112 protein-coding genes, 1 tRNA gene, 2 pseudogenes, 1 riboswitch and 1 other annotated feature (1 of these 117 cut by a window edge) are annotated in these 115343 nt (G+C 42.7%); of the genes and pseudogenes, 87 read left to right on the top strand and 28 right to left on the bottom strand.

Annotation, left to right across the window (positions count from 1 at the left end):
* Together A5870_RS11275 and A5870_RS11265 are read right to left on the bottom strand one after the other, a co-directional pair.
* Positions 1-688, bottom strand: partial view of an ABC transporter substrate-binding protein gene (locus A5870_RS11275; protein ID WP_086292900.1) — the 5' portion only. Its footprint begins 290 nt before the window's first position; the window shows 688 of its 978 coding nt (coding positions 1-688); the start codon lies at positions 686-688; the stop codon falls past the left edge of the window.
* Between the two features lie 499 nt (positions 689-1187).
* Positions 1188-2348 carry a hydroxymethylglutaryl-CoA synthase gene (locus A5870_RS11265; protein ID WP_077452663.1) on the bottom strand — a complete coding sequence of 387 codons (1161 nt, stop codon included), beginning with the start codon at positions 2346-2348 and terminating at the stop codon, positions 1188-1190.
* A gap of 192 nt (positions 2349-2540) precedes the next feature.
* Here A5870_RS11265 and A5870_RS11260 point away from each other — a divergent pair, with 192 nt between their 5' ends.
* Complete coding sequence (locus tag A5870_RS11260; protein WP_086292896.1) at positions 2541-5015, top strand: hydroxymethylglutaryl-CoA reductase, degradative; 2475 nt, start codon at positions 2541-2543, stop codon at positions 5013-5015.
* A 38-nt stretch (positions 5016-5053) separates the two neighbouring features.
* Here A5870_RS11260 and A5870_RS11255 read toward each other — a convergent pair whose 3' ends face one another.
* From A5870_RS11255 to A5870_RS11245, 3 genes are all read right to left on the bottom strand, one after another.
* Positions 5054-5764: a hypothetical protein gene (locus A5870_RS11255; protein ID WP_086292894.1), complete on the bottom strand. Its 711-nt coding sequence runs from the start codon at positions 5762-5764 to the stop codon at positions 5054-5056.
* Positions 5765-5878: 114 nt separating this feature from the next.
* Complete coding sequence (locus A5870_RS11250; protein WP_086292892.1) at positions 5879-6160, bottom strand: hypothetical protein; 282 nt, start codon at positions 6158-6160, stop codon at positions 5879-5881.
* Positions 6161-6185: 25 nt separating this feature from the next.
* Positions 6186-7031: an aldo/keto reductase gene (locus A5870_RS11245; protein ID WP_428219287.1), complete on the bottom strand. Its 846-nt coding sequence runs from the start codon at positions 7029-7031 to the stop codon at positions 6186-6188.
* A 162-nt stretch (positions 7032-7193) separates the two neighbouring features.
* On the opposite strand from A5870_RS11245, the gene A5870_RS11240 reads away from it, so the two are divergent.
* Positions 7194-8198 (top strand): nucleoid-associated protein, encoded by a 1005-nt coding sequence (locus A5870_RS11240; protein WP_077452659.1) that lies wholly within the window; start codon positions 7194-7196, stop codon positions 8196-8198.
* A gap of 126 nt (positions 8199-8324) precedes the next feature.
* On the opposite strand, the gene A5870_RS11235 is transcribed toward A5870_RS11240, so the two are convergent.
* Positions 8325-8684, bottom strand: a complete 360-nt coding sequence (locus tag A5870_RS11235) for a YxeA family protein (RefSeq protein WP_081118796.1) — start codon at positions 8682-8684, stop codon at positions 8325-8327.
* 246 nt (positions 8685-8930) lie between these two features.
* On the opposite strand from A5870_RS11235, the gene tuf reads away from it, so the two are divergent.
* The 14 genes from tuf to A5870_RS11165 all read left to right on the top strand — a co-directional run bounded on the left by tuf (position 8931) and on the right by A5870_RS11165 (position 23008).
* Positions 8931-10118: an elongation factor Tu gene (tuf, locus tag A5870_RS11230; protein ID WP_005237121.1), complete on the top strand. Its 1188-nt coding sequence runs from the start codon at positions 8931-8933 to the stop codon at positions 10116-10118.
* 215 nt (positions 10119-10333) lie between these two features.
* The gene (locus A5870_RS11225) at positions 10334-10963 is read left to right on the top strand and encodes a lysozyme family protein (protein WP_086293424.1); all 630 of its coding nucleotides are present in this window, start codon (positions 10334-10336) and stop codon (positions 10961-10963) included.
* A gap of 157 nt (positions 10964-11120) precedes the next feature.
* Positions 11121-12956, top strand: coding sequence for a DNA primase (gene dnaG / locus A5870_RS11220; protein WP_077452657.1), 1836 nt, complete (start codon positions 11121-11123; stop codon positions 12954-12956).
* Positions 12957-12979: 23 nt separating this feature from the next.
* On the top strand, positions 12980-14086 hold the full coding sequence (rpoD, locus tag A5870_RS11215) for an RNA polymerase sigma factor RpoD (protein WP_005229298.1): 1107 nt from the start codon (positions 12980-12982) through the stop codon (positions 14084-14086).
* Positions 14087-14395: 309 nt separating this feature from the next.
* Positions 14396-16279: a cell division site-positioning protein MapZ family protein gene (locus A5870_RS11210; protein WP_086292888.1), complete on the top strand. Its 1884-nt coding sequence runs from the start codon at positions 14396-14398 to the stop codon at positions 16277-16279.
* A gap of 119 nt (positions 16280-16398) precedes the next feature.
* Positions 16399-17106, top strand: a complete 708-nt coding sequence (locus A5870_RS11205) for an AzlC family ABC transporter permease (protein ID WP_081118793.1) — start codon at positions 16399-16401, stop codon at positions 17104-17106.
* Positions 17099-17416, top strand: coding sequence for an AzlD domain-containing protein (locus tag A5870_RS11200; RefSeq protein ID WP_086292886.1), 318 nt, complete (start codon positions 17099-17101; stop codon positions 17414-17416). The genes A5870_RS11205 and A5870_RS11200 overlap by 8 nt, the downstream gene beginning before the upstream one ends.
* 34 nt (positions 17417-17450) lie before the next feature.
* Positions 17451-18314 carry a CvfB family protein gene (locus A5870_RS11195; protein ID WP_077452652.1) on the top strand — a complete coding sequence of 288 codons (864 nt, stop codon included), beginning with the start codon at positions 17451-17453 and terminating at the stop codon, positions 18312-18314.
* Positions 18315-18423: 109 nt separating this feature from the next.
* Positions 18424-18876: a ferric iron uptake transcriptional regulator gene (fur, locus tag A5870_RS11190; protein WP_005237105.1), complete on the top strand. Its 453-nt coding sequence runs from the start codon at positions 18424-18426 to the stop codon at positions 18874-18876.
* Positions 18877-19109: 233 nt separating this feature from the next.
* Positions 19110-20000: a site-specific tyrosine recombinase XerD gene (gene xerD, locus A5870_RS11185; RefSeq protein ID WP_005237104.1), complete on the top strand. Its 891-nt coding sequence runs from the start codon at positions 19110-19112 to the stop codon at positions 19998-20000.
* Between the two features lie 14 nt (positions 20001-20014).
* Entirely contained in the window at positions 20015-20764 is a 750-nt protein-coding gene (locus A5870_RS11180; protein ID WP_005237103.1) for a segregation/condensation protein A, read from the top strand.
* On the top strand, positions 20757-21341 hold the full coding sequence (scpB, locus tag A5870_RS11175; protein ID WP_005229316.1) for an SMC-Scp complex subunit ScpB: 585 nt from the start codon (positions 20757-20759) through the stop codon (positions 21339-21341). Before A5870_RS11180 ends, scpB begins: the two co-directional genes overlap by 8 nt.
* Positions 21342-21343: 2 nt before the next feature.
* Complete coding sequence (locus tag A5870_RS11170) at positions 21344-22060, top strand: pseudouridine synthase (RefSeq protein WP_077452651.1); 717 nt, start codon at positions 21344-21346, stop codon at positions 22058-22060.
* Between the two features lie 79 nt (positions 22061-22139).
* Positions 22140-22264: riboswitch (FMN riboswitch) on the top strand.
* 150 nt (positions 22265-22414) lie between these two features.
* Positions 22415-23008: an ECF transporter S component gene (locus tag A5870_RS11165; RefSeq protein WP_016613081.1), complete on the top strand. Its 594-nt coding sequence runs from the start codon at positions 22415-22417 to the stop codon at positions 23006-23008.
* Positions 23009-23154: 146 nt separating this feature from the next.
* On the opposite strand, the gene A5870_RS11160 is transcribed toward A5870_RS11165, so the two are convergent.
* Together A5870_RS11160 and A5870_RS11155 are read right to left on the bottom strand one after the other, a co-directional pair.
* Positions 23155-24450, bottom strand: a complete 1296-nt coding sequence (locus A5870_RS11160) for an ISL3 family transposase (RefSeq protein WP_086292156.1) — start codon at positions 24448-24450, stop codon at positions 23155-23157.
* Positions 24451-24587: 137 nt separating this feature from the next.
* A complete protein-coding gene (locus tag A5870_RS11155) occupies positions 24588-24803 on the bottom strand; it encodes a ferredoxin (RefSeq protein ID WP_086292883.1) in 216 nt (71 codons plus the stop codon).
* A 26-nt stretch (positions 24804-24829) separates the two neighbouring features.
* On the opposite strand from A5870_RS11155, the gene A5870_RS11150 reads away from it, so the two are divergent.
* The 15 genes from A5870_RS11150 (at position 24830) to A5870_RS11080 (ending at position 41889) form a co-directional block, all read left to right on the top strand.
* A complete protein-coding gene (locus A5870_RS11150; RefSeq protein ID WP_086292882.1) occupies positions 24830-25825 on the top strand; it encodes a helix-turn-helix domain-containing protein in 996 nt (331 codons plus the stop codon).
* Positions 25819-27201 carry a RecQ family ATP-dependent DNA helicase gene (locus A5870_RS11145; RefSeq protein WP_086292880.1) on the top strand — a complete coding sequence of 461 codons (1383 nt, stop codon included), beginning with the start codon at positions 25819-25821 and terminating at the stop codon, positions 27199-27201. The genes A5870_RS11150 and A5870_RS11145 overlap by 7 nt, the downstream gene beginning before the upstream one ends.
* 72 nt (positions 27202-27273) lie before the next feature.
* Complete coding sequence (locus A5870_RS11140; RefSeq protein WP_086292878.1) at positions 27274-27900, top strand: SAG1386/EF1546 family surface-associated protein; 627 nt, start codon at positions 27274-27276, stop codon at positions 27898-27900.
* A gap of 105 nt (positions 27901-28005) precedes the next feature.
* Complete coding sequence (gene cmk, locus A5870_RS11135; protein WP_034858340.1) at positions 28006-28677, top strand: (d)CMP kinase; 672 nt, start codon at positions 28006-28008, stop codon at positions 28675-28677.
* Between the two features lie 223 nt (positions 28678-28900).
* A complete protein-coding gene (rpsA, locus tag A5870_RS11130; RefSeq protein ID WP_005229333.1) occupies positions 28901-30115 on the top strand; it encodes a 30S ribosomal protein S1 in 1215 nt (404 codons plus the stop codon).
* 163 nt (positions 30116-30278) lie between these two features.
* The gene (der, locus tag A5870_RS11125; RefSeq protein WP_005231911.1) at positions 30279-31589 is read left to right on the top strand and encodes a ribosome biogenesis GTPase Der; all 1311 of its coding nucleotides are present in this window, start codon (positions 30279-30281) and stop codon (positions 31587-31589) included.
* A 234-nt stretch (positions 31590-31823) separates the two neighbouring features.
* Complete coding sequence (locus A5870_RS11120; protein WP_003126821.1) at positions 31824-32099, top strand: HU family DNA-binding protein; 276 nt, start codon at positions 31824-31826, stop codon at positions 32097-32099.
* 567 nt (positions 32100-32666) lie between these two features.
* Positions 32667-34355, top strand: a complete 1689-nt coding sequence (gene ilvD, locus A5870_RS11115) for a dihydroxy-acid dehydratase (protein WP_086292876.1) — start codon at positions 32667-32669, stop codon at positions 34353-34355.
* A gap of 2 nt (positions 34356-34357) precedes the next feature.
* Positions 34358-36058 carry a biosynthetic-type acetolactate synthase large subunit gene (gene ilvB / locus A5870_RS11110; RefSeq protein ID WP_086292874.1) on the top strand — a complete coding sequence of 567 codons (1701 nt, stop codon included), beginning with the start codon at positions 34358-34360 and terminating at the stop codon, positions 36056-36058.
* 4 nt (positions 36059-36062) lie between these two features.
* Positions 36063-36539, top strand: coding sequence for an acetolactate synthase small subunit (ilvN, locus tag A5870_RS11105; RefSeq protein WP_077452643.1), 477 nt, complete (start codon positions 36063-36065; stop codon positions 36537-36539).
* A 50-nt stretch (positions 36540-36589) separates the two neighbouring features.
* A complete protein-coding gene (gene ilvC / locus A5870_RS11100; protein ID WP_086292872.1) occupies positions 36590-37579 on the top strand; it encodes a ketol-acid reductoisomerase in 990 nt (329 codons plus the stop codon).
* 11 nt (positions 37580-37590) lie between these two features.
* Positions 37591-38844, top strand: a complete 1254-nt coding sequence (ilvA, locus tag A5870_RS11095; protein ID WP_242596085.1) for a threonine ammonia-lyase IlvA — start codon at positions 37591-37593, stop codon at positions 38842-38844.
* A gap of 168 nt (positions 38845-39012) precedes the next feature.
* Positions 39013-40062: a hypothetical protein gene (locus tag A5870_RS11090; RefSeq protein ID WP_086292868.1), complete on the top strand. Its 1050-nt coding sequence runs from the start codon at positions 39013-39015 to the stop codon at positions 40060-40062.
* Positions 40063-41322, top strand: a complete 1260-nt coding sequence (locus tag A5870_RS11085) for a tetratricopeptide repeat protein (protein ID WP_086292866.1) — start codon at positions 40063-40065, stop codon at positions 41320-41322.
* A 9-nt stretch (positions 41323-41331) separates the two neighbouring features.
* On the top strand, positions 41332-41889 hold the full coding sequence (locus tag A5870_RS11080) for a YpiB family protein (protein ID WP_086292864.1): 558 nt from the start codon (positions 41332-41334) through the stop codon (positions 41887-41889).
* Positions 41890-41933: 44 nt separating this feature from the next.
* Here the strand turns inward: A5870_RS11080 and A5870_RS11075 are convergent, their stop codons facing one another.
* Positions 41934-42839, bottom strand: a complete 906-nt coding sequence (locus A5870_RS11075; protein WP_010749295.1) for a YitT family protein — start codon at positions 42837-42839, stop codon at positions 41934-41936.
* Positions 42840-42975: 136 nt separating this feature from the next.
* On the opposite strand from A5870_RS11075, the gene A5870_RS11070 reads away from it, so the two are divergent.
* From A5870_RS11070 to A5870_RS11055, 4 genes are all read left to right on the top strand, one after another.
* The gene (locus A5870_RS11070; protein WP_086292862.1) at positions 42976-43326 is read left to right on the top strand and encodes a nucleotide pyrophosphohydrolase; all 351 of its coding nucleotides are present in this window, start codon (positions 42976-42978) and stop codon (positions 43324-43326) included.
* On the top strand, positions 43313-44527 hold the full coding sequence (locus A5870_RS11065) for a CCA tRNA nucleotidyltransferase (protein WP_086292860.1): 1215 nt from the start codon (positions 43313-43315) through the stop codon (positions 44525-44527). Before A5870_RS11070 ends, A5870_RS11065 begins: the two co-directional genes overlap by 14 nt.
* Positions 44528-44534: 7 nt before the next feature.
* On the top strand, positions 44535-44903 hold the full coding sequence (locus tag A5870_RS11060) for a thioesterase family protein (RefSeq protein WP_086292858.1): 369 nt from the start codon (positions 44535-44537) through the stop codon (positions 44901-44903).
* A 67-nt stretch (positions 44904-44970) separates the two neighbouring features.
* Complete coding sequence (locus A5870_RS11055; protein WP_005229368.1) at positions 44971-45429, top strand: hypothetical protein; 459 nt, start codon at positions 44971-44973, stop codon at positions 45427-45429.
* A 33-nt stretch (positions 45430-45462) separates the two neighbouring features.
* Here A5870_RS11055 and A5870_RS11050 read toward each other — a convergent pair whose 3' ends face one another.
* The 8 genes and pseudogenes from A5870_RS11050 to A5870_RS11010 form a co-directional block, all read right to left on the bottom strand.
* Positions 45463-45738: a hypothetical protein gene (locus tag A5870_RS11050; RefSeq protein WP_074933093.1), complete on the bottom strand. Its 276-nt coding sequence runs from the start codon at positions 45736-45738 to the stop codon at positions 45463-45465.
* Between the two features lie 142 nt (positions 45739-45880).
* Positions 45881-47206, bottom strand: a pseudogene (locus A5870_RS11045) (Y-family DNA polymerase); the annotation flags it as partial.
* A gap of 113 nt (positions 47207-47319) precedes the next feature.
* Positions 47320-49182: a group II intron reverse transcriptase/maturase gene (gene ltrA / locus A5870_RS11040; protein ID WP_002337637.1), complete on the bottom strand. Its 1863-nt coding sequence runs from the start codon at positions 49180-49182 to the stop codon at positions 47320-47322.
* Between the two features lie 1033 nt (positions 49183-50215).
* Positions 50216-50602, bottom strand: coding sequence for a VOC family protein (locus A5870_RS11030; RefSeq protein WP_077452634.1), 387 nt, complete (start codon positions 50600-50602; stop codon positions 50216-50218).
* A 64-nt stretch (positions 50603-50666) separates the two neighbouring features.
* Complete coding sequence (gene fosX / locus A5870_RS11025) at positions 50667-51077, bottom strand: FosX/FosE/FosI family fosfomycin resistance hydrolase (RefSeq protein WP_086292854.1); 411 nt, start codon at positions 51075-51077, stop codon at positions 50667-50669.
* Positions 51078-51147: 70 nt separating this feature from the next.
* Positions 51148-51399, bottom strand: a complete 252-nt coding sequence (locus tag A5870_RS11020; protein ID WP_086292852.1) for a hypothetical protein — start codon at positions 51397-51399, stop codon at positions 51148-51150.
* A 332-nt stretch (positions 51400-51731) separates the two neighbouring features.
* Positions 51732-51881: a 50S ribosomal protein L33 gene (gene rpmG, locus A5870_RS11015; protein WP_005229384.1), complete on the bottom strand. Its 150-nt coding sequence runs from the start codon at positions 51879-51881 to the stop codon at positions 51732-51734.
* 137 nt (positions 51882-52018) lie between these two features.
* Entirely contained in the window at positions 52019-52975 is a 957-nt protein-coding gene (locus tag A5870_RS11010) for an ABC transporter substrate-binding protein (protein ID WP_086292850.1), read from the bottom strand.
* Positions 52976-53177: 202 nt separating this feature from the next.
* On the opposite strand from A5870_RS11010, the gene A5870_RS11005 reads away from it, so the two are divergent.
* The 9 genes from A5870_RS11005 (at position 53178) to A5870_RS10965 (ending at position 59435) form a co-directional block, all read left to right on the top strand.
* Positions 53178-53969 carry an ABC transporter ATP-binding protein gene (locus tag A5870_RS11005; RefSeq protein WP_077452630.1) on the top strand — a complete coding sequence of 264 codons (792 nt, stop codon included), beginning with the start codon at positions 53178-53180 and terminating at the stop codon, positions 53967-53969.
* Positions 53966-54946: a FecCD family ABC transporter permease gene (locus tag A5870_RS11000; RefSeq protein WP_086292848.1), complete on the top strand. Its 981-nt coding sequence runs from the start codon at positions 53966-53968 to the stop codon at positions 54944-54946. Before A5870_RS11005 ends, A5870_RS11000 begins: the two co-directional genes overlap by 4 nt.
* Positions 54946-55923, top strand: a complete 978-nt coding sequence (locus A5870_RS10995; protein ID WP_086292846.1) for a FecCD family ABC transporter permease — start codon at positions 54946-54948, stop codon at positions 55921-55923. Before A5870_RS11000 ends, A5870_RS10995 begins: the two co-directional genes overlap by 1 nt.
* 90 nt (positions 55924-56013) lie before the next feature.
* A complete protein-coding gene (locus A5870_RS10990) occupies positions 56014-56553 on the top strand; it encodes a 5-formyltetrahydrofolate cyclo-ligase (RefSeq protein ID WP_086292844.1) in 540 nt (179 codons plus the stop codon).
* 12 nt (positions 56554-56565) lie between these two features.
* Positions 56566-57234 (top strand): rhomboid family intramembrane serine protease, encoded by a 669-nt coding sequence (locus A5870_RS10985; protein WP_005229393.1) that lies wholly within the window; start codon positions 56566-56568, stop codon positions 57232-57234.
* Between the two features lie 30 nt (positions 57235-57264).
* A complete protein-coding gene (locus tag A5870_RS10980) occupies positions 57265-57474 on the top strand; it encodes a YqgQ family protein (protein ID WP_005229394.1) in 210 nt (69 codons plus the stop codon).
* Entirely contained in the window at positions 57474-58445 is a 972-nt protein-coding gene (locus A5870_RS10975; RefSeq protein WP_005229395.1) for an ROK family glucokinase, read from the top strand. Before A5870_RS10980 ends, A5870_RS10975 begins: the two co-directional genes overlap by 1 nt.
* A gap of 83 nt (positions 58446-58528) precedes the next feature.
* A complete protein-coding gene (locus A5870_RS10970) occupies positions 58529-58930 on the top strand; it encodes a rhodanese-like domain-containing protein (RefSeq protein ID WP_005229396.1) in 402 nt (133 codons plus the stop codon).
* A 148-nt stretch (positions 58931-59078) separates the two neighbouring features.
* Positions 59079-59435, top strand: a complete 357-nt coding sequence (locus tag A5870_RS10965) for a DUF488 domain-containing protein (RefSeq protein WP_086292842.1) — start codon at positions 59079-59081, stop codon at positions 59433-59435.
* A 55-nt stretch (positions 59436-59490) separates the two neighbouring features.
* Here A5870_RS10965 and A5870_RS10960 read toward each other — a convergent pair whose 3' ends face one another.
* Positions 59491-59658, bottom strand: coding sequence for a DUF3042 family protein (locus tag A5870_RS10960; protein ID WP_017144401.1), 168 nt, complete (start codon positions 59656-59658; stop codon positions 59491-59493).
* Between the two features lie 150 nt (positions 59659-59808).
* Between A5870_RS10960 and A5870_RS10955 the strand changes: the two genes are divergently transcribed.
* The 10 genes from A5870_RS10955 to argS all read left to right on the top strand — a co-directional run bounded on the left by A5870_RS10955 (position 59809) and on the right by argS (position 70741).
* Positions 59809-60966 (top strand): galactokinase, encoded by a 1158-nt coding sequence (locus tag A5870_RS10955; protein WP_086292841.1) that lies wholly within the window; start codon positions 59809-59811, stop codon positions 60964-60966.
* A gap of 41 nt (positions 60967-61007) precedes the next feature.
* Positions 61008-62006: a UDP-glucose 4-epimerase GalE gene (gene galE, locus A5870_RS10950; RefSeq protein ID WP_086292840.1), complete on the top strand. Its 999-nt coding sequence runs from the start codon at positions 61008-61010 to the stop codon at positions 62004-62006.
* A 3-nt stretch (positions 62007-62009) separates the two neighbouring features.
* A complete protein-coding gene (galT, locus tag A5870_RS10945; protein WP_086292838.1) occupies positions 62010-63494 on the top strand; it encodes a UDP-glucose--hexose-1-phosphate uridylyltransferase in 1485 nt (494 codons plus the stop codon).
* A gap of 32 nt (positions 63495-63526) precedes the next feature.
* The gene (locus A5870_RS10940; protein WP_005229404.1) at positions 63527-64507 is read left to right on the top strand and encodes a LacI family DNA-binding transcriptional regulator; all 981 of its coding nucleotides are present in this window, start codon (positions 63527-63529) and stop codon (positions 64505-64507) included.
* A 263-nt stretch (positions 64508-64770) separates the two neighbouring features.
* A complete protein-coding gene (gene tsaB, locus A5870_RS10935; protein WP_086292836.1) occupies positions 64771-65496 on the top strand; it encodes a tRNA (adenosine(37)-N6)-threonylcarbamoyltransferase complex dimerization subunit type 1 TsaB in 726 nt (241 codons plus the stop codon).
* Positions 65480-66022 carry a ribosomal protein S18-alanine N-acetyltransferase gene (rimI, locus tag A5870_RS10930; protein ID WP_005237007.1) on the top strand — a complete coding sequence of 181 codons (543 nt, stop codon included), beginning with the start codon at positions 65480-65482 and terminating at the stop codon, positions 66020-66022. Before tsaB ends, rimI (A5870_RS10930) begins: the two co-directional genes overlap by 17 nt.
* Positions 66015-66488, top strand: coding sequence for a ribosomal protein S18-alanine N-acetyltransferase (gene rimI / locus A5870_RS10925; protein WP_005229417.1), 474 nt, complete (start codon positions 66015-66017; stop codon positions 66486-66488). Before rimI (A5870_RS10930) ends, rimI (A5870_RS10925) begins: the two co-directional genes overlap by 8 nt.
* On the top strand, positions 66481-67500 hold the full coding sequence (gene tsaD / locus A5870_RS10920; protein ID WP_077452619.1) for a tRNA (adenosine(37)-N6)-threonylcarbamoyltransferase complex transferase subunit TsaD: 1020 nt from the start codon (positions 66481-66483) through the stop codon (positions 67498-67500). The genes rimI (A5870_RS10925) and tsaD overlap by 8 nt, the downstream gene beginning before the upstream one ends.
* A 135-nt stretch (positions 67501-67635) precedes the next feature.
* Positions 67636-68649 (top strand): ornithine carbamoyltransferase, encoded by a 1014-nt coding sequence (gene argF, locus A5870_RS10915; RefSeq protein ID WP_005229421.1) that lies wholly within the window; start codon positions 67636-67638, stop codon positions 68647-68649.
* Positions 68650-68728: 79 nt separating this feature from the next.
* Positions 68729-68921 (top strand) — a binding site (T-box leader).
* A gap of 128 nt (positions 68922-69049) precedes the next feature.
* A complete protein-coding gene (argS, locus tag A5870_RS10910; protein WP_086292834.1) occupies positions 69050-70741 on the top strand; it encodes an arginine--tRNA ligase in 1692 nt (563 codons plus the stop codon).
* A gap of 82 nt (positions 70742-70823) precedes the next feature.
* Here the strand turns inward: argS and A5870_RS10905 are convergent, their stop codons facing one another.
* Positions 70824-71294 (bottom strand): arginine repressor, encoded by a 471-nt coding sequence (locus A5870_RS10905; RefSeq protein WP_005229424.1) that lies wholly within the window; start codon positions 71292-71294, stop codon positions 70824-70826.
* A 302-nt stretch (positions 71295-71596) separates the two neighbouring features.
* On the opposite strand from A5870_RS10905, the gene rpsB reads away from it, so the two are divergent.
* The 9 genes from rpsB (at position 71597) to A5870_RS10860 (ending at position 84265) form a co-directional block, all read left to right on the top strand.
* On the top strand, positions 71597-72385 hold the full coding sequence (gene rpsB / locus A5870_RS10900; RefSeq protein WP_005229426.1) for a 30S ribosomal protein S2: 789 nt from the start codon (positions 71597-71599) through the stop codon (positions 72383-72385).
* Positions 72386-72495: 110 nt separating this feature from the next.
* Entirely contained in the window at positions 72496-73377 is an 882-nt protein-coding gene (gene tsf / locus A5870_RS10895) for a translation elongation factor Ts (RefSeq protein WP_005229432.1), read from the top strand.
* Between the two features lie 147 nt (positions 73378-73524).
* Positions 73525-74247 carry a UMP kinase gene (gene pyrH, locus A5870_RS10890; protein WP_005229433.1) on the top strand — a complete coding sequence of 241 codons (723 nt, stop codon included), beginning with the start codon at positions 73525-73527 and terminating at the stop codon, positions 74245-74247.
* A gap of 1 nt (position 74248) precedes the next feature.
* Positions 74249-74806: a ribosome recycling factor gene (frr, locus tag A5870_RS10885; RefSeq protein WP_077452616.1), complete on the top strand. Its 558-nt coding sequence runs from the start codon at positions 74249-74251 to the stop codon at positions 74804-74806.
* Positions 74807-74996: 190 nt separating this feature from the next.
* The gene (locus A5870_RS10880) at positions 74997-75797 is read left to right on the top strand and encodes an isoprenyl transferase (RefSeq protein ID WP_086293422.1); all 801 of its coding nucleotides are present in this window, start codon (positions 74997-74999) and stop codon (positions 75795-75797) included.
* Entirely contained in the window at positions 75794-76600 is an 807-nt protein-coding gene (locus A5870_RS10875; protein ID WP_077452615.1) for a phosphatidate cytidylyltransferase, read from the top strand. Before A5870_RS10880 ends, A5870_RS10875 begins: the two co-directional genes overlap by 4 nt.
* A gap of 149 nt (positions 76601-76749) precedes the next feature.
* A complete protein-coding gene (gene rseP / locus A5870_RS10870; protein ID WP_081118765.1) occupies positions 76750-78018 on the top strand; it encodes an RIP metalloprotease RseP in 1269 nt (422 codons plus the stop codon).
* 69 nt (positions 78019-78087) lie between these two features.
* Positions 78088-79797 carry a proline--tRNA ligase gene (locus A5870_RS10865; protein ID WP_086292832.1) on the top strand — a complete coding sequence of 570 codons (1710 nt, stop codon included), beginning with the start codon at positions 78088-78090 and terminating at the stop codon, positions 79795-79797.
* 118 nt (positions 79798-79915) lie between these two features.
* Entirely contained in the window at positions 79916-84265 is a 4350-nt protein-coding gene (locus A5870_RS10860; protein ID WP_086292830.1) for a PolC-type DNA polymerase III, read from the top strand.
* A gap of 282 nt (positions 84266-84547) precedes the next feature.
* Here A5870_RS10860 and A5870_RS10855 read toward each other — a convergent pair whose 3' ends face one another.
* The 3 genes from A5870_RS10855 to A5870_RS10845 all read right to left on the bottom strand — a co-directional run bounded on the left by A5870_RS10855 (position 84548) and on the right by A5870_RS10845 (position 86928).
* Positions 84548-85489 (bottom strand): AEC family transporter, encoded by a 942-nt coding sequence (locus A5870_RS10855; protein WP_086292828.1) that lies wholly within the window; start codon positions 85487-85489, stop codon positions 84548-84550.
* Positions 85490-85595: 106 nt separating this feature from the next.
* Positions 85596-86525, bottom strand: coding sequence for a membrane protein insertase YidC (yidC, locus tag A5870_RS10850; RefSeq protein ID WP_010749323.1), 930 nt, complete (start codon positions 86523-86525; stop codon positions 85596-85598).
* 124 nt (positions 86526-86649) lie between these two features.
* Positions 86650-86928 carry an acylphosphatase gene (locus A5870_RS10845; RefSeq protein ID WP_086292826.1) on the bottom strand — a complete coding sequence of 93 codons (279 nt, stop codon included), beginning with the start codon at positions 86926-86928 and terminating at the stop codon, positions 86650-86652.
* Between the two features lie 95 nt (positions 86929-87023).
* On the opposite strand from A5870_RS10845, the gene A5870_RS10840 reads away from it, so the two are divergent.
* On the top strand, positions 87024-87785 hold the full coding sequence (locus A5870_RS10840) for a TrmH family RNA methyltransferase (protein WP_086292825.1): 762 nt from the start codon (positions 87024-87026) through the stop codon (positions 87783-87785).
* Positions 87786-87909: 124 nt separating this feature from the next.
* On the top strand, positions 87910-88419 hold the full coding sequence (locus A5870_RS10835) for an HD domain-containing protein (protein ID WP_086292823.1): 510 nt from the start codon (positions 87910-87912) through the stop codon (positions 88417-88419).
* Positions 88420-88467: 48 nt separating this feature from the next.
* Here the strand turns inward: A5870_RS10835 and A5870_RS10830 are convergent, their stop codons facing one another.
* Entirely contained in the window at positions 88468-89667 is a 1200-nt protein-coding gene (locus A5870_RS10830) for a YdcF family protein (protein WP_086292821.1), read from the bottom strand.
* Between the two features lie 124 nt (positions 89668-89791).
* Here A5870_RS10830 and A5870_RS10825 point away from each other — a divergent pair, with 124 nt between their 5' ends.
* Complete coding sequence (locus A5870_RS10825) at positions 89792-90304, top strand: GyrI-like domain-containing protein (protein WP_008381124.1); 513 nt, start codon at positions 89792-89794, stop codon at positions 90302-90304.
* A 57-nt stretch (positions 90305-90361) separates the two neighbouring features.
* Here A5870_RS10825 and A5870_RS10820 read toward each other — a convergent pair whose 3' ends face one another.
* From A5870_RS10820 to A5870_RS10815, 3 genes are all read right to left on the bottom strand, one after another.
* Positions 90362-91696, bottom strand: a complete 1335-nt coding sequence (locus A5870_RS10820) for a serine hydrolase (protein WP_081118758.1) — start codon at positions 91694-91696, stop codon at positions 90362-90364.
* A 238-nt stretch (positions 91697-91934) separates the two neighbouring features.
* Positions 91935-92099 (bottom strand): hypothetical protein, encoded by a 165-nt coding sequence (locus A5870_RS17355; RefSeq protein ID WP_170920150.1) that lies wholly within the window; start codon positions 92097-92099, stop codon positions 91935-91937.
* A 214-nt stretch (positions 92100-92313) separates the two neighbouring features.
* Positions 92314-92658, bottom strand: coding sequence for a DUF4828 domain-containing protein (locus A5870_RS10815; protein ID WP_077452604.1), 345 nt, complete (start codon positions 92656-92658; stop codon positions 92314-92316).
* A 182-nt stretch (positions 92659-92840) separates the two neighbouring features.
* Here A5870_RS10815 and sfsA point away from each other — a divergent pair, with 182 nt between their 5' ends.
* The 11 genes from sfsA to A5870_RS10760 all read left to right on the top strand — a co-directional run bounded on the left by sfsA (position 92841) and on the right by A5870_RS10760 (position 103174).
* The gene (gene sfsA / locus A5870_RS10810; protein ID WP_086292819.1) at positions 92841-93566 is read left to right on the top strand and encodes a DNA/RNA nuclease SfsA; all 726 of its coding nucleotides are present in this window, start codon (positions 92841-92843) and stop codon (positions 93564-93566) included.
* An 18-nt stretch (positions 93567-93584) separates the two neighbouring features.
* Positions 93585-94586, top strand: coding sequence for a Gfo/Idh/MocA family protein (locus A5870_RS10805; RefSeq protein ID WP_081118755.1), 1002 nt, complete (start codon positions 93585-93587; stop codon positions 94584-94586).
* Between the two features lie 14 nt (positions 94587-94600).
* A complete protein-coding gene (locus A5870_RS10800) occupies positions 94601-95875 on the top strand; it encodes a DEAD/DEAH box helicase (protein ID WP_086292817.1) in 1275 nt (424 codons plus the stop codon).
* 66 nt (positions 95876-95941) lie between these two features.
* A complete protein-coding gene (locus tag A5870_RS10795; RefSeq protein ID WP_005229469.1) occupies positions 95942-98656 on the top strand; it encodes a sigma 54-interacting transcriptional regulator in 2715 nt (904 codons plus the stop codon).
* A gap of 134 nt (positions 98657-98790) precedes the next feature.
* A complete protein-coding gene (locus A5870_RS10790) occupies positions 98791-99108 on the top strand; it encodes a PTS sugar transporter subunit IIB (protein ID WP_005229471.1) in 318 nt (105 codons plus the stop codon).
* 38 nt (positions 99109-99146) lie between these two features.
* Entirely contained in the window at positions 99147-99464 is a 318-nt protein-coding gene (locus tag A5870_RS10785) for a PTS lactose/cellobiose transporter subunit IIA (protein WP_005229473.1), read from the top strand.
* 81 nt (positions 99465-99545) lie between these two features.
* A complete protein-coding gene (locus tag A5870_RS10780; RefSeq protein WP_010749334.1) occupies positions 99546-100982 on the top strand; it encodes a PTS sugar transporter subunit IIC in 1437 nt (478 codons plus the stop codon).
* Between the two features lie 87 nt (positions 100983-101069).
* The gene (locus A5870_RS10775; RefSeq protein ID WP_081118753.1) at positions 101070-101291 is read left to right on the top strand and encodes a hypothetical protein; all 222 of its coding nucleotides are present in this window, start codon (positions 101070-101072) and stop codon (positions 101289-101291) included.
* A 42-nt stretch (positions 101292-101333) separates the two neighbouring features.
* Positions 101334-101519, top strand: coding sequence for a DUF3188 domain-containing protein (locus A5870_RS10770; RefSeq protein WP_010749336.1), 186 nt, complete (start codon positions 101334-101336; stop codon positions 101517-101519).
* Entirely contained in the window at positions 101519-101932 is a 414-nt protein-coding gene (locus A5870_RS10765; protein WP_086292815.1) for a DUF3284 domain-containing protein, read from the top strand. Before A5870_RS10770 ends, A5870_RS10765 begins: the two co-directional genes overlap by 1 nt.
* 60 nt (positions 101933-101992) lie before the next feature.
* The gene (locus A5870_RS10760; protein WP_086292813.1) at positions 101993-103174 is read left to right on the top strand and encodes a GNAT family N-acetyltransferase; all 1182 of its coding nucleotides are present in this window, start codon (positions 101993-101995) and stop codon (positions 103172-103174) included.
* A 76-nt stretch (positions 103175-103250) separates the two neighbouring features.
* Here the strand turns inward: A5870_RS10760 and A5870_RS10755 are convergent.
* Positions 103251-103322 (bottom strand) — tRNA-Arg (locus tag A5870_RS10755).
* Positions 103323-103391: 69 nt separating this feature from the next.
* Here A5870_RS10755 and A5870_RS10750 point away from each other — a divergent pair.
* The 5 genes from A5870_RS10750 (at position 103392) to A5870_RS10730 (ending at position 107566) form a co-directional block, all read left to right on the top strand.
* On the top strand, positions 103392-104324 hold the full coding sequence (locus A5870_RS10750) for a DUF7916 family protein (RefSeq protein WP_086292811.1): 933 nt from the start codon (positions 103392-103394) through the stop codon (positions 104322-104324).
* A 96-nt stretch (positions 104325-104420) separates the two neighbouring features.
* Positions 104421-105116 (top strand): ThuA domain-containing protein, encoded by a 696-nt coding sequence (locus A5870_RS10745; RefSeq protein ID WP_086292809.1) that lies wholly within the window; start codon positions 104421-104423, stop codon positions 105114-105116.
* Between the two features lie 107 nt (positions 105117-105223).
* Positions 105224-106348, top strand: coding sequence for a baeRF6 domain-containing protein (locus A5870_RS10740; RefSeq protein WP_086292807.1), 1125 nt, complete (start codon positions 105224-105226; stop codon positions 106346-106348).
* 278 nt (positions 106349-106626) lie between these two features.
* Positions 106627-106827, top strand: a complete 201-nt coding sequence (locus A5870_RS10735) for a cold-shock protein (RefSeq protein WP_003126918.1) — start codon at positions 106627-106629, stop codon at positions 106825-106827.
* A 106-nt stretch (positions 106828-106933) separates the two neighbouring features.
* Positions 106934-107566, top strand: a complete 633-nt coding sequence (locus A5870_RS10730; RefSeq protein WP_086292805.1) for a YfbR-like 5'-deoxynucleotidase — start codon at positions 106934-106936, stop codon at positions 107564-107566.
* Between the two features lie 98 nt (positions 107567-107664).
* Here the strand turns inward: A5870_RS10730 and A5870_RS10725 are convergent, their stop codons facing one another.
* The gene (locus A5870_RS10725) at positions 107665-108435 is read right to left on the bottom strand and encodes an SDR family oxidoreductase (RefSeq protein ID WP_077452593.1); all 771 of its coding nucleotides are present in this window, start codon (positions 108433-108435) and stop codon (positions 107665-107667) included.
* A 212-nt stretch (positions 108436-108647) separates the two neighbouring features.
* On the opposite strand from A5870_RS10725, the gene A5870_RS10720 reads away from it, so the two are divergent.
* From A5870_RS10720 to A5870_RS17350, 5 genes and pseudogenes are all read left to right on the top strand, one after another.
* On the top strand, positions 108648-111404 hold the full coding sequence (locus A5870_RS10720) for a helicase C-terminal domain-containing protein (RefSeq protein ID WP_086292803.1): 2757 nt from the start codon (positions 108648-108650) through the stop codon (positions 111402-111404).
* 48 nt (positions 111405-111452) lie between these two features.
* Positions 111453-111953, top strand: a complete 501-nt coding sequence (locus tag A5870_RS10715) for a cell wall elongation regulator TseB-like domain-containing protein (protein ID WP_086292801.1) — start codon at positions 111453-111455, stop codon at positions 111951-111953.
* Between the two features lie 50 nt (positions 111954-112003).
* The gene (locus A5870_RS10710; RefSeq protein ID WP_086292799.1) at positions 112004-113197 is read left to right on the top strand and encodes a pyridoxal phosphate-dependent aminotransferase; all 1194 of its coding nucleotides are present in this window, start codon (positions 112004-112006) and stop codon (positions 113195-113197) included.
* 43 nt (positions 113198-113240) lie between these two features.
* Positions 113241-114539, top strand: a complete 1299-nt coding sequence (gene asnS, locus A5870_RS10705) for an asparagine--tRNA ligase (protein ID WP_005229504.1) — start codon at positions 113241-113243, stop codon at positions 114537-114539.
* Between the two features lie 179 nt (positions 114540-114718).
* A pseudogene (locus A5870_RS17350) lies at positions 114719-115343 on the top strand (hypothetical protein); the annotation flags it as partial.

Below are 115343 nucleotides of genomic sequence, written 5' to 3'. Positions count from 1 at the left end.
TATCTGTTGGAACATAAATGCCGTCAACATCTTTTGCAAGGCTGGTGGTTACTTGTTGCACATCATTGGTTGTATTGGCGGTCAATACTTTTACATCAACGCCCGCAGCTTTTAAGGCTTCTTCTGCCAAGTCAGCTTGGATTTTTGAATTGGCTTCACCTGCGTTATACAGAATGCCGATCGTTTTGGCATCAGGCACGATGCTTAACAGCAAGTTGATCTGTTGCTCAATCGGTACCATGTCTGAAGTACCGGTGATGTTGCGACCAGGTTCTTCATTTGAATCGGCCAATTTCGCTCCAACTAAGTCAGTGACTGCGGTAACTACGATTGGGGTGTCGGTGGTTTCATTTGCTAAAGATACAGCAGCAGGAGTGGCAATGCCTAATAAAAGATCTGGTGAGGCATTCACTAGGCGTTCGCTCATACTTTTTAAATTGTCTTGACTGTTTTGCGCATTTTGGTATTCAATCGTTAGGTTTTCACCTTCCGTGTAGCCCGCTTCTGCTAAGCCTTCTTTGAACCCTTCGTAGGCTGCATTCAAGGAGCCATGTTCGACCAATTGTAAGACACCGACTGTTTTTGTTCCGTCGTTTTCTTCCGAAGTGTTGCTTGATTCTCCGCAAGCTGCCAATGCCAGTAGGGAAGCTGTCAGTAACCCAGTCGTGATCCATTTTTTCATTTTCATTGTAATTCCTCCTATGATCGTCTCTTTTTTTATGGGGGTTTACCTGAACAAAAAAATCCATTCAGACAATCGTCTAAATGGATTCGATCCTATACCAAGCGTAAACGTATATTGGCAACCATTTAGAAGATTTTCTACATGGCTGCAAGTTCAAGTTAAAATGCTTTAGCCATCATAGATACAAACAAAACTCGTTTTTGGTTTGCATCCATAATGTGATATGAATACAAACTATCTAAAGTAGCTAAAGTAAAAGGTATTCAGTTGTGGGGATACGGTCGTGTTTAACATAAAAAGTTCCTCCAAACTTGAATTGATTTTAGTATAGACAAAAAAAAGCGGACTGTCAAATGTTTTTCCTGAATTATCTGAAAATTTTTGAATAACAATCTGAAAAAAGACTGAAAATGCAGATTTGTTTCAATTTTATTGAACAAAAGAAAAAACTTTGTTCTATCAAGCTTTTTTTGCTTGAAAATAAACAAAGTTTTTCTTAGGATCACTCGTTTTCTTCTTTATAATAACGAATGGTATTTTTGATTTCACGAATACTGTAAAGCAGATCATCCTCAAAGGATTGATCTTGATCAATATCGATGGTCTCATTGAACATTGCTTCGTATTCAGCGATCGTTAGTTTTTGCCGGGCATCAAGTAACGTTTGGTGAGCAGCTTGTGCTAACTGTTTTTCATAGCCAGGTACCAATATGCCGCTGAAAAATTCAGCAACCGCTCCTGAGCCGTAACTAAACAGTCCTATCCGATCATTGGCTTGCAAGCTGGAGGAATTTTCCAATAAAGAGATCAAGCCTAGGTACAATGAACCCGTATACAAGTTGCCGGTACGACGGCTGTAAACGATCGATTCTTCATAGCGAGCCATCAGGCGTTCTTGTTGCGTTTCTTCTTCTTCAGCAAAAACAGCCAACAAGGCTTTTTTACCCATTTTTGTATAAGGAATATGGAAGCTCAATGCAGCGTAATCTTTTGCTGTGCGTTGATTTTTTTCGCAATGGGCTTGCCAAACTTGTTTGAAGGAATCGATATAAACGGCATTTGACAAGTGGCCATCTACCATTGGATATTGATGGCCAACCGGACGCCAAAAATCATAAATGTCTTGTGTTAACATCAAGTTATCGTTATCAAGCTGCAAAATCGCTGGATCTGCAGAGATCAACATGGCAACTGCACCTACGCCTTGAGTTGGCTCTCCACCGGAGGCTAAGCCATAACGGGCGATGTCTGAAGCCACCACCAACACTTTGCTTTTTGGATTGGCTTGTACGTGGGCTTTAGCAAACTGCAAGCCTGCTGTTGCGCCATAACACGCTTCTTTGATTTCAAAGGAGCGGGCAAATGGTTGGATACCTAATAGGCGATGCAAAACCACTGCCGAAGCTTTTGATTCATCGATGCCGGATTCTGTGCCGACGATCACCATATCAATTGCTTGTAAATCTTCTTTTGTGAGGATATCTTTTGCCGCATGCATGGCAAAGGTGACGATATCTTGTGTTTTTTTATTGACCGCCATTTGATCTTGACCGATCCCGATCGTAAATTTATTTGGGTCGACCTCTCGGGCGTGAGCTAGATCAACCATATCTATAAAATAGGGGGGGACATAAAAATTTATTTTATCAATACCAACGTTCATTCCGTCGCTCCTTTATGTTCTACGTACTTAGTAGGCTACACGTTCTAAGGTATCATATTTTTTGAAAAAAATGAAAAAGAATTGATTAGAATTTAAACTTTATTAAAGAAAGTAGAAAAGGGCGCAGCAAGCTGATGTGGGGTATTCTTTTTTGGAGGATTTAATGATATATTTCAAGAGGAGGTGACGTACGTGGAAGAAGTTGTCATTATCGACGCAATAAGAACGCCAATTGGCAAATACCATGGGTCATTAAAAGAATATTCAGCAGTAGAATTAGGAACAGTTGCTGCAAAAGCCTTGTTGGCAAGAAACCAACAAGCAAAAGAACATATCGCACAAGTGATTATCGGAAATGTCCTACAAGCAGGCAGTGGTCAAAATCCAAGCCGTCAAGTTTCCCTGCAAAGTGGACTTTCTTCAGATATCCCAGCCTCAACGATCAACGAAGTTTGCGGTTCGGGAATGAAAGCGATTCTAATGGGCATGGAGCAAATTCAGTTAAACAAGGCATCTGTCGTTTTGACTGGTGGGATTGAAAGTATGACGAATGCGCCGCTTTTCAGTTATTATAACAAGGCAGAAGATCAGTATTCAGCCCCAATATCAACAATGATGCATGATGGCTTAACGGATGCTTTTAGCAGCAAACCGATGGGCTTAACGGCTGAAACTGTTGCAGAAAGATACGGCATCACGCGACAAGAACAAGATGAATTTGCCTACCACTCCCAAATGAAAGCTGCCAAGGCACAAGCAGAAAAGAAATTTGAGCAAGAGATCGTACCTTTGACTGAAAAGTCAGGGACCGTTTTACAGGATGAAGGCATTCGCGCTGCTACGACGGTCGAAAAATTAGCTGAACTTAAAACGGTTTTCAAAAAGGACGGTACGGTGACTGCTGGGAATGCCTCAACCATCAATGATGGGGCTGCCATGGTCTTGATCGCCTCAAAAAGCTACTGTGAGGAGCATCAGATTCCTTATCTGGCAGTGATCAAAGAGATCGTTGAAGTTGGCTTTGCTCCAGAGATCATGGGAATCTCACCAATCAAAGCAATCGATACTTTGCTGAAAAAGCAAGCACTGTCGATTGAAGAGATCGGTATTTTTGAAATCAATGAAGCCTTTGCAGCTTCCTCAATTGTAGTAGAACGTGAACTTGGTTTGGATCCCAAGAAAGTCAACCGTTACGGCGGGGGCATTTCTCTTGGCCATGCGATTGGCGCGACTGGCGCTCGGATCGCAACGACGGTCGCTTATCAGCTAAAAGACACCCAAGAGCGCTATGGGATCGCCTCTTTATGTGTCGGTGGTGGGTTAGGGCTAGCGATGCTGTTAGAAAACCCTTTGGTCGCATCAAGTCAAACTGATTTTCATGAGGAGTCAGCATCAGAAAAAACAGAAAAAAAAAAGTTCTACGCCCTTACGCCTAACGAACGGCTAGCCTTTCTCGAAGCACAAGGGGCGATCACGGCAACCGAATCCTTGGTTTTTCAAGAAATGGCATTAGACAAGGAAACCGCCAATCACTTGATCGAAAACCAGATCAGTGAAGTGGAAATCCCCTTAGGCGTGGGGTTGAATCTGCAGGTAAATGGCAAGTTATACAATGTCCCGTTAGCCACAGAAGAACCCTCTGTGGTTGCAGCGATGAGCAATGGTGCCAAAATGGCTGGTCCCATTACAACAACTAGCCAAGAACGTTTGCTTCGAGGACAGATCGTCTTTATGGGTGTTCAAGACCCAGATGCCATTTTGGCAAAAGTCAATACAGAGCAAGCAACGATTTTTGCAGTGGCGAACGAGGCATATCCCTCGATCGTAAAACGCGGCGGAGGACTGCGACGAGTGATTGGTCGGAACTTCTCCCCAACAGAATCTGAATTAGCAACAGCCTATGTCTCAGTCGATTTGTTGGTTGACGTCAAAGATGCCATGGGCGCCAACATCATTAATTCGATTTTAGAAGGAGTAGCCGACCTCTTTCGGAAGTGGTTCCCAGAAGAAGAAATTCTCTTTAGTATTTTAAGTAATCTTGCTACGGAATCGTTAGTGACAGCCACTTGCTCCGTACCTTTTGATAAACTGAGCAAGACCGGAAATGGCAGACAAGTCGCAACAAAAATCGTTCATGCTGCTGATTTCGCTAAGATTGATCCGTATCGAGCGACTACCCATAACAAAGGGATCATGAATGGTGTCGAAGCACTGATTTTGGCTACCGGTAATGATACCCGCGCACTTTCCGCTGCTTGTCATGGGTATGCCGCACGTAACGGACGGGTGCAAGGCTTAACTTCTTGGAAAATCGCTGAAGACCGACTGATCGGCAGTATTACACTGCCGTTGGCGATCGCCACGGTCGGGGGGGCGACGAAAGTATTGCCGAAAGCCCAAGCGGCGTTGGCACTGACTGGTGTTGAAACGGCGAGTGAGTTAGCTTCGCTGGCGGCAAGTGTCGGGTTGGTTCAGAATTTGGCAGCTTTGCGGGCATTGGTTTCAGAAGGGATTCAGCAAGGCCATATGAGCATGCAAGCCCGTTCATTAGCTATTTCAGTTGGGGCAAAAGGAAACGAGATCGAGCAGCTGGCAGCTAAGCTGCGAGCGGCGAGTCAAATGAATCAAGAGCAAGCCCGTAAATATTTAACAGAAATACGCAATTAAAAAAGGTTCTCTAGGGAAATTCCTAGAGAACCTTTTGTTTATCGTTTCGAAATCGCCGTATGAGCATACGCCTCGATCAATGGAATGACTTCTAATTTTACTTTGTATTTGCGTTCTAGCGCGGTTTCGATAGTAAAAGTATCACTTTCTGTTTCAGAAATTGTTGCTAGAACACGATCTTCTTTCGGGGAAGCTTCGATTACGATCGTTTCTCCTGAAGATTGTTTTGCAGAAAATTTAGGGAATGCTGCGATTTTTTCGGCAAATGCTGAAAAAGTCATGGCTTCGTCAGAATCATCAGTCATTGATTCCGCTGATTTTTCTACTTCTTTAGTTGGTGCAGCCGTTTCGGTTGGTGTTGATTCTTCCTTCACTTCTGCTGTTTCTGTGACAGGAGCGGAAGCAGGCGTCGCACTTACTTGTGTATTGGTCGGCAACCAGTAGGCGGCGATTTCATCGACTAAGTTATCGCTGAAACGATCAAGTAAGCCAGCTTCTAAGCGTTGGATTCGTTTCACGACGATTTTGAAGTTCTCATCTAAAGGAACAGCGATTTTTTGTTCTTTTGGTGTTTCCTTCAACAATTCAATCAATAATTCCTCGTGATTTTTAGGATTGATATAAACAGTTGTCGGAAGGTCGAACTTATCTGCTGTTTTGCGCTCGATCGCTGTAAACAACTGTTGTCGAGCTGTTTCATAAGACGGGCGGAATTGTTGTTTCAATTTTGCTAATTGTTTCTTTTTCATAATCTTCTCCTCTCGATCACTATCGATTATAAGGAAAATTTGCAGAAAAGAACAGTGATTCTCATGAAAAAATACAAAAAAATTTATATACTTCCTGAAAAAACGCCAGCGCTGCTAAAGAAGCGGCGCTGGCGTTTCTACTAGATCATTGATTTGATGGTACTTAGGCATCAGGATCAAAAGCTCCTTGTCTCCAGTGGCGACTAAGTAGTTTTCCCAAAGAAAAAAGCGTATCTCTCCAGTTAGTTTCTCAGCTAGCATCTGCTGATAGTCGCTGGTTGACCATTGACGCGCCGGAAAATGTTGGACTTTGTCTGGCCATACAAGAAAAACAAAATCAGCATGTAAGGTTTTTTGAACAGCAGGGGAGAGGTGAATCAAATCAGTTGTCTTCATAGGCTTCTCCTTATAGAGAGTAAAATTAAAACCCTGTCGTATCTGGATTGGTCGCTTTCCCAACGACGCCATCTAATTGATCGATCGTTTTCATGTCTTCTTCAGATAGCTCAAAATCAAAGACATGGATGTTTTCTTCGATCCGACTTGGTGTGACTGATTTTGGTAATGGCAAGAAACCATGTTGTAAAGACCAGCGTAATGCAACTTGAGCGATTGATTTTTGATGCTTTTCAGCTAAAGCTTTCATTTCTGGTACATCAAATATCTTCCCGGTACCTAATGGGCTATATGCTTCAAGCAATACATCGTGTTCTCGGCAATAGGTCACGACTTCTTCTTGTAACTCGCCAGGTGCAAGGAAAATCTGATTGACCATTGGGAAGATGGTCGCTGTTTTTTTCAATTCTTCAAAATGATGTGGTAAGAAGTTGCTGACGCCGATCGCTTTGATTTTGCCTGCTTGATACAATTCTTCAAAAGCGCGCCATGTTTCTGCATTCGCTGTTTGCCAGTTGTCACGAAAGGCTACTGGGTTTGGCCAATGGATTAAGAAAAGATCGATATAGTCTGTTTGTAGTTTTTCTAAGGACTCTTCAAAAGAAGACATCACAAGATCATAGGAATGGTTTGCATTCCACAATTTTGTAGTCAAGAAAAGCTCTTCGCGGGGAATGCCGCTTTCTTTGATCGCTTGACCAACACTGGCTTCATTTTTATAGCCTTGTGCTGTATCAATATGGCGGTAACCTACTTCCAGTGCTTTTTTGACTGATGCTACGGCAACGTCGCCGTCTGGTGTTTGCCATGTGCCAAAGCCTAGCTCAGGGATGGTCACATTATTTGATAACGTATAGCTGTTCATGTTCATTCCTCCGTTTTCTGTGATACCTTTAGTTTAGCAGACGAAGACGGATTTTCCAATGAATGCATCTTTCAAAAAGGAAGTGTCCAACAAGAAAAATGACGTTTGACTCTTGTCAGTTCGCCTATTTTTTTTGTACACTAGACAAATGGATAAGGAGCGTAACTAATGGATATTTATTTGAAACATGCGATTTTACACATTATTGATCGTCAAACAGGCGATCCGGTTTTTTCACAAGTTGAACTTGATTTAACAACGGAATACATTCGTGATTATTTGACGAAAAAAATACAGAAACTTGCAACACCGCAAACCAAAACAGGGCGTTTACTCGAAACATCAACGATCGCTCAACTGGTCAAACAAGCACCGGATGATTTTGTCGCAGCCAGTGAAGCGATCGTCCAACGGTGGTATGAAGCCTACAAGGAAAGTGAAGATGCACCAAGTGCGGATGCCTTTGTCGTCTTGTATGAATTTGATACAAGAATGCAGTTGGCATTTTTGAAGGTCAATTATCAAGACGGCTATACGCATTTTATTGATAATGGGGAAGCTGGGATCGAAAACAATTTGATTTTGCATCGTGCCCTACTAGCAGGTAAAACCCAAAAGGCCGATGAAGGGATCACAATTGATGTGGAGAGCTTAGATTTTGAACTGATTGAAAAGAAATATAGCTTTTCAGGGGAAAAATATGCTTACTTTTCAACGAAAGTCATTGATGCCGAACCGATTCCTTCGTTAGAAGAAAACGTCAAAGTCATCAAAAAAGTGGCGGAAAAAATTGGGCAGAAGTTTGAAACACCTACCTATAACGTTGTTGCCGATTTAAAAGAAGCGGTCTACGACACGATCGAAGAATCTGGTCATATCGATGTCAGCGAAGTAGCGCAAAAAGTCTTTAAAGACAATATTACCGCTCAGCTTTCTTTTCAAGAAGAAGTGGCTGAAAAAGGATTCGTCAATCAGGCGCCAATGATGCGGGATGTCCGTGAGATTTCGGAGAAAAAATTTGGGAAACAAAAACTGAAATTATCTAACGGGATCGAATTGATCGTTCCTTTGGATGTCTACCGAGATCCAAATTTGATTGAATTTATCAATAACCCAGACGGAACGATTTCTGTAACGATCAAAAATGTAGAAGAAGTAATTAATCGGATGTAGGAGAAGGGGCTTCTGTGGGGATGATACGGAGCTAACAACATAGAACAACAAAAAAAGCAGAGATTCCTCTTTAAGAAATGAGGAGTCTCTGCTTTTTTTCTGGATATCTTTGATCAATATCAGCAATTATTGAGCGGCCAGTTTCTCAAGGGCGGCTTTAGGGACGTCTTCTTCAGAAACTTCTTCCCAGCTCAGAACACCTTTATTAGGATTGACCAATAATTTTAAATAGGCACCTTCTCTTAAAGGAGCGGAACGGTGCTCATTCATTTTGACCCTTTTGACTTCTCCAGAGGAACTGTAAGCGTCTTGTGTGTAACGGTAGACATCTTCGGCAACCCCGTTATCACTAATTTCTGTATCGTGCTCGCCGGCATCCGTGATGACTGTATAGTAGTCATTTCCACCATAGTAATAATGATAAGTAGCAAAACAGCCCCCAAGGAAAATTGCTGTAAAAACCAGCGCTGCCATGATTTTCTTCACATCTCTCACCTCATCTTCTATTATTCATAAAAATTGTCCTACGTCCAATAGATCGCTAAAAAGCAAAGAAATTCTTAGGGATTGGGAGCTGAGACCTCTGACTTGACTTTGACTAATTTTGACCTATAATAAGAGTAGATTTAAACTTACAAAAAATAAGTTGAGGCTTATGAATTTGGAAGCGTAAATCGCAAAAATATGATTCGAGTAAAACAGCGACTCAACTTTCTCTAGGAGGGAAACAATATGGCAAAACAACATTATGATCGTAGCAAACCCCATGTCAACATCGGAACAATTGGACACGTTGACCATGGGAAAACAACCTTGACTGCTGCTATTACCACAGTTCTTGGGAAAAAAGGGCTTGCCAATCCGCAAGATTACGCAAGTATCGACGCGGCTCCTGAGGAACGCGAACGTGGGATCACTATCAATACTGCCCATGTAGAATATGAAACAGAAAAACGGCACTATGCCCATATCGATGCACCAGGACATGCGGACTATGTGAAAAATATGATTACAGGGGCTGCCCAAATGGACGGCGCAATCTTGGTCGTATCAGCGACAGATGGCCCAATGCCGCAAACACGGGAACATATTTTGCTTTCTCGTCAAGTAGGTGTGAAACATTTGATCGTCTTTTTGAATAAAACGGACCTTGTCGATGATGATGAGTTGATTGATTTAGTGGAAATGGAAGTCAGAGAATTGCTGACTGAATATGATTTTCCAGGTGATGACATTCCTGTGATCAAGGGCTCTGCTTTAAAAGCCTTGGAAGGTGATCCAGAAGCAGAAGCAGCGATCTTAACGCTGATGGATACGGTAGATGAATATATCCCAACACCTGAACGAGATACTGACAAACCATTATTGTTGCCGATCGAAGATGTCTTTTCAATTACTGGACGGGGAACCGTTGCTTCTGGTCGGATCGATCGCGGAACAGTAAAAGTCGGTGATGAAGTAGAAATCGTCGGAATCAAACCTGAAACACAAAAAGCAGTCGTGACAGGAGTAGAAATGTTCCGTAAAACGATGGACTTTGGCGAAGCTGGTGATAATGTAGGGGTATTATTACGGGGAATCACCCGTGATGAAATTGAACGGGGACAAGTGTTAGCAAAACCAGGTTCCATCACACCACATACGAAATTCCAAGCAGAAGTCTATGTGTTGACAAAGGAAGAAGGCGGTCGCCATACCCCATTCTTTAATAACTATCGCCCACAATTTTACTTCCGTACAACGGACGTAACTGGGAATATCGTTTTACCAGAAGGAACGGAAATGGTTATGCCTGGTGACAACGTAACGATCGATGTGGAATTGATCCATCCAATCGCTGTGGAAAATGGAACGACCTTCTCCATTCGTGAAGGTGGACGAACAGTTGGCTCTGGTATCGTGACCACGATCGAAAAATAAAAATCAGTGAAACAGTGCTTCCTTTATCTGAAGGAGCACTGTTTCCTTTTTCATGTCAAACCATCAACAATCCCTCCATCAGCTTAGGATTGCTTGTTTTTTTCTAAATAATCTTGTGATTTTATTAAGGATTTTTTAGGAGAGAAAAAATTCTAGTCAGCCTGTTCATTTCATAGTACGATAGATTCTGACTTAGAAAAGATGGGATGTATTTGATGAGAAAAATTCGACGTTTCCTAGGATTTGTACTGAAGCTTGCGCTCTTGCTGCTGCTGATCGGAGCAGGGGTTTGGGGCTATCGAAATTACACGGCATTGAAAGCTGTCTATGCGTATGAAGAGGAAATCGCACAGCAGACAAAAGCCCACGACATCTCTGAATATCAGTCTTTAGCAATGAGTATCATGCTGACGGAGTCAAAAGGACAAGGCAATGACCCGATGCAAAGTTCTGAAAGTGTATATGGAAAACAAAATCAATTTGATACACCAGAACAAAGCATCGAACAAGGGGTTTCTTATTTAGCCGAGTTGATCGAAAAAGCAGAGCAAATGAATTGTGATCTTTGGACCGCAGTCCAGGCTTATAATTTTGGGACAGATTATATTGATTATGTCGCTGAACGGGGTGGCGTGAACACCTTAGAATTAGCAGAAACATACTCCAGAGAGGTTTTATCCCCGTTGTTAGGCAATGATACAGAACAAACCTATCGTTATTGGGGCATCCAATCGGTCTTTTATAATGGCGGTCATTTGTATCACAATGGCGGCAATATGTTCTATGCGGATCTAATAAAAATGAACCGGTGGAAAATCGACGTTACGGCGCGGTTTTTTTCTTGATCGTCAAGAAACAACGCAAGCAAAAAAGCTTGAAATACAAATAGAATATGGTAAAATCATTATGAGTGATTCTGTCTAATTATTCTTCGCACTGATACCTATTAGTGCGTTTTTTTACCTAGTAAACGATGAATACTTACCAAATGGAGGTGAGTGGATGGCACGAATTCCTCAAACGATCATTGACGATATTCGCGAACGCAGCAATATTGTTGATATCGTGGGACAGTATGTCCAGTTAAAGAAATCCGGAAAGAATTATTTTGGTTTGTGTCCCTTTCATAATGAAAAATCACCTTCTTTTTCCGTTGCAGAAGACAAACAAATTTTTCATTGTTTTGGTTGTGGTCGTGGGGGAAATGTTTACGGTTTTTTACAAGAGCTTGAAGGCATCAGTTTTCCTGAAGCAGTCGTCAAAGTAGCAGAAATGAACGATATTCCTCTTGATCCGCAATATCAACAGTCAGAAGGTATCAATGAGGCGACCTCACAAACGAGTCAACTGATTGCGCTGCATGAAAAAGCCGCCGAGGTCTATCATCACATGTTGGTGAATACGGCTGCTGGACAAGAAGCGCTTGATTATTTGTTGGATCGCGGATTGACGATGGCATTGATTGAAGAATTCAATATTGGTTTTGCGCCGAACGAACGCTCGTTTTTGGAGAAAGTCTTTTTGAATGAACAAGCCAAAGCTGAATTTTTTCCTGATACAGGGCTCTTTGTTCAACGAAACGATGGTTCATTGGCGGATCGCTTTTACCAACGAATCATGTTTCCGATTCGTAATCCTCAAGGAAAAACGATTGGTTTTTCTGGTCGTTGGCTGGCAAGCGAAAAAGTTGGTGATCAAGACCAGCCGAAATATTTAAATAGTCCTGAAACGATCCTTTTCAACAAACGCGAGGTTCTCTTCAACTTTGACAAAGCACGCCGTGCGATGCGCAAAGATGGCCAAGTGTATTTATTTGAAGGATTTATGGACGTGATCGCCGCTTGGCAGGCAGGAATCGAAAATGGGATCGCCTCAATGGGAACCAGCTTAACCAATCAGCAGATCGCCCATATCGAACGAGTGGCACAAGAAGTGATTCTTTGTTACGATGGAGATAGTGCAGGGGTTGAAGCAACGAACCGCGGGATCGATCTTTTGCAAAACAATAGCCGTTTAAAACTATCGGTGGTTCGAGTACCGGAACGGATGGACCCAGATGAGTATTTGCGCAAATATGGGACAGAAGCTTTTTATAAATTAGCTGTCCACGGCAAAGAAACGGTTTTTGCATTTAAAATGGATTATCATCGGACGAATCGCAATTTAGCCAATGAGAAAGAACAATTGGACTATGTCCAAGTTGTGTTAAATGAATTGCAGCGTGTGGATTCTTTGTTGGAGCAAGACCGTTATTTGACCCAGCTGTCTACAGAGTTCAATTTGAGTCGTGAAACCCTGCAGCAGCAACTCAAGCAAAACCGGCAAGAACAGCGGCCGATGCAAGATGCAGCGCCACCACCGCCAGCAGATAATCCTGTGGTCTTTACGCCGCCAACGCGGCAGCAGCCCAAAACACAGGTAGAAAAAGCACAAGAATTATTATTGTACCGTTTGTTTCATGACAGTACATTAAATCATCGCTTTCGAGCGAGTGGTATATCCTTTATCCATGATCGTTATCAACAGCTGTATCTGCTGTTTGATGCGTATATGGAAACAGAAGAACACTTTGTTTTAGCAAAGTTCTTAGATTTTTTAAAAGAAGATTCAATGAAAAAAATGGTGATCGATATTGCAGATCTTAAAGCTTCTGAGGAAGGGACTGAACAAGAATTTCAGGACATTCTGCAGGTCTTTCAAAAGTCGGGCATTGCTGAAGAAATCAATCAAAAACGAATCCAGCAGCAAGAAGCAAGACAAAAAGGAAACCAGCAATTAGAACTTGAACTAGCGATCGAAATCATTGATTTGACCAAACGGTTGAAACAAGCTAAATAGCGAACTGAAAGGGGCTTTCTTTCATGGCAGAAGAAACAAAAAAAACGTATGACAAAGCAGTTGCCGAATACATCCGAGAAAACAAAACAAAGGGGCAAGTTGTTTACGATGATATTACGAATCGTTTAGCAACGCCGTATACTTTGGATGCTGATGCAATGGACAAACTAATTCAAAAACTGGAGGATTCAGGCATCAGTGTCGTGGATGAAAATGGAGAGCCTTCAGTCCATAGTTTAAAGAGTAATGAAAAACGACAAGAAACCCAACCTCAAGAAGATCTGTCTGCACCGACTGGTGTGAAAATCAATGATCCCGTTCGGATGTACTTGAAAGAAATCGGTCGGGTGCCACTATTGACCGCAGAAGAAGAAGTGGCTCTCGCACTGAAAATCGAAGAAGGCGACCAAGAAGCAAAACAGCGTTTGGCAGAAGCCAACCTACGTTTGGTCGTTAGTATTGCCAAACGTTATGTAGGTCGAGGAATGCAATTCCTTGATTTGATTCAAGAAGGAAACATGGGTTTGATGAAAGCCGTTGAGAAATTCGACTACCGCAAAGGGTTCAAATTCTCGACGTATGCGACCTGGTGGATCCGTCAAGCAATCACCCGTGCCATCGCTGACCAAGCCCGCACCATTCGGATCCCAGTGCATATGGTAGAAACCATCAACAAATTGATTCGTATCCAACGGCAATTATTGCAAGACTTAGGACGCGAACCGACACCGGAAGAAATCGGTGCAGAAATGGATCTGCCGACAGAAAAAGTTCGTGAAATCTTGAAGATCGCTCAAGAACCTGTTTCATTAGAAACACCGATCGGTGAAGAAGATGATTCTCATCTAGGTGATTTTATTGAAGACCAAGATGCCACAAGTCCAGCAGAGCATGCGGCTTATGAGCTTTTGAAAGAACAATTAGAAGATGTACTGGATACCTTGACTGACCGTGAAGAAAACGTGCTACGCTTGCGTTTCGGAATCGATGATGGTCGTACTCGGACATTAGAAGAAGTCGGCAAAGTCTTTGGGGTAACGAGAGAACGGATTCGTCAGATCGAAGCAAAAGCGTTACGGAAACTACGCCATCCATCTCGTTCAAAACAATTGAAAGATTTCTTAGAATAATCAAGGTTTATCGACTTTCCAAAGGTCCTCTTTGGAAAGTCTTTTTTGTTCTGGTTCTGTCATCTCTTCACAGGATCAGTAAAGAACTTAATAAAAACGTAACCAAGCAAGTGTTGGCTAATTGCTTAGAATGTGATAAATTTAATTTTGTGCATCTGCATAATTGAGTAATTAAAAAGAAATGCGAAGAAGATCTATTATTTGTCGGTCTTTGAAATAGGGAGCAGTGGGCGCATCAAGCGTTTGATCTGGTAGGTTACTGCTCCATAAAAAGGAATTGCAAAAAACAAAAGGAGTCAGTTTGAATCAATGAAGAAGACATGTCCTGAATGTGGATTTCAAGCAATAGAAGAAACATCCGTTTGTCCCAATTGCGGGTTTCAATGGAAGCAAGCAAAGGAGAACCAACAGGAACCAGCATCTGACTCTTCCGTTACGCCAGAAGAGCTACAAAATAAAAACGATGATATTCGCTGGTCTGACTTTAAAAATGTTCCGATTGGAAAAATGGAGGAGCATTTAGGTGATCGGCCGTCCTCGAATGAAGAAACGATCGACCTTGCGCAGCAGGAGGCCCTTCCCGATGAGCAAAAAGTAGCACTTGAATCAGAGTCCAAAAAAGAACCAGAAACGGCGGAAAACTCTGGGTCTAAAGAAGACCAAACAACATCAGCCAGCGAAGAAGTAAATGAGACCGATGCATTAAATACGGATGATCAGCATGACTCTGAGATTTTGGCTGCTTATATCCGGCAGCACAAACTTGATGAAGAAGCCAAGGCAGCTGCAGCTTTGGAAGCAGAAGAAGCCGCTGTTGATCTGTCCTCTGCTGAAGCAGAAAGTCAGGTGCAAGCCAGCGAGGAATCTCTGCCGGCAAGTGAAGAGGAAGCAGTGATGGAGCCAGTTCCAGTTATTGAAGAAGCTGGGAAGCAGCCAGAGCCAGTCATCGATCCAATTCCTGAACCAATCACCGTAGCGGAGGAAACACCGCAAAAGGCGACTGCTGAAGAAAAAACACCTGTTTCTACCGAAAACAAGAAGAGCCCTCGTAAAGCACTCTACATTACAGCGGCTTGTCTATTAGTGGCAGCAGGTGGTGGTTGGGCGTATTACTATCAACAACAGCAACAAGAAGCTGCCCGACAAACGCAACTGGCGCAAGAGAACCGCACGTTAGATCAGATCGAAAATGAGCTGAATGATTTTTATACAGATGATGAGCGTGTGTTCATTAAAAGCGACAAAACAGCAGAACAGTTGGCGGCTGTGACGAATCAGTTGGCAGATTTTCAAGACCACGAACGATACGATGCCTTGTCGCAAGAAGCAGAGACGATCGCTGACAAACTAGCGGCTTTAACAGAGATCAACAGCTATTTCAGCAGTCCTGCCGTTGTGGGGGATCAGTTGGAAGAAGTCCCCTTGAAAGAAGCTGCTGCTGTCACAATGTCGAAGCGTGAGAACGGGGATGCCTTTGATGAGTTGATCAATCAAGCCATCGACATGGGACAAAAAGAGTTCAGCGCGATCGAGGAAGTTCAAAATGCAGTGAAGAGCATGGTGGCTTTAAGTGGTGATGGGGAAGCTCCGGCAAGTGTCACCCGCGAGAACTACAATGCTTTAATGAAAAAAGTCCAAGCGTTGTCAATCGATTCATTGGTGGAAAGTCTTACGACTGAACTGCGTAAAGTCGATACTGCCTTGACGAAGCGTGAAACAGCTACTCAACAAGCAGCGGCGCAACAACAAGCCGAACAAGCAGCGGCTTCTGAGAACAATTCTTCAGCTTCGAGCGGTGGTTCTTCAAGCGCTGCGGCACCAGCGCAAAGTACTTCTGAAGAAGAGTATGTCCTTTCGCCAAATACGCCAACAAATACTAACAATCAACCAATCATTCCAGCTCGTCAAAGTGATTTGGATGATGTGAACAATAGTGCTTGGGTGTGGGCGGATGGCGTCCAAGAAAAAATCATCGCCACAGCGATTGCCCGTGGTTATGTGGTGGAAGGCGGCTATACTTTTGAACGTGTGCGAATCGTCAATGGTGAAGGCTATTACAATTTTTATGCGACAAATGCCCAAGGTAGCTTGCTCAAAGGAACGGACGATTCAGCCTTCCCGCTATACTTATTTACGGTAAACGCCAAAACCGGCTATTTCAGAGGCAATGGGAACGATCACACCGTTCGCTAAATCCCCTGAGTCACTAGCAAAATTTCAGAGTAATTACATGCACATGTGAAAAACTCTTGTTTCCCCTCCCTGTTTTCGATATGATGAAAGATAATCGTTCAAACAAGGAGGGGTTTTTTGTGCAGAAAATGGAAAGATATGATCGGTTTGAAGATGGAGTCATTGCTTGTGTACCAACGATTCTTGGGTATCTGGGCATTGGTTTTGCGATGGGGGTTGTGGGAAAAGGCGTTGGGTTGTCTATTTTAGAAATTATTTTAATGTCTATTATTGTCTATGCTGGCAGTGCCCAATTTATCATTTGCGCGTTACTAGCGATTCAAGCACCCTTCATGACGATCGTCGCAACAGTTTTTTTAGTGAATTTACGACACTTTTTGATGAGCTTGTCAGTAGCTTCCTATTTTAAAAAGACACCTTTGCTTTCTGCTATTGGGATTGGGACGCTTTTGACCGATGAATCTTATGGTGTTTTGACGACAGCACTGCAACAAGACAAACCAATCACAGCGAAATGGACCCACGGGTTGAACGTGATGGCTTATTTGAGTTGGATCTTCGCAACCTTCTTAGGCGGATTATTAGGCTCGTTTATTCCAGATCCGGAAGCGTTAGGCTTAGATTTTGCCTTGGTAGCCATGTTTGTTGGTCTTTTTTTATTTCAAGTAGAGCGACCGCTTAAGAAGAAAACCCAGCAAACCCTCTTAGTACTAGGGGCAGTTGTGGGGACATTGATTTTATTTATGCGTTTTTCGACAGCTGAGATTGCGGTAATTGCGGCGACCTTGGCAGGTTGTTTGGTTGGGACGGTGACACATCATGACTAATTTTGTTATACTAATGCTAGCATGTGGGTTGGTTACATGGATTCCGCGGATCGTTCCTTTTTTATTTTCTAAAAAGCTGGTCTTTCCGGAGTCCTTCACCATCTTTTTGAGTTACTTACCTTTGTGTATTTTGGCGGCATTGTTGGTGCAAAATTTGTTGATCTTTCGTGAAGGGCAATTTCCCCTCCTGAAAGTCAAAGAAGCTGTTGCCTGTATCCCAGCATTGTTGGTGGGGTATTATACCAAAGATTTGATGAAAATCGTTATTACAGGCGTTATTGCTATGGCACTGCTGCGTTTCTTTTTATAGCAACGGGCAGTTTTTATGAAGAAGGAGAGAATAGATGAAAGACTTATTAGCATCCGTATTTAGCGGATTGATCATTGATGAAAATGAACAAAATTATTTTGTTCAAAAAGGCGGGGTTACCTTCCGACTAGCCAAGGAAGAAGGCGAGCATCATTTAGGTGAAGCAGTCGAAGGGTTTGGCTATCAAAATCAAAAGCAAGAAAATGTGCTCACTACGAACATTCCGAAAAGCCGCAAAGGGCATTATGCCTTTGGTACAGTCACAGGAAGCCGTCGCGACTTAGGCGTTTTCGTCGATATCGGTTTAAAAGACAAAGATATGGTGGTTTCATTAGATGAATTGCCAACGATGCGGGAACTTTGGCCTAAAAAAGGCGACCGCTTGATGGTCAGCTTGCGGGTCGATGACAAAGAGCGTATTTGGGCTTCATTAGCAGATGAGAAAATTTTTAAGGCATTGAGCAAAAATGGTACGGAGCAAATGAAGAATCAAGATGTTACAGGTACCGTGTACCGTTTGAAGTTAGCGGGTACTTACTTGCTGACGGATGATTTTTATATTGGCTTCGTCCATCCATCAGAACGGTATCAAGAGCCGCGCCTTGGGGAAGTGGTCAAAGGGCGAGTGATTGGGATTCGTCCAGATGGTGTCTTGAACCTTTCATTGAAACCAAGAGCCCACGAAGCGATCTCAAATGATGCCGCCATGGTTCTAACCTTTTTAGAACGAGCACCTGAGAACAAAATTCCTTTCACCGACAAATCAGCACCGGAAGAGATTTTACAAACATTTGGTATTAGTAAAGGCCAATTTAAACGGGCATTAGGAACCTTGATGAAACAGCGTTTGATTGAGCAAAAAGACGGCTTTACGATTCTTATCAAAAAACCTAATTGAGAATACTTGTTTCTTTTATCGTTCTAATTTATAATGATTACAATGTTTGTCTTGAGTGATTCTCACTCAGATTAGAATCGTTATAAATTAACGGCATACGGAGGCAACTATGAACACAACAGCAGCGTTAAAAAAGACCAAGAAACAATTGCACGAGTCGGGGTTTAAATTAACTCCTCAGCGAGAAGCGACGTTATTGGTCTTATTAGAAAATGAGAAAGACCATTTATCCGCCGAAGAGATTTTCTTTTTTGTGCGAAAAAAAAATTCTGAGATTGGCTTGGCAACCGTCTATCGAACGTTGGAGATCTTAACGGATTTGAAAATCGTCGATAAAGTCAGCTTTAATGACGGTGTCGCTCGCTATGATCTACGCAAAGAAGGTGCCAAACACTTTCATCATCACTTGTTGTGTTTGGAATGCGGCAATATTGAAGAGGTTGAAGAGGATTTGCTGGGCAGTGTCGAAGAGATCGTTGAACAAAAGTACCATTTTTTAGTAAAGGATCATCGGTTGACATTTCATGGTGTCTGCCAAAAATGCCAAAGCAAAGCCGAGTAATTGTACTTTGGCAATTTTAAATAAACGTTTGTTATCACCCGAATGATAGTCAGATGGTTTCCAATAGGAAGAGCGCTATTTTTTCCAATTTGAAAGAAACCGAAAAATCTGCTATTATTCGGGTGTTTCCTTGGGCAAACGATATGGGTAGGTGCCTCTTTTTTATTGGCAAGCTACTATCTTAACGAGCCAGAATTTGATATGATAAAAAAGCTGAAAGTAGAGGGAGCCCCATGAACGAACAAATCATTGATTATCTTCATTATTTGACCATTGAGCGCGGGCTATCCCAAAATACCCGTGCCAGCTACCAACGAGATCTGCAACAGTATCTTGCGTTTTTACAAAAAAAACAAGTCACTCAGTGGCAGCAGATCGACCGAGTGATCGTTTTGTCTTTTTTGCAAAGTCTGCAAGAAGCGGGAAAATCCTCGGCGACCGTGATTCGGATGGTCTCTAGTTTGCGAAGATTCCATCAATTTTTGCGTCAAGAACGGTTTACCGATCATGATCCAATGCAGCATATTGATTCACCGAAAAAACAGCAGAAGCTGCCTGATACCTTGAGTTTACAAGAAGTGGAGCGGTTGATCGAAACACCGGATACGCGAGCGGTGTTGGGCATCCGTGACCGAGCGATTTTGGAAGTGATGTATGCAACGGGCTTACGTGTCAGCGAGTTGATCGGTTTGAAATTAAACGATTTGCATTTAAGTATGGGGTTGCTGCAAACAACCGGGAAAGGCGACAAAGAACGGATCGTTCCATTAGGGGATCTAGCGATTCAATGGATCGAAACCTATCTCAGCGATGCGCGTCCGTATTTGACGAGAAAAACGCCAGATGAAAGCCATCTGTTTGTGAACAACCACGGCACGCAACTGTCTCGTCAAGGGATCTGGAAAAATTTAAAGGCCTTGGTTCGACAAGCTGGGATCACCAAGAATGTGACTCCCCATACGTTGCGCCATAGTTTTGCGACCCATCTATTAGAAAACGGGGCAGATCTGCGAACGGTTCAAGAGTTGCTAGGACACGCAGATATCTCGACCACTCAGATTTACACGCATATAACGAAGAAACGGATGACGGAAGTGTACAAGCAGCACTTTCCGCGCGCCTAGAAATCGAGGATGGAATGGAAGAAATCAAAATAAAATTGGCTGTCTTTGAAGGACCGCTGGATTTGCTGCTTCATTTGATCAAAAAACTGGAGATCGATGTTTATGATATTCCAGTTGCTACCATCACCGAACAATACATGCAGTACATCCATGCCATGAAAATTTTAGAATTAGAAGTCGCTGGAGAATATTTAGTTATGGCGGCGACTTTGATGGCGATCAAAAGCCAGATGCTATTGCCTAAACAAGAATTGATTGCTGAAGTCGAAGAGTACGAAGAAGATCCGCGGGATATGCTGGTGGCACAACTGCTAGAATACCGGAAATTTAAGTACGCAGCCGAACAGCTTTCAGAAAAAGCGGAAGAGCGCAGTTTGTATTACACGAAAGATCCAATGGATGTCGATGAATACAAAGAGGAAGAAGATCAATTAAGAGCCAATCAATTCAACACGATCGATCTCTTTTTGGCTTTTCAAAAAATGGTCGAGAAAAAGAAAAATCGCCAAGTACTAGAAACCAAGATTTCTCCTGATGAAAGCACCATCGATGAAAAGATGGCGGCGATTCAGTTGGAGATGCAGCATGTCAGTGCTAAAAAAGGCCGCAGCTTCGATTCGTTTTTTACCTCTTACAATAAAACAGAAGTTGTGGTAACCTTTATGGCACTATTAGAATTAATGAAAAAAGGAACGATTCGAGTAGAGCAAACAGACAATTATGCGTCGATTCTGCTCTATCCAACAGGTAAAGAAGATGAGTAAATATAGTGAATTAGAAGCGATCTTATTCGTCGTCGGTGATGAGGGGATCGGACTTGAAGAACTAAGTTATTTAGTCAAAAGTAATACTGCCAGTGTCTATCAGCATTTGCAGGAATTAAATCAGCAATATGAAGAAAATGAACATACTGCGTTGCATATTCTAGAAGTCGGCAATCATTTTATCTTAACCACTAAGAAACAATTTGCCCCTTTATTGAAGAAATATGCCGAATCACCGATGGGTAGTTCATTGTCGCAAGCGGCTTTGGAAACTTTGTCGATCATTGCTTACAAGCAACCGATCACTCGGATGGAAGTAGAAGAGATTCGCGGCGTCCAATCCAGCGGCTCGGTTCAAAAACTGGTGGCAAAACGGCTGATTGAAGAAAAGGGCCGCGTGGACGGACCAGGACGAGCGATCTTATACGGTACGACGGAATACTTTATGGATTATTTTGGCTTAAAAAGTTTGGCTGAATTGCCTGACATCCAATCAATGGAAGATGAACTTGAAGAAGATGCACCGTTTGATCTTTTTTACGACCGCTACAAACAAGCAGAAACAGAAGGAGAATGAAGATGGAACGTTTGCAAAAAGTGATTGCCCATGCCGGCATCACCTCAAGAAGAAAAGCTGAAGGATTGATAACCGAAGGCCGAGTGCGAGTGAATGGACAAGTAATCAAAGAATTAGGGGTCCAAGTCAGTTCAAAAGACGTCGTTGAAGTCGATGGCATACCGATCGAACAAGAACAACACGTCTATTATTTGTTCTACAAACCTCGTGGTGTGATTTCAGCTGTTACGGATGATAAAAAGCGCAAAGTCGTTTTGGATTATTTTGCTGAAGTGCCTGAACGAGTGTATCCAGTCGGACGCTTGGACTATGATACCTCCGGTTTACTGCTCCTGACAAATGATGGGGAATTATCACAGACACTGATGCATCCAAAACACGAAGTCGACAAAGTGTATGTTGCCAAGGTCAAAGGTATTGCGGATAAAAAGCAGCTGCTCCCATTGACAAAAGGGATTCGGATCGAAGGCCGTAAGACGGCACCTGCTCGCTTTGAAATCTTATCGACAGACCAAACGGCGCAATCTAGTATTGTGCAATTGACGATCCACGAAGGTCGCAACCATCAAGTCAAAAACATGCTAAAAGCAGTTGGTTTGCCTGTGCAAAAACTAAAACGGGAAAACTATGGTCCGTTAGATCTGAAAGGTCTTCGTCCAGGGGAATACCGAGAATTGTCGAAGAAAGAAGTCAGCCAGCTGAAAAATAGTGCAAAATAGTTGAAAAGTATCTGAAAACGTAACTATTGTTAATTTTTAGATTTTGTGTATAATAGAACATGTAATAAATAGAATAAAGGTTCGTCTTCAGGGGCAGGGTGCAATTCCCGACCGGTGGTTATAGTCCACGACCTATTTCTTCGGAAATAGCTGAATCGGTGAAATTCCGATACCGACAGTACAGTCTGGATAAAGAAGATAGAGCGTATTTGATTTGCTTATGGCTATTTCGAATGCCCTCTTTTTTCCCTGTGGAAAAAAGAGGGCATTTTTTGTCTGGCGCCGACAAGAAAGCCGAGGAAATTTAATAGGTTCGTTTGAAGAGGAATCCTGAACTTAGGAGGATTTATACTGATGAACAACAAAACAAGAAAAATGGTGACAATCGCCATGTGTGCTGCTATGGGAACAATTTTGCAATTTATCGCTTTTCCAATTTTTCCGGCATTCAGCTTTCTAAAGATCGATTTTAGTGATATTCCCGTGATGATCATGATGTTTTTATTTGGTCCTTGGAGTGGGGTAGTGACTGCCTTCATTCGTTCGGTCCTACATTTGTTCTTATCTGGTTTTTCACCTGCTGATATGGTGGGGGATACGGCAAGCTTTTTAGCATCATGTGCCTTTACTTTACCAATGTACTACTTTTTCCGCAAAGGTATCCACACCAAAAACAAAATGGTTGGTGTCATCAGCGGTATCTTGTCGGTAACGATTTTTATGAGTGTGGCGAACCTATTTGTGATCACACCGCTTTACCTACGCTTTTTCGGGGTCACAGCCGATCAATTTTTAGGAATGTCTTTGCCGCAATATGTGGCGATCGGGATCTTACCTTTCAATTTGGTTAAAGGCGCAATCGTCAGTGCCGTCTTTTTAGCACTACATGCCAAACTGCTGCCATGGTTGGCTCGTAAGCAGCCCCATCATTCTGCTATAGGAAAATAAAAAATGAGCCGACTTGCTGTTGCAGACGAAAGGTCTGTCAATGGCAGGTCGGCTTTTTTATTTTGGCTCTTTGTCAATAAGGACTGATGAGTTGTGCAAAATCAAATCTGGGTCAGAATGAACCACATTCTGGCTCAGATTTTTTGTTATCTCACTTTGATTAATTGATTGATCAAAAAGATTCTAATTCTCATGTTCTCGAATGATTTAAATCCGTAGGATACTCGTTTCATTGTCTTTATGTGGGTATTCTTCGCTTCTATTTTTCCATTGGAATAAGGATAGATCATTGCGTTGGTGATGCCTTCTTCATGGGTAAGAAGGTTTTGAAGCTTTTCCCGAAAGCTGTCATCTAACGTTTCAGGAAGTTCTGTCAATAAGGAGAAAAATAAGTCAGGGTCTTTGTCTCGAAAGGCTTCAACTAATTCATGAAAAAAGGGATACGCCTCCTTCAGGGGCGTAGAAAACTCAAGCAATCGATCAATCATCATTGCTTCAGTAAGAAATGGGTATTTTGGTGCTCGGAAACTTTTCCATGTTTTGTATTCATAATGGTTGATGTTTGCACGATTTTTTAGCAAAAAGCGCCAATTCTTTTTCAGTTTTTCTGCCTGGCTTTTCTGTCCTGCTTTACGAAGTTCATTCATTTCACGGATACGCAACTCATTGAACGCTTGATTCATGTGTTTGACAATATGAAACCGATCAATCACTATTTTCGCTTTTGGCAGAACACGTTTGGTGAGCTGGAAGTAGGCGGCGTTCATGTCTGTCACCAAAAATTCTACTTCTTCTGGATTGGTACACCCTAAGAAATAGCTTGTTAATCGAGGTAATTTACGCGTAGGCAAAACATCGATTAATTTTCCTGTTTCACCATCTGCGCAAATAAAGCTCATTTTATCTTCTATGGAAGCATGCGAACGAAATTCATCAACCATCAATACTCTTGGGAGAATCTTCTTAGATTGTTTTGGTAAATAGCTTTTAAACTCTTTTAATGTACGAATAACGGTGGTCAAAGATACCTGACAGCTTTTCGCAATAAAAGATAAAGATACTTTTTCAGTCAGTAAAGAAGCAATTTTATATCTCACATGATTTGCGATTGAATGTCTGGGTTGGACAAAATAACTTTGAGCAGTCCAATGGGTGCGACAGTTTTTACAGGTATAGCGCTGCTTTTTTAGGCGCATAACCAAAGGCATATGATTGTATTGCTCAAAACGGACAATCGTTTCCTTCTTCCCATTTTTCACTATAATTGATTTCCCGTTTCCATCTACCACAGTAGAACCACAACTTCTACAAGCACGAGGATTAGGCGAGAGAACAGCATCGACGACCAATGTCTTTTTCTTCTGAAGGGTCTCGTAAGAGACCTCTGTAATCATCAAATCTTTCTCTGTTATTCTCAGCATTTTTTTGATAGAATCATTCATATAGCATATCGTCCTCTCAGTTGTTTATTTTGTGGTGATTTAATCATACTAGAGAACGATATGTTTTTTAATACCTAAAATGAAAATGGGGCTGAAGAATCAATTCTGATTCATCAGTCCCATAAATTATAGAGCCTTTATTTTTCCATGATAATCGCACGGGTAGGGCATTTGCGACAAGCAGTTTTGACTTTTTCTTGTTGTTCTTCTATGATAAACTGTTGCCGAGCACTCGGTTCTTGGGCAAATAAAACGATCCCATCTTCATCATAATCGAAGATCTCGGGGGCATAGATCGCACATAGGCCACAAGCAATGCAGCGCTCAGGAACAATTTTACAGCGTTGTGACATTTTTTAGTCCTTTCTGGAGGGAAGATATGGATTCTTTTATTTTAGCGCTGTTTTCTGATACTGACAAGCTACGCCCATCGACACTTTATCAAATTCTCATTGGAAAGCGTACTAGCTCTGTTTTGAGTTATGCCTTTTTTTATGATCGCTTAGGTCTTTTTCAAGCGATGCCACAGTTGAATGAGAGGGAGTATCAACAAGCGATCGCTGACTTGATCCAACAAGGGATGTTAAGTCGGGATTCAGATGGTCTGCTGCTCAAAAGGACCGTTGCAAATTATGAGCAGTCCAGAGAAATGTTGTTGCATCAGATGGATTATTTTCGGTATGGACGAACGACGGAGGAGGCTTGGCGTTTTGTCCGACTGCTGGTTCAAGCAGCTGCATATCAAGGGGTGACCAATCAGTATATTCCTGTTGAGAACACGCCCTTATATACAGAACCTGTGCGTCGACTGATCCATCAATACCCTGAAATCAAAAAGATCACTCATCGAGAACTTTCGGCAGTTTTTGACCAGCTTCCCGCAGAAGTTGCAGATTTTTTAGCGGGCACCTTATCTGGTCCTGATCTTCTTGGGCAGGCGTTTTTCCAACTTTTGCCAGAATCTGTACAAGGTAAGCCTTGGGACAATCTTTATGTAGGAGCTGCGATCCATCAATTTTTAGCCCTGGTCGAAAAAGAGCCGCAGATGGTACTGTTTCAAGGATTATCGCCTTTTCTAAATAGGAATCTGAATCAAAGTATGCTGGAAAGTCGTGCATTATTCTTGCAAGGAGCTTCTGTTGAGCAGATCATGGAAAAAAGAAGGATCAAACGAGGAACCGTTAATGATCATTTGATTGAATGGGCACTGCTTGATCCGACATTTCCGTATCAGCGCTTTGATACAGCGTTGCTGAATAAGCTGCCAGCAACTTCTTGGAAAAACAGCTATCAAGAATTACAGGAACTTCTGGCGACAGATTTTTTGACGATCCGTTTGTTACAGATTGCTCAGAAACGGGGGATTCGATGTTAGAAAACGCACTGAATCAGTACTTTGGCTTCAAAACATTTCGTCAAGGACAAAAAGAAGTCATCGAAAGTGTTTTAGCGCAGCAAGATACGTTAGCGATTCTGCCTACCGGGAATGGCAAAAGTCTCTGTTATCAGCTGCCAGGGTACCTCATAGATGGCATCGTGATCATTATCTCACCGCTTGTTTCTTTAATGGAAGATCAAGTCTATGGCTTACAAAAGCAAGGGGAAAAACGCGCGATTGCATTTAATAGTCAACTGGACCTTGCCGATCGTCACTATGTGATGCAGCACTTGCAGAAGTACAAATTTTTGTTTTTAAGTCCAGAAATGATCGTGCAAGAAGCCATTTTGCAACAACTCGAACAAGCTAAGATCGCTATGTTCGTGGTGGATGAAGCTCATTGTGTTTCGCAATGGGGCATTGATTTTCGACCAGAGTACCTGCAGCTTGGTGAAGTAAAAAAACGCTTGAAGGCACCCGTCACATTAGCTTTGACGGCTACTGCTACGGCCCAAGTCGAAGCAGATATTCGGCAAGTGTTGTTAGCAAAGAACGCCAATGTCTATCGTTATTCGATGAACCGTAGCAATATCGGCTTGTTCGTAGAGCAAACAACAGACAAAGATGCGGCATTAGCAGACTATCTCAGCCGCTTAGGCGGGGCTGGGATCATTTACTGTTCCACAAGAAGCAAAGTCGAAGAAGTCTATAATAAACTGCGTCAGCGCTATTCGGCAGGTTATTATCATGGTGGTTTAGCGAGTGATCAAAGAAAAACGTTGCAGCAGCAGTTTTCTCAGAATAAATTAAAATTGCTCGTCGCAACCAATGCGTTTGGGATGGGGATCAATAAAGAAGATATTCGTTTTGTGATCCATTATGACTTGCCTGATTCGCTAGAAAACTACAGTCAGGAAATCGGTCGAGCAGGCCGCGATGGCACACAAAGCAGTGCGATCTTGCTTTATCAGGAACACGATGAGCAGATCCACTACTTCTTTCAGCGAGAAAACAAAGAAGAACGCCGTGCTTTAGAACGAATGGTTCAGGAAAAGAGGAAAGAACCCTTGACACCGCTGCAAGAAAAATGGCAGCAGAAGATGAAGGAGTTGGGGGCTGCGTTTTGGCTGGAAACGCTAAAACAAAACGAACAGCAAAAGCAAGAACAATTACAAAAAATGTTGGCTTATATTCATTTTACCGGTTGCCGCCGTCAGTTTTTATTGGCGCATTTTGGAGAAAAAGTGCAACAGAATCCTTATTGTTGCGACCATGACGGGATCGAATTGGCAGTAGAAGAAGAGCTTTTAGAAAAAAAAGTCATCCTTCATTGGCAAGAACGTTTAATAAAAATTTTTAAAGATATAAATTGAATCGTATTTTGCAGGACAGTTTTTATTTACCTATGGTATAATACATCGGAAGGAAACTAGGAGGGAATACGAGTGAGCAAGAAAGACAATGACTACAATTCAGAAAATCAAGAACCGTGGGAACAACCAATCTATGATACAGAATACGATGATTCTGCATCAAGATCCCAACAAAGAAAACAAAAGCGTGGGAATTCACTCTTTTTGACGATCGTTTTAGTTTTGCTTTTCTTGATCGTGGCAATTCCGGTTGGTGCCGGTATTTGGGTGTTGAATCATAACAGTGATGCCCCGACCGCAGCAAGTTCGAGCAGTACAGTAGAAAGTACGACAGAATCTTCGACAACCGAGTCATCGACAACGGAATCATCCACTACTGAATCGACAAGGGAAACGAGTTCGTCAACAAGTGAATCAAGTTCTTCATCAAGCAGTAGCAGTTCTACACCAGCTTCAACGACGCCATCAAGTAGTAGTGAGCCGGCTCAACAAGAAAACAATGCAGGGCAAGACACTACGCAAAATAATCAAGGGCAAGGAGCGACTGGTACCGAGGAATATACGACGGTGCAAGCAGGTGAAGGTCCTGAACAAGTGGCAGCCCGTACAGGCATCTCAGTTGAAACCCTATATCAATTAAATGGGATTGATCCAAACAACTACATGCTATACCCTGGCGACACATTACGAATTAAATAAAAAACCGCTTTGGCGGTTTTTTTTCTTGGTAGGAAGAAGCCAAGGTGAACGATAAGCAGAAACGATGAAGGAATACACATCGTTGGGAAACGAGGAGTAAGAAAAATGAAAAAAATCAACATCGCTATTGATGGTCCTGCGTCATCGGGAAAAAGCACAGTGGCAAAAATCATCGCCAATGATTTAGGGTTTATTTATACAGATACCGGTGCCATGTATCGCAGCATCACGTATTTGGCTTTAAAAACGGGCTGTTCACTTGAAGATGAAGCGGCGATCGCTGCTTTGATCGATCAATACCCCATCACTTTTGAACCGACTGAACACGGTCAAGAGGTCTTTGCAGGAGGAGAGCAAGTCACCGAAGCGATCCGTCAGCCAGAAGTAACCAACGCAGTTTCGAAGGTGTCGGCATACCCTGCGATCCGTGAAAAACTCGTCCAACAACAGCAGTTGATCGCTAAAGATGGCGGTGTCGTGATGGATGGCCGCGATATTGGTACGGCGGTTTTACCACAAGCAGAAGTCAAGATTTTTCTGGTAGCAAGTGTGGAAGAACGCGCACAGCGCCGTTTTAAAGAAAATCAGCAAAAAGGGATCAAAACCGATTATGAGACGTTGAAAGAAGAGATCCAGCAAAGAGATTATCTGGATTCTCACAGAGAAGTCTCCCCTTTGAAACAAGCGGAGGATGCGGTTCGAATCGATACGTCTGGTTTAACGATCGAGCAAGTCGTCGAAGCAATCAAAAAAACCATCAAAGAAAAAATTGATTAACAAAAACAATGGGTGAACAATGGGTGTTCCCCATTGTTTTTTTATTTTTTGAAACCAAAAGATGAAAGTGAGTAAGAAAACAGAGGTGAAAAGACTTTTTTAACGAAAAAACCGTAGTTTTTTAGGAAAATAAGAGAAATCGCTTTATTTTTTTTTCATTCTATTTTAAACTAAAAGGTGTAGTGCAATTATTGCAGAATTGTTGGTTAGGAGGACATGAGAGATGACAGAATTTGAAAATAATCAGGTTGAGAGTGGAAATGAATCAATGGAAGCCGCTTTAGACAATTTCCAAGAAGTAAAAGTTGGAGATATCGTTAAAGGTGAGGTATTGGCCATTGAGGATAAACAAGCGATCGTAGGGATCGAAGGTGCCGGCGTTGAAGGCGTTGTTCCTGCAAAAGAATTATCAACTTTACCTGTTGAAGACATCAACGAAGCAGTCAAAGTTGGGGATGTCTTAGAATTGGTTGTGATTTCAGCAATTGGTAAAGACAAAGAAAACGGCAGCTATCTCCTTTCTAAACGTCGCTTAGACGCGAAAAAAGTTTGGGAAGATATCGAAAAAGATTTCCAAGAAGGAAAAATCATTGAAGCACCAGTCACCAACGTCGTTAAGGGCGGGTTAGTGGTTGATGTAGGTGTTCGTGGGTTTGTCCCAGCATCAATGGTCGAAGACCATTTTGTTGCGGATTTCGAAGATTACAAAGGGAAAACATTGACCTTTAAAATCGTTGAGATCGAGCCTTCAGAAAACCGTTTGATCCTTTCTCATAAAGCAGTTGTCGAAGCAGAAAAAGCAAAACAAAAAGAAGCTTTATTAGCTGATTTATATGAAGGACAAGAAGTAGAAGGAAAAGTAGCGCGTTTGACCGACTTTGGTGCCTTCGTAGACCTTGGCGGCATCGATGGACTTGTCCATGTCTCTGAAATTTCTCATGGACATGTTGGCAAACCGAGTGATGTTTTATCTGTTGGCGATACCGTCAATGTGCGTATCTTATCTGTTGATGCAGACAAAGAACGTGTGTCACTTTCGATCAAAGACACATTGCCTGGACCTTGGACCAATATTGAAGAGCAAGCGGCTGTTGGCAGTGTCTTGACGGGGACTGTTAAACGCTTGACAAGCTTCGGTGCGTTTGTGGAAGTCTTCCCAGGTGTTGAAGGGCTGATCCATATTTCACAAATCTCCCATAAACACATTGCGACACCACATGAAGTCTTACAAGAAGGTGATGAAGTGCAAGTGAAAGTGCTTGAAGTGAACCCTTCAGAACACCGAATCGCATTAAGTATCAAAGCATTAGAAAAAGCCGAAAACACCAATGAAACACAAGAGGTTTCAGAGGACGACTATCAATTGCCAGAAGAATCAACTGGTTTTACTATGGGTGATATCTTAGGCGATGCCTTAAAAGACAGCGACGAAGAGTAATTGTATGCCATCAGCTTATAACGATTCGATGTTTGAATTTGTTATAAGCTGGTTTTTTGTTTGCCAGGAAAGCTTGCAACTTTCCATGGCTTTAGGTAAACTAAGTAAGATTGAATACAAGAAGCAGCGTACAAGGACTGCTTTTTTAAATGGAGGGTAAAAAATGTCAAATCCAACAATAGCGATCGTTGGACGTCCGAATGTGGGGAAATCGACCATTTTCAACCGGATAGCTGGAGAACGAATTTCGATCGTTGAGGATACTCCAGGAGTGACCAGAGATCGTATTTATGCCACCGGTGAATGGCTAGGCCGTGAGTTTAGCGTGATCGATACAGGTGGGATCGATTTAAGTGATGAGCCGTTTATGGATCAAATCAAGCATCAAGCAGAAATCGCCATCGATGAAGCAGATGTCATTGTTTTTATTACGAGTGCTCGTGAAGGAGTAACTGATGCTGATGAGCTTGTGGCTCGTTTGCTGTACAAAAGCAACAAACCCGTGATTTTAGCGGTCAACAAAGTTGATAATCCCGAGATGCGTACCGACATCTATGAATTTTATGGTTTGGGTCTAGGCGATCCATACCCAATCTCAGGAAGTCATGGATTAGGGATCGGGGATGTTCTTGATGAAGCAGTCAAACACTTCACCAATGAAGCAGAAGAAGAAGATGATTCCATCATCAAGTTTAGTTTGATCGGTCGACCAAATGTCGGTAAATCCTCTTTGATCAATGCAATTCTAGGGGAAGAGCGAGTGATCGTTTCTGATATCGAAGGAACGACTCGTGATGCGATCGATACCCATTTTACCAGCGAAAGCGGTCAAGAGTTTACCATGATCGATACCGCCGGCATGCGTAAAAAAGGGAAGGTCTACGAGTCTACTGAAAAATACAGTGTGATGCGGGCAATGCGGGCCATTGAACGCTCAGACGTCGTCTTGATGGTCTTGAACGCCGAAGAAGGGATTCGCGAGCAAGACAAACGGATCGCTGGCTATGCCCATGAAGCAGGCCGTGGAATCATTATTGTTGTCAATAAATGGGATACATTGAAAAAAGAAACGAATACGATGCGTGATTTTGAAGAAGAAATCAGAGATGAATTCCAATATTTGGATTACGCGCCAATCATTTTTGTTTCCGCAGTGACGAAACAGCGCTTGAATAAGCTGCCGCAATTGATTGAAGAAGTCAGCATGAATCAAAACATGCGTATTCCATCTGCGTTGTTGAATGACGTCATTATGGACGCTGTGGCGATCAACCCAACCCCAACAGACAAAGGCAAACGTTTGAAGATTTTTTATGCGACGCAAGTAGCTGTCAAACCGCCAACTTTTGTTATTTTTGTCAACGAAGAAGAACTGATGCATTTCTCTTATGCACGTTTCTTAGAAAATCAAATCCGCAAGGCATTCACTTTTGAAGGAACGCCGATTCGGATCATTCCTCGCAGAAGAAAATAGAGATTTTATCATACTTTGTTTCTTTTTACAAAGAAATCTGTCCTTTTCTAGAAAAATGGGAAAAAACCAAAAAAAAACCCCCTAAAAACGTTAAAATCCTTGATATTACAAGGTTCTTATGATAACGTTATATCAGAATATTGATGGTAATCAATATTTGACAAAAACCTTGGACCACTCAAGATTTTTGTTGATGCATGACATCAAAAAAAATATCAGGAGGTGAAACCATCCATGGCAAATAAAGCAGAATTAATCGAAAAAGTTGCAGCAGCTACTGACTTAACTAAGAAAGACGCAACTGCAGCAGTAGACGCTGTATTCTCAACAATTCAAGACGCTTTAGCTAACGGTGAAAAAGTTCAATTGATCGGCTTTGGTAACTTTGAAGTTCGTTCTCGTGCAGAACGCAAAGGACGCAACCCACAAACTGGTGAAGAAATCAAGATCCCTGCTAGCAAAGTACCTGCATTCAAACCAGGTAAAGCTCTTAAAGACGCAGTGAAATAATTGAGTCTTGTAGAAACCCTTGAGTAATCAAGGGTTTTTTCTTTTGCTTAAATATTGGTTGTTCCCATGCGGTTGTCATCTGGAAAGTAAGCAATCACATTTTATTGTCAGAAAATTCAAAATAATAGTTTGTTTTTCTTTTGATCTAAAAAAAACACTTAGCGCCAATGCTTACTCACTTTTGGATATAATCACCCTTTATACAAAAGAGATCTTAACAAAAACGGGAAACCGATTAAATGACATCCAATGTTAGAATGGGCTTGATAGAATTGTCATTATTGAAAAAAATTTCAGAAAATTCGTTGACAAGTGTTTTTGCAAAGGGTATATTGGTAAACAATTACAAGAACGTTACTATTTCTAATGAAGGAGCCATTTTCTATGCGTAATTTTAATCAATATTTATTAGTCATTATTATTGATACCAGGACTTAGAACACGGAAGCAAAAATTATCCGTTTGTTTGAGTCCTATTTGCGTAAGTAAAATGGGATTCTGGCAAAGCATCCCAGTTTTTTATAACCGGGATGCTTTTTTTATTCCAAAATGCAGGAGATGATGAGTGTGAGAAGTGATCAAATTAAAAAAGGGATCGATGCAGCGCCAGCTAGGAGTCTGCTCTATGCCACAGGACAAGTTAAAAATATCCATGATATGAACAAACCATTTATCGCGATATGTAATTCCTATATCGATATCGTACCCGGACATGTGCATTTACGGGAGTTAGCAGATATCGCTAAAGAAGCGATTCGTGAAGCTGGCGGCATCCCTTTTGAGTTCAATACGATCGGCGTGGATGATGGCATTGCGATGGGACATATTGGCATGCGTTATTCGCTACCTAGCCGAGAATTGATCGCTGATTCTGCAGAAACCGTCATCAATGCCCACTGGTTTGACGGCGTATTTTATATCCCAAATTGTGACAAGATCACTCCTGGCATGATTTTAGCAGCGATGCGGACCAACGTACCAGGAATCTTTTGTTCCGGCGGTCCGATGAAAGCCGGCATTGATCCTCGGGGACATCAAATAACCTTATCTTCCATGTTTGAAGCCGTTGGGACGTACAAGACGGGGAATATGACAAAAGAAGATTTTGAGTTTATGGAACAAAATGCCTGTCCGACTTGCGGCTCCTGCGCAGGGATGTTTACTGCCAACTCGATGAATTGCCTCTTAGAAATCTTAGGATTGGCAATGCCAGGCAATGGCACGATCCTCGCTGTGTCTCAAGAGCGACGAGAACTAGTTAGACAAGCCGCCTTTAAGTTGATGGATCTTGTTGAAAAACAAGTCAAGCCTCGCGACATCGTGACCAAAGAAGCTATTGATGATGCCTTCGCTTTAGACATGGCGATGGGGGGGTCCACCAACACAGTGCTGCATACCTTAGCGATCGCCAATGAAGCAGAGATCGACTATGACTTAAGACGGGTCAATGAAATCGCTAAAAGAGTGCCTTATCTCTCAAAAATCGCGCCATCATCAGCCTATTCGATGCACGATGTCCATGAAGCTGGCGGCGTTTCGGCAATCATAAGGGAGCTTTGTGATATCGAGGGAGCGATTCATCCCGATCGACCGACTGTTACCGGTAAGACGTTACGAGAAAATGTCGCTGAAGCGAAGATCCACAACGAAGAAGTCATTCATCCCAAAGAAAACCCGTATAGTCCTGTGGGCGGTCTATCGATCTTGTACGGCAATATCGCCCCAGAAGGCAGTGTCATCAAGGTCGGTGGGGTCGATCCAAGTGTCCAAGTATTCAAAGGCAAAGCGATCTGTTTTGATTCTCATGATGAAGCAGTTGCTGCCATCGACAACCATACCGTACAAAAAGGACATGTTGTAGTGATCCGCTATGAGGGTCCAAAAGGAGGACCAGGTATGCCAGAAATGCTGGCGCCTACCTCAAGTATCGTTGGTCGCGGGTTAGGCAAAGATGTCGCCTTGATCACCGATGGTCGCTTTTCAGGAGCGACCCGAGGAATCGCCGTTGGCCATATTTCGCCAGAAGCCGCTGCAGGCGGTCCATTAGGGCTAGTCAACGACGGTGATGAAATCATAATTGATTTGCCAAATCGGACGCTGAATCTGCAAGTATCCGATGAAGAACTTGCCACGCGTGCGCAAGAACGACCAAAGTTTCGTTCGAAAGTGAAGAAAGGCTGGCTTGCACGTTATACCGCTTTAGTGACCTCTGCGAATACGGGCGGGATTATGCGAGTACCTGATGAGGAGGAGTAGCAATGGAAAATATCGAGTATCAAGCATCGCATCTAAGGACTGGCGCACAAGTATTAGTGGACAGCTTACAAGAGCAAGGCGTCGAAATGATCTTTGGCTATCCGGGCGGCGCCGTCCTGCCGTTATATGATCAATTATATGATGCAGCGATTCCGAATATTTTGACGCGTCACGAGCAAGGCGCGATCCACGCCGCTGAAGGCTATGCCAAAGCTACTGGCAATGTTGGGGTCGTTTTAGTGACGAGCGGACCAGGTGCTACAAATGTTGTCACGGGCATTGCCGATGCTATGAGTGATTCCGTACCATTGGTAGTTATCACAGGGCAAGTGGCGGTACCAGGAATTGGCAAAGATGCCTTCCAAGAAGCCGATATTCTGGGTATCACATTGCCGATCACGAAGCACAACTACCAGGTCCGCTGTGTCGATGAGCTGCCAAAAGTGATCGCTGAAGCCTTCCATATCGCTTCCACAGGGCGAAAAGGACCGGTTGTCATCGACCTTCCGAAAGATATTACATTACAAGAAACCGCTGAAACCTGCTCATTGCCGATCACAAGGAAAAGTTATCAGCCGACGGCAGAGCCATCCCGTCTGCAAATCGAAAAACTGATGCAAGTCTTGGAAAAAGCTCAGCGACCAGTGGTACTGGCGGGTGCAGGCGTGATCGCTGCCGAAGCTGCAGCTGAACTAAATACATTTATTGCCAAGTACAAGTTGCCGACAGTGACAACGTTGCTTGGCTTAGGCTTACTGCCAAGTGATCATCAATTTTTCTTGGGCATGGGCGGTATGCATGGCACCTATGCGGCGAACATGGCTTTATCGGAAGCCGATTTGATTATCAATATCGGCTCTCGCTTCGATGATCGTTTAGCAACGGCCGGCAGTCAGTTCGGCAAGCAGGCGATCGTTGCTCATATCGATATCGACCCAGTAGAGATCGGCAAGATCGTAGAAACTAAGATCCCAATCGTTGGCGATGCCAAGGCTGCTTTGCAACAAATGCTGCGCTATAAGCCAACAAGAGGAACATGGTCTGACTGGTTGGATCTATGCCAAAAACGGAAAAAGGAAAAACCTTATCGCTATGATCGCACCCAGACACAAGAAATCAAACCGCAAAAGGTCATCGAAGAAGTAGGACGTTTGACCAAAGGAGAGGCTTACGTCATTACCGATGTTGGGCAACATCAAATGTGGGTCGCGCAGTATTATCCGTTTCGCTTTCCTAAACAACTGATTACCAGTGGCGGACTGGGCACGATGGGCTATGGCATCCCTGCGGGAATTGGTGCCCAATTTGCTCATCCAGAAAAAATGGTCGTGGTGTTTGTTGGCGATGGTGGATTTCAAATGACGAACCAAGAATTTGCGATTTTGAATGAGTATGGCTTGAATGTCAAATTTGTTTTGTTGAACAATCGTTCGTTAGGAATGGTCCGTCAATGGCAAGAAACCTTTCATGGCAAACGACGCTCTGCCTCTGTTTTTGCACAACAACCTGATTTTGTTAAACTGGCACAAGCTTACGGCATCGAAGGCTGTCGGATCGATGCCCCAGAGCAACTGGCAGATCAATTGGCAGCAGCTTTTTCTCAATCAGGACCGCAGCTGATCGAAGTAATGGTCTCGCCCTCAGAGCACGTGCTGCCGATGATTCCACCGGGGAAAGCCAATCATGAAATGATGGGGGTCTAAGGAGATGAAACGGGTATTAGCAGCAATCGTTCATAATGAAGCAGGTGTTTTGAGCCGCATCACGAGTGTCTTAAACCGCCGACAGGTCAATATCGAGAGTATCTCTGTCGGCACAACGGAACGGCCAGAATTTTCACGAATGACGATCATTGTCAACGTGAACGATTTGGCAGAAACAGAACAAGTGACTAAGCATCTGAACAAACAGATCGATGTCTTGAAGGTTTCTGATATCACAGAAATTCCTCATATCGAACGGGAGCTGGTGCTGATCAAAGTCAATGCACCAACTACCAGCCGCTCGGAGATCCAAGCAGTGATCGATCCGTTTCGAGCGCACATTGTCGATGTCGCACTGAAAACGATCGTTGTGCAAGTTGCCGGCGATACAAAAAAGGTAGAAGCATGCATCGAAGTTTTGCGTCCCTACGGGATCAAACAGTTGGCACGAACAGGGGTCACGGGTTTTACAAGAGGGTAAGTGCAATTTTGAATTGCTTAAAATAAAGAAAGAATTCGGAGGAAACAAGTATGGTAAAAGTATATTACAACGAGGAAGTTACAGATAATCTAGGAGACAAGAAGATTGCGATCATCGGCTATGGCTCTCAAGGGCACGCCCATGCGCAAAATTTACGGGACACAGGTCATGAAGTCTTTATCGGCATTCGTGAAGGAAAATCAGCGGAAGCCGCAAGAAACGATGGATTTGAGGTTTTCCCAGTAGCCGAAGCCGTTCAAAAAGCGGATGTAGTCATGATCTTGGCACCAGATGAGATCCAAGGATCGTTGTATAAAAATGAGATCGAACCGAATCTTTCTGCCGGTAACGCATTGGCATTTGCGCATGGTTTCAATATTCATTTTGATGTGATCGCGCCGCCAAAAGAGGTGGATGTGTTTCTAGTTGCGCCTAAAGGACCGGGCCACTTGGTGCGCCGAACCTTTACCGAAGGGTTTGCGGTGCCAGCCTTGTTTGCAGTCTATCAAGATGCAACTGGTAACGCACAAGCGACAGCTTTATCTTATGCAAAAGGCATTGGTGCCACACGGGTCGGTGTTTTGGAAACCACCTTTAAAGAAGAGACCGAAACCGATCTTTTTGGGGAACAAGCCGTACTTTGTGGCGGTTTGACCAGTATGATCGAAGCTGGCTTTGAAACATTGGTAGAAGCCGGGTACCAACCGGAATTGGCGTACTTTGAAGTTTGTCATGAATTGAAACTGATCGTTGACTTGATTTATGAAGGAGGCTTCAAAAAAATGCGCCATTCGATCTCAAATACGGCAGAGTATGGCGATTACGTTTCCGGTGCACGGGTGATCACCGCGCAAGCCAAAGAGAACATGAAAGCCGTATTGACAGATATCCAAAATGGTCAATTCGCGAAAGGATTCATTGAGGATAATCAAAATGGCTTCCCTGAATTCCATAAAATGCGTGAAGAAAACGGCAACCATCAAATTGAAAAAGTCGGTAGCGAATTACGGAAAATGATGCCGTTTGTTGCGAAAGATTAGAGGTGGCGCGTTTGTTGGTGACAGTTTCTGCAATTGAACAAGCCTACGAGCGACTGCGGGGAGCAGTTAGTCATACACCGCTGCAATATGATCGCTTTTTATCTGAAAAATACCAAGCGACGGTTTTATTGAAACGAGAGGACTTGCAAAAAGTCCGCTCCTTCAAATTACGAGGTGCCTACTATGCGATCACCCAGGCAGATCCTGAACTGACTCGTCGTGGCGTCGTCTGTGCCAGTGCCGGGAACCATGCCCAAGGCGTTGCTTATACCTGTCAAGAACAGCAGATCCATGCGGTCATTTTCATGCCGACAACGACCCCGCAACAAAAAATCGCGCAAGTGCTCTTTTTCGGCGGTGACTACGTCAAGATCGAATTGGTGGGAGATACCTTTGATGCGGCGGCGCAGGCTGCCAAACAATTTGCCAAAGAAGAACAAATGGCTTTCATTGCTCCTTTTGATGACCCCAATATTATCGCAGGACAAGGAACAGTAGCCGTGGAAATGTTAGCTGATGCTGAAAAGAAACAAGTAACGATCGATTTGGTGGTAGCTGCCATTGGCGGTGGTGGCTTGATCAGCGGAACCGCAGCCTATTTGAAAGAAAAGCAACCGAAGATAAAAGTTGTTGGAGCAGAACCTGTAGGGGCAGCCTCGATGCAAGCAGCCTTTGATCACCAAGGACCAGTGGCTTTAGAGCATATTGAAACCTTTGTGGATGGTGCGGCAGTCAAACAAGTCGGAGCTCAAACCTATGCCCATGCCAAACGCTACGTGGATCAATTGGTAACGGTGGAAGAAGGTGCAATCTGCCAAACGATTTTAGAATTATACAGCAAACAAGCGATCGTCGCTGAACCAGCTGGTGCCTTGAGTGTGGCAGCTTTGGAGCTGATCAAAGAGCAAATCAAAGGCAAAACAGTCGTCTGTATTGTGAGTGGCGGCAACAATGATAGTTCCCGCATGGCTGAGATCGAAGAGAAATCACTGATTTATCAAGGATTGAAACATTATTTTATCGTCAACTTCCCGCAACGTCCCGGTGCGTTGAAGGAATTTGTTAGCCATGTATTAGGGCCTGATGATGATATCACGAGGTTTGAATATACGAAAAAAATCAATCGTGGAACAGGACCAGTAATGCTGGGAATCTTGTTGAAACACAAAAAAGATCTACCCGCATTACTGTCACGAATTGAACAGTTTGACCAAAACTATATCAACCTTCAGCAAAATCAATCACTTTACTCGCTTTTGGTTTAGAAAAAAACATGGTTTCCTTTGTAATAACAGGAAATCATGTTTTTTGTTTTTTGGCATAGAAACATGGGACAAATCGGCGAAAAATACTTCCTAATGGTTAGCGATTTAGTAGGTGTTTCAGCGGCTTCTTGCTATAATAGTAAGTAGTAGCAACAAAGGAGTGAGCCGATGGAAGCTGTTTTTTACAGAAATGAGCAAGAAACTCAGATTTCTTACGGTGAAACACTGGCATCGGTCATGAAAGAACAGTCGATCGAGCCGCAACAGGTGATCATTTTGACGAATCAGCGTTATTATGACCGCTTTTCAGAAAAAGTAACCCGCCTGTTTTTGCCGCGCGAGGTCAATTGGTATATTTGTACCAACCAAATGTATTGCAACAACTTTAGCGAATTTAAGGCCGCAATGGATTTCTTCGGTCGCTTTTCTAAGCAAGAGTCCTTGTTGATCGTCGGATTTGGGAATGAAGGTGTATTGGCACTGAGCAGTTTTATCCATGCGACTTCGGTTCTAACGACAAAGCTTTGGCTGATTCCCGTCTCCTTGCGGGCTTTAGCTAAAAGTGTCAAAGAAACAGCGATCGTTGTGAAAAAGCCAGATATCCCGATGTTGCAAAACCCTAACACACCACAATTTGTTATTTTCGATCAGACGATTGCCGAAAAGCAGATCGATGGGAAACTGGTGGACTTTTTGACCCTGATCCGTGGTGGCGTGCTTGCCGATAGCGATTTTTTAAAAGAGCTTTATCGAACGTATCCCAGTCATCAGGCGTTAATGAGACACTCATTGGCAGCATATACCAATCAGCTGATCCAATTGTATCAGCAGTCGGGCGGCGAATTGGAGGAGTTTGGGCAACTCTTTGCCGATGCTGCTTATCGAACGGAAAATGGTCACTTGCTGTCTGATGCGATGAAATTGTTCTTTGGCTTTTTGTTTCATTTTATTTGGACAGTCCAGCAGCAACAGTTGACTGTCGATCTGCCGGTGTTTTGCCAATGGCTTGCCCGATTAGGCTTTCCTATCGAATTGCCCGAATCTTTTTCCTTAAGCGAGTATTTCAGCCATGTACTAGAATTGCAGCAAAAAGAAAAAAAACTGTTATTTTTGGCAAAAGTTGGTACAATAGGGGGCAGAACAGAAATCGAGGAAAAAGATCTTGTCCAGACGATGGAGACTTATCAGCGATTAATCAATGAGATTCGAGGGGTCTAGATGGAAACTTATAGTGAAAAAATGTTAAAAGCACTAGCCGCAGAAGAGTTGGCTGAAGCACAATTGAATTTTACCGAAGCACTGCAAAAAGATGATGATGAAACACTCGGCGCTTTGGGCGATGAATTATTGCAGATCGGTTTTTTAGAAGAGGCAAAAACGTTATTTGAAACCCTGCAGCAGCGGCACCCTGAAAATGAAGCTTTGCTGCTTCCTTTAGCAGAAATTGCGATGGAAGAAGACCAGATCGAAACAGCCTTCACCTATATCGATCAAATACCACCAACGAGTGAAGCGTATCTGCAAGCCTTGTTGTTGAGTGCGGATCTCTATCAACTGATCGGTATCCCGGAAGTCAGTGAAGCCAAATTAAAAGAAGCGCAAAGCCTTGTGCCAGAGGAACCCTTGATTCGCTTTGCCTTAGCTGAGTTAGCTTTTTCAACGGATCGCTATCAAGAAGCTGTTGACCTTTATCAAGGATTGTTGGAAGAAGAAATTACGGATATTTCAGGAATCTCAATCGTTGAACGGACTGGGACTTCATTGAGTATGGCAGGTAAGTTTGAAGAGGCATTAGAATACTTTGAAGCAAGCTTAGAAGACGAACAGACGGATGAGCGTCTCTTTCAAACAGCTTTAGTCTATTTGCAGCTGAAGGAAAATGAACAAGCGATACGCTACTTGCAGCAGTTGCGGGTCATGAATCCCCAATACCGGGCCTTGTATCTCTATTTGGCTGAAGCATTGCAAGAAGAAGAGCAGCTGGAAGAAGCGCAACGTGTGATCGAGGAAGGAATTCATGAAGATCCATACCAAGTAGATTTCTATCATTTTGCTGCCGAGAATGCTTACCGACTTCATGACAGTGAAGCAGCCGAATCATTTTTACTTAAAGCACTGGAAACTGGTGAAAAAGAAGAGGATACGTTGCTGACCTTAAGTAATTTATACTTGAACGAAGAGCGCTGGCAAGAAGCAATCTTGGCGATCGAACGAATGGAAGACAATGAACAGCCTCACGCTCTATGGAATCTGGCGCAAGCCTTCAATGCGTTAGAAGATTTTGACAAAGCAGCAAAATATTACGAAGCAGCCAATGCTGATTTGCATCATGAACCAGCGTTTATGAAGGAATACGGCATTTTCTTACGTGAAGAAGGACGTTTGTCTGAAGCACTTCATTTGCTGCAACATTATTTGGCACACGAGCCAGGTGATTTAGAAGTACAGTCGATCGTGGAGGACTTATTAGAAAGATAGGTGAGAGAAATGAACGTCAATGTACAAGAAAAGAAAAAGTTTCTTAATTGGTTAGTTTCGACCGTTTCCTTCAGTCGTCGTGAAGTCTCTTGGGTGTTGAACTATCTGGCGAATCATGAAGCGATCTTGACCAATGTTCATTTTGTAGAAGGGGCCGCTGCAGCCAAACGAGGGTTAAGTGTCCGCAGTACGGAAATTGGAGGCGAACCCTTTGTCTTGAGTATCGAGGGACAGACCTTTTATGACATTGATCAGATTTTTCATGAGATTCGCATGAATTGGAAACAACCGTTGTATCTTGAATGTCTCTTCCCAGATTCTTGGTCGCAATCCCTATATTTAGCTGTTCTGGAAGACAATCCCTATGAACGGTGGAACGACCACTTGGATCAAGAAATGACCCAACATGTTACCCAGTACCTTGAAAAAGAAGAAACAAAAACCAAAATCGATACCTTGTATCGGCAAATCGATCTAGCCTTGGAAAATGGGGATCGTGATGCCTTCTTAGAACTTTCCGATGAAGTAAATCGACACTTGCTCCAGCAAAAAGAAGAAAGCCGGTAACAAGCAAAAAGCAGCCCTTTAACCGGGGCTGCTTTTTTCAGTCTTTATTTTGTTTTAGAAACAGCGGTTTTGCGCTGTAAGAACCGCGACTTAGGTCTTAAGTAGGTAAAGCCTTCACCTTCGACTTCATGGACATTGATGACAGAAACAAACGCTTGCGGATCAAAGTCATGAACGATGCGCTTGACTTCAGAAATCTCCCGCCCGCTGACCACCATATAAATGATTTGTTTCGACACTCTTGAGTAAGCCCCTTCGCCCTGTAAAAACGTGACACCGCGTTCTAATTCATCCATTAAAACAGGAGCCATCTCTTCGCTGTGATTGCTGATCACTAAGATTCCTTTCGCTGAATAACCGCCGTCTAGGATCGAATCGATCACACGCGTGAAGACATAAGAAAAAATCAACGTATACATCATGCGGTTCAAATCTATATAGGTCAAAGAAAGCAACAGGACGAACACATCAAAGATCAAAAGCGAACGCCCGATCGTCACCCCAAAGTTTTTCTCTAAAATACGTGCCAATACATCGACGCCACCTGTTGTTCCACCAACTTTGTAGACGATCCCACTACCGATTCCTGCAATCAAACCGGCTAAGAGTGCGACGATCAGTAGATCGTGCTGTAGATCGATCAACAGGGGAACACTCTGCCAAAAGGCCAACCAAAAAGACAAACCAAAGGTTCCTAAAATCGTATACACTAACGAGCGTCGACCAAGAATTTTGCCACCGATCAAAATGATCGGAATATTTAAGATCAACGTACTAATGGCAGGATTGATGCCCCATAAGGCTCGCAGGATCAAGGTAATCCCTGTCACACCGCCTTCTGCTAAGTCATTTGGGATATTTAGATAGACTAGACCGAAGCCATAAATACTCGTACCGAAAATAATCAAAACAATGTCGCGAATCGTTCGCCATGAAAAAAATGCCCGCATCCTGTTTCCTCCGTTATTCAACTTCCACAAGTATCAATGTAGCACGAAATCATTGAATGTACAACAAATCCTGAGGGGGCTCTATCTAGGCAGGCAGCCATTCTTTTGGTAAGATAAACGAGAAAGGGTGAAGAAGATGACAGAAAAACGTTCTTTGGCATCGATGCAAGAAGAAGTCGATGCCTATATTCAACAATTTAAAACTGGCTATTTCAGCCCCCTCGCCCAAATGGCTCGTTTGACCGAAGAAGTTGGCGAATTGGCGCGAGAAGTGAATCACTATTACGGGGAAAAAAATAAAAAAAGCGATGAAGTTGAAAAGACCGTGGCAGAAGAACTCGGTGATGTACTCTTTGTGACGATGATCATGGCTAATTCACTAGACATCGACCTGACTGAAGTGTTTGAGGAAAATATGGCAAAATTCAATCAGCGGGATGCGTATCGTTTTGAAAGAAAAGATGGGAAAGTATATGAAGCTGACTAAACTACCAAAAGAATTTGCAGAAGCTGCACCGCTTTTAAAAAAAATCGAAGCCGCAGGCTATGAAGCATACTTTGTCGGCGGCAGCGTGCGAGACACGATCTTAGGCCAGCCGATTCATGATGTCGATATTGCTACCAGTGCATTTCCAGCCGAAATCAAGGCGCTTTTTCCTCGAACCATTGACATTGGCATCGAGCATGGGACGGTGTTGGTTTTGTGGGAGCAGGCGCAGTATGAGATCACTACGTTTCGAACGGAAGCAGCCTATCAAGATTACCGCAGACCCGACAAAGTGGATTTTGTCCGTTCCCTGAAAGAAGATCTAAAACGGCGGGACTTTACCATCAATGCGTTGGCACTTCAAGAAGATGGTGTCATCATTGATCTTTTCGATGGTCTGGCAGATATCGATAATCAGATTTTACGAGCAGTGGGTCACCCCCAGGAACGTTTCCATGAGGACGCCCTACGAATGATGCGGGGGCTGCGTTTTGTCAGTCAATTGGGCTTTGTTTTAGAAACAGAAACATTGGCTGCTATCCATGCGAATCATGCCTTGTTGGGAAAAATCTCTGTTGAACGGATCATGATTGAATTCGTGAAATTGCTGTTAGGCAATCATCGGAACCAAGCACTACGGGCGCTAGTAGAAACCGAATGCTATATCTATTGCCCAGGCTTGCGGGGATACGGTGAGGCGTTACTGCGGATGGCAGACCTGCCAGCGATCCCATTAGAAAACGAAACGGCGGCCTGGGTTTTGCTCATTGACCAAATGAGTTTAGCGCCAGAGGCAGTCCGCAGCTTTTTAAAAGCTTGGAAATGTTCCAATGACTGCATCCGCCAAGTACACACGGCTTATCAAGCACTGCTCGCGCGTCGAAACGGCGAATGGAATGACCTAGTGTTGTATCAGTTCGGTCTAGAAGCAACCTGTTTAGCCGAAGGATTATTGCGTTATGACAAGCTGCCCAATGATCCTGCAAAAATCAGTCAGCGGTATCAGCAACTACCGATCCATTCTTTGAAGGAGCTGGCGATCAATGGACGCGATTTGCTGCAGACAGTTGATCGTTCTTCTGGGCCGTGGCTCAAAGAAGTCTTGGCTGCTGCCGAAGCTGCAGTCATCACACGGAAAGTTCCTAATGAGAAAGAAGCACTGTTGGCATTTGCCCAAGCATATTTAGCGAAGGAGGGATAACTGAAGAATGGAAAGTAAAAAAGACTTTCTCGTTGACCTTCAAGACACTGCGGCTGTTATGGGTTCTGGGGGCTTGGCAGTTTTAGCAACCCCTCGACTGGTAGCAATGGTGGAAAACACCTGTTGGGAAGCACTTGAGCCTACTTTAGATAAAGGGTTTACTACCGTGGGTACAAAGTTTTCGATCGATCATTTAAAACCTTCCCCAGTCGGAGCAACAATCACTGTTTTTGTCCAATGGGAAAAAGAACAAGGATTCCAGTTTGATTATCAGGTGACCGATGGGTCTCAACAACTCATTGCCAAAGGGACTCATCAACGAGCGGCGGTGGAAATCTCTCGGTTCATGAAAAAAGTCAACGAAAAACAAAGTTAATTTGTGTCCCGATGGCGACTATGTGTTAGAATTAAAGTGTATTACTAATAAAAAGGAGCGTTTTGTCATGGCTAGAGAAATGAAAGCTTTAAAATTTTATTTCCGTAATGGAGAAACATGGACGATTGAGCGCCGTTACATCGGTGACTTGTGGATCAAACAAATCACGACCAGTTTTGGCCGCATCCACGGAAGCGAATTTGTTGAGATTCATCCATGTGCTGGGTTCAAAATTGAAATCTTCCAAGAAGGCGATCATGTGGCAACGCATGACATCAACTTAGGTGGGCTTGAATTAGGGATGTTTGCCCGTGCGTTGAAATATGAAGATATCGAACGGATGGAAATTCTTTACCGTAACGGTACACCGGATCTTGTGTATTTCCCATATAAGGACAAAGATACGGAAGGATTGGATAACGTATACCAATCAACAAAAATCAGTGAGAAAACGAAGAGTCTGTATATCGTGATCGACCCGAACCAGACAGTCGATGATGTTTATAAAGAACATTTCGAAGAATAAGAAAAACGCAGAACCAGCTGGTTCTGCGTTTTTTTAGAATGATTCTTGGAACATATCCGTATACTTTTTTAATAAAAGATAATCTTCGGCATATTCATCTTTTAAAACGATCGTATCGCCAAAAAAACTTTTACGAGCATGTTGAATGATCCGATGCTGAATGTCTTTTTCCAGAAGGTAATCGATCTCAGACTGTTTCAGGTTTTGTGCAGCAGTCGCCCGATTCTTTTCTACATATTGCAGCAAATCGTACTCAAGGTGTCCTGCACCATTGATGACTCGTTTGTATTCGATTTTGTCAATTTTCATCTGCTCACACTCCTTGCTATTAAAGTACCTTAGAAAGGAACAAAGGGGGAGATGAATGAATCGAAATTACATAAATCTTTAAAAAATAGACCATTTGTTAATGTTATCTTAAGAATTGTGAGCACAAAGGAAGGAAACAAATTTATGTAACTGTCGTTTGCGAACCATTAGCTATCGATTCTTTCTCCGTTTGCTGATGGACAGGTCCTATGTTGGCGATCCCATCTAGACCACCAGCATGACCACCAACTAATTTGCTACGGGCAATGGCACGAGCGCCTTCCATCCGGCTTGTGGCGTGAACGATTGAAGTGAAGCCGTATTTTTCACGAATCTTATCGATGATCAAATCTAATTTACGTTGGCGCAACTGCGTTTCTGCTTGCTCAAAAAGATCCAACTGAACATTTTCTGTATAAACCAATTTTGAATAGGTAATACCAATGTGGCGAACGACTTGCCCGGTATAAAATTTTCGAAAGAGAAACAGACAATGAGCAACAAGCTTGCGGGTATTGTCGGTTGGTGGGATCTTCATTTGCCGGGAAAAACCAGAGGCAGTTTCCCCAAAGGCTACGCCGATGTAAACATTGATACAAGCGGTCTGACAATGATGGCGGCGAATTCGGGCGGCAACTTGCTCCGCCATTTCCTTGATGACGATCTCGATTTCTTCTTGTAAATAATAATTGCGGTGCAGGACCTGACTGTTGCCATAACTTTTTTCCATGACCTGCGGTGTCGGTTCAGCTAAAATCGTGCGATCAATGCCGTGAGCGTGATGGTAGAGCTGCTCACCAATGATCCCCATGCGGCTGCGCAAAAGATCAGGACTGGCATGAGCCAATTGTTCGATCGTTTCAATCCCCATCAAGTGAAGTCGTTTTTCTGTGCGTCGACCGATTCCCCAAAACTCCGTCATAGGGGCGATCTGCCAAACTTTTGACGGTACATCTTCGTAGGTCCATTCGGCAATCAAGGAACGGTTGTGTTTGGATTCGTTATCCAAAGCCAATTTTGCTAACAAAGGGTTGTCGCCAATACCGATGGTGACATACAATTTCGTTGTTTCGTAAATGTCTTTTTGAATTTGCTGGGCAATCAGCCATCGTTTTTCTTCGCGAGAAATGGTTTTATCGGGAATGAAAAGATCCAGTGTACGGGTCAGATCCATCATCGTTTCGTCAATTGAATAGATCAGTAAGTCGTCTTGTCCAACATATTTGCGAAAGACATTATTGACTTTGGTATTTTCTTTGATATAAAAACTCATACGTGGCGATGCTTTGTATAAATCGGGATGCGTCGGCAGATTGTCATTGCGAGTCACGTTTGAGATTCCTAATGCCGATTTTGCCTTGGGGGAAGCCGCTAAGATTAAGCCATTTCCAGTATTGTCAGAATGAGACATGACGACCAGCATCGCTTGGATAGGGTCTAATCCGCGCGAGATGCATTCGACAGAAGATAGCGATAGGTAATCCTTTGATGCAATCTCCAGATTTTCCCCCGCTCCACACCGTACGTGCGACTTTCACCGCATACGGCGTTCCATCAAAGTTTACTAACAGTATCATACAGTTATAGATTCAGCGACAATTCACGATTCTTAGCTTTTTTGCGAAACTGGTTGATTATCTCAAGTTGAGCACTTGTAACTCTCATGTTTTGTATGAGAAGTGATGCTCTTGTTTTATCCTCTTCATGAATAAGTGAGTGAATGTTCCGGTGGACAATGACCAGATTTTGATAATTGTCTTTCCCACCTAGATTTTTAGGGACAATACGGTGGCAGTATATGTCTGCTAGCTCTAAGACTTCTTTCGTTACTCGGCAACGGCCGACTTGGGAAGAGTACTTGGATACACGATTGTCTCTAAACTCAATGCTTTCATTAGGATTAGACATGTTCATGAGTTGGTTGATAATATCGATTGGGAAAGTAAGATACCTGTGTATCAGCACACGACCTTCGGGCGTGTATTTACAGGTTCCTATCTTGGGCAGGGAGGTGTGGCTATGTTTTATGAATCCAAAAGGAAGCATAGGAACACCATTAAGCCACCTCAACTGCTTTGACCGAGCGTAATTTTTTTTAATAAAATCACTCGGTGGAGGACCCTTTCTCTTAATATCTAGTCGATTTTTGATGATAATCATTAGGCGTTGATTTATTCTTGGGCAGTCCACACTGATGTGGGTTGCCTTTTTATAATATTGATGGATACCTACTACCATTGAGTTATAAATACTTAACTGTTTTTGAAGTTCAACTTGGGTAGGTGAATGTTGAATCACCTTAATTTGTTTTGCTAACTTATTAGATGCTGCACTCATGGCTTTGGCGCACATGTGCGTTTCAATCACAAAGCTTTTTCTTTTGCGTACCAGTTTCATTGTGAATCCGAGAAAATCAGATTTCTGTTTCTTTAGATTCACTACCTTTGATTTTTCAGCACTTATATCAAGTTTCAGTCGGTCTTTTAACCATAATTTAGTGGCTAGAAAGATTTTGTCTGCGTCACTTCGTTTTCTACAGAAGATTTTGAAGTCATCTGCGTATCTAACAATATAAATCTCTTTTAGTTTCGAAGCACGCAGTGCTCGATATTTGTTGCTCTTAATCCATTGCTTTCTTGTTTGATGATAACAATCGTAGTTTTTCCTAGTCGGGTGTGTTTCCCATTGAGAAGATATCCACCAGTCCAGTTCATTCAAAACAACATTGGCAAGAAGTGGAGAGAGAACACCGCCTTGCGGGGTTCCTTTCTTTGGATGTTCAATGCGTCCATCCCTATGAATAATAGGTGCTTTAAGCATTGCTCGGATAACACCTAGAAGCCATTTATCACGTACCCCTAATGTCCAAAACTGTTTAATAAGTTTTGAATGGTTTACGTTATCAAAGAATCCTTCTATGTCTATGTCTACTACAAAAGTTAGTTTTGAAAGTTGCGCCATTCGTACTGCTTGAGCGAATGCATGATGTGCCGACCGGTTAGGTCGGAAACCATAGTTCTTATCATGAAACTTTGCTTCCATGATCGGTTCTAAAACTTGTAGTAGACACTGTTGTATGATTCTATCCCATATTGTTGGTATACCTAGTGGTCTAGTTTTCCCATTTGGCTTAGGAATATCTACTCGTTTAACTGGTTGCGGTTTATATTCTGAAAATTTTGTTTGAACAGTTTTTATAAACTCGATATTCGGTATTGCTTTTAAATCATCAATATTCTTTTTGTCGACGCCTGGGGAAGTACTACCAGAATTTCCTTTAACATTCCGAAATGCCAATAGAATGTTATTAGGAGAAGTGACAATTTCCATAAGGTTACTGAAAATTTTGTTCTCGCTACTCTCTTTGTAAAGAGAATCAAAGCTATCAATAAGACCATAATATTCCATATGGCGAATTGAATGTGATGCTGATACGTTTTCCATAGCACCGCCTCCTTTCGGACGTCGGCGTTTATTTTGTCATACTCGATTCTATGGATTGTATCATAACTGTTAGTAAAGCAAATTGACTTGTGGCTATCCCTCCACAGCTTATTATCACTGCTTCATAGGTACTGTGCCACTACTCTCACTAGTGTAAATGAGCTTATTATTCTTCGTCTCAACCGTTTCAAAGGAAGTTAGTCCTCCACGACACTAGCTTTCAACGTTCCAATGATTTTATCCCTGCATTTACTTTTAGGCGCTCACTCTGAACCTGTAACTTTCCAATGCCTACTACATTGCACGGTTGTTCATATCTACGATTCTTACTTAACCGCAAGCTACACCCTTTGTCACAGTAATATTTGTGCGGGTAAGATACATTTCTGTACCCCAAGCTTATAGATTCGTACATTCGCGAGTTCGTCAGTGCAGCTGCACATTCTCACCATGAGTAATTTCTGGACTCCCGGCCTATAGGTTACACCATTCACCGCTGAACAGCTTTCGATTGCATAATGCAACTGCGGTAACTCTCAGCCGACTTTACCGAGCTTTTGACAATTCCTATTCTAACTTAAGGTATTGCCAATCGGAGTATCAGAGGGAGCGCTTCAGGTCGTTACACCGTCATTTCACTCCTCAAATCATTAGTTCTACACAAGAAAATCTTGTGTGCCTAACCTTTTCAGTTAGGAACGTTTCGCACCATAAAAACTTTTAACATCGATAAATAAGATATCGCGTTTTGGCTCGAGCGCATAATTAAAACCACCCATTTTTATCACTCCTTACCGAAATTATACGAACGTTTGTTCTTTTTTGTCAAGCGAACAGGAGCGGATGAGTGGATTTGTTTTTTTATAGAGATATTATTTTCGTTTCTAACTGAGGAAAAACGTTGGTTTATAAGAAATACATTCGATTCAGATTGTCAGAATTCGATTGGACATTAAAACGGGATTTTGTCTTTTTACCCGCCGGAATGATTAAAAAAACAGCCGATCCATTGGATCGACTGTCGCTTTATGGATCAATTTTCGGCAGGTAGCGTTGCAAACAAACTTAAGAGATTGCCGTCTATATCTTTGACGATGGCATAGCGTTGCCCCCAAAAGGCAGACCAAGGTTCTTTGAAAGACTGATACCCGGCAGCTACGACTTTTGCATGAAGGGCATCAACTTCTTCAGGGGAATCACATAAAAAGGCTAATTCAATCGTATCACCCACAGTCATTGGTGGATGTCCGTAGATCCCGGCAACCATTTTGCGGCTATTCAAGGAGATGCGAACACCATCATTTGCTAATTCCATATAATCTTCTGAGTGCTGACCTAATGGCGTGAAGCCAAGTACTTGATAAAAAGCCAGTGCCTGTTCCATGTTCTTTGTGATAATACCGACCATATCTAGTTTCATTTTTTTCTTCCTTTCATGTGGGAATTCTTTATATAATAGTCCATGCAGTTGCGAGCAATGAAGATTACTTAGTTTCTGTCAGACGGTAATGGTGCAATCGTTCAGCCAACGTACCAGTATGCAGTTCAAACAAATGGTTGTCATCGTCGTAAAAATAAATAGAAGCACCTTCGCCTTTGATACGAGAACGATCTTTTTCAATCTTCAATCCTAGTCCTCGGATGCGCGTAATCAAGGAATCGATTTGAGTTGGATCGATTTTAAAGGCAATATGGTTATACGTTTTCGGCAGCTTCTGGGAGGCATCCTCCATAACAGCAAGCCATAAGCCATCGATTAAAAAGAATTTTTCTGGGAAGTAAGAATGAGACTGGTCTCGGCTATCATAAATTTCCTCTGCTTCAAACAATGTTTCCAGCATCGTTGTCGTCTTTGCTAAATTCTGTACGATCAACGTGATATGGGAAATCTCCATCGCATCAACACTCCTTTGTTATGACGAAATAGGGGAAAGAGAAACAATCAGTATCAAAATAAGCATTGTGTTAGTTATTGTGAAATACCAAGAGGAAGAGCAGAACATAAAACAGTGCATCTGTTGCGCAAGGAATAAGTTTCTTCTTGTATTTGGTCCAAAAGAAGACATTTATTAAGAAGAGGACAATCACCGTCGGTAGGCTAAAGGTCCAAGCAGGGTGTTTGATAAAAATGAAAAGCATATTTCCAATAAGAGCAAAAAGAAAAGCGCCATAAAACAGACGATAGTTACTAGGTAGATACACAAAATTGCCAAGCATGGGTTCACCTCCTATAGGCGGTATAGCATGAAAGGGGCGGCTGGTACTCAAAGTATATTGAAAGGACAGCTAGAAGAAAAAGCTGGTTCATGTTCTATGTGCCGCCTTTGTTGAACATTAGATTCTTTTTTACATTATACATTAAAATTTATTTATACGTCGCTTCAAAGAAAAAGTTGGCTCAAAAGTTCAAAGCAAATAAGTGAAAATAGGGGAGTGGTTGTGTAAAGAGGGAAATAAAAATACAGCAGCTATCATTGCAAAATGTCTGAAAAAAAAAAGAAGTTCGCAAACGCCTTGGTTATCAGCGTTTGCGAACTTCTTAAATAGTATTATTTTGTTTCGCGGTGTAAAGTAACTTTTCTTTCACGTGGGCAATATTTTTTCTTTTCCAAACGATCAGGATTGTTACGTTTGTTTTTGTTTGATAAGTAGTTGCGTTCTTTACAAGAAGTGCACTCTAATGTGATGTTTACGCGCATGATTTTCCCCCCTAACGATACAAGAATCCTCTAAGAAATCTCTCAGACTAAAATATAATAGCATGTTTCGTGTGGGAATGCTAGCTTTTTCCTGAAATTTGTTAAGTAGTTTTACTTGACGAATTTCTTGAAACCCATTAGTCCAATTTGCTCTGGATATCTTCGATCATTTTGGTATAGGCGATCGGACCATTGTAGAGCCAGCTTGATTCAGGACCGAATTCCCATAAATGATTGTTTTTGACTGCATCAAGATTTTGCCAGACTTGTTCGCTGAAAAAATCAGCGCCTTTATCACTATTGACTAAAATCAAGTAATCGGCATCCAATTCTGCCAATTTTTCCAGAGAAACGGCAGACCAGTCAGCAGTGGCACTTTCACTGATTTCTGAAACCAGTGTGGGAACTTCAAAACCGAGTTCGTGATAAAGTAGCTGACCACTTGATTTTGTTTCTGAAACCATGAAGACGGAATTATTGACCACCCATAAAACAGCGATCGACTTGCCTTTGATTTGATCAGCATAAGCTTCTTTGGTAGCAGCGACTAAATCATCATAATCAGCTTCTACTTGGGCAGCTTGCTCTTCTTTGTGTAAGACCTTTGCGATATCTGTCAGACGTTCACGCCAGGTTACTTCCTCGCCATTTGTGACCACATAGGTCGGCGCGATCTTGCTGTATTGTTCATATTTGTCACCTTCCACCATGGAACTGCTGTCCATCAGTAGCAGGTCTGGTTCAAAGCTCAAGACATCTTCATAGGGCAGATCATAATTGATTCTTGGCACATCTGCTAGTTTGTCTTGCAAGTATGCTTGATCACTGTCATTGCCGACGGTCCATTGAGCAACCGGTGTTACCCCTAAAGCAACCAAATAATCTTCCAAATAACTACCGATCACCCGTTGTGGGTTTTCGGGAACAGTGACTTCATTTCCCATCGCATCGGTAAAGGTTGCTATTTCTGAAGAAGTAGTGGCTGATCCACTGCTATCCGTTGAGTCATTATTCGTGCCGCAAGCACCCAGTAGGGTAAGGGAGCAGGCAGCTAGTAGGGTAAGCCAAGTACTTCTTTTTGACCATTGTTTCATAAAAACACTTCCTCCTTTGTTACATGTTGAGCACTTATTGCTTTAATTGAGAATAGTTCTCATTTGCTGATAGCTATTATCACGAAGAATCCCTCGTTTGTCAATCATATTTTTTTATTTCCTTTTTTTAGAACTATTGACGAATAGCAGGATTACATTCATAATTGATAAGCATTATCAATCAATTATTTTGGGGACGAATATGGCGAAATTACGAACAGTTGACTTAAGTGTCGGCTATCAAAAACAAAAAATTGTGCAAAATCTAACAATCGAGATACCAGAAGGAAAAATCATCGGGTTGATTGGTCCGAATGGCAGTGGAAAATCGACATTTTTAAAGGCACTCGCCCGAATTTTACAGCCTTTGTCTGGTGAGGTCCTATTAGATGCCCAAAACCTACAGAACATTAAAACCAAAGAAGTGGCTAAAAAGATTGCGCTGCTTTCTCAAGTTAGCGACTCATCGATTGGCTTGACGATTCGCGAAATCGTTTCTTACGGTCGTTTTCCCTATCAAAAAGGACTGAATAGTCTATCGGAACAAGATCTTGCGGCGATCGACTGGTCCTTGCAGGCAACGGGTTTGACGGCACTAGCAGATGAAACGATCAGCACGCTGTCAGGGGGACAAAAACAGCGCGTTTGGATCGCCATGGCACTGGCGCAAGATACGGATATCGTAATTTTAGATGAACCAACGACTTTTTTAGATCCTGCGCATCAATTAGAAATTTTGCTCTTATTACAGCAAATCAATAAAACCTACGGAAAAACGATCATTATGTCGATTCATGACCTGAATCATGCGTCACGTTTTTCTGATTATATTTACGCATTAAAAGGTGGAGAGCTGTTGGTTTCCGGTACACCGGAAACAGTGCTGACCAAAGAATGGCTGCAACGTTTGTTTGAAATCGATGCCGTGTTAGGTACCTTTCCTAATAGTACAAAGCCGTTGGTCTTGACCTATGAGTTAGGAGCCCAAGCATGAAAAAATTTCCTTGGTTGCTGCTGCTTTTTAGCGGCTGCTTTATTATCTGTTTCTTTTTAGCGATCACTCAAGGAGCGGCCGACCTTTCTTTTGAAACGATTAGGGATGCTGTCTTTGCTTTTGATTATGAGAATCAGCTGCATCAAGTCTTGCGCAATATTCGGTTGCCGCGTGTTTTGGCTGCTTTTCTAGTAGGAAGCTGTTTTGCTGTTACAGGAGCCATCATGCAGGGGATTACGAGAAATCCCTTGGCAGACGGTGGTCTTTTAGGTGTCAATAGTGGGGCTGCCTTGGGACTAGCGATCGCATTTATCCTCTTTCCTAGTGTGCAACCGAGTCAAGCGGCGCTGTTTTCCTTTTTTGGTGCGTTTGCGGCAACTGGGCTGCTTTTTTTACTGACCAGATACGCCAAACTAGGCATGTCGCCCACGGGACTGATTTTGGCTGGTGTGGCATTAAGTTCTTTTTTCTCAGCCATTAGTCAAACTCTGTCATTGCAATTTGATTTAAACCAAGAGCTAGCCTTTTGGTTTATCGGTGGTGCGGCGAATGTGACTTGGCAACAACTGCGTTTTGTGGGACCCATCTATCTGATAGCCATCGTTTTTGTGCTACGTCTAGGAAAAGCCCTCAATCTGTTAGCGCTAGGAGATGACACCGTTATTTCATTAGGGAAGCATCCGCATCTGATTCGGGCATCTGCCTTACTGTTAGTCGTAGTTTTGGCGGGAATGGCGGTTTCGCTTGTTGGACCGGTCAGTTTTGTCGGCTTAATGGTTCCTCATGTCGTGCGAGGAATGGTGGGTAAAAACTATCAACTGATTTTGCCTTTGACGATCATCGGAGGCGGGACTCTAGTGATGGCCGCTGATCTGGCAGGTCGCTTGATCAATCCCCCTTTTGAGACGCCATTTGGGATACTGATGGCGTTGATCGGTGTGCCTTTTCTATTGGTCAAGATACGGAGGGAAGACTGATGAAAAAAACACTCTTTGTTTTTTTTCTACTGGTGATGGCCGCTTTTTTAGGAAGTGTCATGGTAGGAAAAACAATCTTATCCTTTCAAACATTAGGCGCAATCTTTCAAGGAACGGCGTCTTCAAGTCAAGTACTGACGTTTACTGAGTTTCGACTGCCACGGGCTTGTCTGGCATTGATCGCCGGCGGTGCCTTTGGTTTTTCTGGATTTGTCTTGCAAGGGGTGACGAGAAATGAGCTGGCTGATGCAAGTATCGTAGGAATCAACAATGGCGCGGGTCTCTTTGTAATGATCTACTTAGGGTTTTATACCCAAGGATCGCAGCTTTTGCCTTTTGTTGGGATCATCGGTGGTTTATTAGCTGCATTACTGGTCTATTTGATTGCCTATAAGCACCACCAATTGTTGTCGATGGAGCGAGTGCTGCTGGCGGGAATCGCTGTCAATGCAGGGTTGGCGGCGGCTACCTTACTTTTTACGGTGGAATTATCAAAAGATCGCTATCGCTTTGTAGCAGCATGGCTTTCAGGTTCGATTTGGGGAACTTCTTGGCAGCAAATCACCAGTCTGCTTCCTTGGGTCATCGTATTGTCTGCCGCAGCGTTCTGGACCGTACCAAGGCTTAATTTACTTGGCTTTGGCGAGGAGCAGGCAATTAGCTTAGGGGTTTCTTTGACCCGTTTGCGGACGTGGTTTTTAGTGATCGCGGTTGGTTTGGCTGCCAGTACGGTTGGCTATACCGGTAATTTAGCCTTTGTTGGCTTATTAGCGCCTCATATCGCCAAGGGGCTCATCGGCAGAGAATCTCGCAGTGCCTTTTTCTTAGCGGGAATGATCGGCAGTCTGCTAGTCTTAGTCAGTGATACGATCGGCCGTTTACTATTGACAAGCGGTGAGATCCCAGCTGGTATCATCATTTCTATCGTAGGGGCACCGTACTTCGTCTACTTACTGATCCGACGCAAGGGGCGATAAGCAAAAAGTCATGATCTTGCCAAGAAATCTGCGATTCTAGTTTGCTATTTGGACACAGTTTTTGGTACTATTTCTGAGAGGAGTGATCCAATGGAAAAACCAGTCATTAGAGAGCACATGATCCAAACATTAAAAAAAATGCCGAGCAAACAAAAGCAGCAGAAAGAAACGGTGATTTTGCAGTTGCTGTTTTCTTCTCAGATTTGGCAAACAGCTAAGTCAGTAGGTGTGATCCGTTCGTTGCCATTTGAATTTGATACAGAGGCTATTTTTGCTAAAGGATTTGAACAAAACAAACGAATCGCAGTGCCGAAAGCACAACAGAAAAAATTGCAGTTTTATCATGTGGAGCCGACAACGCGTTATGAAGCGTCGGCATTTGGGGTTGAAGAGCCGATCAGTGAGCAAGAAGCCCATCACTTGGATTTGCTGATTGTTCCGGGTTTGGCGTTTTCGAAAACAGGCTATCGCATCGGCTTTGGCGGTGGCTATTATGATCGTTTCTTATCAGCTTTTGATGGCAAGACCGTTTCTTTGGTTTTCGGAGAACAATTCAACGATCAATGGACACCAGATGTATTCGACATCCCAATCGATAAAATCTATACGGATTCGCTTATTCGCACGTAAAGGAGCACGTCAATGAATTCTCAAATGAAAAGATGGCTGAATCAGCCGGTCTTCACGTATCTGTTTTTAGCTATCCAAACAATTGTGTTTATCTTAGGTTATTTTAGTCCCTCTATTCAATCAGGCGGGGTGATGTTTGGTCCGTTTGTCGTTTATTTAAATGAATATTGGCGTTTCGTTACCCCAATCTTTCTACATTTCGGTTTGGCTCATTTTGCGATCAATTCTGTGATTCTGTATTATATGGGGCAGCAAGTAGAAGCCATCTATGGTCATAGCCGCTTTTTTGCCTTGTATTTACTAAGCGGCATCATGGGCAATACCATGAGTTTCGCATTCAACCAAATAGGGGTTCAATCAGCAGGCGCTAGTACTTCATTATTCGGGCTTTTCGGGGCATTTTTGATCTTAGGTTGGCATTTTAGAAATGATTACCGTATCCAAGCAATGGTACGGCAATTTGCCTTATTCGTTGGATTGAACCTAGTTTTTGGGGTGTTTGATCAAACGATCGATATGTGGGGACACATTGGGGGGATCCTCGGTGGGTTATTGTTAGGGAATCTTTTGGCATTGCCAAAGAACTACGGAAAATATTCGATCCACACCAGAATCCTCTCTGGCGTACTCTTTGTTTTCTTATTGGCTATTTTTGTGATATATGGTTTTAAAAAATATTAATTACTTGTATAATAAGCAGGAAGTGGTTAAATGGAAACGTTATATGACGTACAACAATTACTGAAACAATTTGGTGTTTACGTATATGTCGGCAAGCGGATCTACGATATAGAACTGATGCAAATCGAGCTGAAGAACTTTTATGACAGTCGCTTGATAGATCGGGATGTATATCTGACTGCCCGGCGAATTCTTACGCGGGAGCATCGAATTGAAGAAAGCCGGGAGGAAAACAAGTGATGGACAAAAAAATCATCGGAATTGATTTAGGCGGAACAACTGTGAAATTCGCTATTTTAACGAGCGAAGGCGAGATTCAGCAAAAATGGAGTATTGACACCAATATTCTTGATGAAGGCTCACATATCGTGCCAGAAATCGTGGCATCGATCAATCATCGCCTAGAATTATATGGCTTACAGCCGGAAGCATTTATTGGTATTGGTATGGGGACACCAGGAAGTGTCGACCGTGACAAAGGAACCGTCATCGGTGCCTACAATCTGAACTGGAAAACACTTCAGCCAGTCAAAGAACTGATTGAAAAAGGCACAAAAATCCCGTTTGCCATCGATAACGATGCCAATGTAGCAGCTTTAGGTGAGCGTTGGAAAGGGGCAGGGGATAACAATCCTGATGTCATCTTTATCACACTAGGTACAGGTGTTGGCGGCGGTATCATCATGGAAGGGCAATTGCTTCATGGGGTTGCTGGTTGTGCTGGAGAAATCGGTCATATCACTGTTGATCCTGAAGGGTTTGAATGTACTTGCGGCAAACGTGGTTGTTTAGAAACGGTTTCTAGTGCGACGGGTGTTGTGCGAGTTGCTCGACAGTTGGCAGAAGAATATGCTGGCGATTCGGCATTGAAACAGCAGCTGGACAATGGGGAAGATGTTTCAAGTAAAGATATTTTTGAAGCGGCTCAAGCAAACGATCCATTTGGCTTGATGGTCGTTGATAAAGTGTGCTTCTACCTTGGGTTGGCATGCGGAAACTTAGGAAACACATTAAATCCATCAAGTATCGTTTTAGGTGGAGGCGTATCAGCAGCTGGTGAATTTTTACGTGAACGGGTTGCTGCCTACTTTGCTCAGTTTACCTTCCCACAGGTAACGGAAAGTACCGAAATCAAATTGGCAGAACTTGGGAATGATGCCGGTGTGATCGGGGCAGCATCATTAGCTTTGCAATTTGCAGCAAAAGCTTAGATGCCAAGCTGCTAGGCAATGATACATTCAAGCAGCATAAATCAAAAAAAGAATGATTGTTACAATAGAGAGGAATAGAAGAAATGACACCAATTATGTGGCTAAACTTGGTTTTGGGATTAATCATCTTAGCAATCGCTTTGAACTGGGCGTATTTTCAAATCATGGGACGCCGTTCAGCAACGATCATCTCAGAAGATGAATTCAAAGCAGGAATGAAGAAAGCCCAAGTGATCGATGTTCGGGAAAAAAATGAGTTTGACAGTGGACATATTTTAGGGGCGCGTAATATTCCTTTTACTGTTTTGACGAATTCCTTCAGCGCATTTCGTAAAGATCAACCGATCTACTTATATGACACGCGTAAATCGTTGAGTATTCGCGCAGCGAATAAATTACGTAAAGAAGGCTTTACCAATGTCTATATCCTAAAAGAAGGATATGAAGGCTGGAGCGGCAAGACGAAAAAGAAAAATAGTTTATAAAACAGAGAACTCAAGGCAAAAGAACACAAGCAAATTTGAATGAGTGATGAAACACCAAACGGAGTGTTTCAAGTAAGTCATTGTTCAATTTACATTGCGGGCTTTTGCCTTTATTTGAACTTAGGTCTATTAATAAGGAGAGTGTGCGTTGATCAAGCGAAAAAGAATATATGAAGCGGCGAAAACGACAGATGGCTATCGGGTATTGGTGGATCGCATCTGGCCTAGAGGGATGAAAAAGGAAACAGCTCAGATCGATCTATGGCTCAAAGCAGTCGCACCAAGTACTGAATTGCGCAAATGGTTTGGGCATGATCCTGAACGTTTTGATGCGTTTAAAGACCGCTATCTACAAGAATTAGAGAAAGCGCCCGCAAAAGTTGCCCTGGCGCAGTTAAACGCGTTGGTTGCTGAACAAGAGACCGTTACCTTACTATACGGAGCGAAAAATGAAGAACAAAATCAAGCCGTGATTTTGCAGGACTTACTGAAGAAGGAAGAATGATACCTAAAAGAGCCGCCAGCCTATTGAAGGCTGACGGCTCTTTTGTAGCAAATGATTAACGGGCAACGCTTTTACGCATCGCACGTTTCCGTTTTTCATCATGATCCGCTTGTTGTTCATCAATTGGATCAATCACTTGTTTCTTGACCGTCATAACAACACTTGCAGCTGCAGCAACCGTTGCGACTGTTCCTACTAAAAATCCTGAAAGAAATCGTTTCATCATTAAACACCTCGCCTTTAGTTATAGGTTCATTATGAATGAAAACGGAAAAAATATCAAAAAAAATCACTTTTGGGATTGAAAACGCTTGAAATGATTTAGTAAATATTTTACAATAAGTTTACTAAAAAGAAAGTGGGAGTGAGAGAAATGGAGCAATTGCAACAGATATTTATTGATAAATTTGGAACAGAAGGCACAGGCATGTATTTTGCACCAGGGAGAATCAACTTGATCGGTGAACACACGGATTACAATGGCGGTTATGTTTTCCCGGCGGCGATCACATTAGGGACGTATGCAGTAGCGCGAAAACGTGAAGACCAGTTGATCCAACTCTATTCAGAGAACTTTCCAGAAAAAGGCGTGATCTCCTTTTCGTTAGATGAGCTGGATTACCGAAAAGAAGATGATTGGACAAACTATCCGAAAGGAGTCGTTCGTTTTCTAAAAGAAGCGGGGCAAGTGATCGATCGAGGCTTTGACATCGCTTTTTATGGCAACATTCCGAATGGCGCAGGTCTTTCTTCTTCGGCATCGATTGAATTGCTGACGGGGGTTTGTCTAAAAGATCTCTTTGATTTAACCCTGACGACCTTGGACTTAGTTAAAATCGGCAAAAAAGTCGAAAATGAGTTTATTGGCGTTAACTCAGGGATCATGGATCAATTTGCGATCGGAATGGGTCAAAAAGACCATGCACTGCTTTTAGATACGAACACGTTAAATTATGAAGTCGTACCAGCGGCATTTGGCGATTATGTCGTAGCGATCATGAATACCAATAAGCGACGCGAATTGGCTGATTCTAAATACAATGAACGACGTGCAGAATGTGAAGAAGCATTGGCTCGTTTGCAAAAATCATTAGCCATTGATTCATTGGGCGCATTAGACGAAGCAACCTTTTTTGCAAATACAGCATTGATCGATGATCCACGCTTGATCAAACGGGCGAAACATGCGGTGACGGAAAACCAACGGACATTGAAAGCAAAAGCTGCTTTGACTGCTGGTGATCTTGAAGAATTCGGCCAGTTATTAAATGCCTCCCATGCCTCATTGCGAGATGATTATGAAGTGACAGGGCATGAACTAGATACACTAGTCGCAGCCGCTCAAGCGCACCCTGCTGTTCTAGGTGCGCGGATGACTGGTGCGGGCTTTGGCGGTTGCGGGATCGCATTGGTCAAAGCAAGTGAATGGGCTGATTTCGAAGCGTCAGTCAGAGCAGCCTATTTAGCAGAAATCGGCTACGCAACCGACATTTATCAAGCAAGTATTGATGATGGTGCACGAAAACTGTAGAATAAGAAACGATGAAGGAATGAAGAAAGAAGGCTGAAAATATGGCGATTTTAGTATTAGGAGGAGCCGGCTATATCGGTTCTCATGCAGTCGATCAATTGATCGAACAAGGAAAACAAGTCGTTGTCGTTGACAATTTGCTGACAGGACATCGCCAAGCGATCCATCCAGCAGCAACCTTTTATGAAGGAGATATTCGCGACAAAGCATTTTTACAATCGGTATTTGAAAAAGAAACGATTGATGGCGTGATTCACTTTGCTGCCAGCTCTTTGGTGGGAGAATCTGTGGAAAAACCATTGAAGTATTTCAACAATAATGTGTATGGGATGCAGGTCCTCTTAGAAGTGATGAAGGAACATCAAGTGAAACATATCGTCTTTTCCTCTACAGCAGCAACTTATGGGGAACCTGACCATAGTCCAATCACGGAAAAAACCCCAACAAATCCTAAAAATCCATATGGCGAAAGCAAGTTGATCATGGAAAAAATGATGCGTTGGTGCGATGAAGCTTATGGAATGAAGTATGTCGCATTGCGTTATTTCAATGTGGCTGGCGCGAAGTCGGATGCTTCGATTGGTGAAGACCATGATCCAGAAACACACTTAGTACCGATCATCTTGCAAGCTGCTTTAGGACAACGCAAAGAGGTAGCAATTTTTGGGGAGGATTACGATACTCCAGATGGTACTTGTGTCCGCGATTATGTCCATGTCGAAGATCTGATCGCTGCTCACCTGTTGGCATTAGAATATTTACAAAAAGGCAATGAGAGCAATGTTTTCAATTTAGGCAGCAATCATGGGTACTCTGTGAAAGAAATGGTGGAAGCTGCTCGCAATGTAACGAAAAAAGAGATCCCAGCCAGAGTGGCGCCTCGCCGTGCCGGTGATCCAAGTACCTTAGTGGCATCGAGTGAAAAAGCACGAAAGGTTTTAGGCTGGAAACCAGTCTATACCGACGTCGAAGCAATCATCGAGACTGCTTGGAATTGGCATGTCAGCCATCCAAATGGGTATCAAGGGCAGGAGGAATAACCAATGACGATCAGCCAAACAATCAGCGATTTCGTCACTTTAGCAATCAAGGCTGGCGGCTGGATGGAAATGGATCGTATTTATTTGCAAAACCGAGTACTAGCCATGATCGGGGAAGCTGTTTTTGAGCCCAGCGAAATTCGTTCTGTCGATCGGTCCTCCATTGATTTGATGGACGAGCTGGTGGCATGCGCTTTAAGCAATCAGCAAATTGGCGATTCTCACGCAGAAAGAGAAATCTTTGAAGCCCAGTTGATGGACTTTTTGACGCCACCGCCTTCAGTAGTCAATGCTTTTTTTGCGCAGCATTATGCCAATGATCCTAAAGAAGCGACGGATTATTTCTTTGAGCTGTGCCGTCAAAATGATTACATCAAGACTCGGGCCATCGCAAAGAATATCGTGTTCCCAGTTGATACCGAATATGGGGAGATCGAGATCACGATCAATTTATCAAAACCTGAAAAAGATCCCAAGCAAATAGCGAAAGAAGGAGCTGCTGCTTCTGTAGATTATCCGAAATGTATGTTGTGTTTGGAAAATGAAGGCTACCAAGGACGAGTCAATTATCCAGCGCGGACCAACCATCGGATCATCCGTATGAATTTGGATAATGAAGCATGGGGCTTTCAATATTCGCCCTATGCCTACTACAATGAGCATTCGATTTTTCTCTCTTTAGACCATCGTCCTATGAAAATCAATTTGCAAACCTTCGCTCGCTTGTTGCAGATCATTGAAGTGATGCCGCATTATTTTGTCGGGTCCAATGCCGATCTGCCGATCGTTGGGGGTTCGATCTTGTCTCATGACCATTATCAAGGGGGACGGCACACGTTTGCCATGGCAAAAGCGCCGATCGAGCAACACTTTTCTTTAACTGGTTTTCCTGATGTCGCTGCGGGGATCGTGAAGTGGCCAATGTCGGTGATACGACTACAAGCGAAAAACAAACAAAAATTAGCCGCCGCTTGCCAATATGTGTTAGCCCAATGGCAACAGTACTCAGATCCAAGTGTTTCGATCAATGCCTTTTCAGAAGATGGAACGCCTCATCATACGGTGACACCGATCGCACGCAAGCAAGGAGAGCTGTTTGAAATGGACTTAGTCTTGCGGGATAATAATGTTTCCAAAGAACATCCTGACGGCATTTTTCATCCGCATCAAGAAGTGCAGCATATCAAAAAAGAAAATATCGGATTGATTGAAGTCATGGGCTTGGCAGTTCTCCCGCCGCGTTTAGCTCCGGAACTAGAAGAAGTGACTGCTTATCTATTGGATCAGCCCAATCAGATCGCGGCATACCATATTCCTTGGGCAGATGCGATCAAAGCCCAGCACCCAGAATGCAATGCCGAAAACGTGTCGCAGATTTTACGTAATGCATTAGGGGAAGTCTTTACACAAGTATTGACGCATGCAGGCGTCTTCAAGCGAGACCAGACAGGGCAAGCGGCCTTTGCTCGCTTTATAGCTACTTTATAAAAAAGTTCCCCGCAAAAAAAGGAGGCTGGAAGATGGCAACGATTAAAGATATTGCACAACAGGCTGGCGTCTCGCCAGCCACTGTATCACGGGTGCTGAATTACGATTCAGAATTATCGGTCAGTTCTGAAACCAAAGAGAAAATTTTTAAAGCCGCAGAAGCACTCAATTACACAAAACATAAAAAAAAGAGTCAGCCAGAAACCAGTAGTATGCGCTTGATCCAATGGTTTGATACCGAGGAAGAATTAGCGGATCTTTACTATTTAGCGATCCGTATCGGGATTGAAAACAAAACCGAAGAATTAGGGATTCGTTTGCTGAAAGAACCCTACGAAGGATTGACTGATACCGCAGTCGATGGAACGATTGCACTAGGAAAATTCGATGATCACCAGATTCGACAATTGAAAAAAAGCCAAGCCAATTTGTTGATGGTCGATTTTGACGCATTGGCTCAGGGCGTCAATTCTCTGGTAGTTGACTTTCAACAAGCGGTGGATTTAGTGATCGATGACTTTATTGCAAAAGGCCACCAAAGGATCGGCTTGTTATCAGGCGTTGAGTTTACCAAGGATCATCACCAAGAAATCGAAGACCCTCGGCGCAGGATTTTTGAGGAACGGCTCCGTCGGTTGAAGCTACACCACCCGCAATATCACCTCAGCGCACCGTTTACAGTAGAGGGCGGTTATGAGGCGATGAAAGAGTATTTGCAGCAAAACAAAGAGTTGCCAAGTGCTTTATTTGCTTCCAGTGATGCCTTAGCGATTGGCGCTATGCGTGCTTTGCAAGAAAAAAACATCAAGATTCCTGAGGAGATCGCAATTATCGGCTTCAACGATGTCAGTGTTGCAAAGTACGTCTTTCCGACGCTGTCAACCATCAAAGTTCATACGGAATGGTTGGGGGAGCTGGCAGTGACGACCTTGCTGGATATCATTACGAATGCAGCACCCGTTCCTCGCAAAGTTACGATCGCAACGGAACTGATCACGCGCCAATCCTCCTAGCAACCAGTTGAATCACCGAAGGATGTCGTTACACACGTCAACTGAGTTTTAATGGAATAACAAAAAATGACTATCGTCTTACCCGAACCTTTAAACAGCCTCGTCGGTTTGCAGCTGCAGCCGTGCTTGCTTTTTTCAAAGGTTCGGGTATTGTTGTCCTATTGCTTTTTTTCTAAACGCAGGCATCTTTTTGGAGACTTGGTTGGGCATTTGATTAGAATATGGTAGAATATGAGAGAGTTTTTTGAATGGGGAGAAGATAGATGAAAACATTAGCGATTGATACCTCAAACCAGACACTGGCGGTTGCGGTGGTCGATGGTCAAGAAGTGTTGGGACAAAGCCAGACGATGGCGATCAAAAACCACAGCACAGCATTGATGCCTGCCATTGATGGATTGATGCAAGCGGTGGGGATGGCACCTAAAGAGCTGGAGCAAATCGTTGTTGCGAAAGGTCCTGGTTCGTATACAGGTTTGCGAATCGGCGTCACAACAGCAAAAACGCTGGCGCAAACATTGAACATCCCGCTGATTGGTGTTTCTAGTTTGAAAGCAGTCGCTGCCAATTGTGTGGGCGTATCGCAAGTGATCGTGCCGTTGTTTGACGCTCGCCGTCAAAATGTCTACGCAGGTGCCTACCAATGGCATAATGGGACCTTAGAAACAAGGATCAAAGACCAGCATATCTCACTGTCTGAATTATTGACCCAGTTAAAAGCAGTCGATGGTCAAGAAGTGCTATTTGTCGGCGCCGATACCATCAAATTTAAAGACATGATCGAGGCGGAACTGCCGACAGCCCATATCAATCAAGTATCGTTATGGAGTTACCCCAATGGCGTTGTTTTAGCTGCTATTGCGAAAGAAGAAGCGCCGGTCGCTTCGATCCATGATTTTGTACCAGACTATTTAAAATTAGTTGAAGCCGAAGAAAAATGGTTAGCCTCGCATGAACCGGGAGTGGATGCCTATGTTGAAAAAATTTAAAACGATGACGGGAAAGCTGGCCCTTTTCCGTCAGATTCAATACCCAGAGCGTAAAAAAGAGATACGAGGGGAAACGTACGTTGTTCGTGAATTAGTCGGAGATGACATTAAAGAGCTGCTGCAGGTGGAGCGTCTCGTGTATGCGGGGGAACTGCCTTGGACCAAGAGCGCCTTTTTGTCAGAACTTTATTCACGGGTCAAACATCTTTATTTGGGCATCTTGCATAATGAGCGGATGATTGGGTTTATCGGGGTGCGGATTTTAGGCGCTGATGCCCATATCACCAATATCGCGATCATTCCTGATTATCAAGGAAAAGGGATCGGTTCTTTCTTGCTAGGAGAAATCGAACGTTATGCACGGAAAAACAAATGCGACCGTTTGACATTAGAAGTGCGCCTGGGCAATCGTGATGCGCAACGTTTGTATCGGACCCTCGGGTTTGTTTCACAGGCGATCAAAACGGCGTACTACACCGAAGGCAATGAAGACGCATTGGATATGGTGAAATTTTTAAATGACTAACGAACAAGCAGATCAAACGATCCCGACACCGCAAATGCTCTGGTCATTGGCAGATCAGAGCTATCCCTTTGGCTCGCCTTGGAATGTGCAGCAATTTCAACAAGATTTGCAAAACAGCAACAGTCGCTATTTGTTCCGTTATGGAAAAACCAATCAAGAGCTGATTGGGTTTCTCTGTTTTCAGCAAGTGCTGGATGAAGCAGAGTTGTTTAATGTAGCGGTTTTACCAGCGTATCAAGGTCGTGGTTTGGCGAAAGAATTGTTGAAGCAAATGGAATCGCTCGTGGAACAAACCGATGGTCGGCGCATCTATCTTGAAGTGCGTGTGTCGAATTTGCAAGCACAAGCTCTTTATTTACGTATGGGCTATACAGTCATCGGTCGTAGAAAAAAATATTACAGTCATCCAGAAGAGGATGCGTTGATTATGGAAAAGAAAGTAGGCGGACAAAAATCAAATGAATGAATTGATTTTAGCCATTGAAAGCAGTTGTGATGAAACCAGTGTGGCAGTGATTAAAAACGGCGACACCATTTTAAGTAACATTGTTGCTTCGCAGATCAAGAGCCACCAGCGCTTCGGCGGTGTCGTACCAGAAGTCGCTAGTCGTCACCATGTCGAACAGATTACTTTATGCATCGAGGAAGCATTGACACAGGCCGACACACAGCCTGAAGAATTATCAGCTGTTGCTGTCACCTATGGTCCAGGGTTGGTTGGGGCATTATTGATTGGACTTTCTGCAGCGAAAGCCTTTGCCTGGGCCCACAGCTTACCACTGATTCCGGTCAATCACATGGCAGGACATATTTATGCAGCTCGTCTAGTGAAGCCATTGGTTTTTCCTTTAATGGCATTATTGGTCAGCGGTGGCCACACCGAATTGGTGTATATGGCAGAAGATGGCTCTTTTGAGATCATCGGTGAAACGAGAGATGATGCCGCTGGAGAAGCCTATGACAAAGTCGGTCGTGTTCTGGGTTTGCCTTATCCTAGTGGAAAAGAAATTGATCGCCTTGCGCATCTAGGCAGTGATACGTATCACTTTCCTCGAGCAATGATACAAGAAGATAATTTTGATTTTAGTTTCAGCGGCTTGAAGAGTTCCTTTATCAATTTTGTGCATAATGCACAGCAAAGAGAGGAAGCTTTGTCAGTAGAAAATCTAGCAGCTAGTTTCCAAGCCAGCGTTGTCGAAGTATTGGTTCATAAAACGTTGCGAGCATGCCAAGCCTATCCAGTAAACCAGCTGATCGTCGCTGGCGGGGTCGCCGCGAATCAAGGGTTGCGTGACGCTTTACAAGAAGCGATGCAGGAATTGCCGGAAGTGGAATTGTTGATTCCACCATTGCGTCTTTGCGGAGATAATGCGGCCATGATTGGTGCCTATGCCCATGTTGCGTTGAAAAAGCAGCGCTTAGCAGACCTTTCATTGAATGCTGATCCAAGTGTCAGCTTTGCCCATCCGATTTCTTAAGATGATAGCACCTAAGATCCGTTCTTAGGTGTTTTTTTGTTTCATTTATGAGCAAACAGAAGATTTCGTTGTATTTTATTTCACCATTTGATATCATTGTGTATATTTATTAATTAATAGAGGGGCGGGTATGCAATGACATCGGTTTTTAAAGGACGCAGTTTTTTAGCAGAAAAGGATTTTACAAAAGAAGAACTACAATATTTGATTGATTTTTCCCAGCACTTGAAAGGGATGAAGGCCAACAATCAACCACATCGTTATTTAGATGGCAAAAACATTGCACTTTTGTTTGAAAAGAATTCGACACGGACGCGAGCAGCCTTTACGGTTGCAGCGGTGGATCTGGGGGCACATCCGGAATTTTTAGGGGCCAATGATATTCAGTTGGGGTCTAAAGAATCTGTTGAAGATACCGCCAAAGTATTCGGCCGCATGTTCGACGGGATCGAGTTTCGCGGCTTTAGTCAACAGGTTGTCGAAGATCTGGCCAACTATTCAGGTGTACCTGTTTGGAATGGCTTAACGGATGAATGGCATCCAACGCAAATGATCGCTGACTTTTTGACCATTCAAGAAAACTTTGGTGAGCTGACTGGCTTGACCATCGCATACTGTGGGGATGGGCGCAACAATGTCGCTAATTCTTTATTAGTGACCAGTGCGATCTTAGGGGTCAATATTCATGTCGTCACCCCGAAGGCCTTGCAGCCAGAAGCAACCATCATCGCACAGGCACAAGCCTATGCCAAGCAATCGGGCGCAAAGATTTTGGTGACTGATGATGTGGATCAAGGTGTTCTAGGCGCTGATGTCGTGTATACCGATGTTTGGGTATCAATGGGTGAAGAAGAAAAATTCCAAGAGCGGATCGAACAGTTGCTGCCGTATCAAGTCAACCAATCGTTGATGAAAAAAACACAAAACGATCAAGTGATTTTTATGCATTGTTTGCCAGCATTTCATGATGATCAGACCACGTATGGCAAAAAAGCAGCGCAGGCGTATGGAATTTCTGAGATGGAAGTCACTGATGAGGTCTTTCGCAGTAAGTATGCCCGTCAATTTGATCAAGCCGAAAATCGTTTGCACTCAATCAAAGCGATCATGGCAGTGACTGCTGGAGATCTATTTATTCCTAAAGTATAAAATAATTTTTTTTGAAAATGCCAAAATCTCGCTAGCCAAACAAACATTTCTTTGCTATACTTTCTGGGAAGTAAATAGCCTTGATTTGATGAAACAAGAGAAGTAGCGATTCGAGTATCAGTTAGCGAGTTCGGGGTGGTGGAAGCCGAATTGATCAGATTGTGAAACGCACTTGTGAGAATTTGCCAAGCAAACGGAATTCTGCCGTTATCAGAAAAAGTGGGTCCGAAAAGGACAATCAGAGTGGTACCGCGGGAAATCTCGTCTCTAGTGTATGTTATGCGCTAGAGGCTTTTTTTGTTTTTATCAATCATTTCTTGCGTTAAAAACATACAGCTGTTTGCTTGCTTCAAACAACGTTTCATCAAAACATGGGCTCAGTCATTATAGGAGGGATACTATGAATAACAAAGAAATCGTCGCACAAGCCATCCATCAAGTAGTAAAAGAAGATCTATCGATCGAACAAGTTCAGCAATTACTGGAAAATCCAAAGTCAGCCGACCATGGGGATGTGGCATTCCCAGCCTTCTCGTTAGCAAAAGTCTATCGGAAAGCGCCGCAGCAAATTGCCGCAGACTTAGCCGAAAAAATCGATCAAGCGTCTTTTGAAAAAATTGAAGTGGTCGGTCCATATTTAAACTTCTTTATGGATAAAAAAGCAATCTCTGCCCATGTCTTAGAGATGGTTCTCAAAGAAAAAAATCATTTTGGCGATCAAACCGTCGGCAATCAGCAAGCAGTACCGATCGATATGTCTTCACCAAATATTGCCAAACCCATCTCAATGGGGCATTTGCGTTCCACTGTGATCGGTAACTCGATCGGCTTTATTTTAGAAAAAATCGGTTACCAGCCAATTCGCATCAACCATTTAGGCGACTGGGGCACACAATTTGGGAAATTGATCGTGGCCTATAAAAAATGGGGGTCAGAAGAAGCGGTCAAAGCGGAACCAATCAACGAACTGTTGCGTTTGTATGTTGATTTTCACGAAGCTGCCGAGACAGATAAACAATTAGAAGATGATGCGAGAGCTTGGTTCAAGAAACTAGAAGATGGTGACCAAGAAGCAATGGATTTGTGGCAATGGTTCCGTGATGAATCATTAAAAGAATTCAATAAAATCTATGATATGTTGGAAGTTTCCTTTGATTCATTGAATGGCGAAGCTTTCTATAATGATAAAATGACAGAAGTCGTGGAATTATTAGAGGAAAAACACTTGTTGAAAGAAGACCAAGGGGCAGAGATCGTTGATTTGGCTGCGTATGACTTAAATCCAGCCTTGATCCGCAAATCCGATGGTGCGACTCTTTACATCACACGGGACATGGCCGCAGCGCTGTACCGCAAACGGACCTACAATTTTGCCAAATCATTGTACGTGGTAGGAAATGAGCAAAGTTATCACTTCAAGCAATTAAAAGCTGTTTTGAAGGAAATGGGCTTTGAGTGGGCAGATGATATGACCCACGTACCATTTGGATTGATCACCAAAGATGGGAAAAAATTATCTACGAGAAAAGGGAAGATCGTTCTTTTAGAAGAAGTATTGAATGAAGCGATCGATTCAGCGAAAGAACAAATCACTGAAAAGAACCCAACGCTTGAAAACAAAGAAGAAGTTGCAAAACAAGTCGGTGTCGGGGCAGTCGTTTTCCACGACTTGAAAAATGACCGTTTGAATAATTTCGACTTTACGCTAGAAGAAGTTGTCCGTTTTGAAGGAGAGACCGGACCCTATGTGCAATATTCTCATGCCCGTGCCATGAGCATTCTTGAAAAAGCCGACTTTGATCCTGCTGCTGTCAGCAGTTTGTCATTGGCAGATACTGAGAGCTGGGAAGTCATCAAATTGATTCAGCGCTACCCAGAAACCGTGCTGCAAGCAGCAGAAAAATATGAACCATCCGTCATTGCCAAACATGCCATCAAATTGGCACAGGCCTTTAATAAGTATTACGCCAATGTGAAAATCTTGGCTGAAGATGCGGAAAAAGACGCACGTCTGGCTCTAGTTTATGCAGTAACGACCTTATTAAAAGAAGATTTACGGTTGCTTGGTTTACATGCACCCGACAAAATGTAACAAAAAAAGCTGTATCCTTGTTTCGACAAGGACACAGCTTTTTTGTAGTAAAAATACAGATAGGTCACATTTGTTCGGTGTCTTATAAGACCGCGTGGTTTCTGATAAATTGATAAAAAGTTTCAGCATCTTCGTCGCTGCGGGAAATCACCGCTACTGTATCAAAGCCCGCCAACGAGCAAACTTTTTCTGGCATAGTCACTTCATCGATCGCTGCCGAAAGCAAAGGCGCATTGTCCGCAACGGTATGGATCAACGTCATAAATTGCACACGATCTACTTTAGTGACAACGTCTTCGATCATCTGTATCAACCGCTGCTCTTCTTCTTTTTCATCTTCTGACGATTGCATTCCTTGAAAAATGACAAACTTTGTCTGACCTGTTTCATCGGGCACTTTCACGATTTTCAAATCACGAATATCGCGAGAGATGGTCGCTTGCGTGGCGGAGACGCCTTGGGCTTCCAATTGCTGCAATAATTCTTCTTGCGTGCGTACAGTATGTTCAGTAATGATTTGTCTAATAAGTAAATGGCGATCAGCTTTTCGCATAGGTAAACTCCTTTAAGCATGATTGATTAAGTCAGCCTTATCATAGCAGATAAAGCCGAAAAAACCTAGATATAATAAGAAAAGAATTAGAACGTTAAAAAAAAGCTGGACCACGAATCGTAGTTTTTCATTTGAATCAGTTGCATTTCTTTTTTAGCTACTGTATACTGTTTAAGGCGTGAGTTTTTCACGTCAATCCCACATCTTGTTCCATCTGCGAAGCGGTGCTGATCAATTCAGTTCTTCAAGGAGTAAAAGAGCAAGAGAGGAAAACAAAAAAACCAAATTGGAGGAAACACAACATGGCAGTAATCTCAATGAAACAATTACTAGAAGCCGGCGTACACTTTGGTCACCAAACTCGTCGCTGGAACCCAAAAATGAAGAAATATATCTTCACAGAAAGAAACGGCATCTACATCATTGATTTGCAAAAAACAGTGAAATTAGTAGACGCAGCTTACGACTACATGAAAAATGTTGCTGAAGAAGGCGGCGTTGCATTATTCGTAGGTACTAAAAAACAAGCACAAGAAGCAATCAAAGAAGAAGCAATCCGTTCAGGTCAATACTATGTTAACCATCGTTGGTTAGGTGGAACTTTGACAAACTGGGAAACAATCCAAAAACGTGTTGCTCGTTTGAAACAAATCAACAAAATGGAAGAAGATGGCACATTTGCTGTTCTTCCTAAAAAAGAAGTCGTTGGCTTGAACAAAGAGCGCGAACGTCTTGAAAAATTCTTGGGCGGTATCGCTGATATGCCAAGAATTCCAGATGTAATGTACGTTGTTGACCCACGTAAAGAACGTATCGCGATCCAAGAAGCACGCAAATTAAATATCCCGATCGTAGCTATGGTCGATACAAACTGTGATCCAGACGAAATCGATGTTGTTATCCCATCAAATGATGACGCTATTCGTGCCGTTAAATTGATCACTGCGAAAATGGCAGATGCTTTCATCGAAGGTAACCAAGGCGAAGACCAAGTAGCAGAAGAAGATTTTGCTGCTGAATCAACAGAAAACGCAACTTCAATCGAAGAAATCGTTGATGTTGTCGAAGGCGACAACGCATCAGCTGAATAATAAATGATGGAGCTGTTTCAAAGGCTAGGCGCCAAGCCTCACTCTCCTTTGAAACAGCTTTTTTTAAAGACAAGCAATCTTGTTTAAAAACATTTAGGAGGAAACAAAAAATGGCAGAAGTAACAGCTAAATTAGTAAAAGAATTACGCGATATGACTGGTGTAGGAATGATGGACGCAAAACGTGCATTAGTTGAAGTAGAAGGCGACATCGAAAAAGCCGTAGACTTATTACGTGAAAAAGGTATGGCAAAAGCTGCGAAGAAAAACGACCGTATTGCTGCTGAAGGTTTAGCATCTGTAGCGATCAACGGCAACACAGCAGCAATCGTTGAAGTGAACTCAGAAACTGACTTTGTTTCTAAAAACGAAATGTTCCAAGACTTAGTAAAAGAAATCGCTGAAGTAATCGCAGCAAACAAACCAGCTGATATGGATGCTGCTTTAAAATTAGAAACTTCTAAAGGCACAATGGATGCTGCGTTGATCGAAGCAACACAAGTAATCGGAGAAAAAATCAGCTTCCGTCGTTTTGAAGTTGTTGAAAAAGATGACAATGCTGCTTTCGGCGGTTACCTACACATGGGCGGACGTATTGCTGTATTGACTGTTCTTGAAGGAACAACTGACGAATCAGTTGCGAAAGATGTTGCAATGCACGTTGCAGCGATCAACCCTCGCTACGTGAACGAAGCACAAATCTCTCAAGAAGAATTGGATCATGAAAAACAAGTCTTGACAGAACAAGCATTGAACGAAGGCAAACCAGCGAACATCGTTGAAAAAATGGTTGAAGGACGCTTGAAGAAATTTAAAGCAGAAATCGCTTTGGTTGACCAACCATTCGTTAAAGACCCAGATATGACAGTTGAAAAATACGTTGCATCAAAAGGCGCAACTGTGAAATCTTTTGTCCGCTTTGAAGTCGGCGAAGGTATCGAAAAACGCGAAGACAACTTCGTTGAAGAAGTAATGAGCCAAGTGAAAAAATAATTCTGTTCCTCGAACAGATGGGAACGCATGGAAGTGCGCTCCCTTTTTTTAAGCAAAAACGGTTTTTGAAGAAATAGTGTAGATAATTTTCAACGAAAGAGCACCAATATGCTACAATAGTATTGGAGAATGTACGGAGGAATCATGATGGGCAAACCAAAATATCAACGTGTTGTATTAAAATTAAGTGGTGAAGCATTAGCGGGTGACGAAGGCTTTGGGATCAAACCACCGACGATCCAAGAGATCGTTAAAGAGATCAAGGAAGTCCACGAATTAGGCGTACAGATGGCGATCGTGGTCGGCGGCGGAAACATTTGGCGTGGACAAATCGGCGCGCAAATGGGGATGGAAAGAGCACAAGCTGATTACATGGGCATGTTAGCGACTGTGATGAATGCTTTAGCATTACAAGACACGCTAGAAAATGCTGGTGTACCAACGCGTGTCCAAACTTCGATCGAAATGCGTCAAATCGCAGAGCCTTATATTCGTCGCAGAGCAGAACGTCACTTAGAAAAAGGGCGGGTCGTCATTTTTGCAGGCGGAACCGGAAACCCTTATTTCTCAACTGATACGACCGCAGCCTTACGGGCAGCTGAAATCAACGCTGATGTCATTTTGATGGCGAAAAACAATGTTGATGGCGTCTACTCAGCAGATCCTAAAACGGATCAAAGTGCTGTGAAATTTGAAGAATTGACTCATTTAGAAGTCATTTCTAAAGGATTGCAAGTAATGGATTCAACCGCAAGTTCATTAAGTATGGACAACGATATTCCATTAGTCGTATTCAACTTGAATGAGCATGGAAACATTCGCCGCGCCATTTTAGGTGAACATATTGGAACGACAGTAAGGGGGAAATAACATGGCTGACAAAATTTTAACAGAAGCAAAAGACAAAATGAAAAAAGCAGCAGAAAACTTGCAACGGGAATTAGGACAAATCCGTGCTGGCCGCGCGAACGCGAGCATCTTAGACCGCGTAATGGTTACTTATTATGGTGTACCAACACCCTTGAACCAAATGGCTTCAATTACGATTCCAGAAGCAAGAATTTTGATGATCACACCTTTTGACAAAACAATGATCCAAGAAGTTGAAAAAGCCATCATGCAAAGTGATGTAGGGATTACACCTGCCAATGACGGAACGGTGATTCGTTTGGTGATTCCTCAATTAACGGAAGAACGCCGTAAAGAATTAGCAAAAGATGTGAAAAAAGAAGCTGAAAATGCGAAAATCGCCGTCCGTAACATTCGTCGGGATGCCATGGAAGCTTACAAGAAACAAGAAAAAGCTGGCGATATCACAGAAGATGATTTGCGGGAATCTGAAAAAGAAGTGCAGACTGCTACAGATAACAGCATCAAAGAAATCGATGCCATCGCAGCTGAAAAAGAACAAGAATTACTTGAAGTTTAAAAGGAATGACGAAGAGTCGCTTCAGCGGCTCTTTTTTTATGGGCGAAAGTAGCTCATGTACTTGAATATGACAGCTTTTTTTTGTTTTTTCTTAATATAGAAATCTTTTCTTGGTTTTCATAGGCAAGAAATCTGATTATTGTTATAATGTAAAAGATGAATTTCAAGAATTGGAAGAGGAGCGAATATGATGCTGCGTTTTTTTCCACAAAAAGACAAATATATCAAAGAAGCGGCTGAACATGAATTTGATCCATCACTGCCGATTCCCCAACACATCGCGATCATTATGGATGGTAACGGCAGATGGGCGCAAAATCGGCGCTTGCCAAGAGTAGCTGGCCACAAAGAAGGCATGGAGACGGTAAAGAAAATCACGAAACACGCTTCACACTTAGGTGTGAAGGTATTGACGCTTTATGCATTTTCGACAGAGAATTGGAAACGGCCGAACGAGGAAGTAGACTTTTTGATGCAACTGCCCGTCGACTTTTTCGACACCTTTGTTCCTGAGCTGATCAAAGAAAATGTTCAAGTCAAAGTGATGGGGTTCACGGATTCTTTACCCGCGCACACACAAGAAGCGGTCAAGCGAGCGATCGACCAAACCAAAGATAACACCGGGATGATCTTGAATTTTGCTTTAAATTACGGCAGCCGTGCGGAAATTTTGACAGCTGTCCAAGCACTTTATGAAGAACTCTCAGCTTCCGGCGAAGCCCTACCAGAGCTCACGGAAGACATGCTGGGGACGCATTTGATGACTGGTTTTTTACCAAACGCGTTACGTGATCCTGAATTGGTGATTCGCACGAGTGGTGAGGAACGTATCAGTAATTTCTTATTATGGCAGATTGCATACAGCGAGTTATTCTTTACAAAAGCGCTCTGGCCTGATTTCGATTCTGCGTTATTAGAGGACGCGATTGGGAGCTTTCAACAACGAAACCGGCGTTTTGGCGGTTTGAAAACGAAGGAGGAAGAAGAGTGAGACAACGTGTAATCACTGCGGTCGTCGCATTAGCCTTTTTCCTGCCAATTATTTATATTGGCGGCATTGCCGTCGAATTGCTGGCAGCAGCAATGGCAGGAATTGGTGTTTATGAATTATTTCGGATGAAAGGATTAGCTATTTTCAGTTTTGAAGGAATTCTTTCAATCCTCGGAGCGGTAATCTTAGTTTTGCCTCAAGAACGCTGGTTTTTCTTTTTGCCAGAGGGGACAGATAAAAGTGCCTTGTTTTATCTGATCGTTCTTTTGTTACTAGGGATCGCGGTTATTTCGAAAAATACGTATACCATCGATGAAGCTGGCTTTCCGGTGATCGTTAGCTTATATACCGGTGTCGGGTTTGAACGTTTTTTGACGGCACGGTCAGCAACGGATGGCTTAGTCGTTTTAGTTTTCGGTCTCTTTATCGTGTGGGCAACGGATATTGGGGCATACATGGTGGGACGACGTTACGGTCAACGAAAATTATGGCCGGAGATTTCTCCTAATAAAACCATCGAAGGGGCCCTAGGCGGGATTGCTGCTGCGGTGGTCGTAGCTGGTTTGTATCTATTAGCATTTCCTGGGAAAGATTATTTTGGACACGGTAGTGCCATGATGATTTTATTGACGGTCCTCTTTTCGATCGCTGGGCAATTCGGTGATTTAGTGGAATCGGCGATCAAACGTCATTATGGCGTGAAGGATTCAGGGAATATCCTGCCAGGTCACGGGGGAATCTTAGATCGCTTCGATAGCATGTTGTTTGTGTTTCCAATCATGTATTTATTTGGCGTCTTTTAAAAAATAGTTAGAAGTGCAGGCTTGGCTTGCGCTTCTTTTTTTAAATTCTTGTTACAACGGGAATGTGAGTTCCTCAACGGGAACCGGTGTGATAAAATAAGGAAAGGCTGCCCTGAATGAGAGGGATGCTGTGAAAGAGAGGAACGAGCATGAAAACGATACTTGTATTTATCATTATCTTTTCCGTGGTGGTAGTGATTCACGAATTCGGACACTACTTCTTTGCAAAACGGGCAGGTATTTTAGTAAGAGAGTTTGCCATCGGTATGGGGCCTAAATTGTTCGCGCATCAAGCGAAAGATGGGACGACCTACACGATTCGGATGCTGCCATTAGGCGGGTATGTCCAAATGGCAGGCTGGGGCGAAGATGAAACCGAATTAACGCCTGGTATGCCAGTCTCCTTGGTTCAAGATGCAACTGGCAAAGTCATCAAAATCAATACGAGCAAAAAGATCCAATTGCCGCAGGCGATCCCCATGGAAGTGACCGACTTTGACTTGGAGGAGAAGTTGACGATCACTGGCTTCATCAACGGCAATGAACAAGAAGCAGTTACGTACGCTGTGGATCATGACGCAACGATTATTCATGAAGATGGCGTTGAAGTTCGGATCGCACCAAAAGACGTTCAATTCCAGTCCGCAAAGCTTTGGCAACGAATGCTGACGAATTTTGCCGGACCGATGAACAACTTTATTTTATCCTTGGTTTTATTTACTGGGTTGGTGTTTGCGCAAGGTGGTGTCGCGAACCAAGATGCAACTATCGTGACAGGAATCGAAGCAGGAACCCCGGCAGCTGAAGCCGGACTGCAAAATGGCGACGAAATCTTAGCAGTTGAAGGTGTTGATGTATCCAACTGGTCAGAATTGACGACAGAGATCCAAAAGTATCCAGATACTCAGATTGCTCTCGAAGTTAAACGAGGAGCAGAAACACTTGATTTGACGGCAACTCCTGCGAGTCAAGAATCTGGGGAGACTACGATTGGTTTCTTAGGGATCACGGCTTCGTTAAAAACTGGCATCGGAGACATCTTACTGGGCGGCCTGCAAACGACCATTGACAATTCATTGGTGATTTTTAGAGCAGTCGGCAACTTGATCGCCCAACCAGATATCAATAAATTGGGCGGACCGGTAGCGATTTTCCAACTGTCTTCTCAAGCCGCATCGCAAGGTGTCACAACGGTGATCGCCATGATGGCGATGATTTCCATCAACTTGGGGATCTTTAATTTACTGCCGATTCCTGGATTAGATGGCGGGAAACTGGTTTTAAATATTTTAGAAGGTGTGCGAGGCAAGCCAATCAGTCAAGAAAAAGAAGGCATCATTACCCTGATTGGGTTTGGGTTTTTGATGCTGCTGATGGTTCTCGTTACCTGGAATGATATCCAACGTTTCTTCTTTTAAAAATAAGACGCACAAGCAAATCAATTGTTGATCGGGTGAACATGATTTTTTGTAGCAAAGGAGAAAAAAATGAAACAGTCAAAATGTTTGATTCCGACATTGCGGGAAACCCCCAGCGATGCGGAGACGTTAAGTCATCAACTGTTAGTTAGGGCCGGGTATATTCGACAAGTGGCTGCAGGCATCTATGTCTACTTGCCGCTAGCACAAAGGGTGTTAGAAAAGATCAAGCGGGTCATTCGTGAGGAACTGGCACAAATCGATGCCGTAGAGATGGCGATGCCTTCTTTGCTTCCGTATGAACCATGGAAGGAGTCTGGACGGGCCTCATTGTATGGTGAGTCTTTGTATCGGTTGACAGATCGAAACGAACGAGAGATCGTTTTAGGGCCCACTCACGAAGAGCCGTTCACGACATTGATCAAAAACGAGATCACGTCTTATAAGCGGCTACCCTTGAGCTTGTATCAGATCCAAACGAAATATCGGGACGAACAGCGGCCGCGTTTTGGATTGATTCGCAGCCGTGAATTTATCATGCAAGATGGCTATTCTTTTCACGCCGATGAAGCCAGCTTAGATCAAACCTATAATCGCTACGAAATGGCTTACCATGCCATTTTGAAACGCTGTGGGATCGAATATCGGACAGTGGTCGGGGATAATGGCTTGATGGGTGGCCGAGATTCAAAAGAGTTTTTGGCATTGTCTGGAATCGGCGAAGAGCTGATCTGTTATTCGACTGAAAGCGACTATGTCGCCAATTGGAAACTAGCAACTAGTCAGTATATCGCTAAAAAGTCTCATGAGACCTATTTAGAGTTACAAAAAGTCGTTCATGAAGAGTCTCTATCGTTAGAGGAACTGGCGAAAACATACGAAACGGATTTGCAAAAAATCGTTCAAGTATTTTTGCTACTCGTTGACGAGCAAGTCATTATGGTATTGCTTCGAGGTGATCACAGTCTTAATGAAACAAAGATCAAGCATTTTTTAGCCGCTGATCAAGTGAAGATCTTGACTGCTGAAGAAGCCGAGTCCTATCTGACCAGTGACGCACAACTTCGCAGCCCCATTGAGCTTGCTGATTCGATCCAATTGTATGCCGATCAGCATGTCCAAGATATGGCGAATCTGATCGTACCAGCGGCAGAAAAACAGAGCTATTTTCTTAATGCAAATGTAGGCCGTGATTTTCAACCATTAGCCTTTGCCGATTTTCGCTTGGTTCAAGAAGGTGATCCTTCCCCAGATGGAAAAGGAACCTTAACCTTTACGCGAGGAATCGAAGTTGGGCATATCTTCAAGTTAGGAACCAAGTACAGTGAGGCGCAAGAAGCGACGGTTGTCGATGAAAACGGCGATGAGCAACCAATCATCATGGGCTGTTATGGGCTGGGGGTTTCTCGGCTGCTTTCAACGATCGTCGAACAATACGGCAATGAGTTTGGGATCGATTGGCCCCAAGAAATTGCCCCATTTGATGTGCATATCATTCAAACGTCGATTGAAGATAGCTATCAAAATGCCTTAAGTAAAGAGGTAGAAGAAATGATGAACCAAGTCGGCTATCAAGTGCTGGTAGATGACCGCAATGAACGTGCAGGGGTCAAATTTGCAGATGCCGATTTGATTGGCTGTCCGATTCGCTTGACTATCGGTAAAAAAGCCGTAGAAGGCATCGTGGAGATCAAAATCAAACATACTGGTGCGACCGTTGAAGTGAGAAAAGAAGAAGTCGCTTCGACCCTGACGATTTTGTTAGCCAATCAGGAATAAACAGGAACGAACAAGAATGAATAGCAGATCGAGAGAGGAAATCCTTTCTCGATTTTTTAATGAAAATGAGGGCAAAAAGAGGTATACTAGTGAGTACTGAGAAAAGGAGGATCTTCAATTGTCAAAAGAAAGAGAGACCTTTGAGATATTATTAGACCAAATTGCAGCTGCCCCAAATCTTCGGCAGCATCCATTGATGCAGACTGCCCAAATCAGACAAGTAACCGTGCATCGACAATCAAAAGCCTGGACATTTTATTTCCAATTCGAACGTTTATTGCCGGTGATGGTGTATCAGTCCTTTAAACAACATATTGAATTGGCATTTAAAGAGATTGCGGAAGTTCGCATTGTCATTGAAGCTCAAGACGGTTCCTTTGATGAGCAGTTCATTCAAGAATACTGGCCATTGGCGTTAGCCAATCAAAATTGCGATCGGCCGTTAGTTCATCAAGTAATCAAAAATCAAATGCCCATGATTCAAGAGAACAAGGTGATTTTACCCGTCAACAATGATGCGGTCATCACGATTTTGCAGCAACAGTACTTACCGATTATCGAGGAAAATTATGGGACTTTCGGGTTTCAAAAATTTCGGATCTTGCCACAGCTAGACAAAGAACAGGCTGAGGCAGCCTTGAAAGAACTTGAAGCACGAAAAGAAGAACAAACGGCAGCCTTCCAATTGCAAGCCGCTGAGAACTTAATGGCTCACGAGCAACGCAAAAAAGAAGTCAAAACAGTCGAATTTGACGGACCAATCGCCTTGGGACGTAATATTCCTGCCGATGAACCTGTGACACCGATGATCAATATCATCGAGGAAGAACGCCGAGTTACGATCCAAGGGTATGTCTTTGATAAAGAAGTCCGCGAATTGCGTTCAAAACGGAAGATTTTGATTTTGAAAATCACCGACTATACGTCGTCGTTTAGTGTGAAAAAATTCTCCAACAATGAAAAAGATGAACAAGTCTTTGATGCCATTGCTAAAGGTAGTTGGGTCAAAGTGCGTGGTAGTGTTCAAGAAGATACCTTCATGCGAGATCTCGTTATGAATGCGCAAGATTTGCTGGAAGTCAAACACGAGGCCCGCAAAGATTATGCACCTGAAGGCGAAAAACGGGTCGAACTTCACCTGCATTCCAATATGAGTACGATGGATGCAACCAACAATGTGGCAGACTTTGTCGCTCAAGCTGGCAAGTGGGGCCATAAGGCGATTGCGATCACCGATCATGGTGGAGCACAAGGGTTTCCTGATGCCCATCACGCCGGAGAAAAAGCCGGGGTAAAAATTCTTTACGGTGTGGAAGCCAATATCGTGGATGACGGGGTAGCGGTTGCCTATAATCCGCAGCCTGTCCCACTGACTGATGCTACGTATATCGTGTTTGACGTGGAGACCACCGGATTGTCTGCAGTGTACGACACCATCATTGAATTGGCCGCTGTGCGGATGCATAAAGGCAACGTGGAAGGTTCCTTTGATGAATTCATCGATCCTGGCCATCCTTTATCACGAACGACCGTAGAATTGACGGGAATCACCGATGAAATGGTTCGGGGGTCAAAATCGGAAGAAGAGGTCTTACGTTTGTTCCGTGAGTTTTCTGAAGGAGCCATTCTAGTTGCCCACAATGCGTCATTTGATATGGGCTTCTTAAATACCAGTTATCGAAAATACGGTATTCCAGAAGCAGAAAATCCCGTCATTGATACATTGGAACTCGCTCGTTATTTGTATCCAGAGTTTAAGCGATTCGGTTTAGGTGTCCTTTCAAAAAAATTCGGCGTTAGTTTGGAGCAACATCACCGAGCGATCTACGATGCCGAGGCAACCGGTCATTTAGCGTGGATCTTTGTCAAAGAAGCGATGGAAAAACATGACATGCTGCTGCACGAAGATTTGAACCGACACGTTGGGGGCGAGAACTCCTATAAAGCAGCTCGGCCTTTCCATGCCACGATCTTAGCCCGAACACAGGCGGGATTGAAGAACTTATTCAAGCTGATCTCGATGTCGAATGTGAAGTACTTCCATGATAAAGTTCCGCGGATTCCGCGCTCAGAATTGGTGAAATTGCGGGAAGGATTGTTAGTCGGAACCGCTTGTGATAAAGGAGAAGTCTTTGTCGCAATGATGCAAAAAGGGGTCGATGCAGCGCGGGAACTTGCTAAGTTTTATGACTATATCGAAGTCATGCCCAAAGCAGTTTATGCCCATCTTCTGGAAACGGAACTCGTGAAAAGCGAAAAAGACCTAGAAGACATCATTCGGAATCTGGTAAAGATGGGGGAAGAGTTAGGGAAAATCGTTGTTGCTACTGGGAATGCCCACTACTTGAACGAAGAAGATGCCATTTATCGTAAGGTCTTGATTAATTCGATGGGGGGCGCCAATCCCTTGAATCGACATAGTTTACCGGATGTACATTTCCGAACAACCGATGAGATGCTGACCGCTTTTCAGTTTTTAGGTCCAGAAGTAGCGAAAGAAATTGTAGTGACAAACCCGAATAAAATCGCTGATCTCTGTGAAAAAGTCATTCCGGTAAAAGATGATTTGTATACACCAAAGATTCCTGGATCTGAACAAGAGATCACCGACTTGAGTTACAACCGTGCCAAAGAGCTATACGGTGATCCATTACCAGAAATTGTGGAAAAACGTTTGAAAAAAGAGCTTGATTCGATCATTGGGAATGGGTTTTCCGTGATCTATTTGATCTCACAAAAACTGGTTCATAAAAGCAATGAAGACGGCTACTTAGTAGGGTCGCGGGGATCAGTCGGTTCTAGTTTTGTCGCAACGATGACTGGGATCACTGAGGTCAATCCATTAGCCCCGCATTATTATTGTCCCGATTGCCAGTATTCTGAGTTTTACGAAGACGGCTCGTATGGTTCTGGTTATGATATGCCAGAGAAAAAATGTCCAAAATGCGGCACCCGTCTGAACAAAGATGGCCATGATATTCCTTTTGAAACCTTCCTTGGTTTCCATGGCGATAAAGTCCCCGATATCGATTTGAACTTCTCTGGGGAATATCAGCCAGAAGCCCATAACTATACGAAAGTGCTCTTCGGTGAAGAGTATGTCTATCGTGCCGGAACGATCGGTACCGTAGCGGACAAAACAGCCTTTGGGTTCGTAAAAGGCTTTGAGCGCGATCATAATCTTCATTATCGTGCAGCCGAAGTCGATCGTCTGGCAAAAGGCGCCACTGGCGTCAAACGGACGACTGGTCAGCATCCGGGGGGGATTATCGTTATTCCAGACTATATGGATGTCTATGATTTCACCCCGATTCAATACCCAGCAGATGATCAAAATTCAGAATGGAAAACGACCCACTTTGATTTCCATTCGATTCATGACAATATTTTAAAACTGGATATCCTGGGACACGATGACCCAACGGTGATTCGGATGCTACAGGATTTATCAGGAATCGATCCTAAAACGATCCCCACGGATGATCCGGAAGTGATGCGTATTTTTGGTGGTACGGATGTGCTAGGTGTGACTGAAGAGCAGATCTACTCAAAAACAGGTACATTAGGCATCCCAGAATTTGGTACCCGATTTGTGCGAGGGATGTTGGATCAAACCCATCCATCGACCTTTGCAGAGCTCTTGCAGATCTCTGGTCTTTCCCATGGTACCGATGTATGGTTGGGCAATGCCGAAGAACTGATTCGTCGCGGAGACGCTAGTCTAGCAGAAGTAATCGGCTGTCGGGATGACATCATGGTGTATTTGATCCATGCCGGCTTAGATGACGGGATGGCCTTTAAAATCATGGAGACGGTTCGTAAAGGACAATGGAACAAGATTCCTGACGACTTGCGGGACACTTACTTGCAAGCGATGCGGGAGAACAATGTCCCTGAATGGTATATCGATTCTTGTTCGAAGATCAAGTACATGTTCCCGAAAGCCCATGCGGCGGCGTATGTTTTGATGGCGTTGCGGGTGGCTTACTTTAAAGTGTACTTCCCAATTCTCTATTACTGTGCTTATTTCTCTGTCCGGGCGGATGATTTTGATTTGATTGCCATGTCAAAAGGAAAAGACGCCGTAAAAGAACGGATGCAAGAAATCACTGACAAAGGATTGGATGCGTCAACGAAAGAAAAGAATCTGTTAACGGTTCTGGAGTTAGCCAATGAAATGTTAGAGCGCGGTTATGAATTTGGGATGATCGATCTGTATAAATCGGATGCGGAAAACTTCGTGATCGACGGGAAAAAATTGATCGCACCGTTTCGAGCAGTGCCGAGTTTGGGACTAAACGTAGCGAAACAAATCGTGGAAGCACGAAAAGACGGTCCCTTCTTATCGAAAGAAGACCTCGCCAATCGCGGGAAAGTTTCTAAGACCTTGATTGAATACATGACGGATAACGGTGTTCTTAAAGATCTACCAGATGAAAATCAGTTGTCGTTGTTCGATATGTTATAAGTCAACAGCTGTTCACTAAAAAAAGCACATCATCGCAGCATCTAGTATAGCTAGTTTCTGCATGATGTGCATTTTTGTCTTGTTTGTGAGGGCCACCTAAGCAGCCACAATCTTGCGAAAATCAAAAGGGTCGTGGCTTTATAGTGAGAAATCATAAGGGGGGTGCCGCTTGGATAGCGAATCAATCGAACCATTGGCTTACAAAGAGGAGAAAAATACTCGTTACCGAAAGAAGCGAACGCCTTTGGTAACGAGTATTTTTCGACAAAGTTCGTTAAATAGCTAAAAAAAGAAAAAAAGCAAAACAGGCAAATACACCATGTACAGTAAGACGGAATAGCCTAGACATGAAGTTGCAAATTCTTCGTCCCCTTGGTAGTTTCGTACAAGAATCGGGACAGAGTTTTGGACGGGCATAGAGGCTTGAATAATAAACACAGAAAGCATCAATTCAGGAACAGGGATGATTCTGCTTAACAGCCACACAACGAGGGGCGAAAGAACGAAACGACCAAACAAGACACCGGCAATGTCTTTGGTCATTCGCAAGTTCTTGAGCCCGCCAAAGTAGACAATGATCCCGATGATAAACATTGATAGGGGTGTCGTTAAATCTGCTAGGTAGCTTCCAAGGCTATCAACAAATGAGGGCAGTGGTAAGGTGAACAGCATCCAGATCAAGCCGATAATGAAACCAATCAAGGCTGGCGAAAAAATCTTTTTTAACATGACCAATGGATGAAAGGAAATCCGGGCTTCGCCGAAATCGGGGTTATCTTTTGCTAACTCAAAAATACCGATGGTCCAAAATAATGTCGTATTTACAATATAGTACAACAACACATAAGGAACGGCTTTTTCACCAAAAATGGCTAAATTGATCGGTAAGCCGATGAAGATCGTATTGGAAAAGGTAAACATGGCGGAAAATGCCCCTTGGTGTTTGGTTTCAACTTGGGCGAAACGGCGCCATAAATAACCGGCGAAGTAAGTGATCATCATGGAAAGCAAAGGGATGATCATCCCGGAAACTAATGAGAGAAACTCGTCTTTCGTAAAGTTTTTTATGATCGTCAAAAACATATTGGCTGGTAATGAGACATTCAATACCAATTTTGAAAACGTATCGGCGGTTCGATTAGAAAACCATTGTTTGTAAGACAACCAATAACCGATAAACATGAGACTGAAAATGACAAAAATATTGATATATGCTTGAAACATACGCTCACCTCTCATTTACTATAGCGAAAGGCAATAGAAGAAGCAACTGATTCCCATTTGAAAACAACAAAAAACCAAACCGCCCAATGAGCGATTTGGTCAAGAATTACTTCCGTTGCTGCTTGCCAGCGTTACGACCTTTTCCGTTAGGCTTTGTCGTATTTAGCGCCTTTTTGACAGCTTCTGTTTTTTCAGGCGTTACGTCTTTACGAGGGGTAACTACCGTTTTAGGCGGATTGGCTTTCATTTCCGCTTCGACTTGGGCACGAATTTTTGGTTTCATGATGACATTCGTGATAAACGTTTGGATACAACTGAAGACCCCACCAACTACCCAGTAAAGTGTCACACCAGCTGGTGCACTCATGGACATGAAAACGATCATCAATGGAGAAACGATCAACATGGTTTTCATCGTTTTTTTCTGTTCTTCAGGAATCCCGATGGTTGAGATATATCCTTGTGCCAAGTATGAAAGACCAGCAATCGCCACAAAGAGAATGCTTGGGTCGCCTAAAGATACGCCAAAGAATTCAGAGTTTTGGATTCCTTGTGTGTAACGAGCGGTGAAATAAAGAGCAGAGAAGATCGGCATCTGAATCAGCAAAGGGAGACATCCGATACCGCCAAACATACTGACGTTGTTTTCAGAGTAAATTTTTTGCATCTCCGCTTGCGCTTGCATTTGTTCTTCCCGAGTGGTTGCTTTTTTCAAATTGGCTTGTGCAATATCCACTTGGGGTTTCAGAAACTGCATTTTTTCACTTTGAACCATCGTTTTTCGAGACTGATGGATCCCTAATGGTAAGATAATGACACGGACAACGATCGTTACGGCGATGATCGCCCAGCCGTAAGACCAGTTGAAGTTTTCAACGAGCATCGTGATCATATCACCTAATGGTTTCACCAAAAAGCGATAAATCATTCCTGTTTCTTTCGGCGTACCATCAGCATTGGTACTGACACAGCCTGATAATGCTAATAACAGGCCAAATAATCCTGATGAAAGCAGCCATTTATTCATTTTAGACATTCTATTCTTCCTCTTCACAATAAATTTAGACAAAAATAACTATACTAAAAAAGACCGACTATTTCAATGTACAAAGAGAAATTCATTGAAAAATCAATCTTTCGACTTAGAAAACATTCAATTATCAATAATAGACTACGTCAAAGCTAGTACGTTCTTTAATGGTATCGTCTGGTTGGATGTCGATTTGGTTCACTTTCCCAGCGGGAGAAGGAGAATCTTTCACTCCGGCAACAAAGGCATCGATGACTTTTTCATCTCCCATCGCTTCAATCGAAACAGAACCATCTGCCTCATTTTTTACAGATCCTGTGACCCCCAACTGATCGGCAAGCATTTTCGTGGTATAACGAAAGCCGACACCTTGGACACGCCCTTGAACATGGATTCGTAGTTTCTTCATGGACAATCCCTCCTCTGCTTATAATGATAGCGTTTTTTCAGTAAAAGAACAAGTTAGATCGATTGACTCATGCTATAATAAATCGAGGTGACCACATGAAAGAAATTCAATCGAAAAAAAATACCTTTATCAAGGAAATCAAAAAACTAACACAAAAAAAACACCGTACACAGACCAATTCCTATTTGATCGATGGCTGGCATTTAGTACAAGAAGCGCTGCAGGCCAAAGTACCAATCAAAGCGTTGTTGGTAACACCGCGAGGGTTAAGCGAAGCCAACGGGCAGCTCGATGATTATCAGGAAGAAAGCTATTTGATCACAGAGGAGATCGCCGCGATGCTTTCTGATTTACCAACTCCGCAAGGAATTTTTGCCGTGATGGAAAAGCAAGAGCAAGACTTACAGACACTGACGGGCAACTGGTTGATTTTAGATAATGTGCAAGATCCCGGGAACGTTGGCACCATGATTCGAACAGCAGATGCCGCTGGATTTAACGGGGTATTTCTCGGTGAAGGAACAGCCGATCTTTACAGCACAAAAGTCTTGCGCAGTATGCAAGGAAGCAACTATCATTTACCAATTTTAGAAGGAGCGATCCCGCCATTTCTCCAACAGCTACGCTCAGCTGGCGTGGCGATTTATGGCACCGAATTAAATAAAGAAGCCGTTCCATATACCGAGCTTCCTAAACAACAAACAGCTGCCTTCATTTTAGGTAACGAGGGACAAGGGGTTCACCCAGAACTGTTGACTTTGACTGACAAAAATGTGTATATTCCCATCTATGGTCAGGCAGAATCATTGAATGTCGCCATTGCAGCCGGGATTTTGATGTATTTTGCTGTCAGTTAGATTTTTAAGGAACTGTTAAACTATTTGAATCTGTTGCACCTCACCTAGAATCTTCGATGAATAGGTGCTATACTTTGTCTTGTAACAATCAAGCAGATCAAAAAAAGGTGGCAGACAAAAATTTATGACAGAAAAATGGCAAGAAGATAGCGAATATATGTCTTACGTGGCTGACCTGTTAGAAACAGAAGCTGTAAAAAAATTAGCCAACTTTGTGCAGCATATGAACTCCACACGTTTGGAACATTCGATCAGCGTCTCTTATTATAGTTACAAATTGGCCAAGAAATGTGGCGGCGATGCTCGTGCAACAGCTCGTGCAGGACTCCTTCATGATTTATTCTACTATGACTGGCGTACCACAAAGTTTGATGAAGGTACCCATGCGTATATGCATCCACGAATTGCAGTAAAAAATGCTGAAAAAATCACTGAACTAAGTGATCTAGAAAAAGATATCATCTTGAAACATATGTGGGGAGCAACGATTGCGCCGCCACGTTATAAAGAAAGCTATATTGTTACAATGGTTGACAAATATTGTGCGATCAAAGAAGCATCAGAACCACTTACAGAAAGTATGAAAGAAAAATGGCAACAACGTTTCTGGAAGAAACATCGTACGATGCAATAAGAAAAAAGTTCTTCGAACCAGCCGGTTCAAAGAACTTTTTTTGTTTGCTTAGCCAAAAATAAGTTGGAGGATCGCTGCACCTACATAAAGGATCAGCAAGGTGATCAATACCGTTAAGTGTCGTCTTTTGTGCATAAAAAGGATCGCTACGAATTCTCGTAAGAAGGCATTGGGTAAATAGTAAAAGGCGGTAGGTGCTCCGATACCATCTGCTTTAAGTTGTGCTTGATCTGCATAGAGACCGGCACGAAAAATATGGTAATTGTTGGAGGAAAAAATTACTTTGTAGCCATTTGGCTTTAAGGAATCCATGATTTCTTTCGAAAACTTCATGTTTTCATAAGTAGTCGTGGAATTTGTTTCTACTAAAATCTCTCCTTCGGGCACTCCTTGCGCAACTGCATATTCTTTCATCGCGACAGCTTCTGGCAGCTTTTCATCGCTTCCTTGGCCGCCTGACATCAGTAACCGAGGAGCCGTTTTTTTCGCTTTAAATTGCGCTTCGTAGAACGAGATTGCTTTATTGATACGCTTGGCCAATAAAGGGGAGACCGTGGTTCCATTCAAAAGACCTGCTCCTAAGACGATGATAAAATCTTGATTGTAACGAGGATGATTGAACTGATAAATGACTGAAATCGATAAAAAGTTCAAAAAGACCACAAATAGATACATCAGACTTAGGGGAACCACGCCGAATAAGGTTCGGATCCAATCCGGGAAAAAGTGCAAAAGGGGATCTGAAAATAATAAAACGGTCAAAACTACCGCTAAGATCAGGGTCAATAGATTGGCGATCGATCGCGATTCTCTTCGTAAAACAATAATGGAATTCCAGTAAAGAAAGACCACGAGGATGGCCAATCCGAATAATAATACAGCAAGGAAAATCGCTAGTAAAACAGCCAATAGACCACCTACAAGAATATCTTGTGTTCGGTATAGATTGATGACTAAGTAGCCACAAAATGCTAAGACAAACAAATTAAAGAGCAAGCCATTTACGAGTCGGTGCTTGTTGCGCCGATAAGAAAATAAAAAAAGGCCAGCGAAGGCGACTGGTATTAGAATAAAGAAACTGCCTGTCCGTAATTCTGAGACGGCTAAATAAATCAGCAGGGCTAAAATCGTCCAACAGCACTCAAAAAAGAAAATATCTGGCTCATCTTTTTTCTTGCGCCATTTTTGAACGACGATCACACCCGTCAAATAGCTGATAGCAAAAATCAGCAATTGCGTAAAATCCATGTTTTTCACTCCTTTAACGATACACCTAGTATACTGAAAAATGACAAAAATTGCTTGTTGCTAAGGTCAAAGTTGCTGAATTTCTTGCAATTCGCTAAAATGAAGAAAAGAAGGAGGAAGGAACATGCAATTAGGTGAAGTGATTCGCGTTGAACGGCCCGCTTTTTATGTGATCGGAAAAGAAGGCAAGGGATTAGCGGAAGAAGGAGCTTCTTGGGTACCAGCGCTATGGGAACTTGCAACAAAGGATTTTGAAGAGATCGAATTTCTAGTGAGCGATCAAAAGGCAGAAGAACTGGAATTTTGGGGCTTAATGAGTGATGGCACCAATTGGTTAGAGCCTTGGCAAGAAACCGGCCGTTATTTGGCAGGCGTTCAAGTCCATACAGAAAATTTTCCTCCAGTCGGTTGGGTCCGTTGGGAAATGCCCGCAATGACCTATCTCGTTGTCAAAACGGATGAAAAAAACTTGACCATGATGACTGAAAAAATGTTGATGGAAGTTTTACCAGAAAACAACGTCCACTTGTCAGCAGCGATCCAAGAAAGATATCTTCCTCATTTTAAAGAAGGGGAAGTTGAATTGTTTTTCCCTGTTGAGCCTTTGGCAGCAGCAACGGTGGAAACGGTAGAATAAAAAAAATCTGTCCGTGAAGCAATCTTTGCTCAGGACAGATTTTTTCTATGGTTTGGATTAAAAAAGATTCTCGAAAAAGTTAGACACACCGCGCCAAGCACGAACAAAGATGTTGGCTTTTTCCACCGTTTGTGTTGTAACTAATCCTGCAGTTTCGTCATGATCAGAATCATCAATATAACCAAGCGTATCAGCTGGAATCGAAGCACTTACAGTACCGACTTCTGTACCCTCAGTCAATGGCGCTTGCAAGGCAGAATCACGATAATGCTCATTAAAGTCAATGGTTGTTTCAAAGGCTGTTGCATCCATATCCCCACGTACCCATAAGGTCAAACCTTGATTTAAGGCAACGGGAACACTCAATTCTTTCCCATCTTTAACTGCCACCGTCTGTGTATCTTCTAACTGTGCATTTTCTGGTAAAATTTCTACTTGTTCCCAAGCGTCGAAGGAGTAGTCCATCAACCGACCTGTTTCGATAAAGCGTACGCTTGGATTTTCCGCATGACCATTGACGTTTAGCACCACGGTGATAATTCGTTGACCATCCTTGACGGCGGTTCCGACAAAGCATGCCCCTGCCATATCTGTCGTACCAGTCTTAAGACCATCAACACCATCTTTCGTATTCGTAAAACCTGGAAGCATCCAGTTCCAATTGACCATCTCGACAGGCGAATAGGAACCTTCACCAAATTGTTTGGTAGAAAGACTCGTTACTTCTAAAACGTCTGGAAAGTCTTGCAGCAAATGACGAGCAATCAGGGCGACATCTTTTGCGGACAGTTCGTTTTCGTCAGTGGAAGTTGACCCGGGATAGATATTGTCTCCTAAATAAGTATTGTTCAAGCCAGAAGCATTGACGATCTTTGCATCGGTGATACCCCATGATTGCACTTTTTCTTGCATTTGATCAACAAAGGCACTTTCAGACCCAGCAATCAGTTCCGCGAGTGCGACGATTGCAGCATTTGCAGATTGGATATAGCTGGCATCATACAAATCTTTTACTGTATAGGTGACGTCTTGATGCAAAGGGACATTCGATAAGTTTGGCGACACGCTGAGATTCGCGGCATAATCTGAAATAGGGACAGGATCATCCCAAGCGATGGTTCCTTGCTCTACTTGCTCAGCTACGAGGTAAAGACTGATGATCTTGGTAATGGAGGCGATGCCCATGGCAGTCTCACCATCTTGATCATACAACACTTTGCCTGTGTCAAAATCAATGGAGTAAGCGGCTTTTGCATCGACTGAAAAATCTTGGATCTCTTCGGCGCTCATAGCTGTATCATCAGCATACGAAACGAGGGGTAAGCCGGCAGCAGCAAAGAGGATTGCCAAAGCAGCAACGAAGGAATACCCGAACTTGGTTATTTTCTGCATATATGTAGTAGCTCCTTTAAAGTTGTATCTAAGCAAAAATTTTAACAAAGAGTATCCACCGTTGCAATACTCTAAGAGAAAACTTAGCATTTAATTGCGTAAGACCGATCCCTCAGTAGATAATTTGAGATGCAACGTGACAAAGGTTGTTTACTGTAAATACCAGCAAAAAAACTTGCCTTCCTATATTATATAGAAGGCAAGTTTTTTGAATTGACATAGGGTCAAACTATTTCCCTTAGCGACGATTGGAATGGATTCTCGGGTTTTGGTTTTGGGCTCTGACGGGAACTTTCACCGCCTTCGTTTCTTGTTGCATGGCCAATTTTGCTAAAAAGAATGTCCCAGCTAACAATGCAGCTAAAGCAAAGATGGAAAAGAGTGAAATAAAGGTCGTTAACATAAAAATCCCTTCTTTCTATTTAAAATAAATGTGGAAGGTAGGAATCGAACCTACACCTTAATCTATGAACGATCAAACATCACTCAACGGAACACCTTGTTCAACCACTTGTTAAGTTAATGATAGCATGGATTGCCAAGAAATGCTGATAAAAAGTCTGAGAATTGACCGAAGAAAATGTGAAGAAAACATGAACTTGGCTTTCTCAGCGATCTTAGATGATTTTTGTCAAAGAATAGTGGCAATCTTCTGCTTCATCATATAAAGTAATGACGGAGCCTTTTTGTTCAAGAACTAAATGATAGCCAAATGTGTCCAGTAAAACTAACCGCGTCGGAGTCAATTCAACGATGGAAGCAGTCAAAGGCTTGCCTTCGATGGTCAATGAATAGTCATTGGCTATTTCTAATGTGACATCTTCTTTTGTCTTGGAAGTAAAACGCCAATTACCAATGAAATTCTGGCGATTCTCATTTTTTTGTTTTTCTTTTCGCAGCAGCAAAGAGCTGACCACGCCCGTTGCAAGAGATAAACCAATCAAAATAGACCTTTTCTTCATTTATACACGTCCTATCATTTACGATTCATCAAGTTGCGCCTTGTGGACAGGTATCCACTTATTCGCACTAGAAAATAATTGCCATAAGTATACCATGAGAAGGTAAAAAAGCATGGTACTTTAGTTTGAAGTTTAGAAGTTTTTATCAAAATATGCTATGATTCAAAAGAGCAGGTGAGAAAATGAATTATCCGAATACCCTTTTAGCCACGTTTCTCGTGCGAGACAACCGGTTCATTGCCCGATGTCTCGTTGACGATCAAGAAGTAATCGTCCATGTAAAAAATACCGGACGAGGAAAAGAGCTCTTGCACAAAGGTGCGCTTGTTACCCTGCAATATTGGGACAATCCGAAACGCAAAACCAATTACGACTTGATCTCAGTCAAGAAACAAGACCAATGGATCAATATTGATAGTCAAGTACCGAATCGATTAAGCTATGAAGGCCTCTTGGATGGCACGATCCAGTTGCCGAATATCAAAGGGAGAATCTCGCTTTTGCGAAGGGAAGTTGTCTATGGGACATCAAAATTCGATCTTTATTTTGAAACAGATGAACAAGAAAAAGGCTTTTTAGAAATCAAGGGAATGACCCTTGAAAACAAGCAAGTCGGTGCTTTTCCAGATGCACCAACCATTCGCGGCTTGAAACACGTCAATGAATTGATCCATGCCAAAGAAGCTGGCTATTATGCGGCGATTTTGTTTATGATCCAATTTGAAGCGGTGCAAATCGCCACGATCCATCGACAGATGCAGCCGGATCTGGCCGCTAAAATCGCCGAAGCGCAAAGCAAGGGTGTCGAAGTGTTTGCCTATAATTGCCAAGTAAACCAAGGGATGATCACGGTCAAAGAACCGATCCCTTTTGATTTGAATGTCGTCTTTGACGACCCTAATCTATAGAAGAAAGAAGGAAAAAACATGATTCATTTAGGGATTATCGGCACAAATTGGATCACCGATCAATTTGTACAAGCAGCCCACGAAACCAAACGCTATCAATTGGTTGCTGTATACTCAAGAAAGTTAGCAACGGCACAACGCTTTGGAGAAAAATATGGGGATATCGAGTATGCGACCGATCTGGACACTTTTTTTGGTTTAGCTCATATGGACACGGTCTACATCGCGTCTCCGAATAGTTTGCACTTTGAACAAGCCAAGCAAGGTATTTTAGCAGGAAAAAATGTCATTGTGGAGAAGCCAGCCTTTTCAACGCCTGAGGAAATGGCGGAGATCATCGAATTGGCAAATCAGCAACAGGTTTTATTCTTTGAAGCAGCTCGCAACATCCATGAAGCAAGTTTTTCTACTGTAGCCGAATTCTTACCGACACGCGGTGCCATTCTTGGGGCAAACTTTTCTTATATGAAATATTCGTCTCGTTATGACGCTGTACTAGCTGGGGAGGAACCAAATATTTTTTCTCCACATTTTTCTGGCGGTGCCTTAGCGGATTTGGGCGTCTACCCGATTTATGCGGCGGTCGCTTGGTTTGGTAAACCGCAAGATGTTCATTATTTTGCCCGTAAATTACCGACTGGTGTAGATGGTATCGGGACTGCAGTGTTGCGCTATGCTGACTTTGATGTCACGATCCAAACAGGCAAAATCGCTGATTCAGAGTTGCGTTCAGAAATCTATTTTGAGGACGGTACATTAGACCTAAATGCCGTCAATGCCATCGAAGAAGCCGCATTTTATGAGCGAAAAACAAAACAAACCCAGGCATTAGCAGTAAGTGCCTTAGAAAACCCGATGATTGAAGAAGCACAAGATTTTGCAGACATCATCGAAAACAAAAATGATCCCCAACAAGGACAACGCTATGAGGAATGGGTAGAACTTGCCCGCAGTGTCAATGAAACCGTTGCTCTCATGCGTAAACAAGCAGGCATCGTTTTTGATGCAGATAAAAAATAAGGAATGGAACATTTATGACAGTATTTGAATTGACACAACTGCCAGACATCTGGCAGGAAAAATGGCAAGCGGCAGGGTATCACGCACCGTCCTTGATCCAAGAAAAAACCTTTGGTCCTTTAAAAGATGGCGAGTCTGTCATTGGGGTCTCACCGACCGGTTCTGGTAAAACATTGGCATACCTTTTGCCACTGTTAACAAAGGTCGAAGCAAAGAAAGGCAATCAGCTGTTGATTTTGACTTCTTCACAAGAATTAGCGATGCAAGTCACAGAAGTAGCACGAGAATGGGCTCAAGCCATTGGACTGACCGTTCTGCCACTTATTGGCGGCGCGAGCACGAAACGACAAGTGGAAAAATTAAAAGACAAACCTGAGGTCTTGATCGGTACCCCAGGCCGTGTGTTAGAATTGATCAAAGCAAAAAAAATCAAGACCCAGCAGTTGCAATCGTTGGTATTAGATGAGGTTGACCAATTATTGAAAGAAGGGGCCTTCACGCTAGCTGCCAAAATCAATCAAACATTGCCAAAACAAATCCAGCGTAGCTTCTTTTCAGCAACCGCTAACGAAGTAATTGATGAGATTCGACTATTGGTGACAAAAGAGCCACTGATCATTGATGTTACCCAAGAAGATCAGAGCAAAGGCGTGATCCATCACTACTATTTGAATTATCCGCAACGACGAATTGTGGATGCTTTAAGACGCTTTGCTCATTTACCAAACTTTCAAGCCTTGGTTTTCTTCAATGAATTAAGCGCAATGGGGAATGCGGAAGAAAAACTACTGTTTCATGGCTTACCGGTGGCATCATTAGCATCTGATCAAAACAAACTTGCCCGAAAAGGCGCACTGGAGAGCTTCCGTCAAGGAAAACTAGTAGAATTATTGACGACTGATGTCGCTTCTCGTGGCTTAGATGTCGTGGATCTGCCTTACGTGATCAATACAGAAGTCCCTTTAGAAAAAGAATCCTATTTACACCGGGCAGGACGCGTTGGGAGAATGGGCAAAGAAGGAACCGTCGTCACGATCGTTCAAGACCATTCCTTGAAGGATTTGAAAAAAATCACGAATCAATTGTCCATAGAGCTTAAAGAAGTCTTTTTACACGGCGGGCAGTTACACACAGAAGCACCTGTCATCGAAAAGGAAAGCAAGAAAGAAACCAAAACAGCAAGTGTGCAGAAAATTTCCAAGAAAACGCCTGAAAAATTACACACTCCTGTTAAAAAGACCAAGAAAAAGACGAAAAAGCAAAAAGACAAAGGAAAAAGACGCCATTGAGCGTCTTTTTGTGTTACCATTAACGTTGTTTATCGTTAGTGTGTAAAAAAATGAGGGGGCTATTGAATGAATTCGCGAAAAGAAGAGATTTTTCAAACGATTGAACTGCATAAGCAAGGGTTGACCGCAGTTGATGTCGCTAAAATCTTACAAATCGATCGCAGCAATGCAAGCCGTTATCTCAGTGAGCTTTATAAAGAAAAGAAAATCGGCAAACGTTCCGGCCGTCCGGTCGTTTATGAGCCATTAGAAGAAACGGTGCATGTGGATGTTTCCTCTGAAGTGAGTTTTGAAAGTCTTGTTGGGGTTCAAGCTTCTTTAAAAGTAAGTATCCAGCAAGCCAAAGCAGCAATTTTATATCCGCCTAGAGGACTTCATACCATCATTTTTGGAGAGACAGGTACGGGTAAATCATTATTTGCTGAATGTATGTATCACTTTGCGGTTGAATCAAATATGTTAGAAAAAGATGCTCCTTTCGTGTCCTTTAATTGTGCGGATTATGCACAAAATCCGCAACTGTTGTTTGGTCACATCTTTGGCATTAAAAAAGGCGCCTACACTGGTGCGGCAGAAGATAGTCCAGGGTTGATAGCAAAAGCCGATGGCGGCATCCTGTTCTTAGATGAGATCCATCGACTGCCGCCAGAAGGCCAAGAAATGCTCTTCACCTTCATTGATAAAGGGATCTACCGTCCTTTAGGGGAAAGTAATCAAGTTCATGAAGCCGCCGTGCAGATCATCGGTGCCACCACGGAATCATCAGAAACCTTTTTAACGACCTTCAATCGGCGAATTCCCATGGCTATTACTTTGCCAAATGTGGAAAGTCGTTCCTTAGATGAACGGTATGAAATCATTTCGTTGTTTATCAAGCAAGAGGCGACCCGTCTGAACCAACGAATCGATGTCGAACGAGATGCGATATTGGCCTTTATGCTCTATGATGCAGAAGGCAACATTGGTCAAATCAAGCGCGACCTTAAACTCGTCTGTGCCAAAGCATTTTTGCATTATCGAACCTATGGAAAAAAACACTTGCTGATTCGAAAAGGCGACTGCTCCTTGCAAGTTCAAAAAGGCTTGCTGAAGATCAAAGAAATGTCGGAACGCTTGGATCGGTTTTTGGATGGCAAAGGCGACTTTCTAAGTTTTGAACCTGGCGACCCAGATGTCGTCTGGTCTCGTGATCCACAACGGAATATGCAAGTGTATAACGAGATCGAAGAAAAAGTCAGCTCGCTGATTGAAACGGGCGTAGCCAATGTCGATCTGGAAAATTTGATCTCTAAAGATGTCGATGCGTACTTTGAAAAGTATGTCGAAGAATTGATCCAAAATCCCGTTCATAAAGAACTGATTCCAGAAGACATTTGGAAACTGACAAATGTTCTTTATGATCTAGCTGGGCAAAGATTGTCTCGAACCTATAGTGAAAAAGCCCGCTTTGCCTTTGCACTGCATCTGCAAAGTACACTGGAACGTGTCAAAGAAGGACATATGATCGTTCATCCAGATTTAAATACAGTCAGAAAAAACTTGAAATCCGAGTTCCAGGTGGCAATGGATCTATCGACCATTATCGAAGAAGAACGCCATGTCGAGATCCCCTTCGATGAGATCGGCTTTATCAGTATGTTTTTAGCGATTCAAGTCAAACAACCCTCGCAACTGCCCCTTGAAAAAGTCGAGATCATTGTCTTGATGCACGGCAAGGCGACTGCCAGCAGTATGTTGGAAACGGCACAAGAGCTGCTTGAAACCGACCACGGCAAAGCGATGAATATGTCTTTAGATATGGAAGTCGGTCAAATGTATGAGCAGCTATTGAACTATGTCACTGACAATAAGGAAAAGATGAGCAACGGCTTATTGCTTTTAACTGATATGGGTTCCCTCAATTCATTTGCGAATTTGATTTCCGAAGAGACCGGAATTCGTACGAAAGCCATCTCGATGGTCAGTACGATGATCGTCTTAGAGGCTTTGCGAATGGCGGAAAGTGGCCGAAGTTTAGAAGACATTTATCAAAACATTCAGCGTTCTTTTGAAACCATCGTGCAAGAACAGTTCCGCACAGTTCGCGAAGCGAAGGGGAATAAAAAGGCAGTCATCGTCACTTGCTTTACTGGAGAAGGTGTCGCTGCCAAACTTTATCAACGAATTTATCCCGTCGTCGATCAATCAAAAGTCGAGATCATTCAAATGCAATTTATTGAAAAAGAAACCTTCAAAAAACATATTGATGGCTTGCTAGAAGAATATGAGATCAAAGCCATTGCGGGCACCGTCGAGATCGATTATCAAAATATCCCGTTCTTTTCCGCCTATGATGTCTTTGATGACAATCGGTTGAATGTACTGAAGCGGATCGTTTCAGATGAAGTGCCGATCGAAAAAATCGTACGTTCATTAGAAAATACCTTAACGCATGTGGGGTCCGTCTATCATCTGATCGAAAGTCTGCAGCGAATCGTTCATCAAATTCAAAATCAATTGCATGTGATTGTTGAACCTACCGTTGATGCGGGCTTAGTGATTCATTTAGCCTTTCTAGTGGAAAGTTTATTGAAGAAGGAACATTCCCGTACCTTCCCCAATTTGGCGGCCTTCCAAAAACGCTATCGTATCGAAACAGATGTGTTGCGAACTCATTTATTGCAGATAGAGAAAAACTATCAAATCAAAATCTCTGAAGATGAGATCGCCTATTTAACACAAATGTTCTTAGAAAATGAAATAAAAAGTTATGATGAATCCGCACACAATATTAGTGTGTAATGAAAAATCCGTGAGTGTGCAAAAGAAAAATTGGTTCAGACCATTGATATATAAAGGTCTGGACTTATTTTTTTTTGGCACGCTTTTTGCTTTATAGTAAAGTGTAACTTACAACAGAAAGGAGCAGATACGCGATGGCGAAAAAAACGATTATGCTAGTTTGTTCAGCAGGAATGAGTACCAGTCTATTGGTGACAAAAATGCAAAAAGCAGCCGAAGCTAAAGGAATGGAAGCAGATATCTTTGCTGTTTCAGCTTCAGAAGCCGACCAACATTTGGAGTCAAAACCAGTCGATGTTCTATTGTTAGGACCACAAGTACGTTTCATGAAATCACAATTTGAACAAAAATTAGCACCAAAAGGCATTCCTTTGGACGTGATCAACATGGCAGACTATGGTATGATGAACGGCGAAAAAGTATTGCAACAAGCAGAAACATTAATGAACTAAGATTTTTTAGGATCGAAGTGTAAGGAGGATTTTTAAAGATGGATGAGCAAAATTTGGAAGCCATTATGGGATTGATCATGTATGGTGGTAATGCAAAAAGTGACGCAATGGAAGCAATCGCGGCAGCAAAAGAAGGGGACTTCGAATTAGCTGACCAAAAAATCAAAGATGCTGAAGCATCTCTTGTGGAAGCGCATCATTCGCAAACAGGATTGTTGACACAAGAAGCGCAAGGCAATCATATGACTGTGACATTGTTGACTGTACATTCACAAGATCACCTAATGACGTCAATCGCATTTACCGATTTAGCGAAAGAAATCATTGATGTCTATCGACGTCTAAATAACGAATAATCTTTGAACGGATAGAAGTAGTTATTGTCGATGAATCAAAAAATCTTCTTTGACGAATAGAACTTATAGGAGGAATTAAGAATGGATGGATTAACAAGTTGGATGGAGAAGTACATTCTCCCTGTAGCTGCAAAAATTGGAGCCCAGAAGCACTTAGTTGCATTACGTGATGCCTTTATTGGAACAATGCCTGCTACTATGGCTGGTTCGATCGCAGTAATGATCAACGCAATCATTCGTGACTTACCACCGCAATTTTGGCCGAGTTATGATGCCAGTACCATTCCAGTTATTCGTGAAATTATTAGTATCAATGGCTTCGTATGGAATGGTACATTGGCTGTTGCTGGTTTAGTATTTGCCTTTTCTTGGGGATATAATCTGGCTCGTGCTTATCGAGTGAATGATCTCGCAGGTGGGATCGTTGGAGTAGCGACACTGATTCAAGGAATTGCTTTTTCATACAGCACTTCTGTGGCGACAGCTGTTCCAACAGCTTTGATGGATGAAATCAATGCTGGGTCAGCAACTTCCGGATGGTCTGCAACAGCAGATGCAATTACAGCAGGTGGATGGGGTTGGTTGAAACTCGATCATCTAAACGGAAACGCTTATTTTACCGTAATGATCATGGGGGCTATTTCAGTTATTATTTTCTGTAAATTGATGTTAGCTGATATTACTATCAAAATGCCTGATTCAGTACCGCCAGCAGTATCGAAAGCGTTCGCTGCGATTTTGCCGGCAACAATTGCCTTATATGTCATTGCTATTATTAACTTTATTGTCGGTAAACTGACTGATGGACAATTAATTATTGATCTTGTCCAAAAATATATTGCAGAACCATTCCTAGGCTTGTCTCAAGGGCTTGGTGCAGTACTGATCGTAACTGTTTTTGTTCAAATTTTCTGGTTCTTCGGAATCCATGGTCCAAACGTACTAGCTCCAGTTTTAGAAGGTATTTGGGGACAAGCGCAGTTGATCAATATCGATATTTTCCAAAAAGGATATGAAGGACAAACCGGTACAAACGCGGTTCTTGCCGCAATCGAAGATGGCAAGGCATATATGTGGGTACGCGGATCCTTTGACTCATTTGCTTGGTTTGGCGGTTCAGGCGGTACAATTGTATTGCTGATTGCTATTTTGATCCTATCAAAACGTGCGGATTATCTAACTGTTGCAAAATTGTCAATCGGACCTGGTGTGTTTAATATTAATGAGCCGGTAATGTTCGGTCTGCCAATCGTATTGAATGCGATCATGTTTATTCCGTTCATTATTGCTCCGCTAGTAGCCACTTCAATCGGTTGGTTAGCAACGTACTTTGGTTTAGTAGCACCTGTTTCACAACAAGTAACGTGGGTCGTTCCACCAATGTTGCTATCATTCTTGGCAACAGGAGCTGACTGGCGTGCCCCAATCGTAACGTTGGTATGTATGGTCGTTACATTCTTCATTTGGGCGCCATTCGTTATTTCAGCAAATAAAATTGATCCAAAACTAGGCGAATAGACCTGTAGATTGTGAGGAACTGCTATGGCTTCGCTTGAAGTAAAGCAGTTCCTCCTTTTATTATTGATTATTTAGGAGGAAAAGAATATGATTTCAATAGCAAGTGCAATGCAGCAAGATGCCATCAAAGAATTACTTGAAGGATATAACGAAGATGGAATGTCTTTTACATTCAAAGAAAAACAAGGAATTAAACTTATTTTTACTACGACAGCTTCCGATTCAGAAGCGGCGGCAAAAAAAGCAAAAGAATTGATCAAAGCACAGCCTTGGGGTTCTGTTTTATACTTTCAAGCAGTTAGTGTTTGAGTAGGTTCTCTGTGGATCAACGAATAGATAGGATGATTGAAAATGATAAAAAACGGCTTGTTTATATGTAGTATCGGTCTACTCGTAGTCCTATACAGTATGAATCCAAGTAATCAGCAGTTAGATATATTCAGTTTTACAACAGGTATTTTCTTGCTTATTTCTGGCAGTCTTCTGTTCATGAAAGGAAAGAAGAAAGCCGAAGAGTCAGATAGGAGGAAGTCTTAATGAGAATTGAAAAAGATTTATCGATTCCAGCAAATGTCTTTTACGATCAAATTATGGATTCTGTTATCTTTGACATACGAAAAGCAACTGGAAAAACACTTTCTAGAAAGCAACTGGCAGGATTTCAATATGTAAAGGAATTTTCTACTACGAGTCGTGCGAAGATCGAAATCGAAGAAATCATTGAAAATCAAGTTTATCAATTCAAAACAGAAACGACAAAAAATGAATTTGTCGCTCGCTATGAAGTAACGCCACTTGATGGAAAGAGTAGCAAAGTCATTTATACGGAAACCATGAAATCACATGGCTTCATGCAGCAATTAAATGACATGCTCTTAGGCACGATTCTAGGATATTTCAAACGCAAGCAGTTTAAAAAAATGTTGAGTATGATGGAAGAAGCATATTAAGGGGTCGACTGACGCCTTTTTTGCGTTTCTTGCGTGTTTTTAAGTAGAGGAGATGAAGGAATGACAGATGTCAAAAAAATGACCGAATTTGGTTCGCAAGAAGTACTGGACTTGGTTTCTTATGCCTTTCAGTGGGAATTGAATGAAACAAATATCAAGCGCTATCGCAAGCTTGCGGAGAATTCATGGAATTATGGTTCCTACGACGAGGATGGAAAACTAGCGAGCCAAATCATGGCAACGATTTTTGATGTGAATTTTCATGGAACGACCTATCCAATGGCAGGGATCGGTTTTGTGGCTTCGTATCCAGAGTATCGCAGCCAAGGTCGGATCGATCGGATCATGAAACAAATCATTAAAGATTGCTATGAACAAAAAATCGTTCTTTCCTATCTGGCACCTTTCTCCTTTGCGTTTTATCGTAGATATGGGTATGAGTACACTTTTGAACGGACGGTTTATGAAGTCGATGCGCATCAATGGCCCGATGGCAAGAAAGTGAATGGAACGATTCAACGCATGAATTGGGAGGAAGCACAGCCGATCATTCACGAGATTTATCATCAATTGCCGCGCCATCAAAAAGGCGGGCTGATTCGCCAACCCTGGTGGGAAGAAATCAAGTTTGTTTTGCGCCGACCGTATACGTTTGCGATTTATCGCAATGAAGCAGGGGTCCCTGAAGGCTACTTGATTTACTTTATCGATGGGGGACGTTTCGATATTCAAGAGTGGGGCTATTTGACCGCTGATGCGTATCAAGGATTTAATCGGTTTATCGTCTCTCATGCAGATTCAGTAGCACAGATTAACTATCGACCAGGGTTTGATGGGGAAGTCCTACAAGCAAACGCGGCCAAACCATTGGCTCACTACCAAGTGCGCCCGGACATGATGGCGCGCGTCATCGATGTGGAAGGGTTTCTAAAAAGTTATCCATTCACATTGAAAAAAGCCGGCGGTTTTGCCATAGAAATTCAAGGGGATGAATATGCCCCATGGAATAATGGCTGTTATGAAGTGACAATCGAAAACGCTCAGCATCAGGTCACGAAAACGACGGCTACCAAGCTGCCAAAAGCAACCTTGTCGATTCAGCGTTTTGTGCAGCTGTTCATGCAGGCACAATCCCTCGACTCTTTGGTCTTTTTCCAGCAAATGGAAACGGAGAAGGAAGCTGCAGTGATGATTCAGGAAAACTTACCAGACGGAAAGCCGATTCTGGAAGATTATTTCTAAGCCAATCGACACAGACGCATTCACTTTCTAACAAAAAAAGATTCCTTAAAAATAAGGAATCTTTTTCTTCAAAAAACGTTCCCTGCCGGAATCGAACCAGCAACTAATCCTTAGGAGGGACTTGTTATATCCATTTAACTAAGGGAACACAATAGCTATATTTTACCTGTTATTCGTGTTTCTCGCAAGATGAGAAGGAAAAGAAAGGAAGAAAAACATGGTCAAACGATTGATAAGTGCAAACTATAGTGAAATCAAAGAAATGTCGGCGCAAGAATTAAAGCAATCCATTAAAGCGAGCGAAGGACGAGTGATCGTCTGTGAAACGGTGGTTCAAACCATACCGCAAGCTGGCGATATCACCAACGCAGAAGTCGCGGCAGCTTTTGGGGCTGACTTGATTTTGTTGAATGGCTTTGATTGTTATCGTCCAGCTATTTTTGGGATGCCTGGTATCACATTGGAGCAGCTGCTTGATCCTACACAACCGATTGAAAACCCGATTCCTCAACTAAAACAACTGATTGGACGACCTGTCGGCATCAATCTTGAGCCGATCCCAGCTACGACGGAGATGATGAGTGAAAAGATCAGCATCAGTCAAGGCCGAACAAGTTCGGTTGACACCATCAAAAAAGCCCAAGAACTCGGGGTGGACTTTCTCTGCTTTACAGGCAATCCTGGAACAGGTGTGACCAACCGAGAAATCGCTAAAGCAGTAAAATTGGCAAAAGAACATTTCTCTGGGTTGATCATCGCTGGAAAAATGCACAGTGCCGGCTCAGATGAACCTGTGGTTGATCGAGAAGCCATCATTTCTTACGCTGAAGCTGGGGCAGATATTTTGTTACTGCCTTCCGTTGGCTCGATTCAAGGCTTTCTAGAAAAGGATCTGCTTGAAGCTGTTCAAATTGCCAAACAATATGACTTATTGACGATGTCAGCGATCGGAACGAGTCAAGAGAGTGCGCGTCCGGAAACGTTGCGACAATTAGCCATTATCAACAAAACTTGTGGGGTCGACCTGCAGCATATCGGTGATGCCGGTTATGGCGGCATGGCACCGACTGAAAATATTTTTGAAACATCGGTTGCAATTAGAGGTATGCGCCATACGATCAATCGTGTCGGGCGTTCAATCAACCGTTAAATCAGAAAAAATTACTAGTGAAGGAAAACGAAGAATCGTTTTGCTTCGCTTTTTGCTTTTTTTTCGCTAAGTTAGAAAGAAAGGAGGGAACACAAAATGAAACAAGCATTGATCATTTATGGAGGTTGGGAAGGACACGCCCCAAAAGAGACCAGTCAGTTTTACCAAACGTTGCTGGAGTCAGAAGGATATCAGGTGACACTCGCCTCAGATTTTGAACCTCTCTATCATAAAGAAGAATTAAAAAGGCTGGATCTGTTGATCATGAATTGGACGCGAGGAGAATTGCCTGATGAGCCGCTGCAAAATGTCACTCAGGCTGTAGCAGAAGGATTAGGATTAGCAGGAGTTCATGGCGGCTTTGCTTCGGCTTTTCAAGCCAGTAAAGGCTGGTTGTTTCTGACTGGTGGCTGTTTTTTGGCACATCCTGGTGGCTTGGAAACGACCTATAGCATCGACCTTACGACAGATCACTATATTACGGCAAATACGCAATCGATCCCTCAGTTGACGACGGAGCAATACTATTGCCTGGTTGATCCAGCCGTCACTGTGTTAGCTACCTCAACATTTGCCGCTAAAGATCATCCGAATGCAGCTAACCAAGAAGTCATACTGCCAATGATGTGGATCAAAAAATGGGGCAAGGGCAGAGTCTTTTTCCAATCCGTTGGACACAGTCTAAAAGAGCTGAAAGAGCCGACCATTCAGACTTGGACCAAACGAGGCTTTCTATGGGCCACCAGAAATACATTGGCTGATCCGCTGAAAAATAGCCAGTATAGTGAGTAATCAGAAAAACGAATGAGGAAATAAACGCGTGCAATCGTTTTACTTTATGGAAGAAAATAAGCATGGTACACTTTATTTGTATTTGATTAAGCAGGAGGTAATGTGGAATGGGAAAATTTGGAAAAAGTTTTTTATCGCAGGTAATATCTGACGGAATCAAAGGACCATTTGTCACGATCATGCTCAATACGCATGTCGGCCACCAGAATGTCGAAAAGGATCAAATCAAATTTAAGAACTTTGCCAAAGATGCGAAGCGCCGCTTTGAAAAAAAATACCCAGAACATTCTTGGGATCTTTTTCAAACGAAAATTGATGAACTGCTTGCAGATCAATCATTTTGGCGCAACAGTACAACGAGTGTGGCGGTGATTATCACCCCAGAAGATGTACTAGTTCATCGGTTAAGTATTCGTGTGGATGATCAATATTACGTAGGGGAAACTCCTTATGTATTAGCTGTCATCAAAAACGCACAATTTAATTACCCATTTTATCTCTTAGCGTTGAATCGCGATTCAATGCAAGTCTATCAAGTTGAAAACAATCAAGTGCGTGAAGTCGAGTTGCCAGAAGAGGCACCGACAACGATCGAAAAAGCGCTGGGGGAAGAAATCACTGGCGGCGGCAACTTTAATTACAGTGCCCAAGGTGGCCCTAACTCAGGAGGAGAAGGCGTCGCTTATCATGGCTTTAGTGCCAAAGACGAAGAGGTCGAGATCGATCACGTCAACTACTACCAAGCAGTTGATGCATTTTTCAAAAATGATTTTTCAAACGAAGAGCATTTACCAATGTATCTTTTTGCGTTGCCAGAAAATCAAACGCTGTTTAAAAAAGTGGCAAAAACCAACTTTTTCAAAGCAGATCCAAGTATTTCTTCTTCACCAGCGTCGTTATCTTTGAAAGAGATCCAAACGTGTACGCAAAAGCTGATTGCGGAGTTGACACAAAAAGAAGTTGAGGAATACGGCAAGCTGTTGGATCGAAAATTTATTGACCAATTGGTTGATATCGTGCCTGCAGCCAAAGAAGGCCGCATCGCCAATTTGTTTGTGGCTACCTCAAATCTCGCCGATGGTTTTGGAGAAGATCCTGATACAGAGTACGATCGTCGCCAAGTGTTAAATACGCTGGCAATCGATGTTTTAGAAAACGGCGGCGAGGTATCTATTTTGGAACAAAAAGATGCCCCAGGAGAAAAAAGTTTGACGGCGATTTTGCGTTACTAAACGCAGTTGCGACATTCGTAAATAAATCGTTTCCAAAAAAGAAAAGACTGTTGCAGATCTTTAGTGCAGCAGTCTTTTTGCGAATCATAAAAAAATAAAGGCGTTTTCATTTTTTTTGATTTTCTATTAGTCATAATGAAGATAATGTGCTATAATACAAAGTGTAGTTTTTGTTACGGTAAATTATGGTAGCTTGTTTCATCTTAAACATCTTCCACATTTTCACCTTATACAAGTAATTGCAAAATATGTGTATAAACACAAGGAGGATTTTTATTATGGAAACAGGTACAGTGAAATGGTTTAACTCAGACAAAGGTTTTGGATTCATCACTGCAGAAAACGGTAACGATGTATTCGTTCATTTCTCAGCTATCCAAGGCGAAGGCTTCAAAACTTTAGAAGAAGGTCAAGCAGTGACTTTCGATATCGAAGACGGACAACGTGGCCCTCAAGCGACTAACGTTAACAAAGCGTAATTTGTGAATGCCTTTTAAGAGCAGCTTAGCTGCTCTTTTTTTGTGCGCGAGATATTTGCTTGCAGACAAAGGAGTTGTTATACTCTTAAAAAAAGGAGGCACATTTATGGGATTGAATGAATTTATTCTCGGATTGGCTAATTTAGAAAAGATCCAACGAGCGCCGGGTTTTTTTAAGTTTACTGAGCACAGTGTAGCTGCTCATTCATTTCGAGTAACGATGATTGCCCAGACCTTAGCCGATATCGAAGAACAAGCGGGAAATCAAGTCAACTGGCAAATTCTTTATGAAAAAGCCTTGAACCATGATTACACGGAACGTTTCATCGGTGATATCAAAACGCCGGTCAAATATGCGAACAAAGAATTGCGGGCAATGTTATCAACCGTTGAAGAAAAAATGACCGATGCCTTCATCGAAGAAGAAATTCCAGGAAGCTTTCAAGCAACGTATCGCAGACGCCTAGCGGATGGCAAAGACAACAGCCTTGAAGGGCAGCTATTAGCAATTGCGGATAAGATCGATCTTTTGTATGAATCTTTTGAAGAGATCTCAAAGAGCAACCCAGATAAAGTATACAAAGAAATGTTTCGAGAGGCCGTTTTAACCGTCAAAGAGTTTCAGCATCGTCCGTGTGTCACTTATTTCTTTGAAGCCATTTTTCCAGAGTTACTAAATGCAGATTTTTATGGCAAGACTGCCTTTTTAGAAGAAATCGCGGCTTTGGTGGAAAAATAACCAAAACGAAAAAACGAAAAATCAAGAAATGATTCATCTCAAGGGCTTCAATGAAACAAGTGAGGGGATCAGGTTTGATTTTTCGTTTTTTTGTTGGATTAAAGTAAAGATTCCGCTCCATCAATATAGACTTCCGTTCCAGAAATATTGCCCGCAGCCTCTGAAGAAAGAAAAAGCACAAGGTTGGCGACTTGTTCTGGCACGCCTGTTTCTTGCTTTAATGGTCGAGAACGTTCTGGATATTTGACGGGGATCTCAACGCGAGCAACTTCTTCTTCAATTTCTGTGTTGGCATCGATATTCGTTGCGATCGCCCCAGGACAGATAGCATTGACCCGAATATTATAACCGGAAAGTTCCAGCGCAGCCATTTTTGTAAAGGCAACTTGTCCTGCCTTAGACGTACTATAAGCTGTCGCACCAAAATTGCTAAAGATGCGGTTTCCATTGACTGAACTCGTAATGACAATGCTGCCACCGTTTGTTTTCATAAAGGGAATGGCCGCTTTGACGGTAATAAAGGTACTGCGTAAATTTGTGTTGATCGTCTGATCCCATTCTGCCACCGTCAGCTCTTCGATCGGTGTCCAGGTACCGTTGATGCCGGCATTGACATGGAGTACATCAAGTCCCCCTAGTTCTTCCACAAGGCCACTCATTGCTTCTTGCAGCTTATCCGCTTCGGTGACGTCAACCGCTCGATAATGGGCTTGTGCGTCATAGTCAGCAAGAAACTCCTGCAGCTCTTTCTCATTGCGATCAATCAACCCAACAAGTGCGCCCTGGGCTAGAAATTGTTCTGCCACTGCTTTTCCAATTCCTGAAGCAGCACCCGTTACAATCACTCGTTTGTTTTTGAAATCATTCATTTTTTTCGCCTCCTTATAGTAAATTATAAAAAAGATCCCTTTTTTTGTCGAAAAAAGCGATCAGTGACCAGCAAAAAACTCTTTCAGATGGGACACGCGAACGGTTAGCTTTCTAGTTTTACCTCCTGAGAACCCTTGTATCTAGTGGGAAAACAGATGTAATCGCCATTGATTTTGTAGTATAATGCAGACAGTGTGCAAGGAGGAATACAATGAAACCCATATACGCTGTGGTGGATCTTGAAACAACAGGAACCGATTCGACGGTTGATCGAATTATTCAATTTGGCTGTGTCCTAGTCCAAGATGGCAAGATCATCAATCGTTTTGCCGCAGATATCAACCCTGACCGCAGAATTTCTAAGCAAATTCAACGATTGACACACATCACAAACCAACAAGTAAGCAAAGCGCCATATTTCGAAGACGTAGCTGATACGATCTATAACTTACTCAGCAACACGATTTTTGTGGCGCATAATATTTATTTTGATTATCATTTTTTAAGCAATGAATTTGTGCGTTGCGGGCTGCCACCTTTATCACTTCCCGGAATTGATACGGTGGAATTGGCGCAAGTGTTTTTACCAACAGAAAGCAGCTTTCGTTTAGGTGACCTAGCAGACAGCATTGGCTTTCGTCATGATAACCCGCATCAAGCAGATAGTGATGCAGAAGTGACCGCAGCTTTATTTTTGTATATCGAAGCGATCATGCGAGAACTGCCACGGACGACCCTTAAACAAATTGCGCTTTTAAGCGGTCAAATGGGTATGCAAACGAGTGACTATATCCATGGGATCTTAAAAGAAAAAGGCCCAGAGTTGGCAGAAGATTTCGAAGTGATCGACGGTATCGTCTTGCGGAAAAAGACCGTCCCACTTTTTGAAGCTACGCATTTTCAAGAAACGTATCCGAAAGTTAAAACGGAAAAAGAACAGCGCTTTGGGCAGCACTTAGTCTATCGGAAACAACAAGCACGCTTGATGAATGCAGTGTATACGCATTACACCCAGCCAGAGAAAAATCTGATCATTGAAGCAGAAACAGGCATGGGGAAAACCATCGGTTACTTGTTTCCAGCCGCCTATCTAGTGACACCAGAAAATCCATTGATCGTTAGTACCTCATCAATTCTATTGCAAAATCAAATCATCAACAAAGACATTCCTTTGGTAAACCAAGTACTGCAGCAACCTTTGCAAGCGGTCTTGGTCAAAAGCCATCGTCATTACATTGATTTGCAGCGTTTTAAAGCGACCCTTGATCAACCGGTAGAGCAAAAGCAATATGCGCAATACCAAATGGGGATCTTAGTTTGGCTAACTAAAACAGAAACGGGGGATTTCGATGAATTGAACTTGGTTCGACTTGATCATCCCTTATTTACCGACATCCGCCATCGCGGCGTTGCCTTTTTAGCCAAAGATCAACCCTTCTATGAACAAGATTTTGTCCGACATTTATATCAGCGGATGGCGCAAAGCAATGTTTTGATCGTCAACCATGCCTTTTTGATGCAGGAAAACCGGCGAGTGCAGCCGCTTTTGCCAGCGAGTGATTACTTATTGATCGATGAAGCCCAACAGTTGCCGCAGCAAGCAGAAGGCTTTAGTCAACATGTCTTTGACTCTGCGCACTTCAAGCGACAGTTTTTACAGCTAAATGAAGAAGGACTATTTGAAGAAATTGCCCAAATCATTACCGAGGATGATTTTTTACAACGGATGTTCTCGTTGTATCGAAACGCGTTGTCGATCTTGGTCGAAACACAAGAGCAGTATTTTCGCACCTTATCGATCGATGCGCCAGAGTTGCAAGTCGTGCACCATGACGACCTCTATGATGGCACGTTAGCACAAGACAAGCTGCATCAGAAATTGAGCCTTTACTATCAAGAAATCAATGAGATCCAACAACAGTTACGTCAGCGATTCGAGTTGACCAATGATCGGTGGTATGCAAGACAACGAATCGTGATTGCTCGTTTGTTTGATTTCTTTGGTCAAATGGAAACCCAGGAACAAACGGTGACCGCATGGTTGACTTGGTGGCATCCTCGTTACGTTCATTGGTTAAAAAAGCATCCCCAGTCAGGAAATGCTGTGATTGAGTTAGCTGATCTAGAAGGGCATTCGATCGTGGAAAGCACGTGGTATCACCGCTATCAGCACATCATTTATCTAGGGGGAACATTGAAGATCCCAGGCAACAAAGAATATTTTGCCCATCAGATCGGCTTGATCGATGTGCCAGTCAAAACGATTCCCGCTTTTTATGACTACAGCAAACAAACTCGACTCTATGTAGTTAAAAAAGGTCTCTCGATCCAACAAGCATCAGCTGCCGAATACGCGGATTATTTAGTCGAAGCGTTAGTCCCAATTTTGTTTGACAATGCTCAACCAGCGCTTGTGTTGTTTACGGCGCATGAAACTTTGAAAAATGTCTATGATCGATTGAATAAAAAAGCCCTGCATTATGGCAGAGAAATCGTTGCTCAAGGAACTGGCGGAACCCGTGAGAAAATCTTAAAGAAATTTTTATTAGCGGAAAATGGCATCTTATTAGGGACTAGCAGTTTTTGGGAAGGGGTCGACCTACCAGGTCAGGCCTTGAAGATCGCTGTGGTGACTCGCTTGCCTTTTGAGAATCCTAAGCAACCAATGGTCCAAGCACGGCATGCCTTCTTGGAAGCAGAAGGCATCGATTCTTTCAAAGAAGATGCCTTACCTAAAGCGATTCTACGGCTACGCCAAGCGTTGGGGCGCTTGATCCGTTCTGAAGAGGATACAGGCGTGATGGTCGTCCTTGATCGACGCTTGTTATCAACAAAGTATGGCAAACGGATGGTCAAAGGTCTACCCAAAAACTTGCCTCTGATTGAAGCTAGCCCAACCGAAATTGCCGAAGATATTCAACATTTTTTTGCGCAAGAGGAAAAAGCGGCGGTTGATTTTGAAAAATGAGTCAAACATCTGATATAATGAGTTTTATTTAAGATTGGAGTACGAAGTGTGAAAACAAAAGACAAAGAACATCGGCGAGTGATTATTTTGCTGAGTGCGATCACGGTTTTACTGATCGTTATTCTCTTCGCTTCTATTTTCTATCTCCGTTCTTCTCGTCCAATGCGACAAGCAAGAAACGAAGCGATCGAAATAGCAGAAAGATACACTGATTTAGCAGAGGTCGAACAATTCTATTGGTTCACCCGTGAGGAGACATCTTTTAGCATTGTTGGAAAAGATACGAATAACAATGAGATCGTCGTGATCATTCCTAAAAGCGGCGAAAAGGTTTCCGTTTATAATCAAGGGGATGGATTGACGGAAGCACAGGCCAAGGCCTTCGTTCGCGACAACCATCAAGGGCAGCAAATCCAAAAAGCAGCATTGGGTATTTTTAAAGGCGAGCCCGCTTGGGAAGTCATGACCAAAGACGACCAAGGTCGCTTGAACTATTATTTGATTGGTTTCAAAGATGGAGAAGAAATCAAAGCGGTCACTGAACTATAGAAAGCCGCTTATGATAGACAGAAATTTGGATCGTAGGAAGGATGATAAACATGGTACTTTCAAAAAGAGCAGAAAAATTAGAACCCTCCGCTACGTTAGCGGCATCTGCTAAGGCAAAAGGATTAGCAGACCAAGGTGTAGACGTATTAAGTCTAACCGTCGGTGAGCCCGACTTTATTACCCCGAAGAACATTCGCCAAGCAGCGATTGCAGCGATTGAGAGCGGCAAAGCTAGTTTTTACACAGCAACTGCTGGGATTCCAGAGCTAAAACAGGCGATTCTTGCTTATATGAAAGAGTTTTATGGTGCTGACTATGATTCAAACCAAGTGATCGTGACAGATGGTGCGAAATTTGCCCTTTATACACTGTTTCAAGCGCTTCTTGATGAAGAGGATGAAGTACTTATTCCAGTTCCTTACTGGGTCAGTTATGCGGAACAAGTCCGTTTAGCAGAAGGTACACCTGTATTTGTTGAAGCCAAACAAGCAGCAGATTTTAAAGTTTCTGTTGCTCAATTAGAAGCCGCTCGTACAGAACAAACGAAAGCCATTATTTTAAACTCGCCTGCCAACCCAACAGGGGCGATATACTCAAAAGAAGAATTAACGGCAATCGGAAACTGGGCAGTGGAAAACAATATTTGGATCATTGCCGATGATATCTATGGTCGTTTGGTTTATAACGGCAATACCTTTACATCAATCGCTAGCTTATCAGAAGAGATCCGCAAACAAACCATCGTGATCAACGGCGTTTCTAAAACCTATTCTATGACTGGGTGGCGGATTGGATTTGCTGTCGGCGATGCAAAAATCATCAAAGCGATGGTCGATATCGCTTCCCAAGCTACCAGCAACCCGCCGGCTGCTAGCCAATACGCAGCAGTTGAGGCACTGACTGGTAATCAAGAATCGATCGAAGTGATGCGTCAGGCCTTTGAAGAACGCTTGAATAAACTATATCCGTTAATTGCCGCTATTCCTGGTTTTAAAGTGACGAAACCCCAAGGCGCGTTTTACTTGTTCCCAAATGTCAAAGAAGCCATGACAATGTGCGGCTATCAAACCATTGATGCCTTCGTAGAAGCTTTACTAATGGAAGCCCACGTGGCAGTAGTGACTGGTGCTGGTTTTGGCACACCGGATTATTTACGGATCAGCTATGCAACTGACTGGGACACGTTAGCAGAAGCTACCAAACGAATCCATGATTTTGTTGAAAAGAAACGCCAAAAAGCTTAAAATGCTCTATGGTGCCTTTATTAATTAGATAGGAGAGAATCAAGTGGAATCTATTCAAATTTTAGATGCAAAAAAACACGTTGGCGAAACCGTTCAAATCGGAGCATGGGTTGCTAACAAACGCTCTAGTGGGAAGATCGCCTTCTTACAACTTCGCGACGGAACAGCGTATTTCCAAGGAATCGTTGTAAAAAGTGAAGTAGGGGAAGAAGTTTTCCAATTAGCGAAAAATCTAAATCAGGAAACTGCCGTACTGGTCACTGGGGAAATCAGAGAAGACAGCCGCTCAAAATTTGGCTATGAAATTGGCATTTCTGGTTTAGAAGTTGTCGGTGAAAGCCACGATTACCCAATTACACCAAAAGAACACGGAACAGATTTCTTGATGGACCATCGTCACTTATGGTTGCGTTCGTCAAAACAACATGCCATCATGCAAATCCGAAACGAAATCATTCGGGCAACGTATGAATTCTTCAACAAGAATGGCTTTATCAAAATCGATCCACCGATCCTAACCGGATCAGCACCAGAAGGAACGACCGATTTATTTGAAACCAACTATTTCGATCAAAAAGCATATTTGTCTCAGTCCGGTCAATTGTACATGGAGGCTGCTGCTATGGCGTTTGGCAAAGTCTTTTCTTTTGGACCAACTTTCCGTGCCGAAAAATCAAAGACACGTCGTCACTTGATTGAATTTTGGATGATTGAACCAGAAATGGCCTTTATGCACCAGGAAGAAAGCTTGGAAGTCCAAGAGCAGTACGTGGCATTCTTAGTGCAAAATGTGCTCGATAACTGTGACTATGCACTAGACGTCTTAGGTCGTGACCGTGAAGTCTTGAAAAAATACACCAAATTACCATTCCCACGAATCTCTTACGATGATGCAGTGGCATTATTACAAAAGAACGGCTTTGATGATATTCAATGGGGCGATGACTTTGGCTCACCACATGAGACCTTTATTGCCAATTCATTCGATCAGCCCGTCTTTATCTTAAACTATCCAAAAGCCATCAAACCTTTCTATATGAAGCCACATCCAACGAGAGAAGATGTCGTGATCTGTGCCGATATGATCGCACCAGAAGGCTATGGCGAGATCATAGGCGGTTCTGAACGTGCCATCGATCATGAATACCTGCTAGAACAAATCCGCGCCCACGGCTTGGACGAAAACGAATATTCATGGTATTTAGACTTACGCAAGTACGGCTCAGTTCCTCACACCGGCTTTGGTCTTGGATTAGAACGGACCGTTACCTGGTTATCAGGAATCGAGCACGTAAGAGAATCCATTCCGTTTCCACGGTTGTTGAATCGGATTTATCCTTAAAGTTGACATAAGCTAGTACTAAAAAAATGGTGCTAGCTTTTTTAGTTTGAAAAAATACTGTGCCTTTTAGGTTGAAATTCCCACATTATAGCTATATATTTATATGGGTTATACGATAAGAATCAATTTTAGAAACAAAATAATAATAGAGGTAAAAAGAAAATGTGAGGAGTTTTTAAATGCTGAGTTTTTTAAAAAAATATCCATTATATATACAAATGTTTTTGATTTTATTTGCCAGTTTCATTTTAATTTTTCCGCAGTTATATCTGCGAGGAGTTATTATTGGTTCTGACGCTATCTTTCATTATAATCGCTTTTATGATGTAAGTGAGCAAATAAAAAATGGAAATTATCAATACTTTATATCAATGTATGGGTTTCAACAATCCGGACGAATCATCAACGCTTTGTATGGTCCACTATTTGCATATTTCCAAGGAATTATTGTAATAATTTCAAAATCGTGGTTTCAATATCAAATAATATCCAACTTTATACTTTATATTATTTCCGGTTTCTCCATGCTGATTTTCTTGAAAAAAATTAAAGTAAATGGTTGGATTTCTGCTGGATTCAGTATATTTTTTATGACTACTTATCCAATTCAATATTGGATAGATCAACAAGGTCTTTCAGCTTGGCCAGCTGCAATTCTTCCGCTGTGTATGATACCATTGATAAAATTAATTGAAGAAAAAAAACTAAGTGTTATAGGAACCTCAGTGGCAATTAGTGCTATGTTTCAAGTCCATGTTTTATCGACAATCTTCTTAGTAATGGTTTATTTCTTCTTCTTTATAT

This window comes from Enterococcus sp. 2G9_DIV0600 (genome assembly GCF_002140615.1).
Lineage (GTDB): Bacteria > Bacillota > Bacilli > Lactobacillales > Enterococcaceae > Enterococcus_D > Enterococcus_D innesii.
Note: the sequence above shows the minus strand (reverse complement) of the source record. Positions and strands in the feature narration are given on the sequence as shown.

Excerpts from the sequence above, each read along its gene's own strand:
- A5870_RS11265 (WP_077452663.1), bottom strand. The coding sequence starts at position 2,348 with ATGAACGTTGGTATTGATAAAATAAATTTTTATGTCCCCCCCTATTTT.
- A5870_RS11255 (WP_086292894.1), bottom strand. The coding sequence starts at position 5,764 with ATGAAAAAGAAACAATTAGCAAAATTGAAACAACAATTCCGCCCGTCT.
- A5870_RS11250 (WP_086292892.1), bottom strand. The coding sequence starts at position 6,160 with ATGAAGACAACTGATTTGATTCACCTCTCCCCTGCTGTTCAAAAAACC.
- A5870_RS11245 (WP_428219287.1), bottom strand. The coding sequence starts at position 7,031 with ATGAACATGAACAGCTATACGTTATCAAATAATGTGACCATCCCTGAG.
- A5870_RS11240 (WP_077452659.1), top strand. The coding sequence starts at position 7,194 with ATGGATATTTATTTGAAACATGCGATTTTACACATTATTGATCGTCAA.
- tuf (WP_005237121.1), top strand. The coding sequence starts at position 8,931 with ATGGCAAAACAACATTATGATCGTAGCAAACCCCATGTCAACATCGGA.
- A5870_RS11225 (WP_086293424.1), top strand. The coding sequence starts at position 10,334 with ATGAGAAAAATTCGACGTTTCCTAGGATTTGTACTGAAGCTTGCGCTC.
- dnaG (WP_077452657.1), top strand. The coding sequence starts at position 11,121 with ATGGCACGAATTCCTCAAACGATCATTGACGATATTCGCGAACGCAGC.
- rpoD (WP_005229298.1), top strand. The coding sequence starts at position 12,980 with ATGGCAGAAGAAACAAAAAAAACGTATGACAAAGCAGTTGCCGAATAC.
- A5870_RS11210 (WP_086292888.1), top strand. The coding sequence starts at position 14,396 with ATGAAGAAGACATGTCCTGAATGTGGATTTCAAGCAATAGAAGAAACA.
- A5870_RS11200 (WP_086292886.1), top strand. The coding sequence starts at position 17,099 with ATGACTAATTTTGTTATACTAATGCTAGCATGTGGGTTGGTTACATGG.
- A5870_RS11195 (WP_077452652.1), top strand. The coding sequence starts at position 17,451 with ATGAAAGACTTATTAGCATCCGTATTTAGCGGATTGATCATTGATGAA.
- fur (WP_005237105.1), top strand. The coding sequence starts at position 18,424 with ATGAACACAACAGCAGCGTTAAAAAAGACCAAGAAACAATTGCACGAG.
- xerD (WP_005237104.1), top strand. The coding sequence starts at position 19,110 with ATGAACGAACAAATCATTGATTATCTTCATTATTTGACCATTGAGCGC.
- A5870_RS11180 (WP_005237103.1), top strand. The coding sequence starts at position 20,015 with ATGGAAGAAATCAAAATAAAATTGGCTGTCTTTGAAGGACCGCTGGAT.
- scpB (WP_005229316.1), top strand. The coding sequence starts at position 20,757 with ATGAGTAAATATAGTGAATTAGAAGCGATCTTATTCGTCGTCGGTGAT.
- A5870_RS11170 (WP_077452651.1), top strand. The coding sequence starts at position 21,344 with ATGGAACGTTTGCAAAAAGTGATTGCCCATGCCGGCATCACCTCAAGA.
- A5870_RS11165 (WP_016613081.1), top strand. The coding sequence starts at position 22,415 with ATGAACAACAAAACAAGAAAAATGGTGACAATCGCCATGTGTGCTGCT.
- A5870_RS11160 (WP_086292156.1), bottom strand. The coding sequence starts at position 24,450 with ATGAATGATTCTATCAAAAAAATGCTGAGAATAACAGAGAAAGATTTG.
- A5870_RS11155 (WP_086292883.1), bottom strand. The coding sequence starts at position 24,803 with ATGTCACAACGCTGTAAAATTGTTCCTGAGCGCTGCATTGCTTGTGGC.
- A5870_RS11150 (WP_086292882.1), top strand. The coding sequence starts at position 24,830 with ATGGATTCTTTTATTTTAGCGCTGTTTTCTGATACTGACAAGCTACGC.
- A5870_RS11145 (WP_086292880.1), top strand. The coding sequence starts at position 25,819 with ATGTTAGAAAACGCACTGAATCAGTACTTTGGCTTCAAAACATTTCGT.
- cmk (WP_034858340.1), top strand. The coding sequence starts at position 28,006 with ATGAAAAAAATCAACATCGCTATTGATGGTCCTGCGTCATCGGGAAAA.
- rpsA (WP_005229333.1), top strand. The coding sequence starts at position 28,901 with ATGACAGAATTTGAAAATAATCAGGTTGAGAGTGGAAATGAATCAATG.
- der (WP_005231911.1), top strand. The coding sequence starts at position 30,279 with ATGTCAAATCCAACAATAGCGATCGTTGGACGTCCGAATGTGGGGAAA.
- A5870_RS11120 (WP_003126821.1), top strand. The coding sequence starts at position 31,824 with ATGGCAAATAAAGCAGAATTAATCGAAAAAGTTGCAGCAGCTACTGAC.
- ilvB (WP_086292874.1), top strand. The coding sequence starts at position 34,358 with ATGGAAAATATCGAGTATCAAGCATCGCATCTAAGGACTGGCGCACAA.
- ilvN (WP_077452643.1), top strand. The coding sequence starts at position 36,063 with ATGAAACGGGTATTAGCAGCAATCGTTCATAATGAAGCAGGTGTTTTG.
- ilvC (WP_086292872.1), top strand. The coding sequence starts at position 36,590 with ATGGTAAAAGTATATTACAACGAGGAAGTTACAGATAATCTAGGAGAC.
- A5870_RS11090 (WP_086292868.1), top strand. The coding sequence starts at position 39,013 with ATGGAAGCTGTTTTTTACAGAAATGAGCAAGAAACTCAGATTTCTTAC.
- A5870_RS11085 (WP_086292866.1), top strand. The coding sequence starts at position 40,063 with ATGGAAACTTATAGTGAAAAAATGTTAAAAGCACTAGCCGCAGAAGAG.
- A5870_RS11080 (WP_086292864.1), top strand. The coding sequence starts at position 41,332 with ATGAACGTCAATGTACAAGAAAAGAAAAAGTTTCTTAATTGGTTAGTT.
- A5870_RS11075 (WP_010749295.1), bottom strand. The coding sequence starts at position 42,839 with ATGCGGGCATTTTTTTCATGGCGAACGATTCGCGACATTGTTTTGATT.
- A5870_RS11070 (WP_086292862.1), top strand. The coding sequence starts at position 42,976 with ATGACAGAAAAACGTTCTTTGGCATCGATGCAAGAAGAAGTCGATGCC.
- A5870_RS11065 (WP_086292860.1), top strand. The coding sequence starts at position 43,313 with ATGAAGCTGACTAAACTACCAAAAGAATTTGCAGAAGCTGCACCGCTT.
- A5870_RS11060 (WP_086292858.1), top strand. The coding sequence starts at position 44,535 with ATGGAAAGTAAAAAAGACTTTCTCGTTGACCTTCAAGACACTGCGGCT.
- A5870_RS11055 (WP_005229368.1), top strand. The coding sequence starts at position 44,971 with ATGGCTAGAGAAATGAAAGCTTTAAAATTTTATTTCCGTAATGGAGAA.
- A5870_RS11050 (WP_074933093.1), bottom strand. The coding sequence starts at position 45,738 with ATGAAAATTGACAAAATCGAATACAAACGAGTCATCAATGGTGCAGGA.
- ltrA (WP_002337637.1), bottom strand. The coding sequence starts at position 49,182 with ATGGAAAACGTATCAGCATCACATTCAATTCGCCATATGGAATATTAT.
- A5870_RS11030 (WP_077452634.1), bottom strand. The coding sequence starts at position 50,602 with ATGAAACTAGATATGGTCGGTATTATCACAAAGAACATGGAACAGGCA.
- fosX (WP_086292854.1), bottom strand. The coding sequence starts at position 51,077 with ATGGAGATTTCCCATATCACGTTGATCGTACAGAATTTAGCAAAGACG.
- A5870_RS11020 (WP_086292852.1), bottom strand. The coding sequence starts at position 51,399 with ATGCTTGGCAATTTTGTGTATCTACCTAGTAACTATCGTCTGTTTTAT.
- rpmG (WP_005229384.1), bottom strand. The coding sequence starts at position 51,881 with ATGCGCGTAAACATCACATTAGAGTGCACTTCTTGTAAAGAACGCAAC.
- A5870_RS11010 (WP_086292850.1), bottom strand. The coding sequence starts at position 52,975 with ATGAAACAATGGTCAAAAAGAAGTACTTGGCTTACCCTACTAGCTGCC.
- A5870_RS11005 (WP_077452630.1), top strand. The coding sequence starts at position 53,178 with ATGGCGAAATTACGAACAGTTGACTTAAGTGTCGGCTATCAAAAACAA.
- A5870_RS11000 (WP_086292848.1), top strand. The coding sequence starts at position 53,966 with ATGAAAAAATTTCCTTGGTTGCTGCTGCTTTTTAGCGGCTGCTTTATT.
- A5870_RS10995 (WP_086292846.1), top strand. The coding sequence starts at position 54,946 with ATGAAAAAAACACTCTTTGTTTTTTTTCTACTGGTGATGGCCGCTTTT.
- A5870_RS10990 (WP_086292844.1), top strand. The coding sequence starts at position 56,014 with ATGGAAAAACCAGTCATTAGAGAGCACATGATCCAAACATTAAAAAAA.
- A5870_RS10985 (WP_005229393.1), top strand. The coding sequence starts at position 56,566 with ATGAATTCTCAAATGAAAAGATGGCTGAATCAGCCGGTCTTCACGTAT.
- A5870_RS10980 (WP_005229394.1), top strand. The coding sequence starts at position 57,265 with ATGGAAACGTTATATGACGTACAACAATTACTGAAACAATTTGGTGTT.
- A5870_RS10975 (WP_005229395.1), top strand. The coding sequence starts at position 57,474 with ATGGACAAAAAAATCATCGGAATTGATTTAGGCGGAACAACTGTGAAA.
- A5870_RS10970 (WP_005229396.1), top strand. The coding sequence starts at position 58,529 with ATGACACCAATTATGTGGCTAAACTTGGTTTTGGGATTAATCATCTTA.
- A5870_RS10960 (WP_017144401.1), bottom strand. The coding sequence starts at position 59,658 with ATGAAACGATTTCTTTCAGGATTTTTAGTAGGAACAGTCGCAACGGTT.
- A5870_RS10955 (WP_086292841.1), top strand. The coding sequence starts at position 59,809 with ATGGAGCAATTGCAACAGATATTTATTGATAAATTTGGAACAGAAGGC.
- galE (WP_086292840.1), top strand. The coding sequence starts at position 61,008 with ATGGCGATTTTAGTATTAGGAGGAGCCGGCTATATCGGTTCTCATGCA.
- galT (WP_086292838.1), top strand. The coding sequence starts at position 62,010 with ATGACGATCAGCCAAACAATCAGCGATTTCGTCACTTTAGCAATCAAG.
- A5870_RS10940 (WP_005229404.1), top strand. The coding sequence starts at position 63,527 with ATGGCAACGATTAAAGATATTGCACAACAGGCTGGCGTCTCGCCAGCC.
- tsaB (WP_086292836.1), top strand. The coding sequence starts at position 64,771 with ATGAAAACATTAGCGATTGATACCTCAAACCAGACACTGGCGGTTGCG.
- rimI (WP_005237007.1), top strand. The coding sequence starts at position 65,480 with ATGTTGAAAAAATTTAAAACGATGACGGGAAAGCTGGCCCTTTTCCGT.
- rimI (WP_005229417.1), top strand. The coding sequence starts at position 66,015 with ATGACTAACGAACAAGCAGATCAAACGATCCCGACACCGCAAATGCTC.
- tsaD (WP_077452619.1), top strand. The coding sequence starts at position 66,481 with ATGAATGAATTGATTTTAGCCATTGAAAGCAGTTGTGATGAAACCAGT.
- argF (WP_005229421.1), top strand. The coding sequence starts at position 67,636 with ATGACATCGGTTTTTAAAGGACGCAGTTTTTTAGCAGAAAAGGATTTT.
- argS (WP_086292834.1), top strand. The coding sequence starts at position 69,050 with ATGAATAACAAAGAAATCGTCGCACAAGCCATCCATCAAGTAGTAAAA.
- A5870_RS10905 (WP_005229424.1), bottom strand. The coding sequence starts at position 71,294 with ATGCGAAAAGCTGATCGCCATTTACTTATTAGACAAATCATTACTGAA.
- rpsB (WP_005229426.1), top strand. The coding sequence starts at position 71,597 with ATGGCAGTAATCTCAATGAAACAATTACTAGAAGCCGGCGTACACTTT.
- tsf (WP_005229432.1), top strand. The coding sequence starts at position 72,496 with ATGGCAGAAGTAACAGCTAAATTAGTAAAAGAATTACGCGATATGACT.
- pyrH (WP_005229433.1), top strand. The coding sequence starts at position 73,525 with ATGGGCAAACCAAAATATCAACGTGTTGTATTAAAATTAAGTGGTGAA.
- frr (WP_077452616.1), top strand. The coding sequence starts at position 74,249 with ATGGCTGACAAAATTTTAACAGAAGCAAAAGACAAAATGAAAAAAGCA.
- A5870_RS10880 (WP_086293422.1), top strand. The coding sequence starts at position 74,997 with ATGCTGCGTTTTTTTCCACAAAAAGACAAATATATCAAAGAAGCGGCT.
- rseP (WP_081118765.1), top strand. The coding sequence starts at position 76,750 with ATGAAAACGATACTTGTATTTATCATTATCTTTTCCGTGGTGGTAGTG.
- A5870_RS10865 (WP_086292832.1), top strand. The coding sequence starts at position 78,088 with ATGAAACAGTCAAAATGTTTGATTCCGACATTGCGGGAAACCCCCAGC.
- A5870_RS10855 (WP_086292828.1), bottom strand. The coding sequence starts at position 85,489 with ATGTTTCAAGCATATATCAATATTTTTGTCATTTTCAGTCTCATGTTT.
- yidC (WP_010749323.1), bottom strand. The coding sequence starts at position 86,525 with ATGTCTAAAATGAATAAATGGCTGCTTTCATCAGGATTATTTGGCCTG.
- A5870_RS10845 (WP_086292826.1), bottom strand. The coding sequence starts at position 86,928 with ATGAAGAAACTACGAATCCATGTTCAAGGGCGTGTCCAAGGTGTCGGC.
- A5870_RS10840 (WP_086292825.1), top strand. The coding sequence starts at position 87,024 with ATGAAAGAAATTCAATCGAAAAAAAATACCTTTATCAAGGAAATCAAA.
- A5870_RS10835 (WP_086292823.1), top strand. The coding sequence starts at position 87,910 with ATGACAGAAAAATGGCAAGAAGATAGCGAATATATGTCTTACGTGGCT.
- A5870_RS10830 (WP_086292821.1), bottom strand. The coding sequence starts at position 89,667 with ATGGATTTTACGCAATTGCTGATTTTTGCTATCAGCTATTTGACGGGT.
- A5870_RS10825 (WP_008381124.1), top strand. The coding sequence starts at position 89,792 with ATGCAATTAGGTGAAGTGATTCGCGTTGAACGGCCCGCTTTTTATGTG.
- A5870_RS10820 (WP_081118758.1), bottom strand. The coding sequence starts at position 91,696 with ATGCAGAAAATAACCAAGTTCGGGTATTCCTTCGTTGCTGCTTTGGCA.
- A5870_RS17355 (WP_170920150.1), bottom strand. The coding sequence starts at position 92,099 with ATGTTAACGACCTTTATTTCACTCTTTTCCATCTTTGCTTTAGCTGCA.
- A5870_RS10815 (WP_077452604.1), bottom strand. The coding sequence starts at position 92,658 with ATGAAGAAAAGGTCTATTTTGATTGGTTTATCTCTTGCAACGGGCGTG.
- sfsA (WP_086292819.1), top strand. The coding sequence starts at position 92,841 with ATGAATTATCCGAATACCCTTTTAGCCACGTTTCTCGTGCGAGACAAC.
- A5870_RS10805 (WP_081118755.1), top strand. The coding sequence starts at position 93,585 with ATGATTCATTTAGGGATTATCGGCACAAATTGGATCACCGATCAATTT.
- A5870_RS10800 (WP_086292817.1), top strand. The coding sequence starts at position 94,601 with ATGACAGTATTTGAATTGACACAACTGCCAGACATCTGGCAGGAAAAA.
- A5870_RS10795 (WP_005229469.1), top strand. The coding sequence starts at position 95,942 with ATGAATTCGCGAAAAGAAGAGATTTTTCAAACGATTGAACTGCATAAG.
- A5870_RS10790 (WP_005229471.1), top strand. The coding sequence starts at position 98,791 with ATGGCGAAAAAAACGATTATGCTAGTTTGTTCAGCAGGAATGAGTACC.
- A5870_RS10785 (WP_005229473.1), top strand. The coding sequence starts at position 99,147 with ATGGATGAGCAAAATTTGGAAGCCATTATGGGATTGATCATGTATGGT.
- A5870_RS10780 (WP_010749334.1), top strand. The coding sequence starts at position 99,546 with ATGGATGGATTAACAAGTTGGATGGAGAAGTACATTCTCCCTGTAGCT.
- A5870_RS10775 (WP_081118753.1), top strand. The coding sequence starts at position 101,070 with ATGATTTCAATAGCAAGTGCAATGCAGCAAGATGCCATCAAAGAATTA.
- A5870_RS10770 (WP_010749336.1), top strand. The coding sequence starts at position 101,334 with ATGATAAAAAACGGCTTGTTTATATGTAGTATCGGTCTACTCGTAGTC.
- A5870_RS10765 (WP_086292815.1), top strand. The coding sequence starts at position 101,519 with ATGAGAATTGAAAAAGATTTATCGATTCCAGCAAATGTCTTTTACGAT.
- A5870_RS10760 (WP_086292813.1), top strand. The coding sequence starts at position 101,993 with ATGACAGATGTCAAAAAAATGACCGAATTTGGTTCGCAAGAAGTACTG.
- A5870_RS10750 (WP_086292811.1), top strand. The coding sequence starts at position 103,392 with ATGGTCAAACGATTGATAAGTGCAAACTATAGTGAAATCAAAGAAATG.
- A5870_RS10745 (WP_086292809.1), top strand. The coding sequence starts at position 104,421 with ATGAAACAAGCATTGATCATTTATGGAGGTTGGGAAGGACACGCCCCA.
- A5870_RS10740 (WP_086292807.1), top strand. The coding sequence starts at position 105,224 with ATGGGAAAATTTGGAAAAAGTTTTTTATCGCAGGTAATATCTGACGGA.
- A5870_RS10735 (WP_003126918.1), top strand. The coding sequence starts at position 106,627 with ATGGAAACAGGTACAGTGAAATGGTTTAACTCAGACAAAGGTTTTGGA.
- A5870_RS10730 (WP_086292805.1), top strand. The coding sequence starts at position 106,934 with ATGGGATTGAATGAATTTATTCTCGGATTGGCTAATTTAGAAAAGATC.
- A5870_RS10725 (WP_077452593.1), bottom strand. The coding sequence starts at position 108,435 with ATGAATGATTTCAAAAACAAACGAGTGATTGTAACGGGTGCTGCTTCA.
- A5870_RS10720 (WP_086292803.1), top strand. The coding sequence starts at position 108,648 with ATGAAACCCATATACGCTGTGGTGGATCTTGAAACAACAGGAACCGAT.
- A5870_RS10710 (WP_086292799.1), top strand. The coding sequence starts at position 112,004 with ATGGTACTTTCAAAAAGAGCAGAAAAATTAGAACCCTCCGCTACGTTA.